Consider the following 111,950-nt stretch of genomic DNA (forward strand, 5'->3'; position numbering starts at 1 on the left):
AACCGAAAATGTCGACGTCGACAACTGCGCCCACCAGGTCGTGCTCAAACTCGAACAGATGGGCCTGATCGCGGGGTGAATTAAGGGGCCGCATTCGAGGATGCGGCCTTTGCCATGCTGACGGCAGTTATGCGGACTTTGCTGCCGTTCAGATTTTATGCCGAAATATCAATATGCCCACTCGGTGTAGGCAAGCCAGCAGCCAAAAGAAAATACCACGATTGTTAGGCACCACTTCAAAAAGGTGAAATTTTTCAGAGTTCTTTGAAGCCAATCGATAAGAGCGCCCAAAACAATTTCCATATTTCTTCATGCTCCACCGACATTTAGAACTTATGGTTCGATTACAGCCCCATCAAGCATTTTGGGCTCGAAGCCGCCATTCAACCTCCCTCGCCCAGCACCGCACGGGCCGCACGCCCGTAAAGATCGCCGTACTCCGCCGCCGTATCCTGCATGGCGACCACAGCGGGTGCGCGCGCTTCGAAGTCTTGGGCGGATGCGGCCTCCATTGCGGCCTTCACCTCGGCCTCGCTCTTGCACAGAATCATGCCTGACGTGTCAAAGAAGTCGCCAATATTGGGACAGCCCCAGTAGATCGGCACACAGCGGCACAAGACCGCGTCCACCAGCTTCTCGGTGAAATAATTTGCCTCGCGCACATTCTCGATAACTACCGAGTACCGATAGGGGGCCAGCCCATCCGCTTTTGCGGCAAAGGGGGTATAGCCACGCCCCAACACGTCCAGATCCATGTCTTGCCCGCGCGCCCAATCCACAATCGCATGACGCAGCCGATGCCCTTCCTGCGAGCGTTTGTCAGACGCGATCAGCGACATCATCCGGGTCTTGGACGTATCCAGATCGCGCCATTCGGGCACCCAAGTGCTCCCAAAAGGGAAAAATACGCCGTTCGGGATCTCGGACAGCAACGCGTCATTATGGCTCAGCACCTTGTAGAACCTTCCATGCGAGCGGCGCAGCGAGTTCAACTGGCCGCCGTGGATCGCCTCAGGCTCCAGCACCATGACCGACACGCGCGCGCGGATGCCAAAACCGGGGCGCCAGTGTAGTGATTTGCGGGGGAAAACGATCAGATGGTCGCGCGGCTCGAGATCGGCCAGCGTCTGGTCTTTGATCCCCTCGGGCGCGCCCAAGGGCCAGATGAGCCGTTCCAGCGCGATACGGCCAGGCCGCACGCCCAGCTTCATGTCGTGGGGCAGGACCGCCACCTTGGGCGCAGGCTGGGACATTTCATCGCTCCGCAGAGAAAACCGCCCCTCCCATACGCGACGGGGCGCGCACCGGCAACCTGCCCATGCGCGCCCCAATCTTCACCTTGGCGAAAATACTAATGCGCCGTTCACCCCCGGCGCTATCCTCAATGCACCGTCACAGGCTCCAGATCATGCTGGCGCGCCAGCACGAAGGCCATCTTGCGGTCGCTGACCAGCGCGAGGCGCTCGCCTTCTTCGCTGTGCACGGCGTAAAGCGTGGTCAAATCGCCCACCTGGCTCTGTACGTCCTCCGGCAGATCCTCGACCGCGACCGAGCGGACGTAGGCGATGCGGTGGCCCGCCTCATGCGGAAATTCAAATTCGGTATCCATGATATTGCCTCCTTTAGACGGCTATTATTGGCCCCGTTTGTTGATCTTGATCGTCTGAACAACTGTCTCGGGTTGGGCGCGGGTCAAGTCGATATGCAAAAGCCCGTTCTCCATAAGCGCTGCACCTACTTCGACCCCGTCGGCCAGAACGAAGCTGCGCTGGAACTGCCGCGCCGCGATGCCGCGATGCAGAAATATCCGCTCTCCCATATCGGCGCCTTGGCGGCCCCGGATCACCAGTTGGCGATCCTCGACCGTGACCGACAGATCCTCGTCGCCGAAGCCTGCAACGGCCAGCGTGATGCGATAGGAATTCTCGGAAGTCTGCTCGATATTGAAGGGCGGATACCCTTCATTCCCGGATTTTGCGCTGCGCTCCAGCAGCCTTTCCAGCTGGTCGAACCCCAGCATATAGGGGTGCGCCCCCAGCGTCAGTTTCGTCATGTGCCACGTCCTTGCGTCAAGCGACTGGTCAGTATAGCGCCGCCCCATGCATCGGCGGCGGCGCCTTGATCTAGAATATGGGCGCTCGTGCGCAGCGGTGCAAGGGCTAGGCGGTAGGCGGTTTTCGGCGTAAACTCGCGCGGTCCATCACGGTCAGGAATCACGCCTCATGAATGCCTATAGCGAACTTGCAATGAAATCCGACGACGTGCTGCGCGTCGAGCTTGAGCAATTTCGCCGCGAGCACCGCGATCTGGACATTGCGATCGAGGCGCTGGAAGAGCGCACCGTGCGCGATCCTTTGACGATCAAGCGCCTGAAACAGCAGAAATTGCGCCTCAAGGACCGCATCGCCTATATCGAGGACCGCCTCCTGCCCGATATCATCGCCTGATCGCGCGTTTTGCCGCGCAGTGGTGGTAGACGCCCCAGCCCGGCCCGCCTATGGTTCGCGCCTGATTCATGAGGGGGCGCAGGATGCCAAAAATCGAGGTCGGGATCATCATGGGCAGCCAGTCGGACTGGCCCACGATGAAGGAAGCGGCGGACATTCTGGACGCGCTCGACGTGCCTTACGAGACGCGCATCGTGTCGGCCCACCGCACGCCCGACAGGCTCTGGTCCTATGGCGCCGAGGCGGCATCGCGCGGGCTCAAGGCGATCATCGCGGGAGCCGGGGGCGCGGCGCATCTACCGGGCATGATGGCCTCCAAGACGCGCGTGCCGGTGATCGGCGTGCCGGTTCAAACCAAGGCGCTCTCGGGCGTCGACAGCCTCTATTCTATCGTTCAGATGCCCAAGGGCTACCCGGTCGCCACCATGGCCATCGGCGCGGCGGGTGCCGCCAATGCGGGCCTCATGGCCGCCGCGATCCTCGCCAATGGCGACGCGGAGCTGGCCCAGCGGCTGGACGCCTGGCGCGCCGCCCTCTCGGCCTCCATCCCCGAGGAGCCATCCAATGACTGAACCGCTAAAAACCGGCGCGACCATCGGTATCCTGGGAGGCGGTCAACTGGGCCGCATGCTCTCGGTCGCGGCCTCGCGGCTGGGGTTCAAGACCTGTATTTTCGAGCCGGGCGAGGGCTGCCCCGCCTCCCATGTCGCCGACCGTCATATCGCTGCGCCTTACGAGGACGAGGGCGCGCTGCGTATCTTTGCGGATGCCTGCGACATCATCACCTACGAATTCGAGAATATCCCCACTTCCGCGCTGGATATTCTGGAAAAGCTGCGGCCCGTCTACCCCGACCGACAGGCGCTGCGCGTCAGCCAGGACCGGCTGGTGGAAAAGGCGTTTCTCAACAATCTGGGCCTCAAGACAGCGCCTTTCGCTGCTGTCGATGATGACGTCGACATCACCGAGGCGATGGCCGAGATCGGGCTGCCCGCGATCCTCAAGACGCGCCGCTTTGGCTATGACGGCAAGGGGCAGGCCCGGCTGAAGGACCCCAATGATGCCAAGGCCGCGCTGGCCGATATGAACGGTGCCCCGGCCATTTACGAGGGCTTCGTCGATTTCAGTCACGAGGTGTCGGTGATCGCCGCACGCAATGCGGCAGGCGATGTGTCGGCCTATGATCCCGGCCAGAACGTGCATGAGGGCGGCATTCTGCGCACCACCACCATCCCGGCCAAACTGACCCCTGCGCAGCGCAGCGACGCGGTGCTTCTGGCCGCACAGATCCTGAACAAGCTGGATTACGTGGGTGTCATGGGGGTCGAGCTGTTTGTCACGCCCGAAGGCCTCATCGTGAACGAGATCGCCCCGCGCGTGCATAACTCGGGGCATTGGACGCAGAACGGCTGCACCGTCGACCAGTTCGAGCAGCATATCCGCGCCGTCGCAGGCTGGCCTTTGGGCGATGGCAAGCGTCACTCCAACGTGGTGATGGAGAATCTGATCGGGGGCGACATGGACCGCGTGCCGGAACTTGCGCGCGATGGCAGCTGCGCGCTGCATCTCTATGGCAAGGCAGAGGTGAAGCCAGGCCGCAAGATGGGCCATGTGAACCGCGTGACCGGCCCGGCGTAACGCCTAGCCGCGCCGCTTGCGCTCCACTTTTCGCCCGGTCTTGGCCGCCTTCTTCTTCGCCGCGCCCAGCTTGCGCTTGGGCGGTTTGCCACGGCCACGGCCACGCCCGCCGACTCGGCCGCCTTCGGGCATTTCCTTGCCCTCGACCGATATTAGGTCCAGCGCGATACCGCCGGTGACCGGCAGCGCCTCGGCCAGCTTGACCGTGACACGCTGGCCCAGCGTGATGATGCGCCCCGAATCCGCGCCCATCAGCGTGGCTGTATCCGCGTCGAAATGGAAATACTCGTTGCCGATATTGCGCACCGGGATCAGGCCATCGGCGCCCGTCTCATCGAGCCGCACGAAGGCGCCAAATTTGGCCACGCCGCTGATGCGGCCGGTAAATTCCTCGCCCACGCGCTCCGACAGGAACGACGCCAGGTAACGGTCATTCGTGTCCCGCTCGGCCATCATGCTGCGTCGCTCGGTGTCCGAGATATGCTTGGCCGTGCCCTCCAGCTGCTCCTCATCCGCCGAAGTCAGCCCGTCATCGCCCCAGCCATGGGCCGAGATCAGCGCCCGGTGCACGATCAGGTCCGCATAGCGCCGAATGGGCGAGGTGAAATGCGCGTAGGATTTCAGGGCGAGGCCAAAATGGCCGAAGTTCAAGGGCGCGTAGTAAGCCTGTGTCATGGCGCGCAGGGTGCTCATGTTGATCTGCTCGGCATGGTCGGTGCCCGCCGCGCCGTGCAGGAGCGCGTTCAGATGCGAGGTGCGCAGCACCTGCCCCTTGGCCAGTACCAGCCCCGCCGCCTCGGCGACCTCACGCAGCGCGTCCAGTTTGTCCTCGGAAGGCTCTTCGTGGACCCGGAACAGCAGCGGCGATTTTTTTTCATTCAGCGTCTCGGCGGCGGCGACATTGGCCAGCACCATGAATTCCTCGATCAGTTTGTGCGCATCCAGCCGCTCGGTGAAATTGACGCTGATCACCTTGCCTTCCTCGCTCAGCATCACCTTGCGCTCGGGTAGGTCCAGGTCCAACGGCTGGCGCGTGCCGCGCGCGTGTTTCAGCGCGTCATAGGCAGCGTAGAGGGGGCGGATCACGTCGTCCATCATCTCGGCGCAGCGCTCGGAAGGCTGGCCATCCATCGCCGCCTGCACCTCCTGATAATTCAGTGATGCGCCCGAGCGCATGATGCCCCGGTGGAAGCTCTGGTCCAGCTTGTGTCCGAACTCATCAATGCGCATCCGCACGGCGATACAGGCGCGCGGCACGCCTTCGTGCAGCGAGCAGAGATCGCCCGAAAGGCGATCGGGCAGCATCGGCACAACGCGGTCCGGGAAGTAGCTGGAATTGCCCCGCTTGCGCGCCTCGGTATCGAGCGCGCTGCCCGGCGTCACGTAATAGGCCACATCCGCGATGGCGACCCAGATCACATGGCCGCCCGCATTATCCGGCGCGTCGTCGGCATGGGCATAGCAGGCGTCGTCATGGTCCCGCGCGTCACTGGGATCAATGGTGACCAGCGGCAGGTGACGCAGATCCTCGCGGCCCTTGAGGCCGGCAGGCTTTTGCGCGTCGGCCTCGGCGATCACGGCCTCGGGGAAATTATCAGGGATGCCGTGCTGGTGGATGGCGATGAGCGAAACGGCGCGCGGCCCCGAGGGATCACCCAGCCGCGCGGTGATGCGCGCGCGCGGCAAGCCCATGCGGCCCTTCGGCCCTGCAGCTTCCGCCTCGACCAGCTCGCCATCCTGTGCGCCGCCTGTTTGCGCGGCGTCGACCTGCCATTCCTTGCCCTGTCCCTTGTCGATGGGCAGGATGCGCCCGCCCTCGGCACCCTTGCGAAAGATGCCCAGCACCTTGAGCGGGGTATGCCCGATGCGCCGGATCAGACGCGCCTCATAATGGTACGCCTCACCCTTGACCTGCTGGAGCTTGGCGAGGATGCGCTCGCCCTCGCCAAGCGCTGGATCGGAGGCGCGTGGCATCAGCAGCACCACCGGCTCGACGCCTTCGCCATGCCATTCCAAAGGCTTCGCCAACTGGTCGCCGTCGGGCGTCGAGCCCATGACCTGCAGCACGCTGACGGGCGGCAGGCGATCCGGATCGCGATAGGTCTTCTTGCGCTTTTCCAGATGGCCCTCGGCCTCGAGCTCCTTGAGGATGCGCTTGAGGTCGATCCGCGCGGCGCCTTTGATGCCAAACGCCTTGGCAATCTCGCGCTTGGCGCCGAGGGTGGGATTATTTTCGATCCATTGCAGGATCTCGGCTTTGGTGGGCATCTGGTTCATTTCCACTGCGTATCACGGCGCCGAGGCCGCCGAAACAGCTATTCAGAGGAGGCCAGATCGGCGACGGTATCAACGTCACGCAGGGTATCGACCTGGGCAATGCGCGCGCCTGGCAGGGTGGCGATGCTGTCTTGCAAGGCATGCTCGGTAGACCAGCGCACGCCCTTAAGGAAACTTGACGGAATGGCTCGGCTGCGCTTTAGCCCGATCAGCCAATAGCCGCCATCTGGCGCGGGGCCGAAGACGGCCTCGTGTCCGCCCAGCGCGTCAAAGGCGCGGGCAATGTGGGCGCGTCGGATGCCCGGAATGTCGCCCCCGATAATGCAGACAGGGCCGCGCCCCACGCCGCGCATAAGCCGCGCCATCCGCGCGCCCAGATCGCCCTGCCCCTGACCCACACGTGACAGATGGGCAGGCCACACCCGGCTGGTCCTTCCCTCGCGATCAGGCGCGACCGCCAGCACTACCCGCCAGCGCGGATCCTCGACCTCGCGCAGAAGGCGCGCGGTCTGGTGGCGAAACCACCAGGCGGCGACGGTCATACCGATATCTTTGCCCAGTCTCGATTTTACACGGCCCGGGCGCGGCTCTTTCAGCATGACGACCAGCGTCGGGCGGATCATCCGGCGAAGTAATCGCGCAGGATGCGGCCGTAGATCGCCTTCAACTGGTGGATCTGCTCGATGCTCACATTCTCGTCCACCTGATGCATCGTCTTGCCGACAAGGCCGCATTCCACGACTGGGCAATGATTCTTGACGAACCGCGCATCCGAGGTGCCACCCGAGGTGGAGAGGACGGGACTGCGCCCCGTTTCGGCCTCGACCGCGCGCACGATCCGGTCCGAGAAATCGCCCGGCGGCGTCAGGAACGCCTCGCCGGAGTTTTTCACTTTCAACTCGCCGGTGACGCCCATCTCGTCGCAGATGGCATCCAACTGGCCCTGCAGCCATTCGGTCAGGCTGTCGCCGCTGTGGATGTCATTGTAGCGTATATTCACCGTCGCGCGCACCGCCGCGGGGATGACGTTGGTCGCGGCATTGCCGGTGTCGATGGTGACCACCGCCAGCGTCGAGGGGTCGAAATGATCGGTCCCCTCGTCGAGCGTGTGCGAACTGATCCGGTCCACCAGCCGCGCCATTGCCGGCAGCGGATTGACCGCGCGGTGCGGATAGGCGGAATGGCCCTGTTTGCCGGTGACGGTGATCCACGCGCTCAGCGAGCCTCGACGCCCGATCTTGATCATGTCGCCCATCTCTTCGGGGCAGGTCGGCTCGCCCACAAGGCAGACATCCATCGCCTCGCCCTTGCCCTTCATCCAGTCCAGAATCGCAGTGGTGCCGTCCAGCGCATCGCCCTCCTCATCACCCGTAATGGCGAGGATCACGGCCCCATCGGGGGGCGTCTGTTGCACGAAATCCACGGCGGCGGCGGCAAAGGCCGCGACCCCCGATTTCATATCCGTCGCCCCACGTCCCCACATCATGCCGTCCTTCACTTCGGCACCGAAGGGCGCCACGGTCCAGGCCGCCTCGTCACCCAGAGGCACGACGTCTGTATGCCCGTTGAAGCCGAAGCTGCGCGCCGTGCCCTTTGCACCCCAACGTGCGTATAGATTGGCAATTCCGCCACGATCGACGCGCCAGCAGGCAAAGCCCGCCTGGCTCAGCAGATCCTCCAGCAAGCCCAGCGCGCCGCCCTCCTCGGGGGTCACGGAAGGGCAGCGGATCAGCGCTGCGGTCAGCTCGGCGGGGTCGATGGGGGTGTGGGTCATGGGGGCCTCGGGATGCGGTTGTGATGGGCGAATGGCTATCCCGGTTGCAGCGTCTTTGCAAATTCCGCGCGATCGCCGTGAAAAAAGTTAACTTCGCGGCAAAAGATGGGTATTCTCGGGGTCATAAAAATCAAAGACCCGAGGCAGGGCACATAAGGCATAGGGGGCACGAGCAGTCCCCGACATCACAGGGCGCCAGCTGGCACCCGTGAAACGGCTGCGCTGATCATCTTTGCGGCCCCGTGCCTGTTGCGTCCGTCTCGGCCTGGAACTTGGGGACGGCATATGGTTAGCGGCACGGAAATACCCATCGACAGAGGCGCGAGCGCCATGGAAATGGCGCAGGAGATGTTCGGCCCCGACATCATCATCGAAAGCGCCACTTATACAGGTGATAACGACAGCTCGGGTATCTACAGCAATGGCGACACGATTTCACCGGGCGTGATGCCTGGCAATACGGGTGTCATGTTCTCGACGGGAGATCTGCGCGGCTTCACAGGCAGCAGCCGGTGGTGGCAGGGCGGCTCAAACACCAGCACGAACCAGACGACAAATTCGAGCGGCCCCAACGGCGTAGACTCTTTCGACGACGCTGCAGGGGCGCCGACCTATGACGCCTCCTACATCGATGTCGATTTCACGCCCTCGGGCGATATGCTGACCATGCAGTTCGTCTTTTCCTCGGATGAGTATCCGGAATACGCGGTGGGCGCGTTTCAGGATTTCGTCGGGGTCTGGATCAACGGCCAACAGGTTCAACTGAGCGTCGGCGATGGCGATGTCGATCCAAACAACCTCAATGCCGGCTCCAACGGCAACCTCTTCATCGACAACACAAGCGACCAGTACAATACCGAGATGGACGGCTTTACCGTCAATCTCACCCTCAAGATTCCGGTGATCCCAGGTCAGACGAACTCGCTCCGCATCGGCATCGCGGATGTGACGGACTCCAATTACGATAGCACGCTGATCATCGCGGGCGGCAGTATCCAAAGCTCGGTTCTGGCCTTCGACGACACGACCAAGCTGGATCCCTTCGGCTCGAAATCGCTGGATGTGCTGGCCAACGATACCAACAATGGCAGCGGCAGCCTGACGATCACCCACATCAACGGGCAGGCTGTCAGCGTCGGCGATTCCGTCACCCTGAACAGTGGACAGACGGTCCAGCTCAATGCCGACGGAACGCTGGGTCTGACCGGGGATGGCGATGAGGAAGAGTTCGCCTTTACCTACACCGTCGAGAATTCCACCGGAATCAGCGATACCGGCTTTGTCCTGGTCGATAGCGTGCCGTGCTTTGTTGCGGGCACCATGATCCGCACAGTTGATGGGGAAAAGCCGGTCGAAACGCTGGTTCCGGGCGACATGGTGATAACCCGCGACGACGGCGCGCAGCCGCTACGCTGGATTGGCAGACGGCGCATCGCGGCGACGGGCGATTTTGCCCCTATTCACATCAAAGCGGGCACCTTCGGCGATCATGGCGCACTGGCGCTGTCGCCGCTGCACCGCGTTCTGATCCGCGACAGCCTGGCCGAGCTTCTCTTTGGCGAGGGCGAGGTGCTGGTGGCGGCGCGCGATCTGGTCAATGACCGCTCGGTGCAGCGCGTGCCGGGCGGCGAAGTTGAATATGTGCACATCCTCTTTGACCGCCACCAGGTGGTCTATTCCGAGGGGCTCGAGACCGAGAGCTTCCTTCCCGGCCCGCAGACGGCCCGCAGTTTCGAGGCCCAAATGGTCGAGGAGATATGCGCGATCTTTCCTCAGCTTTGCCCCGAAACCGGAGCAGGCTACAGCCCCGCCGCGCGCCGCACCCTCAAACGCTATGAGGCCCAGCTCTTGATGGCCGGGACACGGGCGGCCTGACATGGGTTGGATCGGCATCGCCAATCACGAGGGCGGCAGGTTCGACGCCGCAGGACTGGGCCATACGCCGCAATCCGAAGCGCAGCCCCTGACCGGCACCGCCCATGCGGGCACGATCCTGATCGACACGTACCTCTCGCCAGATGCGCGCCCGCAAACCCTGCTCAGCTTTCGCCGTGCGGCGCCCGAGGGCGGGACGCTGTCGCTGCAGGTGGTACCCAGCGGCGGGATCGTTTTGATCGACGAGTTGGGCAATGACGTGCGACACGCCGCACTGAACCACGATCTCGACGGGCGCAGCGATCAGGTCCGGGTGCGCTATGCCTGGGATGACGCGGCCGAGGGCGGGATGCTGACGCTCAAACATCTTTCCAGCGGGATGATCCGCCGCGCGCCAGTGGCGCCGGGCCATCCGGTCGCGCTGGAGGACCTGCGCATGTTGACTCGTTTCCCCGCGCATCGCGTGATGGACCCCGATGTCAGCTTTGTCGCCGTCTCGGACCGGATCGAGCCGATCGGCGCCATGCCGGGCCTGACAGGCGGCGTGCCCATCGCCACCCCGCGCGGCGAGGTGCCCGTGTCGCGCCTCAAGCGCGGCGATACGGTGCTGACCGCGTCGGGAGACGTGGTGCCGATCCTGCGGATGGTATCGCAATGCGTGCCCGCCTATGGCTCGCTGCGACCTGTCCGGCTGCGCGCGCCCTTCTTCGGGCTGCGCCGAGATATCGTCATAGCGCCGCATCAGAGGCTGGTGATCGGCGGAAGCGAGGTGGAGTACATGTTCGGCACCGAGGCCGCCCTGGTGCTGGCGCGCCACCTCGTCAACGGCTCGTCTGCCTATCATGCCACCGGACCGGACCTCGTGACCTATCACCAGATCCTTTTGCCCGAGCATCAGGCCATCATCGCTGGCGGATGCCCGGTCGAGAGCCTTTACATCGGGCGCCTGCGCCGCGACCGCGACGCGCTGGCCGCCTCGGCCCTCGGCGGGCTTGACGCGGCGCGCCTGCCTGAACATGCACGCCCGATCTGGCCGGTGCTGAAGCCGTTTGAAGCCCGCACCCTTGCCATGCGGCGCGCGGCCTAAGCCTCGCCCGGGTCCAGATCCAGCGCCTCATCCCGGCCCGCGTCATCGAAGAAGGGCGTCATCTGCGCAACGATCACCGCGTTCTCATCCAATGCCCGCTGCATCAGCGCGCGGTCTTCTTCGCCGATCTCGTGGCCGCCCTCTTCGCGCTCGGCCAGTGTGCCGTAGCCGCTGACATCGAGGGGCGCGGTATCGGCCTGCTTGAGGATCGCGACCGTCTCGCGCACGGCCTCCGCCTCGTCCACGCCGCTGGCGTAGATGAGCAGGGCCGCGCCAGTGGCGCTCTTGGGCAGGCCGTCACCGGTTTTGCGCCCGATCTCGACCAGGAGGGTATAGACCTCCTGCCGTTTGGGCTTGCCTTTGACGTTATCCGTGGCTTTGTCTGATTTTGTCATGGCATCGCTCTAGAGCGGCAGCAGCGTGCGGTCAATCGCCGGGCATCGCTTAACCAAACAGCTCGACACCCAATGCGGTCGCATAGATCGCCATCAACGCCACACTCTCCATGCCGATCCGGGCTGGGCCCTGCCGCTGGCGAACGATCAGCCCGGCCAGCAGGACCGAAGTCATTAATAATCCCGTCGCCAACCAATAGAGATCATTCTGCTCGACCGCGTGATAGATAGAGCCGTCGCGATAGGCGATATCGGCTCCTACAAGGAACAGCGTGTCGAACGTATTGCCGCCAATAATGCCGCCCACGGCCAGTTGCAGCGCCCCGCGCCGCACAGCGACAAGGGTAGTCACCAGCTCGGGCAGCGACGTGATGACAGCGGTGCCCAGCGCGCCCACGAGGCTGGAGGCCAGGCCATAGCGCGCGATCAGCGACTGCCCCGACTGCCCGATCACCCAGCCGCCCACAGCCATCACCAGGACCAACGCGGCAAAGATCATCGCCGGTTTCTGGACCGAGCGGCGCGCCTCCTCGGGATCCTCGGGCGCATCCTCGCGCGTCTCATCGGTATCCACGGCTTCCCACATGGGCCGCTCGCGCACCTCGGCGGACAGGCGCACACCGAAAAGATAGGCCCCGAACAGCAGGAGCGACACGGGATGCACCCCAAGATAGGCCAGATCCGGCCCCGCGATCGCCGCCAGCGGCATACTGAGCAGGATGATCAGCATCACGGCCTGAAAAAGGTTCGCCGGCTCGGCAGCCGCGTGTTCCAGATTCGTGCCTTTATGCAACAGATCCGCCACCGCCAGAAACAGCGTTTGCGCAGCAATCCCGCCCACGGCATTGGAAAAGGCATAGCTGGCATCGCCCGAGGCGGCGGCATCCACCGATACGATCACCCCGGCGATCGACGTGGCCCCGCCCAGGATAAGCCCGCCGATCAGCGCCTCGCCCATGCGCGACCGGTCGGCGATGATATCGGCCAGCCGTGTCGCGCGGATCGACGCGCCGACCACGGCAGCCCCTGCAAGGAACGTCGCGATCAGCAGATAGGGCAGCGGCAGAGCGGCAATCATGCCCTGTCAACGCGGCGGCGGGCGCCGCGGGTTCCCGCCGCGCCCGAAAACATCAGGTGCGCAAGAGCTCGTTGATCGACGTCTTGGAGCGCGTCTGTGCATCCACCCGCTTGACGATGACCGCGCAGTAAAGGTTCACGCCGTTCTTGGACGGCATCGAGCCCGAGACGACGACCGACCCGGCGGGCACTTCGCCATAGGTGAACTCACCCGTTTCGCGGTCCACGATCTTGGTCGACTGGCCGATATAGACGCCCATACCCAGAACGCTGCCCTCGCGCACGATGCAGCCCTCAACCACCTCCGAGCGCGCTCCGATAAAGCAGTTATCCTCGATGATCGTAGGCCCCGCTTGCATCGGCTCGAGCACACCGCCGATACCGACGCCACCCGAGAGGTGGACGTTCTTGCCGATCTGCGCGCAGCTGCCGACCGTAGCCCAGGTATCGACCATCGTGCCGCTATCCACATAGGCGCCCAGATTGACGAAGGACGGCATCAGCACCACGCCCGGCGCGATATACGCGCTCTTGCGCACGATGCAGTTAGGCACGGCGCGAAAGCCGGCGTCGGTCCATTCGGTTTCGCCCCAACCCTTGAACTTGCTGTCGACCTTGTCCCACCAGCCGCCGCCCTGCGGGCCGCCCGATTGCGGCTCCATGTCCTTGATGCGGAACCCCAGCAGGACGGCCTTCTTGGCCCACTGGTTGACGTGCCACGTGCCATCGTCGCCGCGTTCGGCCACGCGCAGCTTGCCGCTGTCCAGCGCGCTCAGCGTCGCCTCGATCGCCTCGCGCGTCTCGCCGCCGGTAGCGGAATTGATCGTATCGCGCGCCTCCCAGGCGGCCTCGATTGCGGTTTCCAGCTGCGCGTTGGACATTGCGGCACTCCTCAAGCGTTTTTCCCGCCTTCGCGTATAGGCACAGGCGCCGCGCCGCGCAATGCAGCAAAAGAAAATGAAGATGCAAGCCACTTCCCGCGCACAATCTGGACAGTGTCCGTACAAGGGTATTTGGGCCAAGAAAAAACACCACAGGATGCAGTTCGCGCATGGTCCTGCTTTTTCTTGGAAAAATACCCAAACCCACCGGGCGCCCCAAGCGCTGGTCAAGCCTTGTGCGAGACGATACTGCTAAGGCAACAGCGCAAGTCAGCCCAAGGGAAGTCCAGATGACCGAAGACCGCACCAGCCCGTTCCGCGATGCGGATAGCGATCGCAGCACCGCCGAACAGGTGCCGGACACGCCGCAGACGCGCGCACCCGCCTACCGGCTGGCCTTCAACGACCCCGACTTCATGCTGCGCGAGGATTTGCGGCCCGTGCGCCTGCAGCTGGAACTGCTCAAGCCCGAGCTGATCCTGAACGAGCGCGGCATCCGCTCGACCGTGATCCTCTTTGGCGGCGCGCGCATTCCCGAGCCGTCCATGAAAGAGGGCGCGCGAACGCAGACGCTGGCGGATCTGTCGAAATACTATGACGAGGCGCGCGAATTCTCCCGGCTGATGACCGAGAAATCCATGGGGGCCTATGGGCGCGACTATGTCATCGCAACCGGCGGGGGGCCGGGTGTCATGGAGGCGGGCAATCGCGGCGCGGCGGATGCGGGCGGCGCGTCGATCGGCCTCAATATCGTGCTGCCGCACGAGCAGGCGCCGAACGAATATGTCACGCCCGGCCTATGCTTCAACTTCCACTATTTCGCGATCCGCAAGATGCATTTCCTCATGCGGGCGCGTGCGGTCTGCGTCTTTCCCGGCGGCTTTGGCACGCTGGACGAGACGTTCGAGGCGTTGACGCTGATCCAGACAGACCGGATGAAGCGCGTGCCCTTCCTGCTTTTTGGCGAGGAATTCTGGCGCCGTATCATCAACTGGGAGGCGCTGGCCGAGGCCGGCACCATCAGTGACGAGGATCTGGAACTGTTTCAGTTCGTCGAAACTGCCGCAGACGCGGTGGCTATCATCGAGGCATGGGACGAAGCACAAAAAGAGTGCTGAGCCGCGCCCGGATCAGGCAGCGAAATGCGTGGGAATGGTGCAGAGCGGCCCGCCTTTGATAAGCGATGTGACCACGCGGCCTTCGTCCGTATCGCGGATGCCATATCCGTAGCCGCGCAAGCGGTGCTGCCATTCCCGCTCCGAGACGGCCATGCGGCGCTCGCGGGTGACGATGGCGAGGATGTCAGTAATATCGTTACTCATTGTTTCATACCTTGTGACAATAACCTGTGAGATCTCAGTAATCACGCATTGCGGCAACAATCGGAACGGATTGAGGCCGGGCCGAGGTCTTTCCAGGTCACACGAACGCAATAAGCCGCCCGGCGTTATCGCGGGGCGGTGTGGGCAGGCGAATGCCGGATGATGGGCGTCAGGCGACGGGGGGGGTTGGGCCGACTATCAGCTAAAGTGCGGCATTTGCATCACCCCTGCCCCAGCTCGGCCTCGATCTGGGCGCGGGACTTGCGCGCGCGCTCTGTCGCGGATTTCAGCTGGCCGCAGGCAGCCATGATATCCTCGCCACGCGGTGTTCGGATAGGGCTGGCGTAACCGGCCTTGTAGATGATGTCGGCAAAGGCGCGGATGCGGTTATTGCTGCTGCGCTTGTAGGGTGCGCCGGGCCATTCGTTGAATGGGATCAGGTTGATCTTGGCCGGAATTCCCTCGATCAGCTCCACCAGGCGGCGCGCATCCTCGTCACTGTCATTGATGCCATCGAGCATGACATATTCAAAGGTGATGCGCTCGGAATTGCTGACCTTGGGATAGGCTTTCAGCGCCTCGAGCAGCGCTTCGATGTTCCATTTCTTGTTGATCGGCACCAGCTTGTCACGCACCTCGTCCGTCGTGCCGTGAAAGCTGACGGCCAGCTGGCAGCCGATCTCGGCAGCCGTGCGGTGGATTTCCGGCACGATGCCGGAGGTCGACAGCGTGATGCGGCGGCGGCTCAGCTGGATGCCCTCGGGGTCCATCGCGATCTTCATCGCGTCGCGCACATTCTCGAAGTTGTAAAGCGGCTCGCCCATGCCCATCAGCACGATGTTGCTGAGAAGGCGGGTTTCATCCTTGGGCGCGCCCTGCGTGGGCCATTCGCCCAGATCGTCGCGCGCGACCATGATCTGGCCGACGATCTCGCCCGCCGTCAGGTTGCGCACCAGTTTCTGCGTGCCGGTATGGCAGAAAGAGCAGGTCAGCGTGCATCCGACCTGGGACGAGATGCAAAGTGTGCCGCGTCCTTCCTCGGGGATATAGACCACCTCCACCTCGTGCCCGCCCGCGATGCGCACGAGATATTTGCGCGTTCCATCGCTGCTGACCTGGCGGCTGACGACCTCCGGAGTTTGGAGCGTGAACTTTTCCTCCAACTCAACACGATATGCCTTGGCCAAGTTCGTCATCTGCGCAAAATCGCGCACGCCCCACTGATAGACCCATTGCCAGATCTGCCCCGCGCGCATGCGCGCCTGCTTTTCCGGCGTGTCATTGTCGATCAGCGTCTGGCGCAGCGCGTCGCGCGTCATGCCGATCAGGTTCGGCTTGCCCTCCGGCGCCTTGCGCGGAATGGTCACGAGATCCTGTGTGATCGGTGCGGTGCTGGTCATCGGGCGGGCCTCTCATGGGTCGGATATGTCCCCATATAGGATTCGTTGAGCAAAGCCAAAGGGGCTGCGCGCGCAAGTTTACCTGCCGCGCGTCGGCGCAAACGGGCCATGAAATGGTCTAACTGCTGGTGCATGACCGATCCCGGAATTGGCAATAGCGACGGGAGAACGGCATGGGCACGTGGAGCGCGGGAAGCTTTGGCAATGATGCGGCGTTGGATTTTGTCAGTGGCCTGAGCAGTTTCAGCGCGCTGAAGCGGCATCTGCATGAGGCCGCCGAGGATCGCGGCGAAATGGACGCGGACTGCGCCAGCGCGGCACTGGCGGCCTGCGATCTGCTTGCGGCGAGCATCGGGCGCCCCGCAGAGGATATGCCCGATATGCCAGACCTGAAGGGCACGCCCGCCGCCAAGGAGGTGCCCCGCGATCTGCTGCGCCTCGCCCGCAGCCTGGTGACACGGATACGCACAAGCTCGGAACTGGCGGAGCTTTGGGAGGAAGATAGCGACGAATGGCACGAGGCGCTGGACGATCTCAAGGCGCGCCTGACACCGTCCAAGGCCTACCGCACCTCCCCCAAGCCTGCGCCAACCGAGTTACCCGATGATTTCATCGGCTATTGCTATATCTGCTATGGGCAGGTGACCGAACAAAATGGCCTGCGGTTCGAGCATACGATGCACGGCGCCACGTGCGCGTTCTATCCCCACCGCAAATGCATCGAGGATCAGATCCCCGGCCCGCATTGGGCGGCCGATGGCGCGCCGCTGCCCGGGACAAGGGCCAAACTGCTGCGCGACATGGGGGTTGAGGACTAGCGACTGCTGAACGAAAAAAAGGGGGCCTGCCCGGCACGGGCGGCCCCCTCGCAATCATATCGCTCAGCGCGTTATTGGCAGCGCTTTTCGGCCTCTTCCATCGCGGCGGTATAGCCGATCAGTGAGAAGGTGTCCTTGGTCTGCGTGCCGCGGGACGAGCGCGCGGTCAGCACTGCATCGGCTCCGCGCTTGAGCGCGGCGATGATCTTGGCGTCGTCGTCAGCGCTGGCGGGCCATGCCCATTCGTTCTCGGTATAAAGTTCGAAGGTGTCGGTGCCGATCACCAGCTCGACGGTCGAACCCTCGGCGAAGGGGTAACCGCCGGTGAAAGCGACCTGGCCGCGCACACCCGCATCGGGGCGGAAGAACGTCATGAAGAGGATCTCGCCCCGGCGCACGGCAACAACCTGGCCACCGCGCGTGTTGACCGTCTCGGTCGGCGCGGACACGGTCCAGCATTCGCGCGGGGAATCTTCGGTGAAAACGCTCCATGCGGTGTTTGCCGCGACCTGGTTGGTACTTTCGCTCTGAGCCAGGGCCGCGCCGGATGCGAAAAGGGTGGTTGCCGTCATAATCGCCGCGCCCAAGGCGCCGCGCGTCACGTAAGATGCCATTCTTGTGCAGCCTCCAAGCTGTCTTTGAGCCTCAATTGGACCGCGATGGCCAGCCAGCCCTCTTGGCAGGGATTTCCGCTTGGCAATCACGATGTTCTTCTCGACAGTGCAACTTTAGCCCGAAACGTGCCAGAAACGAAAGAATGAATTGGCGGAAACCCGCACATCATTCGCCCCGTACATTCCTCCAAGGAGCCATCCGATGATACGACCCACAACCGCCCCCGTTCCCATGGCCGAAATCTGGCGCGGACCCATCGCCGAGAGCCTGCATCTTGGCCATGCGGTGATCTGCGGGCCGGGCGGCGAAGTGATCGAGGCCTGGGGCGATCCCGATGTCACCGTCTATCCGCGCTCGTCCTGCAAGATGCTGCAGGCGCTGCCCCTGATCGAGAGCGGGGCCGCAGATGCCGCGGGCCTTGGTTCCGAGCATCTGGCGCTGGCCTGTGCATCGCATCAGGGTGCCGCGATCCACACGGACCGCGTGGCGCGGTGGGTGGCAGACCTTGGCCTTGGCGAGGCAGATTTTCGCTGCGGCGCGCATATGCCCAGCGACGAGGCGGCCGCGCATGCACTGATCCGCGCGCATGAGGCGCCATGCCAGCTTCACAACAATTGCTCGGGCAAGCATGCGGGTTTTCTGACGCTGAACCGCCATCTTGACGGGGCGCCGGACTACATCGAGCTGGATCACCCCGTTCAGCGCGCCTGCCTGTCGGCCTTCGAGGAGGTCACAGGCGAGGCCAGCCCCGGCTACGGCATCGACGGCTGCTCGGCGCCAAATTTCCTGACATCTTTGCACGGCATGGGCCGCGCTATGGCGTATTTCGCCACGGCCCGCGAGGGCGCGGATACGCGGCAGACAGCCGCCGCCCGCCTGCGCGATGCGATGATTGCGCATCCCGATCTGGTCGCCGGTGAGGGACGCGCCTGCACCCTTCTGATGCGCGCCTGCACCGAGCCTGTGGCGCTTAAAACCGGCGCCGACGGGTTTTTCATCGCCATCCTACCGCAGCGCGGGCTCGGCGTGGCGCTAAAGATCGCGGATGGTGGCACGCGCGGCGCGGAATGCGCCATTGCCGCGCTTCTGGTGCGCCTCGGCGCGCTGGAGGCCGATCACCCCTCGACCCGGACCTTCATGAACAAGACAGTCACAAACTGGCGCGGATTTGAGACGGGCATGATCAAACCGGCCTCAGCGCTCTTGGTCTGAGTGTCGCCGGGCAAACGGCGTCACACATCCGCAAACTCACTGCGCGCATAACCCTGCAGGAAAAGCAGCGCGGTCAGATCGCCGTGGTTGATGCGCAGATCGCACTGGGCCGCAACGCTGGGCTTGGCATGAAGCGCTACCCCCGCGCCCGCATGTCCCAGCATGCCCAGATCGTTGGCTCCGTCACCCACCGCCATCGCCTCGGACGGGGTGATGCCCAGCCGCGCGGTGATCTGGTCCAGCGCATCCACCTTTGCCTGCCGGCCCAGAATGGGACGCGCAACATCGCCGGTCAGCACGCCATCCTCCATGCCCAGGACATTGGCCCGATGCTCGTCAAAGCCCAGCGCCTTGGCCACCGGACCGGTAAAGTCGGTGAACCCGCCCGATACCAACGCCGTATGCGCACCGTTTTGCCGCATCGTCGCGACCAGCGCTGCGCCGCCCGGCGCATGGGTGATGCGCGCGCGCAGCACCTCGGCGATGACCGCCTCGCGCAGACCTTTGAGCAGCGCCATACGCTCCAGCAGGGCCCCCTCGAAATCCAGCTCGCCATTCATCGCACGCGCGGTGATCTCGCGCACATGATCGCCGACGCCTGCCGCCTCGGCCAGCTCGTCGATGCATTCCTGCTGAATCATCGTGCTGTCCATGTCGGCGATCAGCAGGCGTTTTTGCCGCCCTTCCTCGCGCTGCACCGCCAGATCGACACGCATCTTCTGCAGATCGGCCCAGACTTCCCAGAGGTTTGCAGGCGCGTCGCAAAGGCTGAACTCCGCCGCCTCGTCGGGCGCCAGCCACTCTACCGCCCCGCCCCCCCATGCGTTGCGCAGGTTTTCAGCCAGATGCGGCTCCAGCCCGCCGGGGGGCGCGATGAGGGTGGCGATGAACATGGGCGGCGGCTCCGAAAAGGTAAAATGCGTCGCGAACAGTTCGCGAAACGGCGCTATAGCGTCATTTTATGACTTGCGAAAGGGCGCGCCGCCGCATAGCAACGTCGGTGGGACACCCTTCCCCAACGAAGGGCGCTTATCTGGAAGGATAGCATATGGCTACCGAAGACCTCGCGCGCATTGATGCGCGCAAACCGGGCGTGCGGCCCGCAAATCCGCGCTTCTCCTCCGGCCCCTGCGCAAAACCCCCCGCATTCGCACTTGAAAAGCTGTCAGGCGCCCCTTTGGGCCGCAGCCATCGTGCCGCCGTGGGCAAGGAGCGTTTGAAGGCCGCGATCGACGGCACCCGCGCTGTTCTGAACATTCCCGAAGAGTATCGCATCGGCATCGTGCCCGCCTCGGACACGGGCGCAGTCGAGATGGCGATGTGGACCATGCTGGGCGCGCGCCGCGTCGAGATGCTGGCCTGGGAGAGCTTCGGCGCAGGCTGGGTCACGGATGCCGTGAAGCAGCTGAACCTTGATGCCGAGGTCAAGACCGCCGAGTATGGCGAGATCGTGGACCTTGCCACCGTCGATACCGACAATGACGTCGTCTTCACCTGGAACGGCACCACATCCGGCGTGCGCGTTCCGAATGGCGACTGGATTAAACCGGACCGCGCCGGTCTGACGATCTGCGACGCCACTTCGGCGGCCTTCGCGCAGGATCTGCCTTGGGACCGGCTCGATGTAACCACCTTCAGCTGGCAAAAGGTGCTGGGCGGCGAAGCGGCGCATGGCATGATCGTGCTCAGCCCGCGTGCCGTGGAGCGGCTGGAAAGCTACACCCCTGACCGGCCCCTGCCCAAGATTTTCCGCCTGACCAAGGGTGGCAAGCTGATCGAGGGCATCTTCAAAGGCGAGACGATCAACACGCCCTCCATGCTGGCGGTCGAAGATTACCTTCTGGCGCTCGACTGGGCGCAGGCTGTCGGCGGCCTTCAGGGCCTAATGGACCGCGCCGATGCCAATGCCGGGGTCATTGCCGATTTCGTGGCCGAGAATGACTGGATCGCGAACCTCGCCAAGGACCGTGCGACTCGCTCGAACACGTCCGTGTGTCTCAAGTTCAGCGATCCGGGCATTACAGATGGTGCGGCTTTCGCCAAGGCGGTGGCCAAGCGGCTGGAAGTCGAGGGCGTAGCCTATGACGTGGGCGCCTATCGTGACGCGCCTGCGGGTCTGCGCATCTGGTGCGGCGGCACGGTCGAGACTGCCGACATTCAGGCGCTGATGCCTTGGATCGAGTGGGCCTATCACGTCGAGCGCGCGGCGCTCTGAGCCTTTTCCGGCGGGCCAAATGGCCCGTTCCCTCCCCCCATATTCAAAGGACGCTGAAAATGGCTCCCAAAGTACTCGTTTCCGACAAGCTGAGTGAAACCGCGGTGCAGATCTTTCGCGATCGTGGCATCGACGTGGATTTCCAGCCCGATCTGGGCAAGGACAAGGACAAGCTCGCCGAAGTGATCGGCGACTATGACGGCCTCGCCATCCGCTCGGCCACCAAGGTGACGGAAAAGATCCTCGAGAACGCGCATAAGTTGAAAGTCATCGCGCGTGCCGGGATCGGCACCGACAATATCGACAAGGTCGCCGCCTCCAAGAAAGGCGTGATCGTAATGAACACGCCCTTCGGCAACATGATCACCACGGCCGAGCATGCCATCGCCATGATGTTCGCCGTCGCGCGGCAAATCCCCGAGGCCAGCGCGTCTACCCATGCCGGCAAATGGGAAAAATCCCGCTTCATGGGGACCGAGCTGACGGCCAAGACGCTGGGTGTCATCGGCGCGGGCAATATCGGCGGTATCGTCTGCGACCGCGCGCGCGGGCTCAGGATGAAGGTGATCGCCTATGATCCGTTCCTGAGCGAAGCGAAGGCCGATAAGATGGGTGTTGAGAAGGTCGAACTCGACGATCTGCTGGCGCGCGCGGATTTCATCACGCTGCATGTGCCGCTGACCGATCAGACGCGCAATATCCTCAGCCGTGAGAATCTGGAGAAGACCAAGAAGGGCGTGCGCATCATTAACTGCGCCCGCGGCGGTCTGGTGGACGAAGAAGCCGCCGCCGATCTGCTGAAATCCGGCCATATCGCCGGCGCCGCCTTTGACGTCTTCGCCGAGGAGCCGGCGACAGAAAACCCCCTCTTCGGCCTGCCGAACGTGGTTTGCACGCCTCACTTGGGCGCCGCGACCACCGAGGCGCAGGAAAATGTCGCCCTGCAAGTGGCCGAGCAGATGTCCGACTATCTGCTGACCGGAGCGGTGTCGAACGCGCTCAACATGCCGTCGGTCACCGCCGAGGAGGCCAAGGTCATGGGCCCTTGGATCAAGCTGGCCGGGCATCTGGGCAGCTTCATCGGCCAGATGACGGACGAGCCGATCAAGGCGATCAACATCCTTTATGACGGGGTCGCGTCCAAGATGAACCTCGCCGCGCTCACCTCCGCCTCGGTCGCCGGTATCATGAAGGCCGTGAACCCCGAGGTGAACATGGTCAGTGCGCCCGTGGTGGCCAAGGAGCGCGGCATCAAGATCAGCACGACCCATCAGGACAAGTCCGGCGCGTTCGAGGGCTATATCAAACTGACCGTCGTGACTGACAAGCGCGAGCGCTCGATCGGCGGCACGATCTTCTCGGACGGCAAGCCGCGCTTCATCCAGATCAAGGGGATCAACATCGATGCCGAAATCGGGCGTCACATGCTCTACACCACAAACCGGGACGAGCCGGGAATCATCGGGGCGCTGGGTAACACGATGGGCGGCAGCGGCGTCAACATCGCCAACTTCACCCTCGGGCGCAGCAATGCGGGCGGCGAGGCGATTGCGCTGCTTTACGTTGATGCCCTGGTGCCCGACGATGTGATCGAGAAACTGCACCAGACCGGCTATTTTCAGCAGATAAAACCGCTGGAATTCGACGTCGATTAAGCTTTGAGGCCCGGCGCCCGCTCTTCGCGGCGCCGGGCGTCTACCGCTCGCTGCACACGCGAGGATCTTTCCAGTCTCAGGCCCGTGAAGCTCTGCCGATACAACCCATCAGCCGCGCGCGCCGGTGTTTGTTTGCCCATATCGCATCTCATTTACCAGGATCGCACCATTTGCGAGATGTCGTCTTAATTTCGCCTCGATTCACCGTAGGGTTGTAGTTGAACAAGCGTCGGATCAAGGCGCGTCCGATTGCAGAAGTTGAGGAAAAAAACATGAAAATTCTGGCGGTAGATGATGATCCAATCATTCTTGAACTTCTCAGCCAGTTCGTTGCCGCGTCGGGGATTCACAAGCTGATCACCGCGGCGTCGGGCAGTGAAGCACTGGAGATCATTCAACGTGTCGGCCTGCGCCAGTTCGACTGCTTCTTGCTCGATATTCAGATGCCCGGCATGGACGGAATAGAGTTGACCCGCGCGATACGCGCGCTGCCCCGATATGCCGAAGCGCCGATCCTGATGCTGACGGCCATGTCCGACAAACGCTATGTTGATGCAGCCTTCGCAGCGGGCGCCATGGATTATGTCACGAAACCCTTCGAGATGCAGGAACTGACAGGCCGCCTGACCTTGGTCGAGCGGCTGGTTGAGTCGCGCAAGACACGCACCAACCGGATTTTCGGGCCAAAGCCCGTCGAGGCCGAGGCTCTGATGCTGGAGCCGCCGCAGGACCTCCTGCTGCACGAGCCTGTCGCGATCTTCGATGTGGAAAACGTCATCGATTACCTCGCGATGGAAAATTACGTGGCGCAACTGTCGCGCAGCTCGCTCTTCGGCTCGACGACCTTTGCATTCTCGATCCGCCAGATAGAGCAGCTTCATGCGCGGCTGAGCGCATTCGAATTCTACAGCCTCATCACGGATGTAGCTGAAGTCATCTCCGACACCCTGACAGGCCATCAGTTCCTGATGTCCTACGCCGGAAACGGCACCTTCGTCTGTGTGACGGAAGGCGGCTGGCGCCCCGATACCGTCAAGTTGATGGACGCCGTGAATCTGTCGCTGTCGCGCACCGAGCTTTACGACAATTCAGGCAAGCGGATTCAGGCCAGGGTCAGTGCAGGCGAGGCCATTAGGCTGATATGGCAGTCCCAGGCGACGATCATGGGATCCATCGCCACCGCCCATGCCAGTGCCGAAGCGGCAAGCGTCGCGCATGAGGCAGCCCGCAATGACTTTTGGCTGACCGAACAGCGCGCATGAAGGATCTGGCAACAGACCTGCCCGGCTTTGTCGCGTTGCGCGCCAAATTTCTGGCCATGCTGCAGGAGCGACAGGGCAACCTTGCCGGTCTCGCGCTGGATGCCTGGAATACGCGCTCGGGTGCGGAGAAGGTCGAGAAGCTGGACGAGGCCGCCCGGCTACTTCACAAGATGTCCGGCAGCGCGGGGTCCTTCGGATTTCCGGAACTCGGCAAGGCCGCAGCTCGCTGCGAAGCCTTGATCTGCGCGCATCTCGAAGAGGATGATGTTCTGAAAACCCCCTGCCCTGCCGAAATCATCTCTGCTGCGGATGCGTTCGTCTCGCTCTGCGGGACATGCTGTGACCCTCACTGAGAGGTTCCGGAAGGCTCCGATCAAACGCATAGCCCGCGTCAGCCCTTGAACCGAGCGCACTCCACATACGCCAAACCGCAAAGGCATCGCCCTTGCGGTCATTTTGTACGTGGTGATCAGACGGTGACCGGGATGGATCCCGCAGCGATGCAGCAGACCCGGCAATAAAGTCAGGCACTCAGCCTCAACCGGTGCTTTTCGAGAACGTCCTTGATCTGGTCGCCCAGCGACATCGGATCGAAAGGCTTGCTGATGACCGAGGCCGCACCGCAAGCATGGAGTTTCTCGATCTCGGCATGTTGTGCGCGGGCCGTCATGAAGATGGCCGGGACATGCGGAATGTTCGAGGTCTCGCGGATCTTCTCCAGTGCTTCGCATCCGGTCATGCCTGGCATCATCATGTCCAGCAGCAGCACATCGGGTTGAAACGCCTCAATCTGTCTCAGGCCCTCCTCGCCGGAGGCGCATTGCAGCACATCGAACTCACCGGAAATCGACAGGGCCAGATCGGCAATTTCCCGAATGTCCGCGTCATCCTCTAAATGCAGAACCTTGATCATACGTACCTCTCTGGTGAACTGGTCTGAACCTGCGTGAACTGGCTGACATGTGCAGCCTGCGCGCTGCGCGGCAGGGTAAAATAGAATTCTGTCCCCATCCCTTCACGCGTCTGGAATCCGATGGTGCCGCCAAGGCTGTCGACGATTGCCTTGCAGATGCTGAGCCCAAGACCGGTGCCGCCCTTGGCCGCCCTGTCGGAATTGGTCATGTCGGCAAACCGCTGAAAAATCTTGTGCTGATCACTGGCTGGGATTCCTGCGCCTTCATCCTGAACCGAGACACGGACATGATCGCCGTTATCCTGCACGTTCACGAACACCCGGCCGTTCTCATTCGAGAATTTGCAGGCATTGGACAGAAGGTCGGTCAGGATCTGGATGAAGCGGTTTGGGTCGGTCTGCATGAAAAGCGGGATATCCGTGCCGCTGACCTCAATGGTCACGTTGGACAGCTTGTGCATCATGGCCGTCGCATTGCGGGTTTCATTCACAAGTTCCGACAGGTCCACGTCCTGGATCTCCATCGGCATTTCGCCGTTCGAGATTTTCTCGAGGTCCAGGATATCGTTGATGATCAGGATCAGACGGTCTGAATTGCGATGCGCGATCTCCAACAGATCCCGCGCGTTCTGGGGAAGCGTGATCGCTTTGCTGGACAGCAGCAACCGCAACGCACCCTTGATCGAGGTCAGCGGCGAGCGGAGCTCATGGCTGACCGTCGAGACGAATTCGGATTTCCTGCGGTCCTGCTCGACCATGTCTGAGATATCGGACAGCAGGATCAGGAAGAAATCGCTGCCTTTCGCATCATTGACCAGCTTGACGCTGACATGAAGCGGAATGCCTTTATGGATGATCTCGAACCGCGTCGCGGTGTCCGCGCTGCTTTTCAGCGATCGGCAGGCCAGGGCGATGGGTTCGAAATCACTGTGGCGACTGACACTGTCCAATGTTCTGTTCTGCGCGTCGTCACCGGACCAACCCAGCCGCTGGCGCGCAGCGTGATTGGTATAGCTGAATTTCCAGTCCGAAGAATTGACGATCCAGATGTCATCGCGCAACTCGTTCAGCAGCTCCATCGTCTCCTGTTCGGCAAGCAGCTGCTTGACGCCAGTTGTATCGGTGCGCACCGAGATCGAGCCAGTCGACTCTCCCTTGACGTCCAACAGCGGCAGGATGGTGGTCTGGGTGTAGATCGTGTGACCGTCCGCATGTTGCAGCGGCGTCTCGCCGTGCCATGGCTGACCGGTCTTCAAGCGCTCGCGAATGCGGATGGCGAGCGCCTCGTCCGACTTGGGGTAAAGGGTGCTGACGGGCTTGCCCAGCAACGCCTCGCGGGAATGGCCGGTAAGGGCCGTCATCAGATCATTCACGCTGGACAGGTTACCGTCCCGATCGACCGTGCTGACCACTGAATGGGCATCTAGCGCGCGCAGTCGTTGCTGCATGGGGGCCGCCAATTTGCGCATCTGTCGCCTGTGCCACACACTGAAAACGGTGAGCGGAACAATGGCGGCAATTATCACGGCGCCGATGGTGCCAACCATGATGGCGGATGAAGGTTGAAAACTGCTGACCGCAATCGCGTACCACAGAAATGCGAGGCACATAGCGCTCAGGATGATCAGCAAGCCCTGAATTTTGAGACTAATCGAAAACACGTGGTCTGCTCCGAGCGACAAATTCAACCACTGCCGGACGACAGATGATCAATACGATTTCAAATTCATTTCCGATTGAATGATCGAGCATGCTGGCAGAATTGTGACGCGAAGCGCGCAAATTCGTGAGGGTCCTGTCCTGTGATCAGGACGCACGTGTCAGGCAATGCCTGACCGATGTCACGATCGAGCGCAGTTCCGACCTGCTTTTGATCAGGTCGACCAGCAGCCTTGGATCCCTTGCGCGATCTTCATCCGCCGACAGGCCGATCAACCGGGCATTGGGTTGCAGCGTCGCAAGATCGTCCAGAAAACGGCGCGCGTCATCGCCGGGCAGCGTGCAATCGAGGATCACCGCGTCCAACTGGGTGGTTTGCGCGATCCGTGACGCCTCGGACAACGTTGCAGCGTGTATGACCTTGGCCACCGGCGCCAGTGCCGATGCGATCACCTCGGCGAAATCCTGATCCTTCTCGAAATGCAGTACCGACATCTGTCCGCGCCGGGATTTCAAGAAGGGAACGATGCTTGCATCGAGTGGCTGCGCGCCGGCCTGTTGATACACCTTTGACAATGGGCAGGTGAACCAGAAGACGGTGACTCCGTTTCGAACGCTTTCGAAACCGATATCACCTGAATGGCGCTTGATGATCCGCTTGGAAATATTCAGGCCAAGACCGGTGCCGCCAATCGCGCGCGTGTCCGAACTGTCCGCCTGCGAAAACGCCTGAAAGATCTTCGGCCGGAAACTCTCGGACACGCCGGGGCCGTAGTTCTGGACGTAAACAATAGCGCGGCCATCGATACGCTCGGCCTTGATCAGCACTTCGGTGTTTTCCGACGAATACTTGCAGGCATTGGAAATGAGGTTTGCCAAGACCTGCTTGATCCGGCTGGCATCGGCATGCACACAAAGCGGCGTGTCCGGCAGGTCCAGCCTCAGCCGGTTGGCGTGCGATTGTGCAAAAGGCGCGTGGTCTTCGGCGGCGGCGCTGATGATCGCGGCCAAGTCCACCGTCTCGAAATTGAAAGATACTTCGCCGGATGAGATTTTCTCGAGATCGAGGATATCGTTCACAATGCGTGACAGACGGTCTGTGTTCGAGCGCGCGATCTCGATCAGCCGCTCGGTCTTTTTCGGCAACGAGGTATCGGTCGTGCCCTTCAGCAACTCCAGCGCGCCCTTGATCGAGGTCAGGGGCGTGCGCAGTTCATGGCTGACCGTTGCGACGAATTCGCTTTTGATCTGGTCCAGCTTCTTCTGGTCGGTGATGTCATTGATCTGCGTGATGTAGAAATGCTCGTCCGTGTTCCGATCATAGGTCCAAGAGATGTTGAAAAGGCCCCAGCGTATTTCGCCGTTCGCATGCGCGATCCGGTGCTCGGCCGAATAGGTCTGCCGCGCGGGGTCTTTCATCATCGCGGTAACACCCTTGTAGATCTCCTTGATGTCCTCGCGCGGCATCATGTCCGCCAATCTGACCTCTTTGGTGATCCGCTCTTCCGAGATGCCGCACAGCGTGCAGAAGGCGTCATTTACAGTGATGAACCGCCCCTTGCTGTCGACCAGCGCCATGCCCACCGGGGCGGCGGCCAGAACCTGCCGGAACCGCTGCTCGCTTACCTCCATCGCGTTACGCGCCTGCGAGAGTTCGGTCACGTCCCACTGGATACCGATCATGCGAATGGCCGTGCCGTCAGCCGCGCGCTCGACGATGGATGCTTCCGAGCTTATCCACCGCCACTCGTCGCTGCTGTATTTCAGTCGATATTCAATGACGGCCCGATCTTTGCGGCCCTCCAGGCAATCCTTTTCGATCCGGCGCATGACTGCCAGGTCGTCGGGGTGAACCCGTGCATAGAGCATCGATTCCGCATCGACCTCTGTTGTGTCCTCGCTATCTTCGCAATCTTCGCCGACACCCATGTTGCGAAGCCAAGTGCCGGCCACCTTCATCTTGCCGGTAATCAAATTGTAGTCGAACACGCCGATCCGGGCAGCCTCAAGCGACATGTCGTAGAGGATCTTTGTCCGCTTCAGCTGGGTCTGCGCCTCGATCTGGGTCGTCACATCGCGAACGATCGCCGTGACACGGGCCAGCCCGTCTGCGGTGACCCAATTGTTTCGCTGCAAATCCAGATAGAGTTCCCGACCGTTTCGCGCATGGCCATGGGCGTTGTAGGGTTGCTGGCCAGTGTCGTTCTCGTTTTCCTTGATAATATCCGAGAACTTCAGGCCCGAGAGACTCGTCTTGTTGTATCCCAGCATCATCTGGGCCGCGCGGTTGGAAAAGAGAATGTGATCGTTCTTGTCCATTACGAAAACAGCAGTCACGTCATTTTCGACGATGGCATGATTTTCGCGCTCCCGCGTCTCGATCTGCCGCGCGCGCAGATCTGCAACCGCCATAAGCGCCTCGCTGCGCCGGCTGATGGCACGAAAGAGGAAGAGGAGCAGCGCTGTGATTAGGATCCCGCCAAGCAGGATGATCAGCGGCTGAGAACTCTCGAAAGCGCGATCAAAGCGCGTGGTGCTGGTAAAAACCATCGTCCACGGGCGGCCGAATTGCATGATCGTATAAGTGGCCGCATGAACGCCCCTTTGCTCGTCATTGACCGTATCTTCGAAGATCAGCTTGTCCGGCGTGGGCTGCGGCCCATCGAACAGCTGGAAGGAATAGCTTTCGCCTAGGCTGGGCGTGAGATCTGAAAGCAGGTTCTTTGCTATGAATGGTGCATAAACCCAGCCGACAAAGTCGCCTCGCCCCACCGGCAGCGTTGCCGACGGACCGACCGTCCTTTTGTAATAGGGGACCATCAGAAGAAAACCGGCCTGCTCTTTATCGTGCTGCACCAGCCGGATGGGCGGCGTCAGCTGGACCTCGCCCGTCTCGCGGGCCTGCTCCAGAACGGCTCTGCGCTCTGGCTCGAAAGTCACATCGAGGCCCAGCGCAGTCCGGTTTGCTCCAACCGGGTAGATGTATTTCACGAAATAATGCGTTTGCGCATCCGTCAGTTTCCTGAACGCGTATCCGGGTTGGCCGTCCCTTCGGGTCTCTTCCAGGTAAGCCTCGAGATCACTGTGCTCCACCTGCTCGACGAAGCCGATGCCACTGACGCCCGGCAGGAACTCGTCGATCCGAAGATGACGCACGTAATCATCGAACTCCGAGCGCGCCACGTTTTGCGACGCGCGAAAGAATGCCGTAGTGCCCTGAAGCGATTGAAGATACGTGTCCATTCGAGTCTGAAGAACCTTGATGCCATCCTCGCTCAGGCGCTGAAATTCACCATCCGCCGCCCGATACTTGGACGACACACTTGCTGCAAATGTTATCGCCGTGACAAGCATGCAGATGCATGCGAAGATCACTTCGGCCCGACCCGGCAACTTCATAGGCGTTACAATCTTCCGTTCTGTGCGTCGCTCGTTCTCTCAGGTCCGCCTCGCCGTCACGAGCACCACCGCGGCATGCTTTACCCAGCTACGATCGACCTTAGGTTGAGAGAATTGAGAAATCCACTATTTTGGCGTTTTGTGCTCGCGGCGCGCCAAAGCAAGCCCGAATGGACCGCTTAAGCCTCGACGGCGATGTTGTCGATCAGGCGCACGCCAGCCAGCCATGTGGCGGCAAAAAGCCGCGCAGGGCGGGTTGGTGCGTCGAGCAGCGACAGATCGTCATTCGCGCGCATCTCCAGATAATCGACCGACGTAAATCCAGCCTGCTCAAGGCTGCGGATCGCAGCAGTCTGGGCCGCCGCAAAATCACCGCCCTCGCTGATGGTGCGGGCAAGAATCTGCATCTGTTCCGGCAGCGCGGGCGCGATGGTGCGGGCGCGGTCCGACAAGAGCAGGTTGCGCGAGGACATGGCCAGACCATCAATCTCGCGGATGGTGGGGCAGCCATGCACGGTGATCGGAATATCCAGATCACGCGCCATGCGGCGGACGACCTGAAGTTGTTGAAAGTCCTTTTCACCGAAAAACGCGTCGGTGGCGCTGGTCTGGGCAAAAAGCTTGGCGACAACCGTGGCGACGCCTTCGAAATGGCCGGGGCGATGAACACCGTCCATGACCTCGGTCAGGCCGGCGACCGACACGGTTGTGGCAAAGCCCTCGGGATAGATCTGATCGCCGTCCGGCACATAGATCGCGTCAACGCCAAAGCGCGCCAGTTTGGCCGCGTCGCTGGTCTCGGTGCGGGGGTAGTTTGCCAGATCCTCGGGCGAGCTGAACTGGCGCGGATTTACGAAGATCGTCACGATGACACGCGTACAGGTCGCCTTGGCCGCCGCGACCAGCGACAGGTGCCCGTCATGCAACGCGCCCATAGTGGGCACGACGCCAATCGTCTCACCCGCGAGGCGCCAAGGGCGCGTGGCCGCGCGCAGCTCGGCCACGCTTCGCAAGATCGGCGCGGTCATGACGATGGCGTCTCGTCGGTGAAGAGATGCTCTGATGCCGGGAATTTTCGCGCGCGTACTTCGGCGGCATAAGCGGCGATTGCGGCCTCGCCATCCTCGCCCAAGGTCGCGTACCGCTTGACGAATTTCGGCTTGAACGCGGTAAAGAGGCCCAGCATGTCATCCACGACCAGCACCTGGCCATCGCAACCCGCCGACGCGCCGATACCGATGGTGGGGATGGCGATATCGGCGGTGATGCGGTCGGCAAGGCCGGCCGGCACCTTCTCGATCACGACGGCAAAGGCGCCTGCCTCGGCCACTGCGCGGGCGTCTTCGCTGAGAACGCGCGCGCCATGGCCGCGCCCCTGCACCTTGTAGCCGCCCAGCGTGCCCACCGACTGCGGTGTCAGGCCAATATGGGCCATCACCGGCACACCGCGCGCTGTCAGGAACGCGATGGTCTCGGCCATATGCGCGCCGCCCTCCAGCTTGACCGCGGCGGCGCCCGTCTCGCGCATCAGGCGCACGGCATTGCGCATCGCCTGGCGCGGGTCTTCCTCGTAGCTGCCGAAGGGCATGTCGATGACCATCATCGCCTTGTCCAGCCCGCGCGCGACGGCCTGCCCGTGCAGGATCATCATCTCCATCGTCACGCCAGTGGTCGAGGTGAGGCCATGCAGCACCATGCCGACGCTGTCGCCAACCAGGACGAAATCGCAATGGGCATCCATCATGCGCGCCATCGGCGTCGTGTAGGCCGTCAGGCTGACGATGGGCGTATGACCCTTCATTGCGCGGATATCCGCAGGAAGCGGGGCGGTCTTGCGGGCTGTGGCGCTCATCGGCGTGCCTCGAAATTACTGCGTTGTGGCAATGCCTAGCAAGGACAGCCGGGAAATTCCACCGCTGTCTTCAGCCCGGACAAGGCGGCGATCCGCCGGTCCGGTTGCACATGCGCGGCAAACCTCTAGAGGTGGCGCGAGCATGCGATGCCGCCTATATTGCAAGGGCGGGCATAAGGCATGCGCGCCAAAGGGGGTTCGTTTTGAGGCAGATATCAGCCAAGTTTATCGCGATCGCCCTTCTGGCGATATCCTGCGGGGTCCTCTCTGCGCCCATTTCCGTGGCAGCGAAGCAGCCTGGCGAGCCGGCGCAATCCGTCAGCCGGGACGATCTGATCCAGCTTCTGGGGCGGCTCCACGAGGACGGCGAGGTGCGCCGCGATCTGGCTGCGCTCGGCTTTGCCGGGGAAAAACTGGACCTTGCCACGCAGCACGCGGCGGACATGCTGCGCGATCCGGTGATCGCGGGCTATATCGCCGACCGCGTTCTGGCCGTCCGCGACGGTGCCGCTGTGCCGGTAACCCGCGCCCAAGGGCTGCTGTGGAGCGTGATCGACGAGGGGCTCGGCCACCTGCCGCTGCGCGATCTGCGCTATTACTATCTGGTCGAGCAGGCCGTTCTGGGCGCCATGCCCGTGAACATTTGCGGGCGCGCCGTGCGCGGCGATCTGCCGCCCGACCGTATGGCCGAGGCGACCGCCCGCGCGGCGGCGCGCCTCAATGTCGAAGGTCTGCGCAACTACTACCGCATCCAGCTGCGCGCGGCGCAGCTGGGCGCGCAGCGCGGCGCGCCGGTCCTGCCGCCCAAGCGCGCGGCGCAGGCCGAGGCCGCGATTTTCAGCGTCGTCACGCGCACCATTGCGGCGCGCGAGGACGCGCCCCGCGTCATGGCCAGCTTTGCCAATCTGGACCGGGCCAGCAATCGCGACGCCTGCCTTGCGGGCCGGGTGTTCATCCATGCGGTCCTGACGCTTGAGGGGCGCGAATTGCATGATGCGCTGATCCAGCTGAGCACCCCCTGATCCGTGGGCGCGGCGCGGGTTCTGGATAACCGGACGGCGCGGCATCTGTGGCTTCACGCGCATGGGCTTGGTGCCGTGGGCACCGGGCGGCCCGACGTGATCGCCCTCATCCGGCAGATCGGCTTTTTGCAGATCGACACGATCCGTAATGTGACGCGGGCGCACAACCACATCCTCTGGTCGCGCAATCCCAATTACCGCGAGGGGATGCTGTGGCCACTTCTGGGACGTGACCTCTTCGAGCATTTCACCCATGACGCCTCGCTGATCCCGATGGAGGTCCTGCCCTTGTGGCAGCGCCAATTCGCGCGGCTAGGCGCAAAGGCGGCGCAGGCCGAGTGGTTTCAATCCGGCCTCGCCTGCGCCGAGATCAGCGCCATCCGGGACCGGATCAAAGCCGAGGGACCGCTCTCGACCCATGCGTTCGACACCAAGGCGCAAAGCCGCGAGATGTGGGCACGCCCGCCGCACAAGAAAGCGCTGGACCAGATGTGGTATGCGGGCGATCTGGCGACGGCCAAGCGCGAGAATTTTGTCAAGTTCTACGATCTGGGCCACCGCGTCTTTCCCTCGCGCCTGATGGAGGGGCCGGAGGACGCGGATGCCATCGACGCGCTGTGCGACATGGCGCTGGACCGGCTGGGCATTGCCACCTGCGGCGAGGTGCAACGCTTTTGGGCCGCGATGAGCGCGCAGGAGGCGCGCGGCTGGGCCGCGCGGCGTCGGCCCGATGAAGTGCAGGTGATCGGGGCGGATGGCACGGCCCGCTCAGCCTATGCCACACCGGACCCGGACGCGCGGCTGGCAGAGCTCGCCCCACCCACCGGGCGATTGCGCATCCTCAATCCCTTCGATCCCGCGGTGCGCGACCGCGCACGGCTCAAGCGCCTTTTCGGCTTCGAATATGTGAACGAGATGTTCGTGCCCGCCGATCAACGCCGCTGGGGCTATTATGTCTATCCCCTGCTCGAAGGGGACCGCTTTGTCGGGCGGGCCGAGCTAAAGTCCGACCGTGCCGCAGGCTGGCTGCGCGTCACCGGCCTCTGGCCAGAGCCGGGCACACGCTGGGGCGCGCCGCGCACCCAGCGCCTTGAGGCGGAGCTGGCGCGACTGGCCCGCATGATCGGCGCGCGCGATGTCACGTGGCAGGTGCGCCCGCCCGGATAGCGCATGGCTGGCATTCGCGCAGTATAGGCAATATGGACTGTGGCGATTCAATCCCGAGTGGCGCCCCCCGTGCTTTTCAGTTCTCCCCAGTTCGTCTTTGCGTTTCTGCCTCTCAGCCTTCTGGGCTATTTCGCGATCGCGCGGATCGCCGGCGGGCGGGCCAGCCTCGGCTGGCTGGTGCTCTGCTCGCTCTTTTTCTACGGCTATTGGCGGCTCGAATACCTGCCGCTTCTGATCGGCTCGATCCTGGGGAATTACGCCATCGCCGCAGCAATTCAGGCGCGCCAAGGCATGGGCCGGGCGGGTTTCCCGCTTTTGATTCTGGGTATCGCGGCCAATCTCGGGCTGCTCGGATATTTCAAGTATTTCGGCTTTTTCGTCGAGACGGTGAACACCGTCGCACGCACGGGCATGGAGGTGCCGCACCTTCTGCTGCCGCTGGCGATCTCATTCTTCACCTTCCAGCAGATCACCTACCTCGTGGACAGCTACAAGGGGCAGGCCGCGCGCGGCAGCCTGCTGAATTACGCGGTCTTCGTCACCTTCTTTCCTCAGCTCATCGCCGGGCCCATCGTCCATCACAAAGAGATGATGCCCCAGTTCGCGCGTGCCGCGATGCTACGGCTGCGCTCGAAAAACCTGCTGGCGGGGTTGATCATTTTCGGCCTCGGCCTCTTCAAGAAGATCGGGATCGCCGACACGTTCGCCGTCTACGCCGATGCGGGCTATGCCGATCACACCCAGTTGACCATTCTGGATGCCTGGATCACGACCTTTTCATACACCTTCCAGCTTTATTTCGATTTCAGCGGCTATAGCGACATGGCCATCGGCGCTGCGCGCATGTTCGGCATCCGCCTGCCGCTGAACTTCCTGTCGCCCTACAAGGCGACCTCGATCCAGGATTTCTGGCGGCGCTGGCACATAACGCTGTCGCGCTTCTTGCGCGATTACCTCTTCATCCCTCTGGGCGGCAGCCGCCGCCGCGAGGGCCGCGTGGCGGCCAACCTCATGGTCACCTTCCTGCTGGGCGGGCTGTGGCACGGGGCGGGCTGGACCTTTCTGATATGGGGCGCGATCCACGGCGCGGGTCTGGTCATCGGGCGCATGTTCAGCCGCGCGGGGCTGCGCCTGCCGCGCGTTCTGGCATGGCTGCTGACCTTTGCGGCGGTGCATCTGGCGTGGGTGTTCTTCCGGGCCGAGGATGTGGCGCAGGCGCTCGATATCCTCTCCACGATGTTCGGCCTCAATCCGGCCGCCATGGAGGGGCCGCGCCATGTCGTGATCACCGGGGCCAGCACGGCAGGCAAATACCTGGCTTTGGCGTTGATCGGGGTGCTGGCATTGCCGAATACCTACCAGTTCACGCGCGACATCCGCCCGCTCTACAAGACGCTGGTCGGTGCCGCGCTTTTCAGCGCAGGCTGCATCATGATGCTGGTGTCGCGCAGCGAAGTCTTTCTCTATTTCAATTTCTGACGGGAGCCCCCAGCCATGTACAGCACCCGCCTGACCGTCTTTGCCGCCGTCGCTGCCGTGATCCTCATGGCGTTGCCCGCGGCCAATATCGCGTCGCGCGCCACTGTCGGCGGCGCGCTCATCCCGCAGGATCTACGCGATCTGTGGTCGCTCGACCGGATCGAGGGCAACCTCAGCTATCTCGCCATGACGCAGTTCGGGCGTTCGCTCTTTCCGGACCGCGTAGAGATCGGGCGCGAGGGATATCTCTTTCTCGGCGACGAAAGCAATGGGGTGATGGCCAAGACGGCGGGCACCTGGCCGGTCCCGGACGGTCTGATCGAGGCGCAGGCAAGCGCGCTGGCGCGGCTGCAATCGCGCGTTTCCGACACTGGCGCGCAATTCACCGCCGTGATCGCGCCCAACAAACATTCGATCTATCCCGAGATGCTGCCCGAGGGCACCCCTCCTGCGCCCCACACCGTCACCGACGATCTGATCGACGCTGCCGCCGCCCGGAACGTGCCGATACTGGACCTGCGCCCGGTCCTGCGCCACGCCAAGGACAGGACACAGGCCTATCTGAAGACCGACACCCACTGGACGCAGGCCGGAGGGGCTGCCGCCTATGACGCGGTGATGGCGCGCATCGGGGCAGAGGTCGCTGACTATGATCTGGAGCCTGTCGCCGCCTCTGCAGGCGATCTTACCCATCTTTTGAAGATGCAGGACCTCTACCCGCCGAAGGTCGAGCAGGACTACCGCATCGGCCTGAGCGCGCCGCCTGCCACATGTGCCGCGCAAATCAGCCTGATTTCCGGCGACGAGACCGCCTGCGCGCCCGTGCAGAATGGCGGACTGATCCCGATGGACAAGGTCTTGCGCGTGACCCGCACCCCCGATGCGCCGAACCCGCAAACCGTGCTGATGCTTTGCGACAGCTTCTGCATCGCTCCCTCCGCGCTCTACAACGCCAGTTTTGCACAGGTCTACTACATCCATTGGAAATTCATCGACGATCGCGCGCTCGGGCGGTATCTGCAGCGCCTTGCGCCGGATATCGTGATACTTCAGATGGTCGAACGGGACTCGCTGTCACTGGGCCTTGGCCAGTGAGGCGCCCGCATTTCAGGGTGGATTTGCGCGGCCAAGTCTGGCACCAGCCTTGACCAGCCCCCTTGCCTAGCGAGCGTCGTCTTGGATCTGGATTGCTTCATCATTCATCTCGCGCGCGCCAGAGATCGCGCGGCGCAGGTCGCCGCCACGCAGGCCCTGCTGCCGTTGCGCTGCCACGTGATGCAAGCGACGGACGGACAAAGCATGACCGAGGCCGAGGTGCGCGCCTATACCCCCCGCGCGCTGAAACCGCACTATCCTTTTGCCCTGCGACCCTCCGAAGTGGCGGTGTTTCACAGCCACCGCGCCTGCTGGCAGCGGATCGTGGACGAGGATATGCCTGCCGCGCTGATCCTCGAGGATGATCTCGAAATCGACACCGAGGCCTTCCTTCCCGCGCTGGCATTGGCGATGGCGCATTGCGAGGATGGCGATTTCGTCCGCTTCCCGATCAAGCGGCGCGAGGATGCGGGCGAGGATATCGCGACAGACAATACCATCCGCCTCAGCCGCCACGATGCCGTGGCGCTGGGAATGGTCGCGCAGCTTGTCACCAAAGGCGCGGCGCGCGCATTGCTGGACGCGACGCATAGGTTTGACCGCCCCGTGGATACGTTCCTCCAGATGACTTGGGTGCACGGCGTGCGCGTTCTGACTGCCTGGCCCACCGGGATCAGGGAGGTCTCGGCGCAGCTCGGCGGCAGCCTTATCAGCCGCAAGGAGGGCGTCTGGCCAAAACTGCGCCGCGAGGTGCTGCGCCCGATCTATCGCCGCCGCATCGCGGCCATGGCACGAAAGCATCCGAATGGCTGATCCCGCCGTCACCATCGTCACCGTCGCCTATAACAGCGCGGTGGTCCTTCCCCGAATGCTGGACTCGGTGCCCGCCGGCACGCCCGTCGTTCTGGTGGACAATGCCTCGCGCGATGTCTCGGACCTGCGCGCATTGGCTACCGGGACTGTCAGGCTGATCGAGAACCCGGCGAATGAGGGCTTTGGCCGCGCCTGCAATGTCGGAGCGGCGGCAGCGCGGACCGAATTCGTGCTGTTCCTCAACCCTGATACGGCGCTCATGCCCGGCGCGCTCGACGCTCTGGTCGCGGCCGCGCGGGCCTATCCCGAAGCCTCCGCATTCAATCCCATGATCCTCGACGAGGATGGCCGACCCCAGATCAAGCGCCGCAGCGATCTGGTGGCGCGTAGCCAGTGGCTAGCCAAAGGCACGCCCGATGGCGATGCCGTCCTGCCCGTCCTCTCGGGGGCCGCGCTGATGGTGCGCAAGGCGGATTTCGACACGATCGGTGGCTTCGATCCCGCCATTTTCCTCTTTTTCGAGGATGACGATCTGAGCGCGCGTCTGGCGCAGACCTGCGGCCCCCTGATGCTGGCCTTTCGCGCCGAGGTGCGCCATGTCGGCGGCGCCTCGTCGCAGCCCAGCCGCGAGGGCGACCGGATCAAGAATTCCAGCTGGGGCTGGGCGCAGATCTATGCGGTGCGCAAGCATCGCGGCCTCGCCGCCTGCGCTGCTCCCTTTGGCAAGGCGCTGCTCCGCGCCCTCTCGCCCGCCACGCTACTCTCGCCCGCGCGGCGGCGCAAATATGCGGCGCGCCTTTCGGGGATGACGCGGGCGCTGCTCGGATCTCGCTGATCCGGCCAGAGGGCAACCCTAGTAGACGTTTGCCAGCCCCTCGGGGTGCATCGATGGCAGCACGATCACGTCAGAGCCGTGAATCGAGCGCTGATGCAGATCGATCACGTCATGATTCAGCATTCGGATGCACCCTTGCGAGACAGCCTTTCCCAACTCCTCGGGCGAGGCGCTGCCATGCACGCGGTAGAGCGTGTCCTTGCCGTTCTTGAAGAGGTAGAGCGCGCGCGCGCCCATCGGGTTGTCCGGCCCCGGATCCATGCCGCCATTGGCGACCGAATAAGGCTCCAGGTCAGGCTGGCGCTCGATCATGGTCAGGGGCACCTTCCAGCGCGGCCATTCGCGGCAGAATTGCAGGCGTGCCTTTCCCTGCCATGCAAAACCCGCCTTGCCCACGCTGACCCCGTAGCGCATGGCCTTGTCGGGACTTTGCACGAAATGCAGCATCGCCGCATCGGGATCGACCACGATGGTGCCGCGGGGATGCCGGGAATAGGGATTGGCGACCTCCTGCCGTCTCAGGCGCGGGGCGATGACGCCCTCGCGCACGGCAGGGATCGGGTAGGGCTCGGTCGTGATCGGGCCATAGAAATCGGGCAGCGGCGGGTAGACCGGCGCCGGGGCAGGTGCGGGCGCGACTGGCTGGGCCGGCGGCTGCGCACAGGCGGCAAGGCCCCCTGCCCCCGCCAGAGCGAGAAAGCTGCGTCGGGTGAACATAATTTCATCCTTTACGGGTCAAGTGAGTGGGGAAGGCTAGGACCGGCTGTTCGCGACCGCCTCGCGCAGGGCCGCGCGATCCATGCTGCCGGGATATATCGTCGTGCCCACGATGAAGGCAGGCGTGCCCTGCAGGCCCAGTTGCTCCGCCTGCGCGCTGTTGCGCATCAGCAGCCCGTCCCATTTATTGCGATTATCCCGGTAGGCGCTGTCCAGCCTCGCGGGATCGAGGCTGGCCTCTTGTAGCGCCTCATCTATGCCGGCATCGGTCAGGCGCCCCGCCGTGCCCATCAGCGCATCGCTGGCCGCGGCGTAGACGCCCGCATCGGCCGCGCCCAACGCCAGCTGGCTGGCCCGGACCGAGGCGGCGCCGAAAATGGGCCAGTCTTTCATCATGAGGCGGATATTGCCGTCCTCTTCGACGACCTCGGTCAGGACCGGATGGTTGGCCTTGCAGTAGGGGCACTGGTAGTCAAAGAACTCGACGATGGTGACATCGCCCTCGGGGTTTCCCAGCACCGGGTTGACCGGATCGTAGAGCACGCCTTCGACGGTCAGACCCTGCGCCTCGACCCGCTTTGCAGGCGGGATCAGTGTCATGCCAAGCGCCGCGGCGCCCATGCCCGCGACGCCGCCGACAACCAGGTTTCTTCGGGTGATGAGGGTCATGATGGCTCTCCTTTGTCATGAGGTTCGGGGCGGCACCGCGCGGCGGCACCGCCCGTTTGATATCGTGTCAGTCTGCATCGCTCTCGGTCTGCAGATCCGTGATCCCGGCCAGCAAAGCGGCGCGGGAGATCTCTCCGGTATGGACGGCCTGCAAGGTGCCGTCGGCCGCGAAAAAAAGCGTACTGGGCAGGCCCATAAGCTTGAATTTCTCCATGAGGGCATTGTTCGGGTCGCGGATCATCCCGACCTCGGGCAAATCCGTCAGCTGCAGGAACTGGCGGATCGTACCCACCTGTTCGCCCTGGTTGGCAAATACGATCTCGGCGCCGGTCTCGCTTGAGGCCTGCGATTGCGCGACATCCACCATCATCGGCATCTCGCGCCGACAGGGCGGGCACCATGTGGCCCAGAGGTTCAGCACCAGCGGCTGACCGTCACGCTCGTTCAAGGAGACCGGCGCGCCGGACATATCCGCAAACCCGGCGGCGGGAATCCGGCCGCGCACGTCATCCGGCAGGACAACGCTCCCTATCTTGAACACCGAAGCAGCCGCGATGGCGCTGATCAGCACCGGCAGACCGGCCCCCCGCTGTCTCAGGAATGCCGCGAAGAGGGTGGCACCCGCGCCAAATGTGCCTGCGGCACTGCTGAACCCGCCCTGCCAGATCGCAAAGACCGAAAGCGGCGCGGGGGCGAAGGCCTCCCAATGTGCGACGACATAGCCGAGACGCGCGGTGACGATCCAGACCACGAGCGTCGCGCCGGACCAGCGGCGGATGGCCTCGGCGCTGCCGCGTTTGCGCCAGGCGGCGATTTCGGCCATCACCAGAAAGGCGATGATGGTCAGAACCGCGACAAAGCGGTCATTGGCAAAAACAAGCGGGCCGATCGAGATGGAATTCATTGCACCGCCTCCATCGATGTCACGACCGCGCCGGGGCCGGTATCGCCCACGATGCGCGTGCCGCTGGCCTCGGTCCGGCCCCGGTCCAGAAACACCATGGTCGGCGGGCCGACCGCGCCCAGCCGGTCCAGCATCGCCTGCCCCCCGGCGCCGAAATCGGTGACATCCGCCGCGATCACATGCGCCTCCGACAGTGCGGCCTGAACGCCTGCATCGGGCCAGACGTTCCGCTCGATCACGCGGCAGGTCACGCACCAGTCGGCGGTGACATAGACTATCGCGGGGCGATCCGATTGCGCCATCAGCGCGGCATCAAGCGACTGAACATCGCTCACCGTGTCGAACTGGATTGGCGCGGCCTCGGGCGCGCTGCCGCCCCCACCCTGCAGCGCGGCCAGCGGGCGCAGCGGATCGCCCCCGCCCAGCGCGGCGCCGACGGCCATGATCGCGCCGGCCAGCATCGACAGGATGCCGGCGGTCTGGGCCCCGCGCCGCGCGGCACCGGCGCCCGCGGGCAGCATATCCATCGCACCGGCAAAGACGCCCGCCCCGATCAGAAGGGCCGCCCAGAGCGCGAGGATCGCCGGGCCGGGCACCAGCCTCCCGATCAGCCAGATCGCCATGCCCAGAAACACGAAGCCGAAGAGACGCTTGACCCCGTCCATCCATCCGCCCGCGCGCGGCAGCATCCGCGACCCCAACGTGCCCGCGATCATCAGAGGGATGCCCTGCCCCAGCCCCAGCGCAAAGAGCGCCCCGGCTCCGAGCAGAATGTCGCCCGTCCCCGCGATGTAGAGCAGCGCGCCCGCCAGCGGCGCCGTCACGCAAGGCCCCATGATCAGCGCCGAGGTGAAGCCCAGCATCGCTGCGCCGCCAAAGGTGCCGCCGCGCTGCGATCCCGCGGACGACAGGCGCCGCGTCCAGGCATCGGGCAGGCGCAGCTCGAACAGGCCGAACATCGACAGGGCGAGCAGGGCAAAGATGCCCGCGACGATGTAGATCGCCACCGGCGATTGCAGCACCACCTGCAGGTTCTGCCCCGACCAGGCCGCCGCCACGCCCAAAAGGCCGAAGGCCGAGGCCATCGCCAGAACATAGACACCCGAAAGGGCCGCCCCGCGCCGGGCCGTCAGGTCGCGCCCCTCGCCGGAGAGGATGCCCGCGAGGATCGGAAACATCGGAAAGACGCAAGGCGTAAAGGCCAGAAGCAGGCCGAAACCCAGAAAGCCCGCCAGCACCAGCAAGGCACCGCCGCGCGATTGAAGGCCCTCGATCACGCCGGTTTCCTCGGCCAGCGTGACGCCGCCGGTCGGCGCAGCAGCGAAGGCCGCGCCCGGATCGCCGTCGATGCCGCCGCCAGTCCCGCCATCCAACGCGGCCAATGTCTCGCTACTGGGCGGGTAGCAGATGCCACCATCCTGGCAGCCCTGCCATGTCACCTTGACGGGGCCGTCTACCGGAGCCATCAGCGCCTCGGCAGCGCCCGTGTAGATCTCAGTGCGTCCGAATGTCGGATCGTCCATCTCGGTGCCCGGCTCCGTCTCCAGTGGCACAGGCGCGCCGTCTGGCTTTTTCGCCGATAGTTTGTCGCGGTAGAGATAGTATCCGTCGGCCACGTCCCATGACAGGATGCGGCTGCCGTCCGCCTCTTCGGACACATTGAGCTGAAATGCTTCGGCGACCGGAAGCGGAGCGCCAGCCGAGGATGAGAGGGTCTGCGCCATGCCCGGCATGGCGAGGACGGCCGTCGCCCAGAGGACGATGACGAAGCGCGCCAAGGGTCTTGCGGCGCGGCGGATGTGAATCGATGGTCTTGTCATGCGGTTCGGATCGCCCTTGGGGCTTAAGCGAGGCTTAAGGTCAGCCGCCCACGCATGTAACGTGGCGGAAAGGAGTTTGGCCGATGCGCATATTGATTGTCGAGGATGACGCGACGCTGGCCGATGGCCTGTCTGTCGGCCTGCGCCTGTCAGGCTTCACCCCCGAGTTGGTCGAAACATGTGCCGACGCGGATCAGGCGCTGGAACAGGGCAGTTTTGCCGCCGTGGCGCTGGACATCATGCTGCCTGACGGCTCGGGGCTGGATATCCTGTCGCGGATGAGGGCGCGCGGCGACCGCACGCCCGTGCTACTGCTGACCGCGCTCGATCAAGTAAGCGACCGGATCGCGGGGCTGGATCTAGGGGCTGACGACTACTTGGGCAAACCCTTCGATCTGGACGAGGTGACGGCACGTCTGCGCTCGATCGTGCGCCGCGCCGAGGGGCGGGCGCAGGCCGAGTTGGCATGGAACGGGCTGACAGTGGATCCCGCACGGATGTCGGGACGGCAGAATGGCCGCGACATCGTCTTTTCCCCGCGCGAATTCGTGATCCTGCGCGCCTTGCTGGAACGGCCCGGCGCGATCCTGTCCAAAGCCGCGCTCGAGGATCGGCTCTATGGCTGGCAGGAAGGGATCGAGAGCAACGCGGTCGAGGTCCATATCCACCGGCTGCGCGCCAAGCTGGGGGCGGAGTTCATCCAGACGGTGCGCGGCGCGGGATACAAGCTGGCCAAGGGGGACGCATGAATTCGATCCGCATCCGGCTGTTCGCGGTGCTGATGCTGGCAACGGGGGCCGTGTGGCTGTCGGCCTTCGTCTGGATTCAGCAATCGACCCGCGCCGAGGTCGAGCGCGTTCTGGACGCGCGGCTGGCCGAAGCGGGGCAGATGGTATCGTCGCTGATTTCGGACCGGCGGATCGACGTGGCCCGCGCGGCCACCATCGCCGAGGAGATGACCGGGCTGGAGAGCCCCGGCGCTGCGTATTCGCACAAGCTGTCCTGCCAGATCTGGTCGCTGGACGGCACGCTGGTCGGGCGCTCGGGCAGCGCGCCCGAGGGGCAGCTTTCGGCGCAGGATACGGGTTTTGCAGACAGCATCGTCGATGGCGAGGAATGGCGCGTCTATTCGGTGATCAACGAGGCGCTGGGCGTGCGCGTCATGGTGGGCGACAGCCATACCGTGCGGGACGGCCTCGTGCGCGACGTGACGACCGGCCTGATCGTGCCCGCGCTACTGATCCTGCCCATCCTTGCAGGCCTGATCTGGCTCAGCCTGCGGCGCGGGCTCTTGCCGCTGGACCGGCTGGCCAGGGGGCTGGCGCAGCGCGGCGCGGCCGATCTGGACCCCGTCGCCGCCAGCGCCCTACCACGCGAGATCCGGCCCGTCGGCACCGCGCTCAACGGTCTTTTCAGCCGCGTCAGCGCGGCGCGCGACCGCGAAAAGGCCTTTACCTCCTTTGCCGCGCACGAGTTGAAAACGCCGCTGGCCGGGATCAAGACGCAGGCGCAGGTCGCGGCCATGGCCTCGGACGACGCCACCCGCGCCGGAGCGCTTGCGCGCATCCAGCAGGGGGTGGACCGGACCGACAGGATGGTGCGCCAGCTCTTGTCGCTGGCCTCGATCGACAGCACGGAGGGCGGCGAGCACGCGGCGGTGGATGTGGCTGCGATCCTGTGCGACGTGGTAGACGATCTGTCACGGCTGGCTGCCGCCAGAGAGATAGCGGTTGAGATCGACGCCGAGGGCGCAGGCACAATCCCGAGCGATCCGGTTCTGCTGACAGCCGCGCTGCGCAACGTGATCGAAAATGCCATCGCCATGAGCCCGCAGGGGAGCCGCGTCGACATCACGCTGGGGCCGGTCGGTGACGGGCTGCGCATCCAGGTCATGGATCACGGTCCTGGAATTGCCGAGGCCGACAGGGCGCGCGTGACTGACAGGTTCTTTCGCGGCAGGGGCGCCAACACCAATGGCAGCGGGCTGGGCCTTGCCATCGCGCGCACGGCGGTCGAGCGGCTGGGCGGTCAACTTCACTTTGCGCCCCGCGACGGCGGCGGTGAAATGGTCACACTGGAATTTTGAAGGCGCCTGTTTTTTCGGCGCCACGCCATCCGGCCTCGCCAGGCGCCCGCGGACGTAAATCTGCGCGGTTTCAGGACGTCTTGCCACCCGGCTCTCCGGCTGCCCACCCCGGAAAAGTGAACCCAACCTTCCTCCACGCCGCCACTGCACGGTCGATGATCGCCGGATCGATATGCCACGCGCGGGCATGCCTAAAGAAAAAGCACTCGAAATCGGGCTCCACCTCCAGAAGACGTGCCTTTTCCCTCAGCGCGCCCTCCATATCGCCCATCTCGACCAAAAACCACGTCAGGTAGGCGTGATAGAAAAAGGCCGCGGCGATCGGCGCACGCTCGATTTCGACCTTTGCCTCGGCGGGGCCTGCGGTCATGGCGATTGCGATGGCTTTGACCGTGTGAAACCATCCCGCATGCACCGGGTTGAGCGCAATCGCCTGATCCAACAGGTCCACCGCGACGTCCCATTTCGCCAAGGCTGCATAGCAGGTGCCCAGCTTGGCCAACAACTCTCCGTAGCCGGGGTTGAGGCTGAGCGCCAACCGGGCCGAGCGATCGAACCCCTCCAGATCCCCGGCAAAGAACCTGGCCATGGCCAGCGCCTTGTGCGCGACGGCATTCTGCGGATCGCAGGAGACGGCCAGCCTGGCCTGCTCCATCATCTGCGGCAGCAGGTCATCGCCCCCGGCGGGGGGCATGTGATATTCATCCGCAAGGACCAGCGCCAGCACGGCATGGGCATCGGACGAGCCGTCATCTTCTTCCAGAACGCTCAACAGCCCATCCCGGATCTCGGCGCGCTCTACGGGGCTCAGCTCGAACGAGAGTTGGTGATAGCGCGAAATCCAGTTGTAGGTCTCCCATTTCTGGCTCCGCCCCTCCGCGGCCGCACGCCGGGCATAAAGGCCCAGCGGGCCGAACCTGTCGGTGATGCGCGCAGCGATACGCATCGCCATCCGGTCCTGCATCTCGTAAAAGGCGGGCAGTTCCATCCGGTCGCAGAAGTGGTCGACCAGAACGATGGAATCCGCCACCGCATCGACCAGATTGATCGACACGTCGATCCGCCCGTCGCGTATCATCAGGCTGCCTTCCAGCACGAAATCAGCGCCCAGCGCCTCCTGGATCTGCGGGATCGTCATCTTGTTCAGCTTGACCGTTTCCATGGTCGAGCGCGAAAAGACAGAGATTTCCTTGAAGCGCGACAGGTTGGCGATCGTCTCCTCGGTCAACCCATGCGAGATGAATTCATTGGCCGCATCGGGGCTGTAATTGTCAAACGGCAGCACGGCGATGGACGGCTTCGCGGTGCTCGTTCCGATGGCGTCGGGCTTGATGGCCGACGGTCTCTCGCCGTCCCATGACAGAAAGAACGACGGCTCGTACGAGCCCTTTTCGATAGCGATATGAATGGGGTCGTCCTGACCGTCCTGCACATAGAACTGCTCCAGCTTCTGGCGCAGGGCGCGGGCCTGCACGCGCACGATGGTATCTGTCTGTGGGTCGAAATCCTTGGGCCGGTCGAACACGTCGATGCCGATCGTGTAGCCCTTGAGCCGGTCCGCGCGCCCGGCCAGCGCCTCTTCGACGAGGTAGGTCAGAAAGCGCGACAGGCGCGGCGCATTGCAGAACTGCCTGCTCTCGATAATCCGGGCCAGCTGTGTGCGAACCACTTCCGTGGGCAATGATGTCGTTAGTTTCATGGCCCCGGCCCCCTCAATTCAGGCGTCGACTGAACGTGTCTCCAACCACTCCCCCACCTGTAAGCCTCACCGTGATTCACTTCGATGTCCAGCCCGCAGGTTTAGACTGAATTCGGTAGGGGGATCATATGTCACTGGAAGCCTCGATACCAAGCCTATCCTGAAGGTGCCATGATGAATGCACAGGATGAGAATCTGAAATCGGCGGTGAATTGCCTGAAGAAATTCGGCGCCGAGTTGGAAACCTTGGTGGAGCGCACGCAGGGCGAGGAAACTCGGGACACAATATGGCTGACTCACCCACTGGCCGAACTCAACACGCAGGTGCGTACCACGCTGCAAATGCTTCAGAGCGCAGCGTTCGACCGCACGCAAGCTGCCAAGGCACAGTCGGCCAAAGGCTATGACGATTGGAATGCGCTGCGCCGGGCCATCCTGACCTATCGCACCCTCGCTAGGCACAGCACGGAGCGACACTAGCATGGAAAATGCGAAGGCTGCAGCAACGCTGCGGAGCCAAGGCACCAACAGGTTTTACCGATTGGAATGCCATCGAAACGACATTAAAGGGGACAGCGCCATGACATCATCCACCCTAGGAACCGCCGATATAACTCGAGCATCCGCAGCGGATGTCCGGGTTGCCACTCTGGCGCGCATCGCGGGGCCCGCCCCATCCAAGCCTATCGCATTGACACCCAGTGCACGCAGCGAAGGTATGGCGCCCGCCCGGCGCGCCGAGACGAAAACGGATTCTGGTCCGCTGGTAAAGCTTTTCGAGCGCAATTCCTTTCGCAAGCAGTTTCAACCTGACGCCACCATCTTGCTGCATGACGAACCGGCGGATGCAATGTATCTGGTCGAGTCCGGAATGGTGCGCTGCTGCACCATCGACATCAGAGGGCGGCGGCAAATTTTTTCCTTTGCCACCAAGGGCGATGTCGTCGGAATTTCGGATGGCAACCGCTGGCACTTTACGGCCGAAGCTGTCGATCACGTGACCTTGCGCGCCTTGCCCCGCGCGACCGTCGAACATCGGCTTGCCGTCAGTATTGCCTTGCAACAGGACATGCGTCTACGCTTGCAGAATTTGCTGGCGCTGCGCGAACAGCAGTTGCTTTCGCTGCTGAACAACAAGGCGCATGAGCGGCTTTTCGACTTCCTCAAGGCCTTCGCATTGTCCCGGCCGGGCGGGGGGCACATTGCGCTACCCATGCCGCGCCGCGATATTGCGGATCATCTGGGCCTCTCGGTCGAAACTGTCAGCCGCGCCTTCAGTGACCTCAAGACCAAGGGCCTGATCAACCTTGCGAGCCACGAAAAATACAAAATCCTGCAATGGGACGAAGAACAGCCACGGGCCCTCGCCTCCTGAGGTGAAGGATTAATCCTGCATGGTGCCGTCTTCTTGCCGGTCTGCGCTACGTTTCGGCTTCTTGTCCTTTTTCAACGCCTCGAAGCCGATGATGACGTCCAGAAGCTCGGTTGTGATCTCGGTCTGCCGCAGCGACCGGGTATCGGATTGCAGCTCCAACAGCCTGTCATCCACCGATTGCTCGGCCTGCTGCATCAGGGCCATGCGGGCCGCATTCTCCGTCACCAGCGCCTCGGCGGCGGCGCGGAAAAGGCTGGCAAAGAGGTGGCCCCGGATCAGCGCGAGGAAAAGATCATTGGGCCGCATCGAGAAATAGGGCAGGCTGCGCGATTGCCACGGCGAGCTTTGCATCTCCGCCACCAATGCGCGATCCAAGGGGAGCAGGTTGGCAATCCGCGGGGATTGCATGCCGCCCTCGCCCCGTGCCGCATAGGCAAGCGACACCGCCAACCCGCGCGGCAGGCTGTCCCGACGGATGGTGTCCAGTCGCTGCGTCAAAAGGTTCGCAAGGCGGCCGATCCCGTCAACGGAGGCGGGCGGCGACAAAGACTTTTCCGCGGCAAGTCCTTGATCGGCCAGCGCATCGGCCATTTGCGCCCCGATACAGAGCACGGTCACGGCGCCGGTGCCGCTGGCGGTGATATGCTGCGCCACCTGCGCCGCAACCCCCTCGTTGTAATTGCCGCAAAGGCCGTGATCCGAGCCGAAGACGATGATCACGCGCGCATCGTCCTCCTTACCCTCGACGCCAACCGGCCCCGACTGCGACAGAAAGGCATGCAGTCCCTCCAGAACGGTGCCGTGATAGGCCTCGATCGCGCTGGCGGCATGCTCATACGGGGCCGAGTTGATGACCGAGAGGGTCTTCATCGTGTGCACCACGCTGCGGATGCCCTGCATGCTGGTCGTGGTCCGCGTCAGTTGCTCAAGCGTCTGGGCCATTCTGCGCCTCCAATGCCGCGCGCGACTGCCGTCCCAGTGCGGACATCCGGGCGCGATCCTCATCGCTGAGTGCGCCATCTTGCGCGATCTTCTCGGCCAGATCCTCGAACTCGGTGACAGCGGCGGTCCTCACCTTGGCCATGACAGCCACCGTGTCCGGCTCGTTCAGCCCGTCGAACTGGCCTTCCATTGCCGAGACAAGGACGGCGAGCTGCTCAATCGCCGACATGGGGTCACGCTCGGCCTGCCGAAGCGAGGCGCGCACCGCCGCACCGCGCGTCAGCCGCGCCCGCGTCGCATCGTCCAGCCGGGTGCCGAAACGCGCGAAATCCTCCAGCTCTTCGAATTGCGAAAGGGTCACGCGTAGGTTGCCCGCCACCGCGCGGAAGGCACGGCTTTGCGCCTTGCCGCCCACCCGGCTGACCGAGACGCCCAGATCGACCGCGGGAAACTGGTTTTTCCGCACCAGGCGGGGCGACAGGTAGACCTGCCCGTCGGTGATGGAAATCAGGTTCGTGGGGATGTAGGCCGAAAGGTTCTCGGCCTGCGTCTCTACCACCGGCAAGACGGTGATCGACCCGCCGCCAGCGTCTTCTGTGAACTGGCCCGCCCGCTCCAGCAGGCGGGCATGGATGTAGAAGATATCGCCGGGGAATGCCTCTCGTCCCGGCGGGCGGCGCAAGAGCAGCGACAGCTCGCGGTACGAGCGCGCGTGATGCGTCAGATCATCCAGCACCACCAGCACGTCGCGGCCTTCACCGGCGAAATGCTCGGCCATGGTCAGCGCCGCATAGGGCGCGACATAGGCAAGGCCCGCCGCATCCTCATCGCCCGCCGAAAGGATGATGGAACGCTCTGCCATCCCGCCATCGCGGATCGCGCCTATCACCTTGGCCACCGCATCGCCACGCTGCCCGATGGCGCAATAGATGCAAATTACATCGGTGCGTTTCTGATTGAGGATCGCATCGACAGCCAGCGATGTCTTGCCGGTCTGCCGGTCGCCGATGACCAGTTGCCGCTGCCCCAAGCCTATCGGCACCGCCGCATCGACCGCTTTGATCCCCGTGGCGAGGGGACGCGTGATCGCCTTGCGCTGCAGGATCTCGGGCGCTTCCGCCTCGACCGGGCGCAGCGCCGCGGCCTTTATCGCACCCATGCCATCCTGTGGCTGACCGAGCGCATCGACCACGCGGCCCAGAAGCGCCGCGCCGGTCTGCGTGCTGACAACCGAATGGGTCCGCGTGACCGCCGTGCCCACGCCGATACGGTCGGACGGCCCCAAGAGGACGACACCCAACCGCCCCGGCTCCAGATTGAGGACAAGGCCCATGAGACCGCCCTCGAATTGCAGCAATTCATCCGAGAGCGCCCGCTCAAGCCCGGTCACCACGGCGATGCCGTCCGCCACCTCGGCCACCTGCCCGATTTCGCTCAGCCGCGGCGGAGGGGCGGGGCTGTCCAGCAGCGCCTTGACCATGCCTTCCGGCTCGGGGCCGATCCTGCCTGCGGTCTCAGTCATGGGTGCGCGCCTTGTGATCGGTGTCCGCCGCAAGACGCGCGGTGATCTGCGCGCCTAAGCCCTCCACGTAGGACTCCACGGTCCAGTCCAGCTGCGCGCCACCGATCCGCAGCACGAGCCCCGGTGATTGATCGGCATCCGTATCAAACCTGACATCGACCTTGGGGAAGATGGCCTTCAACTCGGCGTTCATGGCCTTGGCGACCTTGGCGGGCAGAGGATCGCGGCTGCTGACCGTGGCGGCGGAGGGCGCCCCTCCGGCGGCGCGCTTGAGCTCGGGCGCCATCGGCCGGATCTGCTGCACGAGGCGCTGCGCCATCAGCGCCTCCAGCGTCTCATCCGCCAGATCCCTCAGCGCCTTGCGCGTCAGAGACAAAAGGGCCTCCGCCCCGGCGCGGTGCATTCTGGCCGAATAATTCCGCGCCTCGTCATCCATCTGCGTCTTCCAGCTAGCGTATTCCCGGTCCAGTCGCTCCTGCGCGGCCGCCAGCATCGCATCGCGCTCGGCCTCGGCGGCCTCGCGCGCGGCCTCGGCGGCCTCGTCCCTTGCGGCAGCCAGTTCGCGCAGCTTGCCGCGATAGTCCGCCTCGGTCCGGGCCGCCTCATCCGTGGCGATGGCGGCCTCCTGCATCCGCGCCGAAATTTCGGCCTCGCGGGCGTCGATGCCGTCCAGGATGGGACGGTAGAGAAACCGCTTCAGTAGCCAGACCAGCACCAGGAAATTGGCGATCTGCGCAGCGACCGTGATCCAGTCGATGGACATGGCTCAGCTGCCCGCCGCCTGCTGCGCGGCCTCCAGGGCCACGGTCCAGAACGGGTTGGCAAAGAGAAGGATCATCGCGACGACGAAACAGTAGATGGCGGTGGATTCGATCATCGCAAGGCTGACGAAAAGCGTGCGCGAAATGGTCGGCGCCGCATCGGGCTGCTGAGCGATGGCGCTCAGCGCGGTGGCCGCCGCGCGTCCTTCGCCGAGGGCCGGGCCGATGGCTCCGAATGAGACGGTCAGGCCTGCGGTAAAGATCGAGATGGCGGCGATGATTGCCAGGTCAGTCATGATATATCCTTTTCAGGCTGCGAAGGGCTGGATTGGGCCGTGGCGCCGGCGATGTAGACCGTCGCCAGGATGGCAAAGATGTAGGCTTGGATCATGCCGGTCAGCAGGCCCAGCAAATCCATCACCACGGGGAAAAAGAAGGGCGCGACGCCCAGCAGGATTGCCGCGATGACCGCGCCACTCATGATGTTGCCGTAAAGGCGGATGGCCAGCGAAATGCCGCGCGAGAACTCCGAAATGATGTTGAAGGGCAGCATGATGAAGGAGGGCTGCAGATACGTCTTGAGATAGCCGCCAATGCCCCGGCTGCTAATCCCGAAAAGCGGCACCGCGATCAGCACCGACAGCGCTAGCGCGGTGGTGGTCGAAAGCGAGGATGTGGGCGGCTCGAAGCCGGGTATGACCAGCAAGAGGTTCGACACCGCCACGAACAGAAAAAGCGTACCCGAGAAGTATAGAAGACGGCGCGAGGGGCCGGGCGCGATCTCGTGGATCTGGCCCTGAATGCCCTGCACGATCACTTCCAGCGTGGTGCGCCAGCGACCGGGTGGCACATCCGCGCGCAGGTTGCGCGTGATCAGTATCGACGCGCCGACCAGCAGCGCCATCACGATCCAAGTGTAAAAGATGGTGGCGTTAATGGGGATGCCCCAAAGGTAAAAAATCACGATCTGGTCGGGCGAGAGGGTCATGGCGCTGCACCGATCCGCGCGGCGGTGGTCGCCGCGATCCTCGCGGCAAGGAACGCTGCAGCGTATCCCAGCGCCGCCCATGGCCCGGCCTGCACCGTCACCGCCCAGCCTACCGCCAACAGGAGCGCAATGCGTATCAAGGCGCTCAGCGCCAATAGCGCGACCGGGCTATGCGCCCGCAGCGCCCGGCGCATACCTAAGGCAAGGCCTATGAAGAAAAGCGCGCTGACTGCCGCGCCAACCGCGCCGCCCAGCATCAGGGCTGTCCAATCAATCGGTGTCATCCGGGCGTCCTTCCTTGTTGATCCAGGCGATGGCGATGAAAATGCCGACGACCACACCGCCGAGAATCAGCGCGATCGTCCAGTTGAAGTTCTGCGGCGCCACCCGGTCCAGCCAGAGGCCCAGAAAGGCTCCACCAACCGTCGGCACGGCGATGGACCAGCCGATCATCCCGAAGGTGCCGATGCCTCGCAACGGGCTTGGTCCCGGATGTTCGCGCCGCGATTTCATCCGCTGCGCTTGGCGGGCGATGTCCTCGGCCGGTTTGTCGGGCTTTCGGGTCATGGCTGCGGCCTTTGCAGTTCGGCGAAACGGCGCACGATATCCGCCTCCAGCCGCGACAGGGCCGACCGCGCCTGCCGCTCTTCCTCATCCATCTGGACAAAGCGCTCCTCGACGGTTTCCTTGAGCGTGCCCAGATCGTCGCCGCGCACGCCGCGCAGGGCCGCGATCGAAACATCCGGCCCTTTCTTGACCAGCAACCCCTCGTCGAGGCCGAAAATCACTTCGGAGCCGTCGACGAGGCGCAGGGTCAGAACCGACGGCACCAGCGCCGTGACGAAATCGACATGGTTGGGATAGATCCCGAACGCCCCATTCGGGGCCACGCCCGTCAAACGGCTGGCCTGCCCTTCGAAGAGCGTGCCGGCCGGCAGGCGCAGGGTAACCGTCATTTGGGCGGCCATGCTCATGTAGCAGCCTCCTTCAGATCGGAGAGGCCGCCGATCATGTAATAGGCGCTTTCGGGCAGATCGAACTCGGTCTGGCCGAGAATCGTCTCGCAGCCGTCCAGCGTCTCGTCGATGGGCACCAGCTTGCCCTTGGTGCCGCTGAACGCCTCGGTGGTGAAGAATGGCTGCGTCAGGAACCGCTCCAGCCGCCGGGCGCGTGCAACGGTGGCGCGGTCCGCCGAAGACAGCTCTTCGAGGCCCAGCATCGCGATGATGTCGCGCAACTCCTCATACTCGGCCAGCGTGCGACGCACGGCGCGGGCGATGTCGTAATGCCGTTGCCCAACGACCGAGGGCGTCAGCATGACCGAGGCCGAGGCCAGCGGATCGACCGCCGGATAGAGCCCCTCGCTCGCGCGTTTGCGCGACAGCACGACCGAGGCGGAAAGGTGCGAAAAGATATGCGCCGCCGCCGGATCGGTGAAATCGTCGGCCGGCACATAAACCGCCTGAATCGAGGTGATCGCGCCCCGCTTGGTCGAGGTGATGCGCTCTTCCAGCGCGGCCAGCTCGGTGGCCAGCGTCGGCTGATAGCCCACGCGCGACGGCATCCGCCCCATCAGCCCCGACACCTCGGACCCCGCCTGCACGAAGCGAAAGATATTGTCGATCAGCAAGAGCACGTCCTGCCCTTTGTCGTCGCGGAAATACTCGGCCATCGTCAGGGCGGTCTTGCCCACCAGAAACCGCACGCCCGGCGCCTCGTTCATCTGGCCAAAGAGCATGACGGTCTTGTCGCGCACGCCCGCCTCGCCCATCTCGCGGTAGAGCTCCTCGGCCTCGCGCGACCGCTCGCCGATGCCGCAAAACAGGCTGACACCCTTGTGATGCTGGACGGTGTTGTTGATCAGCTCGGTGATCAGCACGGTCTTGCCGACGCCCGCCCCGCCAAAGAGGCCGGCCTTGCTGCCCCGTTCAATGGGCGACAGAAGGTCAATGGCCTTGATCCCCGTCTCAAGGATCTGCGATTGAAGGACCCGCTCGCTCAACTTGGGTGGGGGGCGGTGAATGGGGCGCAGATCCTCGCCCGAGGGGGCCGGCCGGCCATCAATCGGCGCGCCGAAAACGTCCAGCATCCGGCCCAGAACGGCCTCGCCCACCGGCACCCGAATGGGGCCGCCAGTGGCCCGCACGCTCTGGCCCAGGCCCAGTCCACGCACGGGCGCCATCGCCATGGTGCGCACCAGACCATCCCCGATCAGGCTCGCCACCTCCAGCGCCACATCGCCGGCATAAAGCAGATCGTGGATGCGCGGCGGCGGTCCGGCAAAGGCCACATCGACCACCCCGCCACGAATGGCCGCGATATGGCCCTCGGTGCTGTCGGCTATATCTGCGGAGGGTTCTGCGCTCACCGTGTCACCTCAACCGTCTTGCGACACGCGGGTGCCCGCCGTGCCACCAAGAATATCAAGCGCATCGGCCAGCCGGCCTATGCCCGCCACGCCGCCCTGATCTGCAAAATCGCAGGCCGCAATCAACTTTGGCCCCATCGAGCCTTTGGGCATGTCCAGCGCGCGGCCCTCATCGGGCGTCACGTGGCGCAGCGGCTGGGCCTTCTCGGTGCCGAAGCCCTCATAGACCGCGTCGACATCGGTCAGCAACAGCAGCGCATCCGCGCCGATATCGGCGGCCAGAAGCGCGCTGGCCGCATCTTTGTCGATCACCGCCTCGATGCCGACCATGCTGTCATCGGCGCGGCGCATCACCGGGATGCCCCCGCCTCCCGCGCAAATGACGATCACGCCCTGATCCAGCAGCAGACGCACGACGCGCAGATCTGGAATCTCGACCGGTTTTGGCGAGGGCACGACGCGCCGCCAGTGATCGCCGTCCTGCGCGATGGTCCAGCCTGCGGCCTTGGCGCGCGCCTCGGCCTCGTCTTTTGAGTACACCGGCCCGACGAACTTGGTCGGCTCTCGAAAAGCGGGATCCTGCGGGTCTACCACAACCTGCGTCAAAAGCGTCGCCACTGCGTGATCATGGCCCAGCGCGTTTTCCAGCTCCTGCTCGATCAGGTAGCCGATCATACCCTCGGTCTCGGCCCCCAGCACGTCCAGAGGATAGGCCTCGTCGGGTTTATAGGCCGCCCCTTGCAGGGCCAGAAGCCCGACCTGAGGGCCGTTCCCATGCGTCACGATCAGGCGGTGCCCTGCGCGCACGATGTGCGCCAGCGCTTCTGCGGCCGTGCGCACATTGGCGCGCTGGGCCTCGGCTGTCAGCGGCTCCCCCCGCTGCAAGAGCGCATTGCCCCCGACGGCTGCGACGACCAGCATATCAGGCCCCCAGCGTGGCGACGAGAACCGCCTTGATCGTGTGCATCCGGTTTTCCGCCTGATCGAACACGATCGACGCGGCGCTCTCGAATACGTCCTCCGTCACCTCCATGGCGCTCAGGCCGAACTCCTCCTCGATCTGCGTGCCGATGGCGGTCTCGGTGTTGTGGAAGGCGGGCAGGCAATGCATGAAACAGGCGCGCGGATTGCCAGTCTTTTCCATCACCTCTGCCGTCACCTGATAGGGTTTCAGCAGTTTGATCCGCTCGGCCCATTTTTCCTTTGGCTCGCCCATGGACACCCAGACATCGGTATAGACGAAATCGGCGTCCTTGACGGCGGCATCCACATCCTCGGTAATGGTTACCGTCGCGCCCGTCTCGGCGGCGATCCCCTTGGCCTCGTCGATAATCGCCTGATCCGGCCAGCAGGCCTTGGGCGCACACAAACGCACATCCATGCCCATCTTGGCCCCGCCGATCAACAGGCTGTCGCCCATATTGTTGCCCGCATCCCCGAGAAAGGCGAAGGCGACGCGGTGCAGCGGTTTCTCCACATGCTCCTGCATGGTCAGAAAATCGGCGAGGATCTGAGTTGGATGGAACTCGTTCGTCAGGCCGTTATAGACCGGCACGCCGGAATATTCGGCAAGCTCATCGACCACTTCCTGGCCAAAGCCGCGATATTCGATCGCATCATAAATACGGCCCAGCACCCGCGCGGTGTCCTTGACCGATTCCTTGTGCCCGATATGCGAGCCTGTCGGCCCCAGATAGGTGACCCGCGCGCCCTGATCATAGGCGGCCACCTCAAAGCCCACGCGGGTGCGCGTGCTGTCCTTTTCAAAGATCAACGCGATATCCTTGCCCTGCAGCTTCGGCACCTCGGTGCCGGTATATTTCGCCACCTTCAGATCGGCAGCCAGCTTGAGCAGAAAGGCGATTTCGCGCGGGGCGTAATCCCGCAGGGTCAGGAAATGCCGGTTCTTCAGATTGTAAGCCATTGTGCTAACTCCATTGCTCAGCTGTAGTGATGACGTCATCCACGTCGCGGCGGTACGCGTAGGGCAGCCGCTCGCCGTGACCGATGCGCACCAGCAGGGATGGGCGGCCCTCGGGAATGGTGATCAGGCGCGCGACACGTTTGCGCTGCACCGGCACCTCGACCGCCTGATTGATATGCGCCATCACCAGCCCGAGTGAAGTCGCCTCCAAGGCAAATCTCTGGAACGCACGGCCCGTCTCGATCCAGTTTTCCGGCGTATCGGCATGGCTGACGAAAATCATCAAGGCAGACGCGCTGGCGATATCGCCGCGAATTTTTGCGGACTCGGGGCGGACACGGTAGACCAGCGGGAATACCAGCCGGCCCATCCATTCCGGCAAACCCGGATTGCCAAGGCATCGCCCGAACAGCCCATCGCGCCGCGTGCGGGCCTCGTGCGGGCTGAACCGTATCCAATGCATCAGTTCACTGACAAAGGCCGGGTCTGCCATCTGGTCGGCGTTACCGGCCACAACGGCCTCGCAGAGCGACGCGATCTCTTCGGGCGCGTCCACAAGGCAGACTGTCACCCTGGAGGCAGTGGCCGCTTGGATCACCGCATCTTTTTCGGCATCGGTCAGCGGGCGCGCATCATATCTGTTTCGCGTCGATTGGCGCAAGGGAATGGCCGCGATCAGGGGCGAGGGGTCGGCAGTGCCAGTCTTCAGATCAATCTCGATGACCGTGCCTTCCTCGGTGATGCGCGGCACCGCAACCAGACCGAAGCCGGTGGCGGCAATCACGATGTTCTCCGTCGCGCATCCAAGGCTGACATAAAGATGGTGATCGTCAGGATCGACGGCAAGGCACCTGCGACGATGATCGGCGTGCAGCACTATGCGATCCGGGCTGAGCTCGAAACGCCATGGCTGCGTGTTGTGGCTGTTCGCGGCCAGAACCGCGAGACGCACCAGTTCCCGGCTCCGGCCATCGGGTGACCGAATTCGGGTATCCATCGGAGCGCGGAAGGCGCCGAGGGGTGCGTGATCGTTCATCTGGCCGCCCCTGCCCTATACGGGGTCGCGCTTTGTCGGGCAGCTCATGCAGTGACCGCCGCCGCGCCCGCGGCCCAGTTCGGCGCCGGGGATGGGCCGCACCTCGATGCCCGCGGCCTTGAGCGCGGCATTGGTGTCATCGTTACGGTCGTAGCCGATGACCACGCCGGGCCGCAGCGCCAGCACGTTGTTGCCATCGTTCCACTGCTCGCGCGCACGCTCTTCGGGGGTGTCGCCGCCCGTCGCCACGATCTGCAGCTTCTTGTAGCCCAGCACCTCGGCCACGATGTCGAAGATCGGACGCGGATCCTTGCGGAACTGCAGCGGCGCGGGGCCGTCGCCGGGGCGGATGTCATAGCAAACCAGCTCGTCCGCAACTTCCTTGAAGGTGGTGACCACATCGCCGCCACAGAGGGTGAATATAGTATCCAGATGCATCGCCGCGCGCGATTTCGGGATGGCGAAGGCCAGCACACGCTGCGCCGCACCCGTATCGAAGAGCGCCTCGGCCAGTTGGCCCACACCTTGCGGCGATGACCGCTCGCCCATGCCGACAAGGACGGTGCCGTCGCCGACGGGCATGATGTCGCCGCCCTCGACGGTGGCCAGCCCATGATCCTCGGTGGGATCACCCCAATGGATCGTCGTCTTACCCGCAAACTTTGGGTGGAATTTGTAAATGGCCGTGTTCAGCAGAGTCTCGGGCCGGCGCGCGGGCCAATACATCGGGTTGACCGATACGCCACCAAAGATCCAAGCCGAGTTGTCGCGGGTGAAAAGCGCATTGGGCAGCGGCGGCAGGATGAAGCCGTGGGGACCCAGATAGCTGCCGAACAGGCCGGTCAGCTCGAACGGCACATCATCCACCGCCAGCCCGCCCAAGAGGTATTCGGCCAACTCGGCGCCCGGCAGCTCGTCCATCCAGGCGCGCAGCTCCTGCATCATGCCGACGCCGATCTGGTCGGGCACGATGCGGTGGTCCAGCACCCAGTTGCGCCCCTTGGGTATGTCCAGCGTCTCGGCCAGCAGGGTGTTGACGTCCAGAACCTCGACACCTTCGCTGCGCATGGTTTCGGCAAAGACATCGTGATCTTTCTGCGCCTGTTTGACCCAGAAGACATCGTCAAAAAGCAGGTCCTGGCAGTTTTCCGGCGTCAGCCTGCGATGGGCCCGGCCGGGGCGGCAAACGATGACCTGCCGCAATTTACCGGTTTCGGAATAAACGCCCAGAGGTTCGTTTGTCATGTCTTGCCTCCTTCAGATGATGGCGGCGATGCTGAGCGCCGCTGAGATGAAAATGATCAGGATCAGAAGCAAAGGCCAGATGAACACCAGCCAGCGGTCATAGGATACCCGTCCGATCGCGAGGCCGCCGATCACGACCGCAAAGGTCGGATTGATCAGGTTCACCAGCCCGTTGGCCGATTGATAGGCCGTGACGACCAGACTGCGCGCAACACCGGCAAAATCCGCAAGTGGCGCCAAGATGGGCATCGACAGCACGGCCAGACCGGATGACGACGGGACGAAGAAACTCATGCCGACCTCGATCCAGAACATCAGATTGATGAAGGCCAGATCGCCAAGCCCGGCGAGCGACTGCTCGGCACTGTGCAGAATGGTGTCCGCGATCAGGCCGTTCTCCATGATCACGACAATGCCGCGCGCAAGGCCGACCACCAGGGCCACACCCAGAAGATCACGCGCGCCATCGACGAAGTTTCCGGTGATCTGCTTCTCTCCCATGCGCGCGATCAGGCCGATCAAGATGGCAGAGCCGAGGAATAGCGCACCCATCCGCGCCATCCACCAGCCTTGACTGGAAACGCCCCAGATCATGGCCGCGAACGTCAGACCGAAGACGATCAGCACAATGGACTGCGTGCCGGTCAGATTGGCCGCTTCGGCGCTATCCGACTGATCCTTTAAAAAAATCCGGCGATGTGCTTCGGCCTGCTTGGCCACAACCGAACGCGACGGATCCTCCTTCACCCGGGAGGCGTAACGCATGACATAGGCGGCGCAGACGATCAGGCCGCCGATCAGCAGGATGAAACGCAGAACAATGCCATCAGTGAAAGGAATGCCCGACGCGTTGGCCGCGATTACCGTCGCGAATGGATTGATTGTAGACCCCAAAACACCGATACCCGCACCGATCAGAATGATCGCGACACCGGTGACCGCATCGTAACCTGCGGCGATCATGATCGGAATCAGAATGGCATAGAACGCAAGGGTCTCTTCGGCCATCCCGTAGGTCGTGCCACCCAAGGCGAACAATGTCATCAGGATCGGGATCATCCAGATTTCCCGGCCCTGAAGCCTGCGCATCACCGTCCGGATGCCTGTATCAATCGCGCCGGTCGCGTTGACGATGCCAAGAAAACCGCCCAGAAACAGGACAAACAGCGCGACGTCGATTGCATTGGCGGCGTAACTGTCAGGATCATAGAAACCCGCAGTCGGCGCCAAAAGCACATCCCAGAAGCCCTGAGGGTTCGGGTCCACCTGCTGAAAGGTCCCCGCAACGGCAATTTCCCGGCCCACGGCGTCGTCCATTACGCGGTCATAGCTGCCCGCCGGTATGATCCAAGTCAGCACCGCCACCAGGATGATGAGAAGGAAAAGAATTGTGTAGGCCGTCGGAAAGCGTGACTGCGTCTGCGCTTCCGGGCTGTCGGTGGTTGGCGTTTCCGGCATGAATTCTCTCCCTGCAAAATGGCTTGCCCTTCGCCATCAATCGACGATTGGAAAACGTGACATTCATCTGGAGCATTGACCGCGCGCGCAGTTTCAGGATTGACGTTCGTCAATTAGCTGCCAGATCGAGGCCGTGTTTTACTGTGCCGAAGCCATCGTCTGCCGGAACCGCAGGAGGGCGATCACGAAGAATATCGCGCTGAGCGCCACCATGATCACCATGTCGGGCCAGACCGTCGCCAGCCCCGCGCCGCGATAGAGAATGGCTTGCGAGAAGGCCACGAAATGCGTCGAGGGCGAAATCTGCATCACGTTCTGCAGCCAGGTGGGGATGCTCTCCATCGGTGTGGTGCTGCCGGATAGCAGGTTCATCACCACCAGAACCGGCAGGGCCAGCAGGCCGAATTGCGGCATCGAGGTGGTGAAGGTCGCCAGAAGGATGCCCAGCCCGGTCACCGAAATCAGGTAGAGGACCGTGCCGCCCACAAAGAGGAAGATCGATCCTGCAACCGGCACGGACAATATGCCCTGCACAACGATCCACAGCGACAGCACGGCAGCGACGATGATCACCAGGCCGTTGGCCCAGATCTTGGCCAGCATGATCTCGGACGGGGTGACGGGCATGACCAGAAGATGTTCGATCGTGCCGCGCTCGCGCTCGCGGATCAGGGCCGCGCCGGTCAGCAGTACCGCCAGGATCGTGACGTTGTTGATCACCTGCATGACCGATGAGAACCACGTCGATTGCAGGTTCGGGTTGAACTGCGCGGTAACGATCAGGTCGATGGGCAGGCTGGTTTCGTCCTCGGTTCCGGTGACGAATTTCGAAAGCTCGGCGGCGATGATCTCCTGCAGGAAAACCGAGCCGTTGCCCGCCTGCACCATCGCGGTGGCATCGACATTCAGCTGGATCGAGGGCTGTAGCCCGGCAAGCACATCCGCCTCGAACCGGGGCGGGAAGGACAGCACGAAGACGTGGTCGCCACTGTTCATGACACGGTCGACCTCGTCCGGCGATATCTCTTGCGGCGTATCGAATTCGGGCGGCAGGATCGCCCCGATGATGCGTCCCGTGAGGTCGCTCCGATCCAGGTCGACATAGGCGACCGATGCGTTGATCACCTCCAGCTTGGCCCCCGTCGCGACGGCATAGACGGCAAAGCTGAACACGTAGATGATCAGGAAGAGCAGCGCCGGATCGGTCCAGAGGCTGCGCAGTTCCTTGCGCCCCAGCCGATAGATATTGGACAGCCACTGTATCATCTCAGCGTTCCTGCTTGTTGAGAGCCAGGATCGACACCGTTACAAAGAGGATCGCAAAGCCCGCCAGCGCCACGTGGTTGCGCCACAATTCGGCAAAGCCGAGATCCTTGGTGAATACGCCGACGCTGATTTGCTGATACCATCCCGATGGAAAGCTCAGCCCGATGACCTGCCCGCTGCCCGAGAGCGACGACACCGGCACCAGCAGCCCCGAGAAGTTCACCGCCGGAATGATCGAGATCACCGCCGCGGCAAAGGTGGCCGCCACCTGCGTCCTGGTGAAGGTCGAGATCAGGACGCCAAAGCCGGTCGTCGCCATGACATAGAGCAGCGTGCCCGTGACCAGCGCCGCGACCGAACCCTTGATCGGCACGTTGAAGACCCCGTAGGCGACGATCAGCAGCGTCACGAAACTGAGCATCGCGATGACGACATACGGCAATTGCTTGCCCAACAGGAACTCGGCCCGCGTCACCGGTGTCGAGCGGAAATTGGCAATCGAACCGGTTTCCTTTTCCCGCACGACACCCATGGCAGACATCATGGACGGGATCAGAACCAGCATCAGCATGATCACCGAGGGCACCATGGCGACGACGCTCTTGAAGGCCTGATTGTAGCGAAACCGGCTTGCGACATCCGCAGCTCTGGTATCGATGATCTCGCCATAGGTCCGCTCGGTCTGGGTCCGCGTGTAGGCGGCGGCCAACCCGGCAAGATAGCCGCGCGTCGTCTCGGCCCGAAAAGGCATGGCCGCGTCCAGCGCAATGCGCACCTCGGGCCGGTCGCCGCGCAGCAGCGCCTTGCCGAACTCGGGCGGGATCTGGACGGCGATGGCGATTTCGCCGTCGCGCAGCCGCGCCTCAAGCTCGTCCGCGCTGGAGGCAGATGGCTGTTCCTCGAAATAGCGCGAGCCGGAAAACGCCTCGAGCAACTCGCGGCTTTCGGCGCTGCGGTCCTCGTCCAGCACGGCATAGGGCAGGTCCGTCACGTCGAAGGAAATGCCATAGCCGAAGGTCAGCATCAGGATGACGGGCCCCATGAAGGCGAATGTCAGACGCAGCGGATCGCGCAGGATCTCCATCGTCTCGCGCCGGGCGAAGGCCCACATGCGCGAGGCGCCGCCGCGCTGGTGGGCCGAGCCCTCGCGGTGCTGGACAGGGGCCGCCCGCGGCGGGGAGTCGGTCTCACCGGCCGCTTCGCGCAGATAGCTGACGAAGGCGTCATTGAGGCTGTCCGCGCTTTTGGCCCTGGCAATCTCGTCCGGCTTGCCCACGGCCAGGACGCGGCCCGCATGCATCAGCGAAATGCGATCACAGCGCTCGGCCTCGTTCATGAAATGGGTCGAGATGAAGATCGTTACGCCGTCATTGCGTGACAGACCGATCAGGTGCTGCCAGAACGCATCGCGCGCGATGGGATCGACGCCCGATGTCGGCTCGTCCAGGATCAGAACGTCGGGCGAGTGGATCACAGCCACGGCCAGTTGCAGGCGCTGCCGGATGCCCAGCGGCAAGTCGTCCGGCCGCTCGTCCGCTTCATGCACCAATTTGAAGGTTTCCATTACCTCGGCAACGCGCCCGGCGCGCTTGGCCGCGGGCAACTGGTAGAGCTCGGCGTGCAATTCGAGGTTCTGGCGCACGGTCAGCTCGCTATAGAGCGAAAAGGATTGCGACATGTAGCCGACCCGCTGGCGCGTGCGCATATCGCCCGCATTCAGTGTTTCGCCAAACAGCAGCGCCTCGCCCGCGCTGGCGGGCAGCAGCCCTGTCAGCATCTTCATCGTCGTCGTCTTGCCGCAACCGTTGGAGCCCAGAAAGCCGAAGATCTCGCCCCGCTCGATCTCGAAATTGACTGAGTCGACAGCGGTGAAATCGCCGAATTTGCGCGTCAGCGCCTTGGCCTGAATAGCGGGCGGTCCGTCGAATGCACGGCGCGGCGGCACGGTGACGGCGGTGTGGCCCCGGCGCGCTGCCTCGGGCAGCATGGCGATGAACGCCTCTTCAAGCGTCGCCTCACCGGTGAGCTTCAGCATCTCGGCGGGCTTTCCCATGGCAATGACCGCGCCGTCTGACATCGCCGCCAGCCAGTCAAACCGCTCGGCCTCTTCCATGTAGGCGGTGGCCACGATCACGCTCATCTGCGGGCGCTGCTGGCGCATCCGGTCGATCAGATCCCAGAATTGCTGACGCGACAGCGGATCGACACCCGTTGTCGGCTCGTCGAGGATCAGCAGGTCAGGATCATGGATCAGCGCCGAGCAGAGCGACAGCTTCTGCTTCATCCCGCCCGAAAGCTTGCCTGCGGGCCGGTCCGGAAAGGGATCAAGGCCGGTGGCCTGCAGCAGATCGGCAATTCTCTCGCGGCGCTCGGCCTCGCCCTGCCCGAAAAGGCGGCCAAAGAAATCGAGATTCTCGGTCACTGTCAGCGTGGGATAGAGGTTTCGCCCAAGACCCTGCGGCATATAGGCGATGCGGCGGTTGCAGGCCCGCAAATGCGCGCGGCTGCGGATATCGCCGTCCAGCACATGCACCTCCCCGGCCTGGATCTGCCGGACGCCGGCCAGCAGGGCCAGCAGCGTCGACTTGCCCACGCCGTCCGGCCCGATCAACCCGGCCATGCACCCGGCGGGCACCTTTAGCGAGACATTGTCGAGGGCCGCAGTCTGCCCGTAGCGATGCGTGACCGCCGACAGCACCGCGACGGGCGGCGAGGTCATCGCGGCAGTCTCACCGTCAGCTCATCCGGCCACTCCACGGTGTCATCCACACGGACATAGCCCACCCCCGGCACTCCTGCGCGCGCGCGGTCCTGATACTGGGCCAGCAGATCAGGCGGAATGGTCAGCTTGACGCGGAACATCAGCTGGTCGCGCTCTTCGTCGGTCTCGACCGATTTGGGCGTGAACTGGGCCGTGCTGGCCACGAAGGATACCTTGGCCGGGATGACGTAATCGGGAATCGCGTCCAGAATGATCCGTGCCTCGGCCCCGATGGCCAACCGCCCGGCATCGCGGGAGGGCAGGAAGACGGTCATATACATGTCCGACAGATCGGTCAGCGTCACGATACTGGTTCCGGCGGCCACGACCTCGCCCTCATGCTCCAGCACGTATTGGACACGCCCGGCGCGCGGGGCGCGCAGCGTGGCATCGTCGATATTGCTCTGCACGCCCTCGACGGCGGCCTCGGCAGCGGCGATGGTCGCCTTGGCCAGAGGGATGCCCGCTTCGGCGGCGGCAAGCGCGGCCTCGGCGGTGTCCAGCGCGGTGCGCTGCGTGTCCAGCTGCGCCTGACTGTTGAAGCCGTCGGCGGCCAGCTTCTCGACCCGGTCGTAGGCGGCTCGGGCGGTCGTCAGCTCGGATTTGCGCTGACGCAGCAACGCGTCGGCCTGCAACTGCTGCTGCTCAGCCTGCTGCACGGCGGCGTTGGCCTGCCGCAGACTGGCCTCAAGTGACGTCGTTTCCAACCGGGCGACGATCTGCCCCTGCTGAATCCAATCCCCCTCGGACACCAGCACCTCGGCTACCTTGCCCCCGGCCTTGGCCGCAACGGCGAGACGCTCGGCCTCGATCCGCCCGTTCGAGCGACTGATGCCATCGGGCAGCACGGATTGTCGCGAGATTTCCCACCACGCTGCCGCACCGAGCACACAGACCAAAAGCACAATGCCGGCCAGGAGGGTTTTCTTCATGATCCAAATCCCTTTTCATGCGGTGCGGACCCGCAATGCAGATGCAGCATCCTTAAATCCGCCAGTCCGGCGCCGGATTGATCAAGGTCAATTCTGAAGAATTCGATTTCAGATACGCCTGCGGCGAGTCTACTCTCGCGGAAAAGGAACGGTGAATGGCGCAGGTCTCCTCAAGTCAGAAGAAACGGACGCCGGCGCAGACGCTCTCACCAAGGAGATTGCCCTACACCCCGCCGCCCGGATTGTTCAAGGAACGGGCCGAGCGTGTCGCGCATACACATGTCACGATGGATCGCGCCCTCGACAAGGGGGTGACGGCCATTCAGGCTCGGTTTACCGCAGGCCTCTCGCCCATCGCCCTTGCCATGGCCTATTCGGATTGGGCCCTACATCTGGCATCGGCCCCCGGCAAGCAACTGGAACTGGTCGAGAAGGCCGGGCGCAAGATGTGGCGCTTTGCAAATTACGCCGCGCTCTGCGCGCGTGATCCCGACACGCGCGAGACCTGCATCACCCCCCTGCCCCAGGACAAGCGTTTCCGGGGCGAGGCCTGGCAGAAATGGCCCTTCAACGCGATGTCGCAGGCCTTCTTGCTGAACCAGCAATGGTGGCACAATGCCACCACCGGCGTCGAAGGCGTGACGGCAAAGCACAGCGACGTCGTGACCTTCGCGGCCCGGCAGATCCTCGATGTGTTCTCGCCGTCGAACTACCCGGCCACGAACCCTGAAGTGCTGGCCCGGACGGTGCATGAGGGCGGCATGAATCTTGTCCGGGGCTGGCAGAACTACATGGAGGACCTCTCGCGCGTCCTCACGGACAAGAAACCGATCGGCGCCGAGGCCTTTCAGGTGGGCCGCAACATGGCCATCACGCCCGGCAAGGTCGTCTATCGCAACCACCTGATCGAACTGATCCAATACGCGCCCACCACCGACAAGGTGCGGCCCGAGCCGATCCTGATCGTGCCCGCTTGGATCATGAAATACTACATCCTCGACCTTGGCGAGACCAACTCGCTGGTCCGATATCTCACGGCGCAGGGCTTTACCGTCTTCATGGTCTCGTGGAAAAATCCCGACGCCGATGACCGCGATCTGGGTATGGACGACTACCTGTCGCATGGCATCATGGACGCGCTGGACGCTGTCGGCACGATCTGCAAGGGGCAGAGGGTGCATGCGGTGGGCTATTGCCTCGGGGGCACGCTGCTGTCGATCGCAGAGGCGGCAATGGCCCGCGATGGCGGCGAGCGTGTCAAGAGCCTGACCCTGCTGGCCGCGCAGGTGGATTTCACCGAGGCGGGCGAGCTGACGCTGTTCATCGACGAAAGCCAGCTGACCTTCCTCGAGGACATGATGTGGGACAAGGGGTATCTTGACACCACGCAGATGGCCGGCGCGTTCCAGCTCTTGCGCTCGAACGACCTGATCTGGTCACGGGTGATCCACGATTACATGATGGGCGAGAGATCGGGTATGAATGACCTCATGGCATGGAATGCCGATGCCACGCGGATGCCCTACCGCATGCATTCCGAATACTTGAGGCGGCTTTTCCTGAACAACGATCTGGCCGAAGGGCGCTATTACGTGGGCGAGAATCCCATCACGGTGTCGGATATCCGCGCGCCCGTCTTCATGGTCGGCACCGAGCGTGACCATGTCGCGCCGTGGCACTCAGTCTACAAGTTCCACCTTTTGTCGGACACGGAAGTGACCTTCGTGCTGACAAGCGGCGGGCACAATGCCGGTATTGTCTCCGAACCGGGCCATCCGCGCCGTCATTTCCGGATCGAGACCAAGGCCAAGGACGCACCCTATACCGATCCGGACCGCTGGATAGCCCAGACGCCCGAACAGGAAGGCTCATGGTGGCCCGCGCTGACGCGGTGGCTGAGTGAGAGATCGGGCGACCCGGTCACGCCGCCCACGATGGGGGCCAAGTCTCATCCACCGCTTTGCGACGCGCCCGGCACCTATGTCTATCAGAAGTGAGCCCCCCGTGATGCTGCACGATTTGCTGAAGGGCAAGCGCGGCCTTGTCGTGGGGATTGCCAACGAGCATTCGATCGCCGCAGGCTGCGCCGCCGCCTTTCACGCGGCGGGTGCCGATATTGCCGTCACCTACGCCAACGAGACATCGCGCCCCTTCGTCGCCCCGGTCGCGGCCCGGCTGAAGGCGCCCCTGTTTCTGCCGATGGATGTAGAGGTGCCCGGCCAGATGGAGGCCGTCTTTGCCGAGATCGAGCGTCTGTGGGACAAGCTGGATTTCGTCCTGCACTCCATCGCCTTCTGCCCGCGCGGCGATCTGCACGGGCCGGTCAGCGAATGCTCGCAGGAAGGGTTCGCGCAGGCGATGGATATCTCGGTCCATTCGCTGATCCGCATGACCCGGCTTGCCATTCCCCTGATGCCTGAGGGCGGCAGCATCCTGACCATGAGCTATTACGGCGCCGAGAAGGTGGTCGAGCACTACAACATCATGGGGCCGGTCAAATCGGCGCTAGAAGGCACCGTGCGCTACCTTGCCGCCGAGCTGGGGCCGAAACAGATCCGGGTCAACGCCATCTCGCCCGGGCCGCTGCAGACGCGGGCGGGGTCGGGCATCGCCCATTTCGACGAATTGATCGACGCCGCCCGGCGTCGCGCGCCCGAACGAGAGCTTGTCAGCATCCATGATGTCGGCAACATGGCCGCCGGGCTGGTCAGCGATCTGTCGTGCAAGGTCACCGGAAACACCGCCTATGTCGATGGCGGATATCATGTGCTGGCCTGACGCCGCACCCACCCCTTTACGCCCAAGGACAGGACATTCAATGCAGTTCATCGAGAACAGAACCTTCGACGAGATCGAGATCGGCGAGACGGCCGAGCTGACCCGGACGCTGGCCCCGAAGGATATCGAGCTGTTCGCCGTGATGTCCGGCGATGTGAACCCCGCGCATGTGGATGCGGAATACGCCAGCTCGGACATGTTTCACAAAGTCATCGCGCATGGCATGTGGGGCGGCGCGCTGATCTCTGCGGTGCTGGGCACGGAGCTGCCGGGGCCGGGCACGATCTACCTGAACCAGAGCTTCAGCTTTCGCCGCCCCGTCGGGCTGGGCGACACGATCGCTATCCGCGTGACCGTCACCGAAAAGAAGCCGGAGCATCACCATGTCGCGCTGGACTGCGTCTGCACCAATCAGAAAGGCGAGGTCGTCATCGAGGGGCAGGCGCTGGTGGTGGCCCCGACACAGAAGGTCCGGCGCCCCCGTGTCGCCCTGCCGGAGGTGCATCTGCACGAACGAGGCGCGCGCTTTGACGAGTTGAAACGCGCCACGGCGTCGCTGGCGCCGGTGCGCACCGGGGTGGTGCATCCTTGCGATGCGCTGTCACTGAAAGGGGCACTGGAGGCCGAGAAGCAGGGCATGATCGTCCCTGTTTTGATCGGCCCCCGGGACAAGATCATGGCCGCCGCCGCCGAGGCCGGTGCCGATCTGAAAGACTCCGAAATCGTCGATGTGCCGCACAGTCACGCCGCCGCCGAGACGGCCGTGGCGCTGGCGCGCGCGGGCGAAGTTGCAATGCTGATGAAGGGCAAGATCCACACCGACGAATTGCTGGAACCTGTCGTGCACAAGGAGACCGGACTGCGCACCGAGCGCCGGATGAGCCATGTCTTCGCGTTGGATGTGCCCAGTTATCCGCGCCCCCTGCTGATCAGCGATGCGGCGATCAACATATTCCCTGATCTGGAGACCAAGGCCGATATCGTGCAGAATGCCATCGAGCTGGCCCACGCGCTGGGCATCGACCTGCCGCGCGTCGCGCTTCTGTCCGCGGTCGAGAGCGTGACGCCCAGCATCCCCTCGACCATCGATGCCGCGGGCCTGTGCAAGATGGCCGAGCGCGGGCAGATCACCGGCGGTCTGCTGGACGGCCCGCTTGCCTTCGACAATGCGGTCTCCGAGGCTGCCGCTGCCGCCAAGGGGATCGTGTCGCAGGTGGCCGGGCGCGCCGATATTCTGATTGCGCCCGATCTGGAGGCCGGCAACATGATCGCCAAGCAACTGATCTATCTGGCCGGGGCGGATGCCGCCGGCATCGTGCTGGGCGCGCGCATCCCCATCGTGCTGACCAGCCGCGCCGACGGTGTGCTGTCGCGCCTCGCCTCGGCCGCGATTGCGCAGCTCTACGTTCATCATCAGGCAAAGGTCCACCCGGTATGAGCGGCGATATCCTGACGCTGAACGCCGGCTCGTCCAGCGTGAAATTCGCGGTCTTCGCCAGCGATGATCCGTCGCCCAAGCCGCGGATGCGCGGCATGATCTCGGGCATCGGCGGCACGCCGGTCTTTACCGCGCGCAGCGCGGATGGAGCAGCACTGGACGCGAGCGATCTGGCCGCGCTGGAAGCATCAGCAGATCACGATACGGCGATTGCCCTCCTGCTGAAGTGGCTGACCACCCATCGCGGCGACACGGATCTCATGGCCGTCGGTCACCGGGTCGTGCATGGCGGCCAGCACTACACGCTGCCCACTCTGTTGACCGAGAGCGACATCAAGCAGCTAGAGGCGTTCGTGCCCCTCGCCCCGCTGCACCAGCCGCATAACATCGCCGCCATACGTGCCGTTGCCAAATGGCAGCCGGACGTGCCGCAGATCGCCTGTTTCGACACCAGCTTTCACCGCAGCCAAGCCCCGCTGGCCCAGATGTTCGCCCTGCCCCGCGCCCTGACCGATGAGGGCGTCATGCGCTACGGATTTCACGGGCTATCCTATGATTACATCGCCAGCGTTCTGCCGCAGCATCTGGGGGATATGGCGTCCGGCAGAGTTGTTGTCGCGCATCTGGGCAACGGGTCCAGCATGTGTGCGATGAAGGACCGCAAAAGCGTGGCGACCAGCATGGGCTTTACCGCGCTGGACGGGCTGATGATGGGGCGCCGCTGCGGCGCGCTGGATCCGGGCGTGGTCCTCTATCTGATGCAGGCCAAAGGGATGCAGGCCGCCGAGATCGAGACGCTCCTCTACAAGCAATCTGGCCTGCTGGGCGTATCGGGCATGACCAATGACATGCAGGTCCTGCAGAAGAGCGACGCGCCAGAGGCGCGCGAGGCGATCGAGCTTTTCTGCTATCGCGCCGCCGTCAGCCTCGGGGGGTTGCTACCCGCCATCGGAGGGCTTGACGCGCTGGTCTTTACTGCCGGGATCGGCGAGAATTCTGCACTGATACGCACGCTGATCTGCCAGCATCTGACATGGCTGGGCGTGTCGCTGAACGAGGCGGCAAACAGCCGCCATGCCGAGACGATCAGCGCAGCAGATGCGCCGGTCAAGGTCTGCGTCCTGCCAACCAACGAGGAGGCGGTCGTCGCCAATGCCTGCCGCAGTATCCTGACGAGCGGTCCGTTGCCCTGATCGCGGATCATTGACCCATGTCAATCATCCATGATGCAGCCTTGGATAACTTTACCGTGGCAAAAGACCGAATCAGAGAGGCTGCCATGACCAAGAGTGACAAGACTGAAAAGGCTGACACCCCGGCCGCTGCCATGACTGATCTGATGCAAACGATGCAGGCCTCCGGCATGCAGTCCATGCCCGCGCTGGGAACCAACTGGATGGAGGCCATGTCGGATATCGGAAGCGAGATGCTGAGTTTTACCGCCGAGCGCATTCGCCAGGACGTGCAGGTGCAGCATGATCTGCTGCACGCCAAGGGCATCTCGGAAATTCAACATATCCATGCCCGGTTCTTTCAGAAGGCTATGGACGACTACATGGCCGAGACGGCCAAGCTGATGCAGATGGGTCAGCACTTTGCCCCCAAGGCCGAGAAGGGTGAATAGTAAGACACGTGGTCTTTATCGTTTGACTCTACCGGGCTCCTTCCTGATCGAATGGCAGGCGCACGATTGACCTGCGTCAATCGCGGCCCGCTGCCTTGCGGATAGACTGCCTTTGACCAACCAAGGACTCGGAAAATGAAAAACAGCACGATTCTGATCGCGATGGGCCAGAACGCCTCGAATGGCGAAGTGGCGCGAAAACTCGAAGCCATACGCGCGCTGGAGGCGCGGGCGGTCATCATGATCGTCGGCGAGCTGCCCGTTTTTCCCTACTACGCGATCGGCGTACCAGCCTATGGAACCTCTGATATCCCGATCAGCTGGCAGGAAGAGATGACGACTTACAAGGCCGCGATGAAGGCTAGGGAAGACGAGATGGAGGGCCTGCTGGCGCAGCACGATGTGTCGGGCGATGTGACGAGCGTATCGTGCGAGCCTGCCATGGTGGCGGATGCCGTCGGGCGCCGGGCCATGCTATGCGACTTGATGCTGGTCACCGAGGATCTGCGCAAGCCTGACACGCTGTTTCGGCAGGTGGTCTATGGAGTCCTTTTCAACTCTCCCATCGCTTTGCTGCTGAACGATCACGATGCGGTCGCTCTGAACGCACCCAAGCGGATCTTTGTCGCGTGGAGCACCGATCTGCATTCAGGACGGGCCGTGCATCTGGCCCTGCCATTCCTGCGCACGGCCGAAAGCGTCATCATCGGCACGGTCGATCCGGTCAAGAACGAGTTCGGCGATGGCGAGGACCCCGGTGTGGACGTCGCGCGCTGGCTGACACATCACGGCTGCAACGTGACGGTGCAGCAATATCCCAGCGGCGGCCAGACTGTCGGCCAGTGCATTCTGGACCGTGCCGAAGAGGTCGGGGCCGATCTGGTCGTAATGGGCTCTTACGGCCATTCCCGCACCCGCCAAGCGTTCTTTGGCGGCACGACCCGGACGATGGTCGACCAGACGGATCAGGCGGTGTTCCTGGCCCACTGACCGCATCCATTACTGCTATACGCCAAACAAGAGGCCCGGCCGCATCCAGCGACCGGGCGTTTTTCTATTCAGCAGGCTGTGCGACGGACGCGTCATTCGCTCCAATCATGGACATGTACGTCGCGGCCCGAATGCCCTTCCAGGATCTTGACCGCCACTTGCTCCTTGGCCTTGTCGGCTGTGCGCACCCAAAGCAGAATACCACCATTGCGGATCTGTTCGGCGTAATAGTCCTTGTGATGCTTGTCCGCGCGGCGCGCGAGCAGAGCGCCGACCACCGCGGCGGGCCCGCCGCCGATGGCAATCGCCGCGATCGAGGCGGCCAATGTGCTGACCGGCGTCAGCATCGCCGCCATCGCGATATAGGACCCGAGAAAGAAGAAACCGCCCGCAATCGCGCCCTCAAGTTCACCCATCGCCTCTTCGGAAACGAAGGCCGCGCGGGGTGCGTCCGGGTTGTCCTCCAGATCCTCCGCCCGCCAATAGGATGAGCCAAGCGTTTCCTCCATCGCCTTCTTGCCTCCCAGAAGGCTGAGGTCATAGCGACTGAACCCGGCCGCGCGCAGATCGTAGACCGCGGCCTGCAGCGTTTCGAAACTGTCGAAGACACCCACGGCTTCGGGGATGTTGATGTAGGATGAATGATGCTCTTGCGTCTCGGCGGTCATGGCGGCTCCCCTGAAAAATTCGGCCCAATCTAGCCCCTCGGACGCGCGGTCGATTGACGGACGTCAATTTCTGGACAGGTGTTTACTCATCCGGCCCCGACATCGGAATCGCGTATTGACCGACCGCCTCGAGCACCTGCAAGCGCCGGCGCAGCGCCGCGTTCTCATCGACCAGCGACAGCACAGCGGCGATGCCCGGCACGTTCAGGCGCAGATCGACCTGAAGACGCTGCACCTTCCGCACCACCGTGATGCTGGTGCTCTCAAAGCGCCAAGCGGGCTTGCCCTGCCCCTCGGGCTCGAGAATGCCCTCCTCGACCAGTTCCACCACCCATTCCGCCGAGGATCCACAGATGCGGCACAGATCCACCAGCGTCAGCTGATCGACCACCTCGCTCATCGGCACCAAATCGTGTGAGTTTGCCATGATCTATGCCCCCATGCTTGCGCGCGGATCGTAATCCGTCTCGCGGGCCAGTTGCTGGTAGAGATCGCGCGCCTTCTCGCTTTCGATCGGCGGGATGACGATCTTGATCACCGCGTAAAGATCGCCCGGCTTCTTGCCGGGGATCCCGCGCCCCTTGAGGCGCAGCTTCTTGCCGGACTGGCAATGCTTGGGCACCGCCAGTTCGACCCGCCCACTGGGCGTCGGCGCGTTGATCCGCGCGCCCAGCGCCGCCTCCCATGGGGTGACGGGCAGCTCGACATAGACATCGCGGCCCTCGACGCGGTAGGCCGGATCTTCGCGGATCGCCACCTCAAGATAGAGATCGCCCGCCTTGCCCTGCCCGATCCCCGGCGATCCCTTGCCGGCGATGCGGATATGCTGGCCCTCGGCCACGCCCTTGGGGATCGTGACCCGGATCGTGCGCTCACGCATCACCAGATGGCCGCTCGGGTCCAGCTCGGGCGCGCGCAGGGTGAAGTCGCGCGTGCCGCCCGAATAGGCTTCGGCGAGGTCGATGACAATCTTGGCGTGGTGATCCTGTCCTGGCGCGTTGAACTGATGGGCCGAGCGCGGACCTGCCGACTGGCGCCCCCGCCGCGCAAACAACTCCTCGAAGAAATCGCCAAAGCCGCTGGGATCGGCCTCGGTATAGCCACCGCCGGAAAACTCGAACCCCTCGTCCCAGTCGGGCGGCGGGCGGAAGGATTGCCCCTCTTTCCAATTCGCGCCCAGCTGATCATAGGCCGCGCGCTTTTCGGGATCCTGCAAGACCTCATAGGCCTCACCAAGTTCCTTGAATTTGCGCTCGGCCTCGGCGGCATCGGCGCCAGGGTTCATGTCGGGGTGATACTTTCGGGCCAGTTTGCGATAGGCGCGCTTGATCTCGTCTTGGGGCGCGTCCCGCGCGACCCCCAGAACCTTGTAATAGTCTTTGTAGTCCATCGATCGTCTCATTCCCGTGCGGCGGCAGGCCCGTCACCGACCCAAGTTAACTAAAAATCCACCAGCGCAATTGATCAACCGCAATCCGCCTGTTTTTTCACCGCTTCGGCGGGCCTCCGCGAGTTCGCGCGCCATCAAAGGGGGTTTTCCCGATGCACCCGGTGTTCCTTGTGGTAAATCAAGCCTATGGACATCGTCATCGTCACCACGATCATTTCTGCGCTTTTCGTCGTCATCGGTGTGGCCGAGCCGTTGGCGGCGCGTTTGCGCCTGCCCTACAGCGTTATTCTGGCGATCTTGGGTATCCTCATCGGAGCCGGCGCGATCTTTTTCCTTCGAACCGACCTGACGGATGCGCTGAACCCCGTGGCGGGGGCGATCCTTGGCCTGCCGATCCGCTCGAACGTGTTCCTCTACGTCTTTCTGCCGACGCTGCTGTTTCAGGCGACACTGGGCATGAACCTGAGGCGCATGCTGGACGATTGGGTGCCCATCCTGATGCTGGCCGTCGTGGCGGTGGTCGTGGCGACGGTGGCCGTGGGCTATGCCCTTTTCTGGGTCAGCGCCCTGCCTTTGGCCGCCTGTCTGCTGATCGGGGCCATCGTGTCGACCACCGATCCATCGGCGGTCGTGTCGATCTTTCGCTCGATCTCGGCGCCGCGCAGGCTGGCGCGGATCATCGAGGGTGAAAGCCTGCTGAACGACGCCGCCGCTATTGCGCTTTTCGGTCTCTTTATGGGGTTCGTGATGCTGGGCAGGCCCGATCCGACCCTCACAGACGCGCTGGCGCAGTTCCCCATGCTGATCGCGGGCGGCGCCGCCATCGGCTGGTTGGCGGCACGCATCGCGGTCTGGATGATGTCTGCTTTCGCACGCTACGAACTCGCACAGGTCACCATATCCGTGGCGCTGCCCTACCTTGCCTATATCTGCGCCGAGCAGCTGGTCGGCGCATCCGGGGTCATCGCCGTGGTCGCCGCGGGTCTGACGCTGAACCTCAGCGGGCCGGGGCGCCTGTCGCCGCAGTCATGGGCCAATCTGGGCGAACTTTGGAGCGTTCTGGCCCATTGGGCCGGCGCACTGATCTTTATCCTCGCGGCGCTGCTGATCCCCCGCCTGCTGGAGGAGGTGCGGGTCAGCGATTTCGCCCTGATCGGCGTGGTGATCCTCGCCGCGATCGCCGCGCGGCTGGTCATCCTCTTCGGCCTCTTGCCCACGCTGACATTTCTACGTCTGTCGCCTCAGGTCGAGCGTCCCTACCGCGTCGCAATCCTCTGGGGCGGGCTGCGCGGCGCGGTCACGCTGGCGCTGGCCATGGCCGTCACCGAAAGCTTTCGCATCCCCGTCGAGATCAAGCGCGTGGTCGGCATCCTTGCAACCGGGTTCACTCTGTTCACGCTGATCGTGCAGGGTACCACGCTGCGCACGGTCATCGGCTGGCTGGGGCTGGACCGGCTGTCGTCCGTCGATGAGGCCCTGTCGCGGCAGGTGGTCGCCGTCGCCCTGCAGACGGTGCGCGAAGACGTGGCCCGCACCACCGAGAACTACGAGCTAACCCACGATATCGTCCGCTCGGAGGCGAAGCGATTTGGCGAACGGCTGGACGGAGCGGTCAGATCGGCGGAGGACAGCATCGACATCCTAGACCGCGACAGGGTGGCGCTGGGCCTCATTGCACTGGCAGGTCAGGAGCGGGAGACGATCCTTGTACGCGTGCGCGAACGTACGATTTCGGCGCGCATGGCCGAAAAGGTCCTGTCCGAGGCGGACCGGCTGATCGAGGGCGCGCGTACCGGCGGGCGCAGCGGCTATCAGCGCGCCGCCCGGCGCAGCGTCGCCTACGGGCGCGGCTTTCGCGCTGCGGTCTGGTTGCATAGTCGCCTCGGCCTGTCACGTCCCCTCGTGCTGATGACAGCCGACCGGTTCGAACTGCTCCTGTCGCAGCGGCTGGTCCTGCGCGATCTGGGCGCATTCATCGACGGGCGCATCCGGCGCATTCATGGCCGGCGGCTGGCCGATCTGCTGCAGGAATTGCTGTCGCGGCGGATCGAGGCGGTCGAGACAGCGCTGGAAGGGCTGCGCCTGCAATATCCCGGCTACGCCGAAGAGCTTGAGCGCCGCTTCATCCGCCGCACGGCCCTGCGTCTGGAAGAGCGCGAGTATACAGCGATGCGCGAGGACGGGCTGATCGGGGCCGAGGTACATACCAAACTGATCGAGGATCTGGCCGCCCGCCGCGCCGCCGCCGATAAGCGTCCACGTCTCGATATCGCGCTGCAGCGGATCGAGCTGGTACGGCAATTCTCGCTCTTTGCCGATCTGGATGAAGCGGCACTCAAGAGGCTGGGCGCCGCGTTCAAGACACGCTACGCGAATGCTGGCGATATCATCACCCGCAAGGACGCGCAGGCCACGGGCGTTTTCTTCATCGCCTCGGGCGCGGTCGAGTTGGAGACGGCCGGGCAATCCTGGCGGCTGGGTCGGGGCGAAATGTTCGGCCAGATGGCCCTGTTGCTGCACAAGGCACGCGTAGCCGAAGTGCGCGCCATCGCCCCCTCTACCCTTCTTGTGCTCGACGAGGTCCGGTTCCGGCGTCTGCTGAAACGCAGCAAGGCCCTGCAGGAGGCCGTGCGCCTCAGCGCCGAAAAACGGGGAATCGACCCCGAGTTGCTCATGGCGACCGATGCGAAAAAGCCAGCCTAGAGAAGATGTGCGATCAGGCCACGTTGCGCATCCAGCGCAGGCGCCGCTAAACTTGCCACGGGGCGATGCCAGACCACTCTTGCGCCGCGCGGACAGGCCCCTTGCCGCGCCAGAAAGGGCCAGACCATCGTGACTTCATCCGACACCGGCATGCCGAGCTGGACCTTTCACGCCGACCGCGACACCATCGTCTCCGAGCCGCATGCGCGCCCATCCATCCCCATCGACGCGCAGGACGAGGTGTTTCATCTGGGCCTGACATGCGGGCCCGAGGCGCGCGCGCAGCTGCCGGATATCCTCGGCATCGCGTTTGAGGAGCAAAGTGCGCGGCACTGGATGGCGCAACGAGACGGCTACCGGCTCAAGCTTGAGCAGCATACCGAATTCGTCTCGATTACGCTGGTCTGTGCGCAAGGCGCGTCCGGGGCTGTCTGCACCGATCTGCTGAAACAGATCGCCGCGACGCCGGATATAGAAGTGCTCAGCCTGACCCGCGTCGTGATGAACGCCGCTTCCAATGGGGCCAAGACGCCCCCGCGCACCCGCCTTTTCGGGGGCATCATGCGCGGCGGGATGGAGGTGCGCTCGTCGCTTGCTCCCGACGCCTCGGGGTTCATCACCTATGACGTGCGCGCACCGGACGGATCCCCCGATGAGGTCGGGCGGCGCGTGCAACGGCTGATCGAGATGGAAACCTACCGGACACTATCGCTGCTGGGCCTTCCGATGGCCCGGCGCACTGGAGAGGATCTGGCGCGCTATGAAAGCGGGCTGATCGACATCGTCAACGGCATGAGCTCGGACCAGCCCGGAAATGACGAAAAACTGTTCGAAGGCCTGTCGCGGCTGCTTCAGGACAGCAACGCCCTGCGCGCCTCGACCCGGTTCCGCTTTGCTGCCAGCCGGGCCTATTACAACCTTGCTCAGCAGCGGCTCGATTCGCTGGAAGAGGCCAAGCTGGACGATCTGCAGACGCTCAACGGTTTTGTCCGCTCGCGGCTGGACCCCAGCATGGCCACGATCGAGAGCGTCGCCACCCGCCAGAAGACCCTGATCGACGATCTGTCGCAGGCCCTGTCCCTCTTGCGGACGCGGATCGATCTGGCGGTGAACCGCGACAATCAGGCGTCGCTGAAGTCGCTGGATGCACGCAACCGCCAGCAGGTCATGATCGCGCAGACGGTCGAAGGGCTGTCGGCGGTGGCGATCACCTATTACGCCGTGGGACTGTTATCCTATGTGCTGAAATCGGTGTCGTCGAACCTGCCGGTGCCGGTATCGCACACCACGCTGGTCGCGATATCGGTGCCCGTTGTCCTGATTGCGGTTTGGACATCGCTGCACCGCATGCGCGCCAAGTGGCACAAGGAATAGCGCGGGTCGATGGTGCGGGCGGCGGGACTCGAACCCGCACGGGGACAAGCCCCAACAGATTTTAAGTCTGGTATGTCTACCATTCCATCACGCCCGCATCGCGCCGGACCATAGCCGCATCGGGCGCCGTGTAAAGCGCCTTGGCTCGGTGTCAGAGCGCGTCCTCGCTCTGCTCCAGCACTGGCAGGAGGGCACGCTCGGAGAGCCAGGGGTTCATGTCGAGCGCAGCGCGCAGGGCCAGCGCCGCCTCGCCCTTGCGGCCCAGCGCCACCAATGTCAGCGCCTTGCCCGTCAGCGCCGCCACATGGCGCGGGCTGCGCACCAGCGCGGCGTCCAGATCAGGCAGCGCAGCGGCGTAATCCTCGCGCAGGTAAGAGATGAAGGCGCACTGGTTGTAGCCCTCGGCATAGTCCGGGCAATAGGCCACCAGCGCCTCGAAGGCGGTCATGGCGCCGTCGTAGTCATAGGATTGCCGCCGCTCCATACCCTCGTCCAGCAGCTCCTGCGCGCGCGCATCAGGCGCATCGGCCCAGAGCGCCCACATTCTATCCGACACCGCCATACCCGCGCTCTGGTCGGGCGCGCCCTGCGCTTCGGCGACCAGGTCAGCCAGCGCCGCAGAATGATCGGGTGCGGGTGGGCAGGTCTCGGCGGCCAGCGGCGTGGCAAACCACGTGGCCAGCAAGCAAAGGAGCATGGCGAACTGTTTCATAGGGCGTCCTCCGGTGCGTTCTCCTTGACGGCCTGCATGGCGACATAAGTACTGGTGCCGGCGACATGCGGCAGGGTCGAGATTCGGTCGGCCAGCATCTGGCGATAATCGTTCATGCTTCGCGTGCGGATCTTCATAAGGTAGTCGAAATTCCCGGCGATCAAGTGCACCTGCTCGATCTCGGGGATCTGGCGCACTGCGGCGTTGAACTCGGCCAAAGCCGCCTCGCGCGTGTCCGTCAGACGCACCTCGACAAAGCTGACATGATCGAGGCCAAGGCGGATGGGGTCGATCATCGCGCGGTAGCCGGAAATGACACCGCCTGTTTCCAGTCGCCGCAGGCGCTGCTGCGTAGGCGATTTCGACAAACCGATTCGGTGCGCCAGATCGGTGATACTGATGCGTCCATCGGTTGCCAGAACCCGAAGGATCGCCTTGTCGAACTTGTCCAATTCGCTTTGCATCGTCATCGCCCTAAATTACATGCAATCGTCCTGTAAAATCCTAGTCAACAGGAAAAACACCTTAGCCTTACATGCTAAGCTAGATCAATTCGCCATCGCCCTTCGGCCCTAGCCTCCAAAGGATGTCCTCATGCCGTATGATACTGAATCGCGCCGCGCCATCGATTTGCAAACCTATGCGAATGAAGCTGCGACCGTTGAACGGCTAAAGGCCGAGGCGGGCCTCAGGCCCGAGGACCGCGCCCGCATCTGCGCCCGTGGCGCCGATCTGGTCCGCGATATCCGCGGTCAGTCCGATCCCGGCCTGATGGAAGTTTTCTTGGCAGAATATGGCCTCTCGACCGATGAGGGCATCGCGCTGATGTGCCTTGCCGAGGCGCTGCTGCGCGTGCCCGACGCCGAAACGATCGACGCGCTGATCGAGGACAAGATCGCCCCCAGCGACTGGGGCAAGCATATGGGGCACTCCACCTCGCCGCTGGTCAACGCCTCGACATGGGCGCTCATGCTCACCGGCAAGGTTCTGAAAGAGGACAAGAAGGGCCCCGTCGGCCATCTGCGCAGCGCGATCAAGCGCATGGGCGAGCCTGTGATCCGCACCGCCGTCGCCCGCGCGATGAAGGAAATGGGCCGCAACTTCGTGCTGGGCGAGAATATCCAGAACGCGATGGAACGCGCCGCCAAGATGGAGAAGAAGGGCTTTACCTACTCCTACGACATGCTGGGCGAGGCTGCGCGCACCGACCGCGACGCGACGCGTTATCACCTCAGCTATTCCCGCGCCATCAGCGCCATCGCGCAGGCCTGCACGCATGACGACATCCGCAAGAACCCCGGCATATCGGTCAAACTCTCGGCGCTGCATCCGCGCTATGAGGTCGCGCAGCGCGAGCAGGTGATGGATATCCTCGTGCCGCGCCTGCGCTCTCTTGCCCTTCTGGCGAAATCGGCTGGCATGGGCCTCAATATCGACGCCGAAGAGGCCGACCGCCTTGCCCTCTCGCTCGACGTGATCGAGACCGTGATGGCCGAGCCTGCGCTGGCTGGCTGGGACGGCTTTGGCGTGGTCGTGCAGGCTTACGGTCAGCGCGCGGGCCATGTGCTGGATTTCCTTTACGACCTCGCCCAACGCCTTGACCGCCGCATCATGGTGCGCCTCGTCAAGGGTGCCTATTGGGATACCGAGATCAAGCAGGCCCAGGTCGAGGGCATCGACGGCTTTCCCGTCTTCACCTCCAAGGCCGCGACCGACGTCAGCTACATCGCCAATGCGCGCAAGCTGCTGTCGATGACGGACCGCATCTATCCGCAATTCGCCACGCATAACGCCCATACCGTCGCCGCCGTGCTGGACATGGCGACCGATACCGAGGCGTTCGAATTCCAGCGCCTGCATGGCATGGGCGAGGCACTCCACAAGATCGTCATGGAAAAGCACGGCACCCGTTGCCGCATCTATGCCCCCGTCGGCGCGCATCGCGACCTTCTGGCCTATCTCGTCCGCCGCCTTCTGGAGAACGGCGCGAATTCCAGCTTCGTCAACCAGATCGTCGACGAGGATGTCGCGCCCGAGATCGTCGCCGCCGACCCGTTCCACATGGTCGAGCAGGAGCGCGTTCCGCTGGCCACCGGCCCCGAGCTTTTCCTGCCCGAGCGCGTGAATTCCAAGGGATTCGACCTCAAGCACCAGCCGACGCTGGAAGCGATCGAGGCCGCGCGCGCGCCATTTGCCACCCATGAATGGGCCGCCGCGCCCCTTCTGGCGGCCGAGGCGAAATCCGAAAAGGCCGTCCGCGTCGAAAACCCCGCCGATCCGGCGGACGCCCCCGGTACGGTTGCCCATGCCAGCACCAGAGACATCGAGACGGCGCTGAGCAATGCCGCCAAATGGGATGCCTCCGCCGAGAAGCGCGGCGAGATCCTGGGCAAGGTCGCGGATCTCTACGAGGAAAACTTCGGCGAGATTTTCGCGATCCTGCACCGCGAGGCGGGCAAGTCGCAGCCCGACGCCGTGGCCGAACTGCGCGAGGCGGTGGATTTCCTGCGCTATTACGGCGCCAACGCGCCTGATACCGGCCCGGTCGGCACGTTCACCTGCATCAGCCCTTGGAACTTTCCGCTGGCCATCTTTACCGGCCAGATCGCCGCGGCACTTGCCGCTGGCAATGCTGTCCTTTCCAAACCGGCCGAGCAGACGCCCCTGATCGCGCATTTCGCCGTGGGCCTCATGCACGAGGCGGGCGTGCCGAAGACGGCCCTGCAACTTCTGCCCGGCGGCGGCGAGGTGGGCGCGGCCCTGACCTCGGACGCGCGCGTCGATGGTGTGGCCTTCACCGGCTCGACCGCGACGGCGATGAAGATCCGTTCTGCCATGGCAAAGAACCTCGCCCCCGGTGCGCCGCTGATCGCCGAGACCGGCGGCATGAATTGCATGATCGTCGACAGTACAGCGTTGCCCGAACAGGCGGTCGCGGCCATCATAGAGTCGGCATTCCAGTCCGCTGGCCAGCGCTGCTCGGCGCTTCGCTGCCTCTATGTACAAGAGGATATCGTCGAGGAATTCTCCAAGATGCTGATCGGTGCGATGGAGGCACTCAACATCGGCAGGCCCTGGGATCTCAGCACCGATTGCGGCCCGGTCATTGACGAGACCGCCCGTGCAGGCATCGCCGAGCACATCCAGCAGGCCCGCGCCGAGGGACGCCTGATCCACGAGCTCAAGACGCCCAATGCGGGCACCTATATCGCCCCCACGCTGATCCGTGTGAACAGCGTCGGCGATCTGGAGCGCGAGATCTTCGGCCCCGTCCTGCATATGGCGACCTTCGGCGCGACCGAACTGGACACCGTGATCGAAGAGATCAACGGCACCGGATACGGCCTGACCTTCGGCCTGATGACGCGCATCGACGATCGCGTGCAATACGTGACCGAGCGGGTGCAGGCGGGGAATATCTACGTCAACCGCAACCAGATCGGCGCGATCGTGGGCAGCCAGCCCTTCGGCGGCGAGGGCCTGTCGGGCACCGGCCCCAAGGCGGGCGGGCCACACTACCTGCCGCGCTTTACCGCGCATCCCGCGCCCGTGGCGGGCGACGATTGGGAAGGCGTGATGAAGCCCAAGGAAATTCAGGCCGTGCTCGACAAGGCCAGGAGCCTTGAGATGACGCCGCGCGAGGATCAGCTGATGCCGGGGCCAACGGGCGAGTCGAACCGCCTGACCAGCCACGCGCGCAAACCGCTGCTCTGCATGGGTCCGGGCCGCGAGGCCGCGCAGGCGCAGGCCCGCGCCGTGATCGGACTTGGCGGCCTTGCCGTCGAGGCGACGGGCACCATCCCGCCCGAAGCGCTAACATCGCTCACCGGCTTTTCCGGCGCGCTCTACTGGGGCGATGCCGAAAGGGCGCGCCCCTATGCACAGGCGCTCAGCGAGCGGACAGGCCCGATCCTGCCGCTGATCACGGGACTGCCGGATTCGGGCTATGTCCTGAACGAGCGTCACGTCTGCGTCGACACGACGGCGGCGGGCGGCAATGCCGCGCTTCTGGGCGGCACAAGCTGACTTGACCAGACCCGGACATGGGGCCAACGTGGCCCCATGTTCCCCATTCGCGATCATAACCCCTCGGCGCGCACGCCCTATGTGACCTATGCGCTGATGGCCGCGAATATCGGCATATTCCTCAGCTATTGGCCCCTCTTCAACGATCCGCAGGCGCTCAATGGCTTTTTCGTGACCTGGGCGATGGTCCCGGCCAAGATCACCTATGGCGGCAGCTACGAGACGCTGGTCAGCTCCATGTTCCTGCATGGCGGATGGATGCATCTGGCGGGCAACATGCTGTTCCTGTGGATCTTCGGTGACAACCTGGAGGATGAGATGGGGCACGCCCCCTTTCTGACCTTCTACCTGGCTTGTGGCTTCGGCGCAGGGCTGGCGCAGTTGCTGGCCGAGCCATTGTCGCTGGTGCCGATGGTGGGCGCGTCGGGCGCCATCGCTGGTGTGATGGGCGGCTACCTTCTGCTTTTCCCCAAGGCCAAGGTAGATATCCTCATCATCATCGTCTTCCTCGTGCGGATTCTCCCCATTCCGGCATGGCTGATGCTGGGATTATGGTTCGCCTTCCAGGTATTTGGCGGCCTCTCGACCCCCACCGGTGCGGGCGGCGTCGCCTATTGGGCGCATGCGGGCGGCTTTGTGATCGGCACGCTGCTGACCGTACCGCTTCTGATCAGGCTGGGCGGTGTGCGTTTCTGGGCGCGCACCGGCGGCCATCCCCCCCATCCCGAGGCGCGCTATGCCTATAGCCGCACGCGCATTCCGAAAGTGAGGCGAAAATGAAAGCGACATGCCATTGCGGCGCAGTAGAACTACGCGTGACTCTGACGGACGGGCTGAACACCGCCCGCCGCTGCGACTGCAGCTTTTGCGCCCGGCGCGGAGCTGCAGCGGTCAGCGCGCCTCTCGATGGGGTCGAGGTGGTGCGCGGTGCGGACAAGCTGACGCTCTATACTTGGGGCACCGGCACGGCAAAGCATTACTTCTGCTCGATCTGCGGGATCTACACGCATCACCGCCGCAGGTCCGACCCGAACAGTTACGGGATCAACCTAGGCACGCTGGAGGGGGTAAATCCCCGGGATCTGGGCGAAATCGGCTGGGTCGACGGGATCAACCACCCGGCGGACCGATAGCTTACTGGTTGCGGATGATCTTGGCGAATTTGCCGAAAACGGCATTGTTGGCGCAGATTACCGCGCCTTCGTCCAAGATCTCGCGCCCCTCGGTCATCGGCTCGACCAACGCGCCCGCCTCCTTGGCGATCAAGAGGCCCGCGGCCATGTCCCACGGCTTCAAACGACGCTCCCAAAAGCCGTCATAACGGCCAGCGGCGACATAGGCGAGGTCCAGCGACGCCGCGCCGAACCGGCGCACACCCGCCGTCGCGGGCAAAAGCCGCGCCAGATCCTGCAACGTGTGCGGCAGGTCCGAACGGCCGCCAAAAGGCAGGCCCGTGGCGAAGATGCTCTCGATCAGCTTGTCACGGCCCGAAACGCGCAGGCGCGATTCGTTCATCCACGCGCCTTCGCCCTTCTCGGCAAAGAACAGCTCGTCCTTCGAGGCGTCATAGACCACGCCCGCAACCACCTGCCCCTTATGCTCGAGCGCAATGGACACCGCCCAATGCGCGAGGCCATGCAGGAAGTTGGTGGTGCCATCCAGCGGATCGACAATCCAGCGGCGGGTGGGGTCTGTGCCCGGCTCCTCGCCGCCCTCCTCGGCCAGCCAGCCATAGGTGGGGCGCGCGTTCATCAGCTCGGATTTGATGATCTGCTCGGCCTGGATATCGGCGCGGCTGACAAAATCGCCCGCGCCCTTCATCGACACCTGAAGATTCTCGACCTCGCGAAAGTCCTTGGCCAGCGCACGCCCCGCCTTGCGGGCCGCCTTCATCATCACGTTGAGATTTGCGCTGAGTGCCATGGGTCTGGTCCTATTCTCGGGTTCAAGCCGCGCGTATAAGCGCCCCGTGACTGGCCCGCAAGGGGACTGCCCGCGTCCGGCCCGTCAAAGCGGTGCGCGATTGATCGCGGAGAGTGCGTCATTCGTATCGAGAATAAGCCCGCGGATACCGCGTATGCCCATCGCCTCAAGCCGTTCGGTATGCATCTTGAGATATGCCTTGGCACTTTGTTCATCTTCAAAGATGTAGATTCCCCCCGCCTTGCCGTTCTGCCGGTCTTCGGTCCAGATTTTCCAGATCATACCCGGCTCGTCGTTGATCGACTTGGCCAGGTCAGCCATGGCCTCGGCCATTTCGGCCCCAAACGGCCCGTCAAAGTCGAAGTCCACCTGCAACAGTTTTGTCATCGTCAGTCCTTTCGGAATTTCATGAAAGATAGGTTAGGGCCGCCATAAATTTTCGCGGGACGCAAGACCTTCGCGCGCGTCACCCCTCACCGCCTCTGCAATTTCACCGGGATCTCGCGAGCCAGCTTCAACAAATGCGCCATGAAGGGTTTCGCCGCATCGTCATCGCGGATCGCCGCATAGAGCCGCTTGGTCAGGCCGTTTTCGGTGATGGGCCGCACCACGTAATCCGTGCTGGTGCGCAGCTCGCGCACGACCCAGTCGGGCAGAACCGCAACACCGCGATTGCTGGCCACCAGAAGCAGGATGACCGCCGTCAATTCCACCTGCCGGATGGCGGCAGGCTCGACCTTGGCAGGCGTCAGAAGTTCGGTAAAGACATCGAGGCGCGAGCGGTCGACCGGGTAGGTGATCAGCGTCTCGCCCCGGAAATCCTCGGCCTCGACAAAGGGCTTCTGCGCCAGCGAATGCAGGGCAGAGGCCAGAAAGACCGGCTCGTAATCGAAAAGCGGTTTGAACCCGATGCCGCGCAGCGCCTCGGGGTCCGAGGAGATGACCAGATCCACCTCCTCTTTTTGCAGCGCAGGCAGCGCGTCAAAGGCGAGGCCGGGGCGGATATCAACATCGACCTCGGGCCAGGTCTTGCGAAATGCCTCCAGCACCGGGAAAAGCCATTCGAAACAGGCGTGACACTCGATCGCGATATGCAGGCGACCCGAGCTGCCGTCGCGCACGCCCGAAAACTCGGCCTCCAGCGCCTCGATCTCGGGCAGCACCTTGTTGGCGACGCGCAAGAGGCGCAGGCCCGCCGCCGACAGCGTCATGGGCCGCGAGCGGCGCACGAACAGCTCGACCCCCGCCTGGTCCTCCAGCCCCTTGATCTGATGGCTCAGCGCACTTTGCGTGATGTTCAACTGATCCGCCGCTTTGGCCAGCCCGCCGCAGGCATGGATGGCGCGGATCGTGCGCAGATGCCGGAACTCGATATGCATCTAGTAGCTCGCCTCATATTGATCGTGAATATTATGAATTTGCGTAATCTATGCCCAATTGCCACAAAGGCTCAACACTTTAGACAGGAAATCAGTCATGACCGCGCCCAACGTCTCTTTCGAGTTCTTCCCGCCGAAATCGCTCGAGGCGTCGTTTCGCCTTTGGGATACCGTACACACGCTGGCCCCGCTGCAGCCGCGCTTCGTCTCGGTCACCTATGGCGCCGGTGGCACCACCCGCACCCTGACGCGCGAGGCGGTCAGCACGCTGCACGGCGCGACCGGCCTCAACGTCGCCGCGCACCTGACCTGCGTCAACGCCACGCGGGACGAGACGATGGGCATCGCCGATGAGTTCCACGCCGCTGGCGTGCGCGAGATCGTGGCGCTGCGCGGTGATGCGCCGAAGGGCAGCGGCGGGTTCAAGCCACATGAGGATGGCTTCAAGGACAGTTGCGAGCTGATCAGCGCCCTCAAGGAGCGTGATCAGTTCACCATTCGCGTCGGCGCCTACCCCGAGATCCACCCCGAGGCCGCGGACGCGGACGCGGATGTGGAATATCTCAAGCGCAAGTTCGAGGCGGGCGCGGACGAGGCGATCACGCAATTCTTCTTTGATGCGGATACCTTCCTGCGCTTTCGGGATCGCTGCGCGGTGGCGGGCATCGACAAGCCGATCATTCCCGGCATCTTCCCGATCGAGAACTGGCAGGGCGCACGCCGTTTTGCGCAGTCCTGCGGAACCACGGTTCCAGACTGGCTGGATGCGGCCTTCACCACCGCCGAGCGGGACGACCGCAGTGATCTTCTGGCCATCGCCCACGCGACCGAGATGTGCTCGAAACTGATGGATCATGGCGTGAAAGACTTGCATTTCTACACGCTGAACAAGCCCGAGTTGACGCGCGACATCTGCCATGCGCTGGGCGTGACCCCCAAGGTGGAGCTGCGCGACGTCGCCTGACGCCTGCCACGGTCACACCGCAGCGCCGCCCCGCCCCAAGGGCGGCGCTGTTCCATTTCGCGCCGTCTCATGCACCGCTTCGGACGGATCACCCCCGACCTGCCGACGCGCGCGCAACAAAAACAGCCAACCCCAGCCGCGCCACGTGCCGACCGATGGCGCGCGCACATCGCATTGCAAGCCGTCCCGCCAATCCTCGGGCAGGGGCAGCCCCGCCGCCGCGCCCCGCTCCAGCATCCAGACCAGCGGGATATTGGCCAGAGGGCGGGCTGGCTCGAACCCCATCAAATGCCCGCCGACATCGCCATGAGCGCCGCGAAACCACATCTGCTGCACATCGTTGCAGGTATCGGGCACCGTCCACCACAGCACGGGGCGATAGGCGACGCGCGTCTCTTCCAGCGCCAGCGCGTGATACCCGTGCCGGACGGATTCCCCCAATTCATGGGAATGAAACTCGTAAGACGCCGCCCCCCAGCGCCAGAGGATCGGCAGGCGCAAGCCCAGCGCCTTGACCGTATCAAAGACGCCGACCATCTCGATCGGCACGGCGTCATGGCAACGTGCCCGGCGATGCGCGCGCAGCACATCGGCGGAGGGTAGTGTGCGATAATACCGCCAAGCCAGCAGCACATTCCGCTCCATCGCCTCTTCCTGGCGCAAAAGGCCAACAGTTTCGATGGCCCCGGCGAGTGAGCGCACGGCATAGGCCCCGCGCGAGAACCCGATCAGGTAAATCGTATCTCCGGGCCGATAGCGGCTGGCAAGATGGCCGTAGGCACGCCGGATCTGGCGATGAATTCCGCGCCCCATCATCACGCCCAGCGTGCTGCGCCAGTCCTGCCATTGCAGCCCGGCCTCGTAATAGAGGTTCAGATGCGCGCCCCGCCGCCGCGACAGGATGCGATAGATGCGGCCTGCATTGCTCTCGTCGCCGGGCACCAGCGACGACATCGTCCCGTCCAGAATGACCACATGGGCAATCGCGCCGCGGCGCGCATGGCCGCCCTCGCGCCCGGCGCGCAGATGCTCTTCACCGCCGGGCAGCAGTTTTTCGTATAGCCGCCGGATCCATCTGCGCAACGCCATGACAGCCTCCTTCGTCCCCTGCCCCGTAAACGATGTCGCATCATGCGGCGCGGCTCAAGCCACGGCGCACCACCCCAGCTTTTTCTTGGAGAAAATACCCATGATCGGCAGCAGCAGCCTAGCGCCCCGACAGCCACCCCACGCGCGCAAAAAGGCCCAGCAGCACACCACCCAGCCCGACGAGCAGAGTGCAGACAACCCAGAAGGCATATGGCGCAGTCGCGCCCGGTATCCCGCCCACATTGATGCCCAGCAGGCCCGTGATCAGGCCAAGCGGCAAGAATACGGCAGTAACCACCGATAACAGCAGCATCTGCCGGTTCATCGCCTCGGCGCGCGCGTCGCTGATATGGTCATGCACCACCTGCGCGCGGTCGCGGATCGCGTCCAGCTCTTCGGCAAGGCGCGTGACCCGCTCGGTCGCCTCGCGCAGGGCGCTGCGTTGCAACGCATCGATCCACGGAAGCGGCTCGATTTCCAGCGTGCTCAGCGCGTCGCGCTGGGGAAACATGTAGCGCCGCAGCTGGATCGCGACTCGCCGGATCTCGGCCAACTCGCGCCGGGGCGGCGCGATGGAGCCAATATCGACCTGGTCTTCCAGATCGTCGATGCGCTCATTGAGGTCCGCCACCACAGGCTCCGCCCGATCTGCCAGCCTGAGGGCCAGTTGCGCGATCACCTCGGACGGGGCAGCCGGGCCGGTGCCGCCCTCGCAATGCTCCAGCAGGTCCAACACGGCCTGGCTGGGGCGGCGCGTCAGCGTGACGATGCGGCGCGGCCCGGCCCAGATGCGCAGGCTGACCATATCCTCGGGGTCCTCGCCGGGGTTCAGGTTGACCCCGCGCAGGTTCATCAGCACTCCGCCCTGATAGAGCGTGCAGCGCGGACGGGTCTCCTCGGCCATTAGCGCACCCGCGATGATGTCATCCCCGGCCAGCGCCTCCAGCCACGCGCCATCCTCTCCCGGCGACTGGCGCACGTGGATCCAAAGCGACGTGCCTTCGGGCAAATCCTGCATCGCGGTGTTTTCAGGCGCGACACGCTGCGCGCCGCCTTTCCCGTCCAGCTGGATCGCTGTCATTTCATGCATAATGCCTCCGTCGCCACCACACGCTGCGCCGCGCCATTGAACGCCAGCGCGCCGCGCGGGGCCAGCCTTGATTTCAGTGCGCGGATGTCTGGCGGGCTTCCCCTTGGGCGGCGAATTGGCTAAGCCAAGCGCAAGGCGAAAAGGAGCACTCCCATGGCGATGGAAAAGACATTCGATGCGGCCGAGGCCGAGCAGCGGCTCTACGAGGCGTGGGAGACATCCGGCGCCTTCAAGGCAGGCGCGAACGCGGCCCCCGGCGCCGAGCCGTTCAGCATCATGATCCCGCCGCCCAACGTCACGGGCAGCCTGCATATGGGCCACGCGTTCAACAACACGCTGCAGGATATTCTTGTCCGCTGGCACCGCATGCGCGGGTTCGACACGCTCTGGCAGCCGGGCACCGACCACGCCGGCATCGCCACGCAGATGGTGACCGAGCGCGACATGGCTGCGAATGGCGAGCCGACGCGCGTCGAGATGGGCCGCGAAGCCTTTATTGAGCGTGTCTGGGAGCAGAAGGTCAAATCACGCGGCACCATCATCGGTCAGTTGAAACGCCTTGGCGCTTCTGCCGACTGGTCGCGCGAGGCCTTTACCATGGGCGGCGCGGCGGGTGATCCCGAGAAGGGAAGCGGCCCCAATTTCCACGACGCGGTGATCAAAGTCTTTGTCGACATGCACGACAAGGGGTTGATCTATCGCGGCAAGCGGCTGGTCAACTGGGATCCGCATTTCGAGACGGCGATCTCCGATCTCGAGGTCGAGAACGTGGATGTCGCAGGGCACATGTGGCACTTCAAATACCCGCTCGCGAACGGTGCGACCTATGAATATCTGGAGAAGGACGAAGACGGCGAGGTGATCTTCCGCGAGGAGCGCGATTACATTTCCATCGCCACGACCCGCCCCGAGACGATGCTGGGCGATGGCGCGGTGGCCGTGCACCCGTCGGACACGCGTTATGCGCCCATCGTGGGCCAGATGTGCGAGATTCCCGTAGGGCCAAAAGAGCATCGTCGCCTCATCCCCATCATTACCGACGACTATCCCGACCAAGATTTCGGCTCGGGCGCGGTCAAGATCACCGGCGCGCATGATTTCAACGACTACGCCGTGGCCAAGCGCGGCGGCATCCCCTGCTATCGCCTGATGGACGCCCGCGCGCAGATGCGTGACGACGGCGCGCCCTATGCCGACGCCGCCGCATTGGCGATGGAGGTGGCGCGCGGCGAGCGGACGCTGGACGAGGCTGAGGTCGATACGATCAACCTCGTGCCCGACCACCTGCGCGGGCTGGACCGGTTCGAGGCGCGAAAGCGCGTGATCGAAGAAATCACCGACGAGGGCCTTGCCGTGATGACGCAGGCGCATGATCCGCGTCTGGGGTCCGCCGCCGCCAAACCTCTGGCCCCCGAGGAGGGCGGCGAGGCACGCGAGGATACGCTGGTGCCGCTGGTCGAGGCCAAGCAGATCATGCAGCCCTTCGGCGATCGCTCCAAGGTGGTGATCGAGCCGATGCTGACCGACCAGTGGTTCGTCGATACGCATCAGATCGTGCAGCCGGCGATTGATGCCGTCCGCTCGGGCGAGGTGACGATCATGCCCGAGAGCGACCGCAAGGTCTATTTCCACTGGCTCGAGAATATCGAGCCGTGGTGCATCTCGCGGCAGCTCTGGTGGGGGCATCAGATCCCGGTGTGGTACGGGCTGGATCTGGAGCGCGGGGCGTTTCGCGATGACGAGGGCGACGGCGCGCTCGATCTGGTCGAGATGCAGCGCCTTCTTTGGGATCAATCCATGCCGCCGGGCACCGACCGCTACCATGCCGCGCCCGATTTCGAGGGGCTGGGGGCCAAGTTCGACGATGTGCTGGCCAGCCTGCCGACGCCGCTGAACCACGCACGCCTTGTCGAGGTCGCAAGCCGCGAGGACGCGATGCATCGGCTGGCCGAGAGCCTGGCGGAATATGTTGCCAGCCAGGACCCGACGCAGCTGGTCTATCCCGTCTGGCGCGATGCGGACGTGCTCGACACTTGGTTCTCCTCCGGCCTCTGGCCCATCGGTACGCTGGGGTGGCCCGAAAGGACGCCGGAACTGGCGCGCTATTTCCCCACATCGACGCTGATCACCGGCTTTGACATCATCTTCTTCTGGGTCGCCCGGATGATGATGATGCAATATGCCGTGGTCGGGCAGAAGCCGTTTTCTCATGTCTATGTCCACGCCCTTGTCCGCGACGAGAAGGGCAAGAAGATGTCAAAGTCCCTGGGTAACGTTCTGGACCCGCTGGAGCTGATCGACGAATACGGCACCGATGCCGTGCGCTTTACCCTGACGGCGATGGCCGCGATGGGGCGGGATCTGAAGCTGTCGACGCAGCGCATCGCAGGCTATCGCAATTTCGGCACCAAGCTCTGGAATGCCGCGCGTTTTGCGGAGATGAACGGCGCGACTCCGGCGGATCTGGGCGATGCGTATTCTGTCGATACTCTTCCGACCCCGAACGAGACCGTCAACAAGTGGATCATCGGCGAGACCGCCAAGGTCCGCGCCGAGGTGGATGCCGCGCTGGCGGCCTATCGGTTCAACGATGCTGCCAATGCGCTTTATGCCTACGTCTGGGGCAAGGTCTGCGACTGGTATGTCGAGTTTTCCAAGCCGCTGCTGATGGACGGCACCGATGCGGTCAAGCGCGAGACGCAGGAGGTGATGGCCTGGGTCATCGACCAGTGCCTGATCCTACTGCACCCCATCATGCCCTTCGTGACCGAAGAGCTGTGGGGCAGTCTGGGCAAGCGCGACAAGATGCTGATCCACGCCGACTGGCCGACCTATGGCGCCGAGGCCGTGGATACGGCGGCGGACCGCGAGATGAACTGGGTGATTTCCCTGATCGACGCGGTGCGCAGCGCGCGCGCGCAGATGCATGTGCCCGCGGGTTTGAAAATTCCGCTACTGGCAACCTCGCTGGATGACGCCGGCCGTGCCGCGTGGGACCGGAACGAGGCGATGATCCTGCGCCTCGCGCGCATCGAGGGGCTGAGCCATGTCGATGCCTTCCCAAAGGGCTGTGCCACGGTGGCGGTCGAGGGCGGCACATTTGGCCTGCCATTGGCCGATATCATCGACGTGGACGCCGAAAAAACGCGTCTGGAAAAGACGCTGGGCAAGCTCGACAAGGAGATCGGCGGTCTGAAAGGGCGCGTGAACAACCCAAAATTCGTGGCGTCGGCACCTGAAGACGTCGTCGAAGAGGCGCGCGAGAATCTGGCCTTGCGCGAAGAAGAGGCCGATACCTTGCGCGCGGCCCTTGCCCGGCTGCAAGAACTGGGCTGAGGATGACCCGCCGGGGGACAGCCCTCCGGCGGGGCCAGAACCATCACAGCATTCCCTCCTAACAATGGAGTGTGTCAGTTACATACGCTTTGACAGCGCGAAAATTGATGCGCGGCAGTTACTCCGACATGGAACTCTGACCCGGCCGCACGCGTTAACGCTACTAAGTTCCAAATACTTGAAGGGAGAAATCTTATGAAATTTGACTTCAGAAAAATCGCACTCGCCAGCGCGATCGGCCTTGGCATGGGATCGGCCGCGATAGCGCAGGATACCGTCCGCGTCGCCACTGACCCCAGTTTTGTGCCTTTCGAGATGATGGATCAGGACACCGGTGAAATGACCGGGTTCGATATGGATATCATCCGTGAGATCGGCAAGCGAGCCGGATTTACACCGGATATCAACACGATGGATTTCAACGGCATCATTCCTGCGCTGCAGACTGGCAACGTGGACATCGCGATCGCCGGCATGACCATCACTGAGGAGCGCAAGGAGATCGTCGATTTCTCGGACCCCTATTACGATAGCGGTCTGCAGATCCTCGTCGGCAGCGATCAGGACGGCGTCAAGGAAATCGGCGATCTGGAAGGTATGAAGATCGGCACCAAGATTGGCTCGACCAGTTACGACTTTTTGACCGAGAAATTCGGCGATAGCGCCACGGTAACGCCCTATCCGGGCTCGGCCGACATGTATATGGCGCTGATGGGCGGCAGTGTCGACGCCGTGTTCTACGACGCACCGAATGTCGGCTACTTCTCGCAGACCCGCGGCGAAGGCCAAGTCAAGGTCGTCGGCCCGCTCTATGAAGGTCAGCAATATGGCATCGCCTTCCCGCAGGGTAGCGACCGTGTGGACGCCGTGAATGAGGCACTGGCCTCCATGCGCGAAGACGGCACTTACGACGAAATCCATGCCAAATGGTTTGGCAAGAGCGAGTAATAAGGCAGGCGATCGCTGCATAAAGTATGAACGATCATACGCGAGATATCAGCCGTGCGATAACGCGGCTCCGCCTCCCCGGGGATGCATCTTCGGGGAGGCTTTCACGTCAACGGACATTTTTTGCACCGGAGCCTGATTTGTGAATTCATCCTTTCAATTCGACTGGCAGGCGGCCTTTGCCTCCATTCCCTACCTGTTAGAGGGCATTCCCTACACGTTGCTGATTTCATTCGGCGGTCTTGCCATCGGTTTTGTCATCGGCATCATTTTCGGCCTCATGCGCATCAGCCCTACCGCATGGCTACGCGTACCGGCGATCACGTATATTGAGGTTTTCCGCGGCACACCCGTTTTGGTGCAAGTCCTGTTCATCTTCTATGGCCTGCCGCAGCTTCTGGGCGGGCCGATCGACGCGCTGACAGCCGGTATCGCTGCCATCGCGGTCAACTCGGGCGCCTATATCTCGGAGGTCGTGCGCGGCGGTGTGCAATCCATCGAGCGCGGTCAGCGCGAGGCTGGCGTGTCATTGGGCCTGTCGCGGTTTCAGACATTTCGCTACATCATCTGGCCGCAGGGCTTTCGCCGCATGATCCCGGCGCTGGGCAATCAGGCCATCATCAGCATCAAGGACACATCCCTCTTTGCTGTCATCGGCGTGGGCGAGTTGGTACGCCAAGGACAGATCTACATCGCAACGACATTCAACGCGCTGGAAGTCTACTTGATGGTCGCGCTGATGTATCTGGCGATCACGCTGACGTTGTCGCTATGTCTGCGCATGCTTGAACGCAAGGGGCTGGTTGGACAATGAGCAAGGAAAACATGAGCAAGAACGGCTCGAAGCCCATCGTCAAGATGGAAAAGCTGAACAAGCATTTCGGCACCCTGCACGTGCTGAAGGACGTCGATCTCGAGGTTACGCCCGGCGAGGTGGTCGTGATCATCGGTGCCAGCGGTTCGGGCAAATCGACGCTGATCCGCTGCATCAATGGTCTGGAAGAATTCCAGTCCGGGAGCCTCGACGTGGACGGCAAGGAGCTTTTGCCGCACGGCAAGGCGACAAAGGCGCTGCAGACGATCCGCACCGAAGTTGGGATGGTGTTTCAGCAGTTCAACCTGTTTCCACATATGACGGTTCTGGACAACGTCACGCTTGCCCCGATGAAGGTGCGCGGCGCCAGCCGCGACGAAGCGGAAAAAACCGCGCGCCGCCTGTTGGAGCGTGTCGGCATTTCCGATCAGGCCGAAAAGCACCCCAGCCAGCTATCGGGCGGTCAGCAACAGCGCGTCGCCCTCGCCCGCGCACTGGCGATGGAGCCGCGGCTGATGCTGTTTGACGAGCCGACATCGGCGCTCGACCCCGAGATGATCGGTGAAGTGCTGGACGCGATGCGCGAGTTGGCCCGCGAGGGCATGACCATGGTCATCGTGACGCATGAGATGACATTCGCCCGCGAAGTCGCCGACCGTGTGGTCTATATTCACAGCGGCGAGATCGTCGAGGAAGGCACGCCCAAAGAAGTCTTTGACAATCCGCAGAACGAGCGCACGCAGAGCTTCCTTGCGCGGGTGCTGACGCACTAGACGGAGAGCGCTGCTGCGGGCGATCCTCAACCACGTGGCGAGGCAAAGTATTCAGCGCGTGGAACATCTCATGTGGCGCAGCACAAAGACGCTGCGGTTGGTGCCTTGTTGCATAGGCGCGATCCGTCACCTACCAGTTGAGTCTCGTATCGAGGCTCGCAAACATGCTGACGATCTTCTTGGCCATCGCGCCGGTTTTTGCCCTGATCCTGATGGGCTATGGATTGCGGCGCGGAGGGATCCCGTCGACCGAATTCTGGAACCTCAATGACCGGCTGGTCTACTGGGTTCTGATGCCGGCGCTCTTCTTCGCCAAGATCTCGGCGGCCGACCTCAGCGGTGGGCTGGGCGATTACGCAGTCCTGCTCTACGCCGGTTTTTTCGCCGCAATCCTGTGCGGATGGCTCTTGGGACGCATGTTTGCCGCGCCGCAGGCCAGCTCGCTCTTGCAGGGTAGCGCGCGGTTCAACACGTTCATCGGCCTCGCCATTGCCGAGGCCCTTTTCGGCACCACGGGGCTGCAGATCGCAGTCCTTGGATCCGCCTTTCTGGTCCCCGTGGTGAATGTCACGGTCGTCACATTGATGACGCGGCAACTGGGCGGCGGCGGCAAGTCGATCCTGCGCGGACTGGCGAAAAACCCCCTCATCCTCAGCATTGCAGTCGGAGTTCTGTTCAACTTTGCCGGGCTGAACGAGGTTCCGGTTCTGCATGACATCGCCCGCATCCTCGGCAACGCGGCATTGCCGATCATGCTGCTCTGTGTCGGGGCCAATCTCAAGATCAGAGGGCTATCGGGGTCCGTTCGGATCATCAGCCTTTCGGTAATCGGCAAGTTTCTGATCAACCCAGCGGCAATCATACTGGCGGCAGCGGTCCTCCACCCCGACCCGCTGGCCGTCCAGATCGCCCTGATCTTTGCGGCGCTCCCCACTGGCGTTGCCAGCTATACGCTTGCGCGCGAATTGCGCGGTGACGCGCCCCTGATGGCCGCAATCATCACGACGCAAACCTTGCTGAGCTTCCTCACTTTACCGCTGACACTGCTCATCGGGCAGGCCGTATTGTCCCTATGATACAAAGCCACAGCTGATACAAAGCCACAGCGGCACTGCCTGCTGATGTGGGTTCATCGCCGCGATGCCGGATGCATTTGCGATCTTGCGGAATGCGCCCTAACAGTGGGCCATCATGGCTTTATGAGGCAATGACATGCTGATCCGTGTCGGCGACGAGCGCACCAAGAGTATCGACTTGGCCCTGGCCGGGCTGCTGTCATGCGTGGCCGGCGCGCTCAACGCTGTCGGCTTTCTGGTCGCGGGATCGTTCACTGCGAACATGACAGGAAACGTGTCGATGTTTGCCGAATATCTCGCGCAACGCGAAGTTTTCATCGCCCTGTCCTTTGCGGGGCTGGTCGCTGCGTTCATCCTGGGCGCGGGGGTGGCCGCATTCGGGATAAAAACCGGCGAGAAACGCCAAAACCGCTCGGTCTACGCGCTGGCGATCGCCGCCGAAGCGGTGATCCTTCTGGCTCTGAGCCTTGCCTTGATCCTGCATCCCTCCAGCGCGGAAGAGGCATATCTCATATCCGTCCTGAGTTTTGTGATGGGCTTTCAGAATGCCGTGACAACGGTAATATCCCGCGCGCGCGTGCGAACCACCCATGTCTCGGGGATGGCGACGGATGTGGGCATTGAACTGGCGGCAATGCTGGACGGCCCGAGCGCGCGGCGCGAAACCCTGCCCAAGCTCAAGCTTCACAGTCTGACCCTCGTCAGTTTTGCAGCGGGAGGCATCTGCGGCGCAATCCTGTTCTGGCTGACCGGATACTGGCTGTTCGTGGTCGCAGCGGGAATATTGCTATGCATCGCATCGCCCGAGATAATCCGCGCGCGTCGCGGCTAGGCGGACCCTGATAGGGCCACGTATCCAGATCCGCGCGGATCTCCACCACCTTCGATTGTGGCGCGGAAAAAATTCCGGTGACCTGAGTACTGCCCATGTCACTCACACCGAAGTGTTGAAGTGCGACTCGCGATTGCAACCGCTGTCGGCCTTATGGGCAATGCCCCCCTTTGCGCAGGACCAGATGCATGAGGTCAACGACAACGCGGCTATGTCCGGTGTCGAGATCAACGCCGACAGGGGCGATGACCTCGACGTCCTCGACACGGCTGGCCGCAAGATCGGCGAGGTCGAAGAGGTGGCCGGTCCGGACCGTGACACCCCTGAGGCGCTGGTCGTCGATTTCGAGGATGAGATTACTGACTATGGTGACGAGGACCGGGTGCTTCCGCTCAGCGTCTTCACCTTCGACGGCAACGCGACGCTCCTTGCCGATGGCACCGACATCAAACGCGCGCCGATCTGGCGCGACTGACCTGATCCGCCGGAGCGCGCTCGCCCCAGACTCAACTCCGGTCACGGCCGCTTTTACTCAGGCGGCCTTGGTATCGCTCTCCTCTCGGCGGGCAGCGGGGAACATCATATAGTAAAGCACAGGCGCCGCGATCAACGTGAGGATACTGGCAAAGCCGAGGCCGCCCATGATGGTGACCGCCATAGAGGCAAAGAACGCATCCCAAAGGAGCGGGACCATCCCGAGGATCGTGGTGATCGCCGCCAGCATGACAGGCCGCAGGCGCGAGGTGGACGCCTCGACCACCGCGCGGCTGAAGGGGACGCCATCGGCGCGGGTCAGATCGATCTCCTCGACCAGCACGATGCCGTTTTTCAACAACATTCCCGAGAGGCTGAGAAGACCCAGAAGCGCGGTGAACGAAAACGGCAGACCCGTCCCCAGCAGGCCGATCGTCACGCCGTTGACCGACATCGGAACCAGCAGCCAGACGATGAGCGGTTGGCGCAGCTTGCCGAAGAGGAAGATCGAGATCAGCACCATGATCAGCAGAGAGACCGGCAGGCGCGAGCCAAGCGACGTTTGCGCCTCGGTCGAGTTCTCATACTCGCCACCCCATTCAAGGCTGTAGCCTTCGGGCAGCTCCAGCGCCTCGACCGGGCCGCGGATATTGCTGAAAATCTCGGCCGAGTTCACGCCCGCGGGCACACCTGCCATGACGGTTATCGTGGGCAAACGGCCACGGCGCTGGATCAGCGTATCCTCGGCAGCATAGTCGAACCCGTCAATCATCTGCTCCAGCGGGATGAAACTGCCCGCTGCGGTGGAGTAGACGGGCTGCCCCACCAGACGCGAGCCATCCGCGCCATCAGCGCCCGGCGCGCGCAGCACGATGGGGATAAGGCGCGAGTTTTCGCGGTAGGTTCCGGCGGAGGCGCCATCGGTCGCGTATTGCAGCGCGCTGGCCAGATCGCTGCGCGTGACGCCAGCCGTCTTGGCGCGCCCGTCATTATAGAGGGGTCGGATCACCATCTCGCGTTCGCGCCAGTCGGTGCGCAGATCCTGCAGGCGGTCGCTGGCCCCGCGCATCCGGTCCTCGACCTCGGATGCCAGGCGCCGCAGCACATCGGCATCCGCGCCCGAGATCCGCGCCGCGATGGGCGCACCGCCGCCGGGGCCAAAGGCCAGCCGCTCGGTCCGGAATTCGCCCTCGGGCAGGTTGGCGCGCCCGAATGCCTCCAGATCGTCGCGCAGCGGCGGGATCTGGGCCAACGTATCGGTGCGGATAATGAGATGGCCATAGGTGGGCAGGCTCTCCTCCGGCGCGTAGGTCAGCATGAAACGCGAGGCACCGCCGCCGATGAAGGTGGAAACCGAGACGACATCGTCGCGGGCGGTCAGCCAATCCTCGACGATCCGCATGTCGCGCGAGGTAGCCTGGATCGACCCGCCCTGAGGCAGCTTGTAATGCACGTAGAACAGCGGCGTGTTGCTGTCGGGAAAGAACTGCTGCTTGACCTGACCAAAGCCCCAATAGCAGGCGGCGGTCAGCACGATCAGCCCCGCAATCACCAACCAGCGCAGCCGGATCGCGCCACGCAGCAGCGCGCTGTAGGCGCGAAAGACCGGCCCATTATAGGCGCCGCCCGCCTCGCCGCCGCCAACCTTGAAAAGGTAGTAACCCAGAAGGGGCGTGGCCGTGATCGCCAGGACCCAAGACAGCAGCAGCGAGATACCGATGACGGCGAAGAGCGAGAAGAGGAACTCGCCCGTGGCGTCCGGGCTGAGGCCGATCCCGGCAAAGGCCATGATGCCAATCACCGTCGCCCCTAGGAGTGGAATTTGCGTCTTGTCGGCGGTCCGCTCGGCGGCATCGGGGGCGGATTTGCCCTCGGCCATGTCGCCCTGCATGCCTTCAGCCACGACGATGGCATTGTCCACCAGCATCCCCATGGCGATGATCAACGCGCCCAGCGAGATGCGCTGCATCTCGATCCCGAAGATGGCCATGAAGAACACGGTCCCGACCACGGTCAGGAGGAGCGTCACTCCCACCACCACGGCAGCGCGCCAGCCCATGAAAAGCGCGAGCACCACAATCACGATCAGGACCGACATCGCGAGGTTCAGCAGGAAATCCGAGGACGCCTCATCTACCACCACATGCTGCTGATAGATGGGATGCAGATCGACGCCGACAGGAATATCCGATTGCAGCCGGGCAAGGCGCGCATCGACGCGCGCGCCGACATCGACGATGTTCAGCCCCTCCTTGCCGGAGATGCCGATGGTGAACGCCTCTTGCCCGTCATGGCGGATGATCATCGACGGGTTCTCGACCCGCCCGCGCGTCACGGTGGCAAAGTCGGTGAGGCCAATCAGCTCGCCGCTGACGCCGATGGTCAGATCACGGATGGCATCGACGCTGGTCGAGCCGGAAGGCGCATCAATCCGGATATTCTGGCCCGCTTGCTCGGCGGCGCCTGCGGCGACCACGGCGGTCACCTCGCGGATCGCACCACGGATCGCATCCGGCGGCACGCCCAGATTGGCGGCAATGGCGCTGTCCGGCTCGACGAAGATCGCTTCTTCGGGCAAGCCCGCCAACACTACATCGGCCACGCCGTCCACGGACAGAAGCTCACGCCGCAGGAAATCCGCGATGTCGTGGATTTCGGCGTCCGAGAAACCGGGGGCTGTGACCGCGTGGAAGATGCCATAGACATCCCCGAACGTGTCATTGACCAGCGGCGTGCCTGCGCCGGGCGGTAGCGCGCCGCGCGCATCGGTGACGCGGGCGCGCAGGCGGTCCCAGACTTGCGGCAGCTCGCTTCCGTCATAAGTGCTGGCGATTTCGACGTCGATCCGACTGATGCCGGGCTTGTTCGACGAGGTGATCGTGTCCACCTCGGCCATCTTCTGGATGGCCGATTCCAGCGGCTCGGACACCTCGCGCGCGACCTCGGCGGCGCTGGCTCCGGGATACTGCGTGATGACGATGGCGTTCTTGATGGTAAAAGAAGGATCCTCGAGCCGGCCGATCGTGGCAAAGCCCCAGATGCCGCCCAGAAGGCAGCCCAGCATCAGAATCCATGTCAGCAGAGGACGAGCAATGGCGCCGCGGGCGATCGCTAGGCTCATTGCGTCAGCCCCTTGAACCGGCGCACCTTCTGCCCGTCGCGCAACTGCGCCGCGCCGGCGGCAACGATTTCCGTACCCGGCTCCGGCCCTTCGGTCACCCGCACCTGCGTGTCGTCGCGCATCTGGATCGTGACAGGCGTCCAGACGACAGTGCCCTGATCGGCGTCCTCTTCGGTGGGGTTAAACACCATCAGCCCCGGCTGGCGGTCCGCATCGAAGGTCAGCGCCGTGTCGGGGACCAGCATCTGATCGCCCTCCATCCGGTCCCCGCGAGCCGTCACGGTGACCGATGCGCCGGGCAGGACCCAGTCAGGCACATCGCCGGGAAAGCCCAGTGTGATCTCATAGGTCTGGGCCACATCGGCAGTCTCGGCCTCGAATTCGCGCAGGACCAGCGGGAAGGTCTCATCCGTGCCGGGAAACGTCGCCTCAAAGGTCACTTTCTGCGAGCGTCCGCGCCGGAACAGAACCTCGGGGACCGACACATCGACCCGCAATTCGGACATGTCATGCAGAAGGACGACCGGCTCGCCCGCGGCAATGGTGGTAAAATTCGCGACCTCGCGCCGCGCGACCAGCGCGTCGAACTGCGATGTCAGCGTTGCGTCCTCCAGCGCCTCCTGAGCCTCCTCGGCGCGGATGCGGGCCAGATCGGCTGTGGTGCGCGCGTTGCGCACCTCGACCTCGGAGACGGCGTTGCCGGCCAGTTTTGACAGCCGCTCGACATCGCGCTGCGCCTTCTCCAGATCGACCTGCGCGCGCGCCACCTCGCGCTCGAACGCTGTCAGGTCAAGCTGCGCAATCAGATCGCCCTTCTCCAGCGGCGCGCCTTCTGCGACCGGAAACTGCGTTACCTGTCCGCTGACCTGAAAGGCGAGATCCACTGTCTCGCGCGCCCGGACGCGGCCATAGAACTCACGCTCCCTTGTGCCTGCGCCTTCCTCCAACGTCATCAGCTTGACGGGACGTAGCGGCTGCTCTGGCGCGTCATCGCTTTCCTGCGCGGCGGCAGGAGAAGCGAGAACAGCCAAGAGGGACAGAAGGGCGAAGGCCTTTTTCATGACAAGGGATCCTTTGCGCAGACTCGAAAGCCGGGATTGGCTTGATATGGGGCAAAGCTGTCCCATGTCGAGCGTGGATGATAGCAATCAGCGCGTTACCTAACAGCGTAGCGCGCCATGAACATGGTGACCGCAGCGCCCGAGACGCGGCGGATATCCTCCTCCGACGGGCTCTCGCCGATACCGCAGAGGCGGCGCGAAAAGAGGTCGGTCTTGCACAGCTCGGCCAGTTGGTTGGCCGCCATGTCAATATCCTCGATGCTCAGCGCACCGCGCTGGACATACCCGTCGAGGATCGCACCCAGCCGTTGCATCAGCATCCGGGGTCCGGAGGCATAAAACCTTTGGCCCAGTTCAGGAAAGCGATGGCTTTCGGCCACGCAGATGCGGTAGATCTGCTGCCCGAAATCCGACAGAAAGAAGCGCGTGATCCGATCCGCCAGCTCGCTCAGCGACGCCTCGACCGGGGCAGCGGGGTCGATCTCGGCCATGGCGGAGGCGGCCTGACGGTCGCATTCGATCCGCGCCACTTCAGAAAAGAGCAGCCTTTTGTCCGAGAAATAACTGTAGAGCGTCGCCTTGGACACGCCAGCCACACGTGCGATGTCGTCGACATTCGCCCCGTCAAAGCCGTCGCGCATGAACACTTCGCGCGCGCCGTCCAGCACCTGATCGAACTTGCGCCCTTTTCGGATCTCGCTGCTCTGTGCTGTCATGTTGCCGCCCCGAATTTTGCGCCAACCTAAAGCGCGCAGCCTGCCCGATGCAAGCGCGCCGCAATTGACGCCGCGCGCGCGCCTGCTACCAAGGGGAATGGCCGCGATTTTCATTCAGACCTTGCCGTTCTTCTTGATCATCGCGCTGGGATACGGCGCGGGGCGCAGCGGTTTTTTCACCCCCCAGGCGACGGCTTACCTCACGAAGTTTGTCTTCTACTTCGCGCTCTCGGCCATGCTCTTGCGCTTTTCGGCCAATCTCAGCCTGCGCGAGGTCTTCGATCTTCCCTTTGTGCTGGCCTATCTCAGCGGCACGGCGGTGATCTATGTGCTGGCCACGGGCGCCGCGATCCTGCGCGGTTGCCCCGCCGAGGAAGCTGCCGTCGAGGCGCAATGCGCCGTCATAGGCAATGTGGGGTTTCTGGGCATTCCCATGCTGGCCATGCTGATGGGCGAGGCGGCGATCGTTTCGGTGATGATGGTGCTGGCGGTCGATCTGATCGTCTTTGGCGCGCTGATCGTGATCGTGATCACGGGCACGCGCGACGGGCGTATGCGGCCGGCCGTCCTGATCACCGTGGGCATCGGCCTGCTAAAGAACCCGATGATCGTGTCGATCGTGCTGGGCCTGACATGGTCGGCCCTGCGCCTGCCCATTCCGGGCCCGGTGAACGAGTTTCTGATCATCCTCGGCGGCGCGGCGACGCCCGGCGCACTCTTTGCCATCGGTGCCTCGCTGGCGGGTAAATCGGCAGAGCGGCCTTATGCTGCGGGCTGGCTGAGCTTTTGCAAACTGGTGCTGCACCCCGCCGCCGTCGCCATCGCCGCGCTCTGGATCTTTGACGTGGCGCCCTATGCGGCGGCGGTGATGATCGCGGCGGCTTCCCTGCCGGTGGCCGGCAATGTCTACATGCTGGCGCAGCATTACGGCGTCGCGCCGCAGCGGGTCTCGACTTCGATCCTGATCTCGACGGTGCTGGCAGCCGTGACGGTTTCGCTGGTGATCGGCTGGGTGCAGCCGCTTTATTAGGGGCGATTTTTAGCCGTTTCGCCGTTCGCAACCGGCTGTTAATCATCTATGTGACAACGAGGACATCAAGAGGAGCGCCACGATGGAGACGAAATCGGAAAACGCCTGTTTTGGGGGCATTCAGGGCGTCTACAGTCACGCCTCCAAGGCGACGGGCACTGACATGACATTTGGCCTCTTCCTGCCCGCCGAGGCGAAGGACGGCCCGGTGCCAGTGCTGTGGTACCTTTCGGGCCTCACTTGTACCCATGAGAACGCCATGACCAAGGCGGGCGCCCAAGGCTGGGCGGCCGAGCAGGGCATAGCCGTCATTTTCCCCGACACCTCTCCGCGCGGCGATGGGGTCGCCGACGACGACGCCTTCGACATGGGCCAGGGCGCGGGTTTCTACCTGAATGCCAGCCAAGAACCGTGGGCCAAGCACTTCCGGATGTGGGATTACATCGCCGAGGAACTGCCCACGCTGATCGGCGCCGAGTTCGCCGTGGACATCGAGCGGCAGTCGATCACCGGCCACTCGATGGGCGGGCACGGCGCGCTGACGCTGGCGATGGGCCTGCCGGGGCGCTACCGCTCGGTCTCGGCCTTCTCGCCCATCTGCAATCCCGCTAACAGCGATTGGGGCCGCAAGCAGTTCACCGGCTATCTGGGCGAGGACGAAGGCAAATGGGCCGCGCATGATGCCAGCCTCCTGATGGCGGAAAAGGGCTTTGACGGGCCGATGCTGGTGGATACCGGCACCTCCGATCAGTTCCTCGACCTCCTGCGCCCCGAAACGCTGGCCGAAGCCGCCGCCAAGCGCCGCCAGCAAGGCATCATCCGGATGCAGCCCGGCTATGATCACAGCTATTTCTTCGTCTCGTCCTTCATGGAGGATCACGTGACGTTCCACGCCGAGGCACTTTATGCGGGATGAGACCATGGGTCGGTACGATCTGATCATCATCGGCTCGGGTCCCGCGGGCCGCGCGGCGGCGATCCAGGCGGGCAAGCTGCACCGCCGGGTGCTGGTCATCGACCGCAAGGACCGGCTGGGGGGCGTTTCGGCCCATACCGGCACGATCCCGTCCAAGACGCTGCGCGAGACGGTGCTGAACCTCTCGGGCTGGCGCGAGCGCAGCTTTTACGGGCGCTCCTACCGGGTCAAGGACGATATCGGCGCCGAGGATCTGCAGGCCCGCCTGCACAAGACCGTCGATTACGAGGTCGACGTTCTGGAGCATCAGTTCAACCGCAACCATGTCGAAACGCTCTATGGCATGGCCAGTTTCGTCGGCCCGAACGAGATCGAGGTGCAGGTGGATGCGGGTCAGACCACGCGCCTGACGGCGGGCAAGTTCCTGATCGCCACGGGCACCAAGACCTATCGGCCGGATACATGCCCCTTCAACGGCACCACGGTCCTGGACAGTGACGAGTTCCTGAAACTGGAGACAATCCCGCGCAGCCTGACGGTGATCGGCGCGGGTGTGATCGGGGTGGAATATGCCACCATGTTCTCGGCGCTCGATGTGCGCGTCACGCTGATCGAGCCGCGCGAAACCTTCCTCGACTTCATCGACCAGGCCATCGTCGACGATTTCACCCACCAGATCCGCGAGAACGGCGTCGATCTGCGCCTCGGCTCGCCCATCGAGAGTATCACCGACGCGGGCCGTCACGTCGAGGTCGCGCTGGAAAACGGCCGCCATGTGCGCAGCGATATGCTCCTCTTTGCCGCCGGACGGATGGGCGCAACGGCACGGCTGGGCCTCGATAAGGCTGGCCTCACCACGGACCATCGCGGACGGCTGGAGGTCGAGCGCAAGACCTACCAGACGAAGGTGCCCCATATCTATGCGGCGGGCGACGTGATCGGCCATCCCAGCCTCGCCTCTACCTCGCTACAACAAGGGCGCATCGCCGCCTGTCACGCGCTGGAAACGCCCACTTTGCCCGAAAGCCCGTGGTTTCCATATGGCATCTACTCGGTCCCCGAGATCAGCACCTGCGGCATGTCCGAAGAGGAAATGAACGAGCGCGGCATTCCCTACGAGGTCGGCGTTGCGCGCTTTCGCGAGACCAGCCGCGGCCATATCATGGGGCTGGAGCACGGGATGCTGAAAATGCTCTTCTCGCTCAAGACGCGGCGCGTGCTGGGCGTGCAGATCGTCGGCGAAGGCGCGACGGAGCTGATCCACATCGCGCAGGCGGTGCTGAACCTGAAAGGCACCGTGGATTACTTCGTGCAAAATACGTTCAACTACCCGACGCTGGCCGAGGCCTACAAGATCGCCGGACTGGACGCGTTCAACCGCATGCCGATACCCGAGGAATACAAGGTAGGCCGCAAGACGAGCAAGGCAGGCGCCAAATGACGGACGCTTGCTTTCCGCGTGGAAAGCGGCGCGGAAAACGTATTTTTTCCAAAGGGGCTGGTCCACGATGATCTATGTCGATGCCGATGCCTGCCCGGTCAAGGATGAGGCGATCCGTGTTGGCACGCGCCATGGATGGGCCGTTTACATCGTCTCGAATGGCGGATTGCGCCCCTCACCCCATCCGCTGGTCCAGACCGTGATCGTGCCCGACGGGCCGGACATCGCTGATATATGGATTGCCGAGCGAGCGGGCAAAGGCGATGTCGTCGTCACCGGTGATATTCCCTTGGCGGCGAAATGCGTCGCGGCCGGCGCGCTGGTGCTCAAGCATAATGGCGAGGCTTTGACCGCTGCCAATATCGGCAATGTGCTGGCGACGCGCGATTTGATGACGGATCTGCGCGCCGCCGACCCGTTTCGCCAGGGCGGCGGCAAGGGGTTTACAAAGGCGGATCGTTCACGCTTTCTGGACGCGCTCGAGCGGGCCGTCCGGCAGGCCCGTAGCCTCGCCCCCTGAAAGGCCCCTTCGCATGACCGTCCTCGCCGCTCCGGCCAACAATACGATTGGCGCGTTTTGCGCGATGGCGGCAATCCTGTGTTTTTCCTTCGTCGATCTGGGCATCAAATTGTTGAGCGAGGATTACGCGCTGCACCAGATCGTGCTCCTGCGCTCGCTGGTCAGCCTGACGGTCTTCCTTGCCCTCATCATGCCCTTCAGCGGTGGACTGCGGGTATTTCATACCCGCAGGCCCGGGGCGCATCTGCTGCGCGGATGCTTTATCGTCTGTGCCAACGTGTGCCTCTTTCTGGGCCTCGCCGCGCTGCCAATCGCGGATGCGGTTGCGATCTTCTTCATCTCGCCCTTGGCCATCGCGGTGATGTCGGTGATCTTTCTCAAGGAAACGGTCGGCCCGCGTCGCTGGGTCGCAATCCTTGTGGGGCTGGTCGGTGTCCTGCTGATCGTGCAGCCGGGCACGGAGGCATTCCAGATCGCCTCGCTGCTCCCGGCTGTCGCTGCCGTCCTTTATGGCGCGATGCACATGGTCACGCGCAAGATCCGCGACACCGAAAGCGCGGCGACCATGACGATCTATGTCATCTTCACCTTCCTGATCTCCAGCGCCGTGATCGGCTTGCTGATCGGGGACGGCCGGTTCGAGACCGGCGCGCATCCTGCGCTCTCGTTCCTGTTGCGCGCCTGGGCGCCCATCGACACACCCGACCTCTGGGTGATTGCCATGCTGGGCATTGCGGGCGTCGGCGGCAGTTGGCTGATCACGCAGGCCTACCGGCTGAGCGAGGCTGCCTTTGCCGCGCCGTTCGAGTATGTCGCGATGCCGGTCGCCATCTTCTGGGGCGCCGTGTTCTTTGACACATGGCCCAGCGCGAATGCGTGGATTGGCATTGCGCTGATCATCGGCTCGGGCCTTTACATGCTGTGGCGCGAACAGCGTCGCGGCGGCGTGCGCCCAACGTCGCGCTATCGCCGGTGACGCCCCGGGCCGTCATATTCGATATCGGTAACGTGCTGATCGAATGGCAACCCGAGCGCTATTTCGATACGCTTTGCGGCGCAGCCCGCCGCCGCGCGATGTTCGCCGCTATCGACATTCCGGCGATGATGAACCGCATCGACGCAGGCGCCCATTTCGGCGCCGAAGCCGCGCGCATGGGTGATGCCCATCCGGATTTCGCGTCCGAACTGCTGCATTTCCGCGACCATTGGTGCGAGATGGCCAAGCCTGCCATCGACCACTCTGTGCGCATGCTGCAGGCGCTAAAGGCACAAGGCATGCCAGTGTTTGCACTCTCGAATTTCGGCACCGACAACTTCCCGCTCAGCGCCGCGCAGTTTCCGTTTCTGCAAGAGTTCGACCGGGCCTATATCTCGGGCCGGATGGGTTTGATCAAACCCGAACCCGCGATTTATGCAGCTGTCGAAGCGGATTGCGGGCTGCCGCCCGAGGCGCTTTTTTTCATCGACGACCGTGCAGACAATATCGCCGCCGCCGCTGCGCGAGGCTGGCATGTGCATCATTTCCAAGGGCCGGAAGGGCTGGCGCAGAACCTCGTCACGCTCGGCCTTCTGACACCGGACCAGGCCCGGTGACAACGTTTCTCGCAATCCTCGCCCTCGTCGCTGTCACCCCCTTCCTGCGTGAGGCCGCGCGCCCGCGCATGCCGCGCCGCGATGCGCCGGGCCAGTTTGCGGACCTGCCCCAGGGCTGCGTGCATTATCGCTGGCTGGGCGCAAAGGACGGGCCTGTCGCGGTCTGCGTGCACGGCCTGACAACGCCCTCCCCGGTGTGGCAGGCTATCGCCGAAACCCTCGGCGATATGGGCTACCGCGTGCTGGTCTACGACCTCTACGGGCGCGGCTATTCGGGCTGCCCCGGAGGCGCGCAGGATGTGGCCTTCTTCACGCGGCAATTGTCGGACCTTCTGGCAGACCAGAAGGTGACCGGCGACATCACCCTTTTCGGCTATTCGATGGGCGGCATCATCGCGCCCGGCTTTGCCGCCGAGAACCCTCGGATGATCCGCAGGATCGTTCTTCTGGCGCCCGCAGGGATCGGCCATGATCTGGGCCCCGCCTCGCGCCTGATGGCCAAGACAGGGCTGCTTGGCACCTGGGCGATGCTGGCACTCTATGGCCGTTCGATGCGCCGCGCGCTCGAAGCCGAGCGGAGCCAGGCGTCGGGCGTGCCGGGCATTGTCGACATGCAAATCGCGCAACTGCGCTATCGCGGGTATCTGCCTGCCGTACTGTCATCACTACGCGGCGCGCTGGACGCGGACACGGAAGCGGTGCATCGCAAACTGGCCGAGGCTGGCCTTCCCGTCCTGGTGATCTGGGCCGGGAAGGATGATGTCATCCCGATCAAAGGGCGCGATACCCTGGCCGAATGGAATGCGGCCGCCGTGCAGGAGGTGGTTCCCGAGGCGGGCCATGCCCTGCCATACAGCCACGATGCAGACGTCGCGCGTCTTCTGGGCCATCACCTGGCGCGCTAGGCCGGGATCAGCCGGGTCTCCTTGATCGGCAGATGCACAATCGCACTGAACGCGCCAACGCCAACACCGATCCACCAGACCGCAGTATAGTCGCCGTAGATGTCATACATCCGCCCACCCAGCCACACGCCAAGGAAACTGCCCAACTGGTGGCTGAAGAAGACGATCCCATAGAGCGTACCCATGTAGCGCAGCCCGTAGAGATGTGCGACCAGACCGCTGGTCAGCGGCACGGTCGCCAGCCATAGTGCGCCCATCGAGACCGAAAACAGCAGCACAGTCGCAGGCGTGATCGGTGTCAGTATAAAGGCGGCCGCGATGATCGTGCGCCCCGCATAGATACCTGCCAGCAGGTATTTTCGCGAATAACGCTTGCCCAGCCATCCCGCCGTCAGCGTGCCCGCGATGTTCGCCAACCCGATCAGCGATATCGCCACCGCCCCTAGCGCCGAGGTGCTGGTGATGCCCATTCCGTAGAGCATCCCTCCCGGCAGGATCGGCCCGCACATCTCGGTCACGAAGGCCGGGAAATGCGCGGTAATGAAGGCCAGCTGATAGCCGCAGCTGAAAAATCCCAGAAAAATCAGCACATAACTCGGATCGCGCATCGCGCGTCGCAGGATCTGGCCCAGGCTCTCCTCCAGCTCGGACCGGGTTGCGACAACCGGCACGCGCATCAAGGGCAGCACCATGAGGCTTGCCAGTATTACCCCGGCAAAGAGGACAAACACCATCTGCCAACTCATCAGCCCCAGCAGCGCCTCGGCCACCGGCGCGCCAAAGACCTGACCCGCAGATCCGGCAGCGGTCGCAATCGCCAGGCTCATGGAGCGGTGTTCGTCACTGCTTGCCCGGCCCACCACGGCCAGAATCACGCCAAACCCGGTGCCGGCGATGCCGAAGCCTACGAAAACCTCGAAGAATTGATGTGCCTCCGGCGTCACCGCCAGAGACGATGCCACCAGTCCCGCAGCATAGACCAGCGCCCCCAACACAATCGCCCGCCTGTCGCCGATCTTTTCCGCCAGCGCCCCGAACAACGGCTGCCCGATCCCCCAGGCCAGATTCTGGACAGCGATAGCAAGGCTGAATTCACTCCTCAGCCAACCGAATTCGTCCGCGATGGGGATCTGGAACACGCCGAACGATGCGCGTACCGCGAATGAGATCACCATGATCACGCAGCCCGCAATGAGAACGGGCGTGAAAATGGAGGCAGGCTTGTCCATGGCGGCTCCGGGAGGCTGGCTGCCGCACCATTGGCCGGAATGCTCGTGCCGTCAAATCACCATTCGTGCGCTGCGCCCTCAGCAATCCCGATCCTTGGCCAGCGCATCCAGCTTGGCCTCCATCGCGGCCAGACGACCCACGACTTCATCGCGATAGGTGTTGGTATTGGCCGCATCCTCGGAATGATGCGCGTCCTGCATCGAGTTCACGATCAGACCCACCAACAGGTTCACCACCGCGAAGGTCGTGATCAGGATGAAAGGCAGGAAAAACGCCCAGGCCCAGGGATGCACGTCCATCACCGGGCGCACGATGCCCATCGACCACGATTCCAACGTCATGATCTGAAAGAGCGTGTAGCCTGACCGGCCCAGCGTGCCGAACCACTCGGGAAAATCAGCGGCAAAAAGCTTGGTCGCGATCACCGCGCCGATGTAGAAAATGATCGCCATCAGCAAGAAGACCGAGCCCATACCCGGAAGCGCGGTCACGAACCCCTCGACCACCCGCCGCAACCGCGGCGCGACCGAGATGACGCGCAGCACCCGCAAGATCCGCAAGGCGCGCAGCGCCGAAAGTGCCTGCCCCGCCGGTATCAGCGCCAGCGCGACGACGATCAGGTCAAATACGCTCCACCCGTCGCGAAAAAACCGCCCGCCCCGCGCATAAAGCTTGAGCGCGATCTCCGTGACGAAAAAGGCAAGACAGGCGGTATCCAGCGCCACGATCAGCACGCCGAACTGCGCCATCAGGCTGGTCGAGGTCTCCATGCCCAATATGATCGCGTTGAAGATGATCACGCCGATGATCACCTGCCGCACGACCGCCCGCGACAAAAATGCGTCCAGCCTTGCGCGCGTATCCATTACCTGATGCCTCCCCGAGCCTGCCCAACAGCACGAAAGGCGGCCCATGCGCGCCGCCCTTCTGCTTCGTCTTGCCTCAAATATCCATTCGTTAAAAATCTGCAAGATTTCCAACGCGGCTGCGCGCAACGCAAAGAGGGAAAGAGCGCGCCGCAGGCGCTCGTTACTGCCGCGTGCCGCCTCAGCCCTTCGCGATCATCTCGGATTGGCGCACGATCACCTCGGCCTGCTTGATGCTGGCGATATCGACAAGGCGGCCCTTGTAGACGGTCGCGCCTTCGCCATTCGCCTTGGCCGTCTCCATCGCGGCCAGGATCTCGCGCGCTTCGGCAACGGCTTCCTCGGTGGGCGTGAATACTTCGTTGGCCAATGCGATCTGCTTGGGATGGATGGCCCATTTTCCGACCATGCCCAGCGTGGCCGAGCGCAGCGCCTGCGCGCGGAAACCGTCATCGTCCGAGAAATCCCCGAAAGGCCCATCGACTGGCAGCAAGCCATGCGTGCGGCAGGCCGCGACAATGGCGGCCTGCGCCCAATGCCACGGATCGGACCAGTGCTTTTGCCCATCGTGCAGCATATAGTAATTTTCCTGCGTGCCGCCGATCCCCGTCGTCGCCATGCCCATCGATGCCGCGAAATCGGCGGCGCCGAGGCTCATCGCCTGCAGACGCGGGCTGGCGGCTGCGATTTCCTCGACATGGGCGATACCCGCCGCGCTTTCAATGATCACCTCGAAGCTGATCGGCTTTGTGCGCCCCTTGGCCCGCTCGACGGCGGTGACCAGTGCATCGACGGCATAGACATCCGCCGCGCAGCCCACCTTGGGGATCATGATCTGGTCCAGCCGGTCGCCGGCCTTCTCCAGAAGGTCCACCACGTCGCGATACCACCAGGCACTGTCCAGGCCGTTGATCCGCACGCTGAGATACTTGTTGCCCCAGTCAACCGAATTGATCGCCTCGATCGTCTGCTTTCGAGCCAAATCCTTGTCATTCGGGCTGACCGAGTCCTCAAGATCGATATTGATCACATCCGCTGCGCTGGTCGCCATCTTCTCAAAGAGTTTCGCGTTGGAACCCGGGCCGAAGAGTTGGCAGCGATTTGGGCGGGCGGGAGCGGGCGGCTGCAGACGAAAGCTCATTGGAACCTCTTTCCGATAAGGAAGTTGCGTGCGGATATCCGCAATCGGTATTAAATTACCCACCCTCTTGCAAGGCGGTTTTGCAGGCGCAGCATTTGGTGAAATTCACCGAATTTTACCAAATGGACCGCAGATTCTTCGCCTATTAATTACGCAGACGCCCAAATTACGGCGCCATTTCACTGAAGACAGGTTATTACCGTAGAAATTTGCGTGATACCGGGCCTTAACTTAGATAAGACGGCATCAATCGCCGAATCCGAAAGCCGGGCCGCGCTGGCCCGCCCCTGCAAGGACCGAACATCCCATGATCGAGACGCCATATCTTCTATTTCTGGGCGATGCGCCCGAT

The 111,950-nt window shown here is 63.5% G+C and carries 105 protein-coding genes and 1 tRNA gene (1 of these 106 running past the window's edge); 49 read left to right on the forward strand and 57 right to left on the reverse strand.

The window, feature by feature from the left end; genetic code table 11:
• Window positions 1-383: 383 nt before the first annotated feature.
• The 3 genes from ACEWPM_RS14845 to ACEWPM_RS14855 form a co-directional block, all read right to left on the reverse strand.
• On the reverse strand, window positions 384-1,253 hold the full coding sequence (locus ACEWPM_RS14845; protein ID WP_393962827.1) for a hypothetical protein: 870 nt from the start codon (window positions 1,251-1,253) through the stop codon (window positions 384-386).
• Between the two features lie 128 nt (window positions 1,254-1,381).
• On the reverse strand, window positions 1,382-1,609 hold the full coding sequence (locus tag ACEWPM_RS14850; RefSeq protein ID WP_393962828.1) for a DUF1150 family protein: 228 nt from the start codon (window positions 1,607-1,609) through the stop codon (window positions 1,382-1,384).
• A gap of 24 nt (window positions 1,610-1,633) precedes the next feature.
• Complete coding sequence (locus ACEWPM_RS14855) at window positions 1,634-2,053, reverse strand: Hsp20 family protein (protein WP_393962829.1); 420 nt, start codon at window positions 2,051-2,053, stop codon at window positions 1,634-1,636.
• Between the two features lie 169 nt (window positions 2,054-2,222).
• Between ACEWPM_RS14855 and ACEWPM_RS14860 the strand changes: the two genes are divergently transcribed.
• From ACEWPM_RS14860 to ACEWPM_RS14870, 3 genes are all read left to right on the forward strand, one after another.
• Window positions 2,223-2,447, forward strand: coding sequence for a YdcH family protein (locus ACEWPM_RS14860; RefSeq protein WP_393962830.1), 225 nt, complete (start codon window positions 2,223-2,225; stop codon window positions 2,445-2,447).
• 83 nt (window positions 2,448-2,530) lie between these two features.
• Entirely contained in the window at window positions 2,531-3,019 is a 489-nt protein-coding gene (gene purE, locus ACEWPM_RS14865) for a 5-(carboxyamino)imidazole ribonucleotide mutase (RefSeq protein WP_393962831.1), read from the forward strand.
• Window positions 3,012-4,085 carry a 5-(carboxyamino)imidazole ribonucleotide synthase gene (locus ACEWPM_RS14870; RefSeq protein WP_393962832.1) on the forward strand — a complete coding sequence of 358 codons (1,074 nt, stop codon included), beginning with the start codon at window positions 3,012-3,014 and terminating at the stop codon, window positions 4,083-4,085. Before purE ends, ACEWPM_RS14870 begins: the two co-directional genes overlap by 8 nt.
• A 3-nt stretch (window positions 4,086-4,088) precedes the next feature.
• On the opposite strand, the gene rnr is transcribed toward ACEWPM_RS14870, so the two are convergent.
• Genes rnr through dapE form a run of 3 tightly spaced genes read right to left on the reverse strand, consistent with a single transcriptional unit; the run spans window position 4,089 to window position 8,136 of the window.
• Window positions 4,089-6,362: a ribonuclease R gene (gene rnr / locus ACEWPM_RS14875; RefSeq protein ID WP_393962833.1), complete on the reverse strand. Its 2,274-nt coding sequence runs from the start codon at window positions 6,360-6,362 to the stop codon at window positions 4,089-4,091.
• A gap of 38 nt (window positions 6,363-6,400) precedes the next feature.
• Entirely contained in the window at window positions 6,401-6,982 is a 582-nt protein-coding gene (locus ACEWPM_RS14880) for a TIGR04282 family arsenosugar biosynthesis glycosyltransferase (protein WP_393962962.1), read from the reverse strand.
• Window positions 6,982-8,136 (reverse strand): succinyl-diaminopimelate desuccinylase, encoded by a 1,155-nt coding sequence (gene dapE, locus ACEWPM_RS14885; RefSeq protein ID WP_393962834.1) that lies wholly within the window; start codon window positions 8,134-8,136, stop codon window positions 6,982-6,984. The genes ACEWPM_RS14880 and dapE overlap by 1 nt, the downstream gene beginning before the upstream one ends.
• A 285-nt stretch (window positions 8,137-8,421) precedes the next feature.
• On the opposite strand from dapE, the gene ACEWPM_RS14890 reads away from it, so the two are divergent.
• Together ACEWPM_RS14890 and ACEWPM_RS14895 are read left to right on the forward strand one after the other, a co-directional pair.
• A complete protein-coding gene (locus ACEWPM_RS14890; RefSeq protein WP_393962835.1) occupies window positions 8,422-10,011 on the forward strand; it encodes a Hint domain-containing protein in 1,590 nt (529 codons plus the stop codon).
• 1 nt (window position 10,012) lies between these two features.
• Entirely contained in the window at window positions 10,013-11,098 is a 1,086-nt protein-coding gene (locus tag ACEWPM_RS14895) for a Hint domain-containing protein (protein WP_393962836.1), read from the forward strand.
• Here ACEWPM_RS14895 and ACEWPM_RS14900 read toward each other — a convergent pair.
• The 3 genes from ACEWPM_RS14900 to dapD are packed head-to-tail and all read right to left on the reverse strand — an operon-like array spanning window position 11,095 to window position 13,451.
• Complete coding sequence (locus tag ACEWPM_RS14900) at window positions 11,095-11,493, reverse strand: hypothetical protein (protein WP_393962837.1); 399 nt, start codon at window positions 11,491-11,493, stop codon at window positions 11,095-11,097. The genes ACEWPM_RS14895 and ACEWPM_RS14900 overlap by 4 nt on opposite strands.
• A 49-nt stretch (window positions 11,494-11,542) precedes the next feature.
• Window positions 11,543-12,571, reverse strand: a complete 1,029-nt coding sequence (locus tag ACEWPM_RS14905) for a sodium:calcium antiporter (RefSeq protein ID WP_393962838.1) — start codon at window positions 12,569-12,571, stop codon at window positions 11,543-11,545.
• A 52-nt stretch (window positions 12,572-12,623) separates the two neighbouring features.
• Window positions 12,624-13,451: a 2,3,4,5-tetrahydropyridine-2,6-dicarboxylate N-succinyltransferase gene (gene dapD, locus ACEWPM_RS14910; protein ID WP_393962839.1), complete on the reverse strand. Its 828-nt coding sequence runs from the start codon at window positions 13,449-13,451 to the stop codon at window positions 12,624-12,626.
• A gap of 290 nt (window positions 13,452-13,741) precedes the next feature.
• On the opposite strand from dapD, the gene ACEWPM_RS14915 reads away from it, so the two are divergent.
• Entirely contained in the window at window positions 13,742-14,569 is an 828-nt protein-coding gene (locus ACEWPM_RS14915; RefSeq protein WP_393962840.1) for an LOG family protein, read from the forward strand.
• Between the two features lie 12 nt (window positions 14,570-14,581).
• On the opposite strand, the gene ACEWPM_RS14920 is transcribed toward ACEWPM_RS14915, so the two are convergent.
• Both ACEWPM_RS14920 and rlmN read right to left on the reverse strand, forming a co-directional pair.
• Entirely contained in the window at window positions 14,582-14,773 is a 192-nt protein-coding gene (locus tag ACEWPM_RS14920) for a hypothetical protein (RefSeq protein ID WP_393962841.1), read from the reverse strand.
• A 221-nt stretch (window positions 14,774-14,994) separates the two neighbouring features.
• The gene (rlmN, locus tag ACEWPM_RS14925) at window positions 14,995-16,173 is read right to left on the reverse strand and encodes a dual-specificity RNA methyltransferase RlmN (protein WP_393962842.1); all 1,179 of its coding nucleotides are present in this window, start codon (window positions 16,171-16,173) and stop codon (window positions 14,995-14,997) included.
• A gap of 173 nt (window positions 16,174-16,346) precedes the next feature.
• Here rlmN and ACEWPM_RS14930 point away from each other — a divergent pair, with 173 nt between their 5' ends.
• Complete coding sequence (locus ACEWPM_RS14930) at window positions 16,347-16,991, forward strand: DUF4259 domain-containing protein (RefSeq protein ID WP_393962843.1); 645 nt, start codon at window positions 16,347-16,349, stop codon at window positions 16,989-16,991.
• Window positions 16,992-17,062: 71 nt separating this feature from the next.
• Here the strand turns inward: ACEWPM_RS14930 and ACEWPM_RS14935 are convergent, their stop codons facing one another.
• Window positions 17,063-17,563, reverse strand: coding sequence for an invasion associated locus B family protein (locus tag ACEWPM_RS14935; protein ID WP_393928973.1), 501 nt, complete (start codon window positions 17,561-17,563; stop codon window positions 17,063-17,065).
• Between the two features lie 244 nt (window positions 17,564-17,807).
• On the opposite strand from ACEWPM_RS14935, the gene ACEWPM_RS14940 reads away from it, so the two are divergent.
• Window positions 17,808-18,818, forward strand: coding sequence for an asparaginase (locus ACEWPM_RS14940; RefSeq protein ID WP_393962844.1), 1,011 nt, complete (start codon window positions 17,808-17,810; stop codon window positions 18,816-18,818).
• A 20-nt stretch (window positions 18,819-18,838) separates the two neighbouring features.
• Here the strand turns inward: ACEWPM_RS14940 and serB are convergent, their stop codons facing one another.
• Window positions 18,839-19,711: a phosphoserine phosphatase SerB gene (gene serB, locus ACEWPM_RS14945; protein ID WP_393962845.1), complete on the reverse strand. Its 873-nt coding sequence runs from the start codon at window positions 19,709-19,711 to the stop codon at window positions 18,839-18,841.
• A 155-nt stretch (window positions 19,712-19,866) separates the two neighbouring features.
• On the opposite strand from serB, the gene ACEWPM_RS14950 reads away from it, so the two are divergent.
• The 4 genes from ACEWPM_RS14950 (at window position 19,867) to ACEWPM_RS14965 (ending at window position 24,303) form a co-directional block, all read left to right on the forward strand.
• Window positions 19,867-21,033 carry a phosphoserine transaminase gene (locus tag ACEWPM_RS14950; protein ID WP_393962847.1) on the forward strand — a complete coding sequence of 389 codons (1,167 nt, stop codon included), beginning with the start codon at window positions 19,867-19,869 and terminating at the stop codon, window positions 21,031-21,033.
• 59 nt (window positions 21,034-21,092) lie between these two features.
• The gene (gene serA, locus ACEWPM_RS14955; RefSeq protein ID WP_393962848.1) at window positions 21,093-22,688 is read left to right on the forward strand and encodes a phosphoglycerate dehydrogenase; all 1,596 of its coding nucleotides are present in this window, start codon (window positions 21,093-21,095) and stop codon (window positions 22,686-22,688) included.
• A 272-nt stretch (window positions 22,689-22,960) separates the two neighbouring features.
• Window positions 22,961-23,950, forward strand: a complete 990-nt coding sequence (locus tag ACEWPM_RS14960; protein WP_393962849.1) for a response regulator — start codon at window positions 22,961-22,963, stop codon at window positions 23,948-23,950.
• The gene (locus ACEWPM_RS14965) at window positions 23,947-24,303 is read left to right on the forward strand and encodes an Hpt domain-containing protein (RefSeq protein ID WP_393962850.1); all 357 of its coding nucleotides are present in this window, start codon (window positions 23,947-23,949) and stop codon (window positions 24,301-24,303) included. Before ACEWPM_RS14960 ends, ACEWPM_RS14965 begins: the two co-directional genes overlap by 4 nt.
• Window positions 24,304-24,473: 170 nt before the next feature.
• Here ACEWPM_RS14965 and ACEWPM_RS14970 read toward each other — a convergent pair whose 3' ends face one another.
• The 5 genes from ACEWPM_RS14970 to panB all read right to left on the reverse strand — a co-directional run bounded on the left by ACEWPM_RS14970 (window position 24,474) and on the right by panB (window position 31,773).
• Complete coding sequence (locus ACEWPM_RS14970) at window positions 24,474-24,863, reverse strand: response regulator (protein ID WP_393962851.1); 390 nt, start codon at window positions 24,861-24,863, stop codon at window positions 24,474-24,476.
• Window positions 24,860-26,311: a PAS domain-containing sensor histidine kinase gene (locus tag ACEWPM_RS14975; protein ID WP_393962852.1), complete on the reverse strand. Its 1,452-nt coding sequence runs from the start codon at window positions 26,309-26,311 to the stop codon at window positions 24,860-24,862. The genes ACEWPM_RS14970 and ACEWPM_RS14975 overlap by 4 nt, the downstream gene beginning before the upstream one ends.
• Window positions 26,312-26,669: 358 nt before the next feature.
• Window positions 26,670-29,765 (reverse strand): CHASE domain-containing protein, encoded by a 3,096-nt coding sequence (locus ACEWPM_RS14980; RefSeq protein ID WP_393962853.1) that lies wholly within the window; start codon window positions 29,763-29,765, stop codon window positions 26,670-26,672.
• Between the two features lie 335 nt (window positions 29,766-30,100).
• Window positions 30,101-30,949 (reverse strand): pantoate--beta-alanine ligase, encoded by an 849-nt coding sequence (gene panC / locus ACEWPM_RS14985; protein ID WP_393962854.1) that lies wholly within the window; start codon window positions 30,947-30,949, stop codon window positions 30,101-30,103.
• A complete protein-coding gene (panB, locus tag ACEWPM_RS14990) occupies window positions 30,946-31,773 on the reverse strand; it encodes a 3-methyl-2-oxobutanoate hydroxymethyltransferase (RefSeq protein WP_393962855.1) in 828 nt (275 codons plus the stop codon). The genes panC and panB overlap by 4 nt, the downstream gene beginning before the upstream one ends.
• A 203-nt stretch (window positions 31,774-31,976) precedes the next feature.
• On the opposite strand from panB, the gene ACEWPM_RS14995 reads away from it, so the two are divergent.
• From ACEWPM_RS14995 to ACEWPM_RS15020, 6 genes are all read left to right on the forward strand, one after another.
• Complete coding sequence (locus ACEWPM_RS14995) at window positions 31,977-32,795, forward strand: hypothetical protein (protein WP_393962856.1); 819 nt, start codon at window positions 31,977-31,979, stop codon at window positions 32,793-32,795.
• 3 nt (window positions 32,796-32,798) lie between these two features.
• Window positions 32,799-33,962, forward strand: a complete 1,164-nt coding sequence (locus tag ACEWPM_RS15000; protein ID WP_393962857.1) for a winged helix-turn-helix domain-containing protein — start codon at window positions 32,799-32,801, stop codon at window positions 33,960-33,962.
• Between the two features lie 69 nt (window positions 33,963-34,031).
• On the forward strand, window positions 34,032-35,441 hold the full coding sequence (locus ACEWPM_RS15005) for an MBOAT family O-acyltransferase (protein WP_393962858.1): 1,410 nt from the start codon (window positions 34,032-34,034) through the stop codon (window positions 35,439-35,441).
• Between the two features lie 15 nt (window positions 35,442-35,456).
• On the forward strand, window positions 35,457-36,536 hold the full coding sequence (locus ACEWPM_RS15010; protein ID WP_393962859.1) for an alginate O-acetyltransferase AlgX-related protein: 1,080 nt from the start codon (window positions 35,457-35,459) through the stop codon (window positions 36,534-36,536).
• 81 nt (window positions 36,537-36,617) lie between these two features.
• Entirely contained in the window at window positions 36,618-37,349 is a 732-nt protein-coding gene (locus tag ACEWPM_RS15015) for a glycosyltransferase family 25 protein (protein ID WP_393962860.1), read from the forward strand.
• Window positions 37,342-38,184 carry a glycosyltransferase family 2 protein gene (locus tag ACEWPM_RS15020; protein ID WP_393962861.1) on the forward strand — a complete coding sequence of 281 codons (843 nt, stop codon included), beginning with the start codon at window positions 37,342-37,344 and terminating at the stop codon, window positions 38,182-38,184. Before ACEWPM_RS15015 ends, ACEWPM_RS15020 begins: the two co-directional genes overlap by 8 nt.
• 18 nt (window positions 38,185-38,202) lie before the next feature.
• Here the strand turns inward: ACEWPM_RS15020 and ACEWPM_RS15025 are convergent, their stop codons facing one another.
• The 4 genes from ACEWPM_RS15025 to dsbD all read right to left on the reverse strand — a co-directional run bounded on the left by ACEWPM_RS15025 (window position 38,203) and on the right by dsbD (window position 42,294).
• The gene (locus ACEWPM_RS15025; RefSeq protein WP_393962862.1) at window positions 38,203-38,901 is read right to left on the reverse strand and encodes a L,D-transpeptidase; all 699 of its coding nucleotides are present in this window, start codon (window positions 38,899-38,901) and stop codon (window positions 38,203-38,205) included.
• A 36-nt stretch (window positions 38,902-38,937) separates the two neighbouring features.
• Window positions 38,938-39,570 carry a DsbA family protein gene (locus tag ACEWPM_RS15030; RefSeq protein WP_393962863.1) on the reverse strand — a complete coding sequence of 211 codons (633 nt, stop codon included), beginning with the start codon at window positions 39,568-39,570 and terminating at the stop codon, window positions 38,938-38,940.
• A 67-nt stretch (window positions 39,571-39,637) separates the two neighbouring features.
• Window positions 39,638-40,474, reverse strand: a complete 837-nt coding sequence (locus tag ACEWPM_RS15035) for a prolipoprotein diacylglyceryl transferase family protein (protein ID WP_393962864.1) — start codon at window positions 40,472-40,474, stop codon at window positions 39,638-39,640.
• Entirely contained in the window at window positions 40,471-42,294 is a 1,824-nt protein-coding gene (gene dsbD, locus ACEWPM_RS15040) for a protein-disulfide reductase DsbD (RefSeq protein WP_393962865.1), read from the reverse strand. Before dsbD ends, ACEWPM_RS15035 begins: the two co-directional genes overlap by 4 nt.
• Before the next feature lie 83 nt (window positions 42,295-42,377).
• Between dsbD and ACEWPM_RS15045 the strand changes: the two genes are divergently transcribed.
• Both ACEWPM_RS15045 and ACEWPM_RS15050 read left to right on the forward strand, forming a co-directional pair.
• Window positions 42,378-43,043 carry a response regulator gene (locus ACEWPM_RS15045; protein WP_393962866.1) on the forward strand — a complete coding sequence of 222 codons (666 nt, stop codon included), beginning with the start codon at window positions 42,378-42,380 and terminating at the stop codon, window positions 43,041-43,043.
• A complete protein-coding gene (locus tag ACEWPM_RS15050; RefSeq protein ID WP_393962867.1) occupies window positions 43,040-44,380 on the forward strand; it encodes an ATP-binding protein in 1,341 nt (446 codons plus the stop codon). Before ACEWPM_RS15045 ends, ACEWPM_RS15050 begins: the two co-directional genes overlap by 4 nt.
• 70 nt (window positions 44,381-44,450) lie before the next feature.
• On the opposite strand, the gene ACEWPM_RS15055 is transcribed toward ACEWPM_RS15050, so the two are convergent.
• Window positions 44,451-46,079, reverse strand: coding sequence for a tetratricopeptide repeat protein (locus ACEWPM_RS15055; RefSeq protein WP_393962868.1), 1,629 nt, complete (start codon window positions 46,077-46,079; stop codon window positions 44,451-44,453).
• Between the two features lie 174 nt (window positions 46,080-46,253).
• Here ACEWPM_RS15055 and ACEWPM_RS15060 point away from each other — a divergent pair, with 174 nt between their 5' ends.
• Together ACEWPM_RS15060 and ACEWPM_RS15065 are read left to right on the forward strand one after the other, a co-directional pair.
• On the forward strand, window positions 46,254-46,559 hold the full coding sequence (locus ACEWPM_RS15060) for a hypothetical protein (RefSeq protein ID WP_420768027.1): 306 nt from the start codon (window positions 46,254-46,256) through the stop codon (window positions 46,557-46,559).
• 100 nt (window positions 46,560-46,659) lie between these two features.
• Complete coding sequence (locus ACEWPM_RS15065) at window positions 46,660-47,454, forward strand: Crp/Fnr family transcriptional regulator (RefSeq protein WP_420768028.1); 795 nt, start codon at window positions 46,660-46,662, stop codon at window positions 47,452-47,454.
• A gap of 9 nt (window positions 47,455-47,463) precedes the next feature.
• Here ACEWPM_RS15065 and ACEWPM_RS15070 read toward each other — a convergent pair whose 3' ends face one another.
• The 17 genes from ACEWPM_RS15070 to ACEWPM_RS15150 form a co-directional block, all read right to left on the reverse strand.
• Window positions 47,464-48,396: a F0F1 ATP synthase subunit gamma gene (locus ACEWPM_RS15070; protein ID WP_393962871.1), complete on the reverse strand. Its 933-nt coding sequence runs from the start codon at window positions 48,394-48,396 to the stop codon at window positions 47,464-47,466.
• The gene (locus tag ACEWPM_RS15075) at window positions 48,380-49,918 is read right to left on the reverse strand and encodes a F0F1 ATP synthase subunit alpha (RefSeq protein ID WP_393962872.1); all 1,539 of its coding nucleotides are present in this window, start codon (window positions 49,916-49,918) and stop codon (window positions 48,380-48,382) included. Before ACEWPM_RS15075 ends, ACEWPM_RS15070 begins: the two co-directional genes overlap by 17 nt.
• A complete protein-coding gene (locus ACEWPM_RS15080) occupies window positions 49,911-50,681 on the reverse strand; it encodes a F0F1 ATP synthase subunit delta (protein ID WP_393962873.1) in 771 nt (256 codons plus the stop codon). The genes ACEWPM_RS15075 and ACEWPM_RS15080 overlap by 8 nt, the downstream gene beginning before the upstream one ends.
• A 3-nt stretch (window positions 50,682-50,684) precedes the next feature.
• Window positions 50,685-50,975 carry a F0F1 ATP synthase subunit C gene (locus ACEWPM_RS15085; RefSeq protein ID WP_076531983.1) on the reverse strand — a complete coding sequence of 97 codons (291 nt, stop codon included), beginning with the start codon at window positions 50,973-50,975 and terminating at the stop codon, window positions 50,685-50,687.
• Window positions 50,972-51,667 carry a F0F1 ATP synthase subunit A gene (locus ACEWPM_RS15090; RefSeq protein WP_393962874.1) on the reverse strand — a complete coding sequence of 232 codons (696 nt, stop codon included), beginning with the start codon at window positions 51,665-51,667 and terminating at the stop codon, window positions 50,972-50,974. Before ACEWPM_RS15090 ends, ACEWPM_RS15085 begins: the two co-directional genes overlap by 4 nt.
• Window positions 51,664-51,951, reverse strand: a complete 288-nt coding sequence (locus ACEWPM_RS15095; protein WP_393962875.1) for an ATP synthase subunit AtpR — start codon at window positions 51,949-51,951, stop codon at window positions 51,664-51,666. The genes ACEWPM_RS15090 and ACEWPM_RS15095 overlap by 4 nt, the downstream gene beginning before the upstream one ends.
• Window positions 51,938-52,234, reverse strand: a complete 297-nt coding sequence (locus ACEWPM_RS15100) for an AtpZ/AtpI family protein (RefSeq protein ID WP_393962876.1) — start codon at window positions 52,232-52,234, stop codon at window positions 51,938-51,940. The genes ACEWPM_RS15095 and ACEWPM_RS15100 overlap by 14 nt, the downstream gene beginning before the upstream one ends.
• Window positions 52,231-52,641, reverse strand: coding sequence for an ATPase (locus tag ACEWPM_RS15105; protein WP_393962877.1), 411 nt, complete (start codon window positions 52,639-52,641; stop codon window positions 52,231-52,233). Before ACEWPM_RS15105 ends, ACEWPM_RS15100 begins: the two co-directional genes overlap by 4 nt.
• Complete coding sequence (atpD, locus tag ACEWPM_RS15110; protein ID WP_476454009.1) at window positions 52,638-54,035, reverse strand: F0F1 ATP synthase subunit beta; 1,398 nt, start codon at window positions 54,033-54,035, stop codon at window positions 52,638-52,640. Before atpD ends, ACEWPM_RS15105 begins: the two co-directional genes overlap by 4 nt.
• 9 nt (window positions 54,036-54,044) lie before the next feature.
• Window positions 54,045-54,956, reverse strand: coding sequence for a carbamate kinase (gene arcC / locus ACEWPM_RS15115; RefSeq protein ID WP_393962878.1), 912 nt, complete (start codon window positions 54,954-54,956; stop codon window positions 54,045-54,047).
• A 1-nt stretch (window position 54,957) separates the two neighbouring features.
• A complete protein-coding gene (gene argF / locus ACEWPM_RS15120) occupies window positions 54,958-55,959 on the reverse strand; it encodes an ornithine carbamoyltransferase (RefSeq protein WP_393962879.1) in 1,002 nt (333 codons plus the stop codon).
• 4 nt (window positions 55,960-55,963) lie between these two features.
• On the reverse strand, window positions 55,964-56,995 hold the full coding sequence (locus ACEWPM_RS15125; RefSeq protein ID WP_393962880.1) for an Acg family FMN-binding oxidoreductase: 1,032 nt from the start codon (window positions 56,993-56,995) through the stop codon (window positions 55,964-55,966).
• 15 nt (window positions 56,996-57,010) lie between these two features.
• A complete protein-coding gene (locus tag ACEWPM_RS15130) occupies window positions 57,011-58,240 on the reverse strand; it encodes an arginine deiminase (protein ID WP_393962881.1) in 1,230 nt (409 codons plus the stop codon).
• Between the two features lie 12 nt (window positions 58,241-58,252).
• Window positions 58,253-59,698, reverse strand: coding sequence for a YfcC family protein (locus tag ACEWPM_RS15135; protein WP_393962882.1), 1,446 nt, complete (start codon window positions 59,696-59,698; stop codon window positions 58,253-58,255).
• 138 nt (window positions 59,699-59,836) lie between these two features.
• Window positions 59,837-60,964, reverse strand: coding sequence for an ABC transporter permease (locus ACEWPM_RS15140; protein ID WP_393962883.1), 1,128 nt, complete (start codon window positions 60,962-60,964; stop codon window positions 59,837-59,839).
• Between the two features lies 1 nt (window position 60,965).
• Entirely contained in the window at window positions 60,966-63,683 is a 2,718-nt protein-coding gene (rbbA, locus tag ACEWPM_RS15145) for a ribosome-associated ATPase/putative transporter RbbA (RefSeq protein ID WP_393962884.1), read from the reverse strand.
• The gene (locus tag ACEWPM_RS15150; protein ID WP_393962885.1) at window positions 63,680-64,657 is read right to left on the reverse strand and encodes an HlyD family secretion protein; all 978 of its coding nucleotides are present in this window, start codon (window positions 64,655-64,657) and stop codon (window positions 63,680-63,682) included. Before ACEWPM_RS15150 ends, rbbA begins: the two co-directional genes overlap by 4 nt.
• Before the next feature lie 155 nt (window positions 64,658-64,812).
• On the opposite strand from ACEWPM_RS15150, the gene ACEWPM_RS15155 reads away from it, so the two are divergent.
• The 6 genes from ACEWPM_RS15155 (at window position 64,813) to ACEWPM_RS15180 (ending at window position 71,487) form a co-directional block, all read left to right on the forward strand.
• Entirely contained in the window at window positions 64,813-66,654 is a 1,842-nt protein-coding gene (locus tag ACEWPM_RS15155) for a PHA/PHB synthase family protein (protein ID WP_393962886.1), read from the forward strand.
• A 22-nt stretch (window positions 66,655-66,676) separates the two neighbouring features.
• The gene (fabI, locus tag ACEWPM_RS15160; RefSeq protein ID WP_393962964.1) at window positions 66,677-67,435 is read left to right on the forward strand and encodes an enoyl-ACP reductase FabI; all 759 of its coding nucleotides are present in this window, start codon (window positions 66,677-66,679) and stop codon (window positions 67,433-67,435) included.
• A gap of 40 nt (window positions 67,436-67,475) precedes the next feature.
• Window positions 67,476-68,873, forward strand: coding sequence for a bifunctional enoyl-CoA hydratase/phosphate acetyltransferase (locus ACEWPM_RS15165; RefSeq protein WP_393962887.1), 1,398 nt, complete (start codon window positions 67,476-67,478; stop codon window positions 68,871-68,873).
• A complete protein-coding gene (locus ACEWPM_RS15170; protein WP_393962888.1) occupies window positions 68,870-70,066 on the forward strand; it encodes an acetate/propionate family kinase in 1,197 nt (398 codons plus the stop codon). Before ACEWPM_RS15165 ends, ACEWPM_RS15170 begins: the two co-directional genes overlap by 4 nt.
• A gap of 86 nt (window positions 70,067-70,152) precedes the next feature.
• Entirely contained in the window at window positions 70,153-70,497 is a 345-nt protein-coding gene (locus ACEWPM_RS15175; RefSeq protein ID WP_393962889.1) for a phasin family protein, read from the forward strand.
• Between the two features lie 135 nt (window positions 70,498-70,632).
• Complete coding sequence (locus tag ACEWPM_RS15180; RefSeq protein WP_393962890.1) at window positions 70,633-71,487, forward strand: universal stress protein; 855 nt, start codon at window positions 70,633-70,635, stop codon at window positions 71,485-71,487.
• Window positions 71,488-71,579: 92 nt separating this feature from the next.
• Here the strand turns inward: ACEWPM_RS15180 and ACEWPM_RS15185 are convergent, their stop codons facing one another.
• From ACEWPM_RS15185 to ACEWPM_RS15195, 3 genes are all read right to left on the reverse strand, one after another.
• Window positions 71,580-72,155: a hypothetical protein gene (locus ACEWPM_RS15185; RefSeq protein WP_393962891.1), complete on the reverse strand. Its 576-nt coding sequence runs from the start codon at window positions 72,153-72,155 to the stop codon at window positions 71,580-71,582.
• 82 nt (window positions 72,156-72,237) lie between these two features.
• Window positions 72,238-72,582, reverse strand: a complete 345-nt coding sequence (locus tag ACEWPM_RS15190; RefSeq protein WP_393962892.1) for a chaperone modulator CbpM — start codon at window positions 72,580-72,582, stop codon at window positions 72,238-72,240.
• Between the two features lie 3 nt (window positions 72,583-72,585).
• Window positions 72,586-73,545, reverse strand: coding sequence for a DnaJ C-terminal domain-containing protein (locus tag ACEWPM_RS15195; protein WP_393962893.1), 960 nt, complete (start codon window positions 73,543-73,545; stop codon window positions 72,586-72,588).
• A 186-nt stretch (window positions 73,546-73,731) separates the two neighbouring features.
• On the opposite strand from ACEWPM_RS15195, the gene ACEWPM_RS15200 reads away from it, so the two are divergent.
• Both ACEWPM_RS15200 and ACEWPM_RS15205 read left to right on the forward strand, forming a co-directional pair.
• Complete coding sequence (locus tag ACEWPM_RS15200) at window positions 73,732-76,248, forward strand: cation:proton antiporter (protein WP_393962894.1); 2,517 nt, start codon at window positions 73,732-73,734, stop codon at window positions 76,246-76,248.
• A 129-nt stretch (window positions 76,249-76,377) separates the two neighbouring features.
• The gene (locus ACEWPM_RS15205; RefSeq protein ID WP_393962895.1) at window positions 76,378-77,622 is read left to right on the forward strand and encodes a DUF3422 family protein; all 1,245 of its coding nucleotides are present in this window, start codon (window positions 76,378-76,380) and stop codon (window positions 77,620-77,622) included.
• Between the two features lie 10 nt (window positions 77,623-77,632).
• Here ACEWPM_RS15205 and ACEWPM_RS15210 read toward each other — a convergent pair.
• The 3 genes from ACEWPM_RS15210 to ACEWPM_RS15220 form a co-directional block, all read right to left on the reverse strand.
• Window positions 77,633-77,719 (reverse strand) — tRNA-Leu (locus tag ACEWPM_RS15210).
• A gap of 54 nt (window positions 77,720-77,773) precedes the next feature.
• The gene (locus tag ACEWPM_RS15215) at window positions 77,774-78,334 is read right to left on the reverse strand and encodes a tetratricopeptide repeat protein (RefSeq protein ID WP_393962896.1); all 561 of its coding nucleotides are present in this window, start codon (window positions 78,332-78,334) and stop codon (window positions 77,774-77,776) included.
• On the reverse strand, window positions 78,331-78,798 hold the full coding sequence (locus ACEWPM_RS15220; RefSeq protein WP_393962897.1) for an Lrp/AsnC family transcriptional regulator: 468 nt from the start codon (window positions 78,796-78,798) through the stop codon (window positions 78,331-78,333). The genes ACEWPM_RS15215 and ACEWPM_RS15220 overlap by 4 nt, the downstream gene beginning before the upstream one ends.
• A 130-nt stretch (window positions 78,799-78,928) precedes the next feature.
• On the opposite strand from ACEWPM_RS15220, the gene putA reads away from it, so the two are divergent.
• Genes putA through ACEWPM_RS15235 form a run of 3 tightly spaced genes read left to right on the forward strand, consistent with a single transcriptional unit; the run spans window position 78,929 to window position 83,493 of the window.
• On the forward strand, window positions 78,929-82,360 hold the full coding sequence (putA, locus tag ACEWPM_RS15225; RefSeq protein WP_393962898.1) for a bifunctional proline dehydrogenase/L-glutamate gamma-semialdehyde dehydrogenase PutA: 3,432 nt from the start codon (window positions 78,929-78,931) through the stop codon (window positions 82,358-82,360).
• A 36-nt stretch (window positions 82,361-82,396) separates the two neighbouring features.
• Window positions 82,397-83,140 (forward strand): rhomboid family intramembrane serine protease, encoded by a 744-nt coding sequence (locus ACEWPM_RS15230; RefSeq protein WP_393962899.1) that lies wholly within the window; start codon window positions 82,397-82,399, stop codon window positions 83,138-83,140.
• Entirely contained in the window at window positions 83,137-83,493 is a 357-nt protein-coding gene (locus tag ACEWPM_RS15235) for a GFA family protein (protein WP_393962900.1), read from the forward strand. Before ACEWPM_RS15230 ends, ACEWPM_RS15235 begins: the two co-directional genes overlap by 4 nt.
• A gap of 1 nt (window position 83,494) precedes the next feature.
• On the opposite strand, the gene ACEWPM_RS15240 is transcribed toward ACEWPM_RS15235, so the two are convergent.
• The 3 genes from ACEWPM_RS15240 to ACEWPM_RS15250 all read right to left on the reverse strand — a co-directional run bounded on the left by ACEWPM_RS15240 (window position 83,495) and on the right by ACEWPM_RS15250 (window position 85,662).
• Window positions 83,495-84,283: an inositol monophosphatase family protein gene (locus ACEWPM_RS15240; protein ID WP_393962901.1), complete on the reverse strand. Its 789-nt coding sequence runs from the start codon at window positions 84,281-84,283 to the stop codon at window positions 83,495-83,497.
• A gap of 84 nt (window positions 84,284-84,367) precedes the next feature.
• A complete protein-coding gene (locus tag ACEWPM_RS15245) occupies window positions 84,368-84,670 on the reverse strand; it encodes a monooxygenase (RefSeq protein WP_393962902.1) in 303 nt (100 codons plus the stop codon).
• Window positions 84,671-84,756: 86 nt separating this feature from the next.
• Complete coding sequence (locus ACEWPM_RS15250) at window positions 84,757-85,662, reverse strand: LysR family transcriptional regulator (protein ID WP_393962903.1); 906 nt, start codon at window positions 85,660-85,662, stop codon at window positions 84,757-84,759.
• 97 nt (window positions 85,663-85,759) lie between these two features.
• Between ACEWPM_RS15250 and metF the strand changes: the two genes are divergently transcribed.
• Entirely contained in the window at window positions 85,760-86,626 is an 867-nt protein-coding gene (gene metF, locus ACEWPM_RS15255) for a methylenetetrahydrofolate reductase [NAD(P)H] (protein WP_393962904.1), read from the forward strand.
• Window positions 86,627-86,638: 12 nt separating this feature from the next.
• On the opposite strand, the gene ACEWPM_RS15260 is transcribed toward metF, so the two are convergent.
• Window positions 86,639-87,715 carry a DUF2235 domain-containing protein gene (locus ACEWPM_RS15260; RefSeq protein WP_393962905.1) on the reverse strand — a complete coding sequence of 359 codons (1,077 nt, stop codon included), beginning with the start codon at window positions 87,713-87,715 and terminating at the stop codon, window positions 86,639-86,641.
• A 118-nt stretch (window positions 87,716-87,833) separates the two neighbouring features.
• Window positions 87,834-88,805, reverse strand: coding sequence for a zinc transporter ZntB (locus ACEWPM_RS15265; RefSeq protein WP_393962906.1), 972 nt, complete (start codon window positions 88,803-88,805; stop codon window positions 87,834-87,836).
• A gap of 153 nt (window positions 88,806-88,958) precedes the next feature.
• Here ACEWPM_RS15265 and ACEWPM_RS15270 point away from each other — a divergent pair, with 153 nt between their 5' ends.
• From ACEWPM_RS15270 to ACEWPM_RS15300, 7 genes are all read left to right on the forward strand, one after another.
• On the forward strand, window positions 88,959-92,141 hold the full coding sequence (locus ACEWPM_RS15270) for a valine--tRNA ligase (protein WP_393962907.1): 3,183 nt from the start codon (window positions 88,959-88,961) through the stop codon (window positions 92,139-92,141).
• Between the two features lie 195 nt (window positions 92,142-92,336).
• The gene (locus ACEWPM_RS15275; RefSeq protein ID WP_393962908.1) at window positions 92,337-93,089 is read left to right on the forward strand and encodes a transporter substrate-binding domain-containing protein; all 753 of its coding nucleotides are present in this window, start codon (window positions 92,337-92,339) and stop codon (window positions 93,087-93,089) included.
• 142 nt (window positions 93,090-93,231) lie between these two features.
• Window positions 93,232-93,903 carry an amino acid ABC transporter permease gene (locus ACEWPM_RS15280; RefSeq protein WP_393962909.1) on the forward strand — a complete coding sequence of 224 codons (672 nt, stop codon included), beginning with the start codon at window positions 93,232-93,234 and terminating at the stop codon, window positions 93,901-93,903.
• On the forward strand, window positions 93,900-94,676 hold the full coding sequence (locus ACEWPM_RS15285) for an amino acid ABC transporter ATP-binding protein (RefSeq protein WP_393962910.1): 777 nt from the start codon (window positions 93,900-93,902) through the stop codon (window positions 94,674-94,676). Before ACEWPM_RS15280 ends, ACEWPM_RS15285 begins: the two co-directional genes overlap by 4 nt.
• A gap of 164 nt (window positions 94,677-94,840) precedes the next feature.
• A complete protein-coding gene (locus ACEWPM_RS15290) occupies window positions 94,841-95,752 on the forward strand; it encodes an AEC family transporter (protein WP_393962911.1) in 912 nt (303 codons plus the stop codon).
• Between the two features lie 136 nt (window positions 95,753-95,888).
• On the forward strand, window positions 95,889-96,584 hold the full coding sequence (locus ACEWPM_RS15295; protein ID WP_393962912.1) for a YoaK family protein: 696 nt from the start codon (window positions 95,889-95,891) through the stop codon (window positions 96,582-96,584).
• A 160-nt stretch (window positions 96,585-96,744) separates the two neighbouring features.
• A complete protein-coding gene (locus ACEWPM_RS15300; protein ID WP_393962913.1) occupies window positions 96,745-97,059 on the forward strand; it encodes a PRC-barrel domain containing protein in 315 nt (104 codons plus the stop codon).
• A gap of 57 nt (window positions 97,060-97,116) precedes the next feature.
• On the opposite strand, the gene ACEWPM_RS15305 is transcribed toward ACEWPM_RS15300, so the two are convergent.
• From ACEWPM_RS15305 to ACEWPM_RS15315, 3 genes are all read right to left on the reverse strand, one after another.
• Window positions 97,117-100,179 (reverse strand): efflux RND transporter permease subunit, encoded by a 3,063-nt coding sequence (locus ACEWPM_RS15305; protein WP_393962914.1) that lies wholly within the window; start codon window positions 100,177-100,179, stop codon window positions 97,117-97,119.
• Window positions 100,176-101,240: an efflux RND transporter periplasmic adaptor subunit gene (locus ACEWPM_RS15310; protein ID WP_393962915.1), complete on the reverse strand. Its 1,065-nt coding sequence runs from the start codon at window positions 101,238-101,240 to the stop codon at window positions 100,176-100,178. Before ACEWPM_RS15310 ends, ACEWPM_RS15305 begins: the two co-directional genes overlap by 4 nt.
• A 95-nt stretch (window positions 101,241-101,335) precedes the next feature.
• Window positions 101,336-101,956: a TetR/AcrR family transcriptional regulator gene (locus ACEWPM_RS15315; RefSeq protein ID WP_393962916.1), complete on the reverse strand. Its 621-nt coding sequence runs from the start codon at window positions 101,954-101,956 to the stop codon at window positions 101,336-101,338.
• A gap of 97 nt (window positions 101,957-102,053) precedes the next feature.
• On the opposite strand from ACEWPM_RS15315, the gene ACEWPM_RS15320 reads away from it, so the two are divergent.
• The 7 genes from ACEWPM_RS15320 to ACEWPM_RS15350 all read left to right on the forward strand — a co-directional run bounded on the left by ACEWPM_RS15320 (window position 102,054) and on the right by ACEWPM_RS15350 (window position 108,361).
• The gene (locus ACEWPM_RS15320; RefSeq protein ID WP_393962917.1) at window positions 102,054-102,986 is read left to right on the forward strand and encodes an AEC family transporter; all 933 of its coding nucleotides are present in this window, start codon (window positions 102,054-102,056) and stop codon (window positions 102,984-102,986) included.
• A gap of 82 nt (window positions 102,987-103,068) precedes the next feature.
• On the forward strand, window positions 103,069-103,902 hold the full coding sequence (gene fghA / locus ACEWPM_RS15325; protein ID WP_393962918.1) for an S-formylglutathione hydrolase: 834 nt from the start codon (window positions 103,069-103,071) through the stop codon (window positions 103,900-103,902).
• A gap of 4 nt (window positions 103,903-103,906) precedes the next feature.
• The gene (gene sthA, locus ACEWPM_RS15330) at window positions 103,907-105,343 is read left to right on the forward strand and encodes a Si-specific NAD(P)(+) transhydrogenase (protein ID WP_393962919.1); all 1,437 of its coding nucleotides are present in this window, start codon (window positions 103,907-103,909) and stop codon (window positions 105,341-105,343) included.
• A 67-nt stretch (window positions 105,344-105,410) separates the two neighbouring features.
• Window positions 105,411-105,863: a YaiI/YqxD family protein gene (locus tag ACEWPM_RS15335; protein ID WP_393962920.1), complete on the forward strand. Its 453-nt coding sequence runs from the start codon at window positions 105,411-105,413 to the stop codon at window positions 105,861-105,863.
• A gap of 13 nt (window positions 105,864-105,876) precedes the next feature.
• Window positions 105,877-106,839, forward strand: coding sequence for a DMT family transporter (locus tag ACEWPM_RS15340; protein ID WP_393962921.1), 963 nt, complete (start codon window positions 105,877-105,879; stop codon window positions 106,837-106,839).
• A complete protein-coding gene (locus ACEWPM_RS15345) occupies window positions 106,836-107,456 on the forward strand; it encodes an HAD family hydrolase (protein ID WP_393962922.1) in 621 nt (206 codons plus the stop codon). Before ACEWPM_RS15340 ends, ACEWPM_RS15345 begins: the two co-directional genes overlap by 4 nt.
• Window positions 107,453-108,361: an alpha/beta fold hydrolase gene (locus ACEWPM_RS15350; RefSeq protein WP_393962923.1), complete on the forward strand. Its 909-nt coding sequence runs from the start codon at window positions 107,453-107,455 to the stop codon at window positions 108,359-108,361. The genes ACEWPM_RS15345 and ACEWPM_RS15350 overlap by 4 nt, the downstream gene beginning before the upstream one ends.
• Here ACEWPM_RS15350 and ACEWPM_RS15355 read toward each other — a convergent pair.
• The 3 genes from ACEWPM_RS15355 to ACEWPM_RS15365 form a co-directional block, all read right to left on the reverse strand.
• A complete protein-coding gene (locus ACEWPM_RS15355; protein WP_393962924.1) occupies window positions 108,358-109,590 on the reverse strand; it encodes an MFS transporter in 1,233 nt (410 codons plus the stop codon). The two genes, ACEWPM_RS15350 and ACEWPM_RS15355, sit on opposite strands and share 4 nt — an antisense overlap.
• A 78-nt stretch (window positions 109,591-109,668) precedes the next feature.
• On the reverse strand, window positions 109,669-110,457 hold the full coding sequence (locus ACEWPM_RS15360; RefSeq protein WP_393962925.1) for an ion transporter: 789 nt from the start codon (window positions 110,455-110,457) through the stop codon (window positions 109,669-109,671).
• Window positions 110,458-110,638: 181 nt separating this feature from the next.
• On the reverse strand, window positions 110,639-111,598 hold the full coding sequence (locus tag ACEWPM_RS15365) for an L-malyl-CoA/beta-methylmalyl-CoA lyase (RefSeq protein ID WP_393962926.1): 960 nt from the start codon (window positions 111,596-111,598) through the stop codon (window positions 110,639-110,641).
• A 307-nt stretch (window positions 111,599-111,905) separates the two neighbouring features.
• Here ACEWPM_RS15365 and dgcN point away from each other — a divergent pair, with 307 nt between their 5' ends.
• A protein-coding gene (gene dgcN, locus ACEWPM_RS15370; RefSeq protein WP_393962927.1) for an N-acetyltransferase DgcN crosses the window boundary here: on the forward strand, window positions 111,906-111,950 show its 5' end (the start). 957 nt of this gene lie beyond the right edge of the window; only the first 45 of its 1,002 coding nucleotides appear in the window; the start codon lies at window positions 111,906-111,908; the stop codon falls past the right edge of the window.

It is taken from the genome of Roseovarius maritimus (assembly GCF_043355895.2).
In the GTDB taxonomy this organism is placed as follows: domain Bacteria; phylum Pseudomonadota; class Alphaproteobacteria; order Rhodobacterales; family Rhodobacteraceae; genus Roseovarius; species Roseovarius maritimus.

What these genes read in the sequence shown, in the direction of transcription:
- ACEWPM_RS14845 (WP_393962827.1), bottom strand. Translation starts at nt 1,253, where the DNA reads ATGTCCCAGCCTGCGCCCAAGGTGGCGGTCCTGCCCCACGACATGAAG.
- ACEWPM_RS14850 (WP_393962828.1), bottom strand. Translation starts at nt 1,609, where the DNA reads ATGGATACCGAATTTGAATTTCCGCATGAGGCGGGCCACCGCATCGCC.
- ACEWPM_RS14855 (WP_393962829.1), bottom strand. Translation starts at nt 2,053, where the DNA reads ATGACGAAACTGACGCTGGGGGCGCACCCCTATATGCTGGGGTTCGAC.
- ACEWPM_RS14860 (WP_393962830.1), top strand. Translation starts at nt 2,223, where the DNA reads ATGAATGCCTATAGCGAACTTGCAATGAAATCCGACGACGTGCTGCGC.
- purE (WP_393962831.1), top strand. Translation starts at nt 2,531, where the DNA reads ATGCCAAAAATCGAGGTCGGGATCATCATGGGCAGCCAGTCGGACTGG.
- ACEWPM_RS14870 (WP_393962832.1), top strand. Translation starts at nt 3,012, where the DNA reads ATGACTGAACCGCTAAAAACCGGCGCGACCATCGGTATCCTGGGAGGC.
- rnr (WP_393962833.1), bottom strand. Translation starts at nt 6,362, where the DNA reads ATGAACCAGATGCCCACCAAAGCCGAGATCCTGCAATGGATCGAAAAT.
- dapE (WP_393962834.1), bottom strand. Translation starts at nt 8,136, where the DNA reads ATGACCCACACCCCCATCGACCCCGCCGAGCTGACCGCAGCGCTGATC.
- ACEWPM_RS14890 (WP_393962835.1), top strand. Translation starts at nt 8,422, where the DNA reads ATGGTTAGCGGCACGGAAATACCCATCGACAGAGGCGCGAGCGCCATG.
- ACEWPM_RS14895 (WP_393962836.1), top strand. Translation starts at nt 10,013, where the DNA reads ATGGGTTGGATCGGCATCGCCAATCACGAGGGCGGCAGGTTCGACGCC.
- ACEWPM_RS14900 (WP_393962837.1), bottom strand. Translation starts at nt 11,493, where the DNA reads ATGACAAAATCAGACAAAGCCACGGATAACGTCAAAGGCAAGCCCAAA.
- ACEWPM_RS14905 (WP_393962838.1), bottom strand. Translation starts at nt 12,571, where the DNA reads ATGATTGCCGCTCTGCCGCTGCCCTATCTGCTGATCGCGACGTTCCTT.
- dapD (WP_393962839.1), bottom strand. Translation starts at nt 13,451, where the DNA reads ATGTCCAACGCGCAGCTGGAAACCGCAATCGAGGCCGCCTGGGAGGCG.
- ACEWPM_RS14915 (WP_393962840.1), top strand. Translation starts at nt 13,742, where the DNA reads ATGACCGAAGACCGCACCAGCCCGTTCCGCGATGCGGATAGCGATCGC.
- ACEWPM_RS14920 (WP_393962841.1), bottom strand. Translation starts at nt 14,773, where the DNA reads ATGAGTAACGATATTACTGACATCCTCGCCATCGTCACCCGCGAGCGC.
- rlmN (WP_393962842.1), bottom strand. Translation starts at nt 16,173, where the DNA reads ATGACCAGCACCGCACCGATCACACAGGATCTCGTGACCATTCCGCGC.
- ACEWPM_RS14930 (WP_393962843.1), top strand. Translation starts at nt 16,347, where the DNA reads ATGGGCACGTGGAGCGCGGGAAGCTTTGGCAATGATGCGGCGTTGGAT.
- ACEWPM_RS14935 (WP_393928973.1), bottom strand. Translation starts at nt 17,563, where the DNA reads ATGACGGCAACCACCCTTTTCGCATCCGGCGCGGCCCTGGCTCAGAGC.
- ACEWPM_RS14940 (WP_393962844.1), top strand. Translation starts at nt 17,808, where the DNA reads ATGATACGACCCACAACCGCCCCCGTTCCCATGGCCGAAATCTGGCGC.
- serB (WP_393962845.1), bottom strand. Translation starts at nt 19,711, where the DNA reads ATGTTCATCGCCACCCTCATCGCGCCCCCCGGCGGGCTGGAGCCGCAT.
- ACEWPM_RS14950 (WP_393962847.1), top strand. Translation starts at nt 19,867, where the DNA reads ATGGCTACCGAAGACCTCGCGCGCATTGATGCGCGCAAACCGGGCGTG.
- serA (WP_393962848.1), top strand. Translation starts at nt 21,093, where the DNA reads ATGGCTCCCAAAGTACTCGTTTCCGACAAGCTGAGTGAAACCGCGGTG.
- ACEWPM_RS14960 (WP_393962849.1), top strand. Translation starts at nt 22,961, where the DNA reads ATGAAAATTCTGGCGGTAGATGATGATCCAATCATTCTTGAACTTCTC.
- ACEWPM_RS14965 (WP_393962850.1), top strand. Translation starts at nt 23,947, where the DNA reads ATGAAGGATCTGGCAACAGACCTGCCCGGCTTTGTCGCGTTGCGCGCC.
- ACEWPM_RS14970 (WP_393962851.1), bottom strand. Translation starts at nt 24,863, where the DNA reads ATGATCAAGGTTCTGCATTTAGAGGATGACGCGGACATTCGGGAAATT.
- ACEWPM_RS14975 (WP_393962852.1), bottom strand. Translation starts at nt 26,311, where the DNA reads ATGCAGCAACGACTGCGCGCGCTAGATGCCCATTCAGTGGTCAGCACG.
- ACEWPM_RS14980 (WP_393962853.1), bottom strand. Translation starts at nt 29,765, where the DNA reads ATGGACACGTATCTTCAATCGCTTCAGGGCACTACGGCATTCTTTCGC.
- panC (WP_393962854.1), bottom strand. Translation starts at nt 30,949, where the DNA reads ATGACCGCGCCGATCTTGCGAAGCGTGGCCGAGCTGCGCGCGGCCACG.
- panB (WP_393962855.1), bottom strand. Translation starts at nt 31,773, where the DNA reads ATGAGCGCCACAGCCCGCAAGACCGCCCCGCTTCCTGCGGATATCCGC.
- ACEWPM_RS15010 (WP_393962859.1), top strand. Translation starts at nt 35,457, where the DNA reads ATGTACAGCACCCGCCTGACCGTCTTTGCCGCCGTCGCTGCCGTGATC.
- ACEWPM_RS15020 (WP_393962861.1), top strand. Translation starts at nt 37,342, where the DNA reads ATGGCTGATCCCGCCGTCACCATCGTCACCGTCGCCTATAACAGCGCG.
- ACEWPM_RS15025 (WP_393962862.1), bottom strand. Translation starts at nt 38,901, where the DNA reads ATGTTCACCCGACGCAGCTTTCTCGCTCTGGCGGGGGCAGGGGGCCTT.
- ACEWPM_RS15030 (WP_393962863.1), bottom strand. Translation starts at nt 39,570, where the DNA reads ATGACCCTCATCACCCGAAGAAACCTGGTTGTCGGCGGCGTCGCGGGC.
- ACEWPM_RS15035 (WP_393962864.1), bottom strand. Translation starts at nt 40,474, where the DNA reads ATGAATTCCATCTCGATCGGCCCGCTTGTTTTTGCCAATGACCGCTTT.
- dsbD (WP_393962865.1), bottom strand. Translation starts at nt 42,294, where the DNA reads ATGACAAGACCATCGATTCACATCCGCCGCGCCGCAAGACCCTTGGCG.
- ACEWPM_RS15045 (WP_393962866.1), top strand. Translation starts at nt 42,378, where the DNA reads ATGCGCATATTGATTGTCGAGGATGACGCGACGCTGGCCGATGGCCTG.
- ACEWPM_RS15050 (WP_393962867.1), top strand. Translation starts at nt 43,040, where the DNA reads ATGAATTCGATCCGCATCCGGCTGTTCGCGGTGCTGATGCTGGCAACG.
- ACEWPM_RS15055 (WP_393962868.1), bottom strand. Translation starts at nt 46,079, where the DNA reads ATGAAACTAACGACATCATTGCCCACGGAAGTGGTTCGCACACAGCTG.
- ACEWPM_RS15060 (WP_420768027.1), top strand. Translation starts at nt 46,254, where the DNA reads ATGAATGCACAGGATGAGAATCTGAAATCGGCGGTGAATTGCCTGAAG.
- ACEWPM_RS15065 (WP_420768028.1), top strand. Translation starts at nt 46,660, where the DNA reads ATGACATCATCCACCCTAGGAACCGCCGATATAACTCGAGCATCCGCA.
- ACEWPM_RS15070 (WP_393962871.1), bottom strand. Translation starts at nt 48,396, where the DNA reads ATGGCCCAGACGCTTGAGCAACTGACGCGGACCACGACCAGCATGCAG.
- ACEWPM_RS15075 (WP_393962872.1), bottom strand. Translation starts at nt 49,918, where the DNA reads ATGACTGAGACCGCAGGCAGGATCGGCCCCGAGCCGGAAGGCATGGTC.
- ACEWPM_RS15080 (WP_393962873.1), bottom strand. Translation starts at nt 50,681, where the DNA reads ATGTCCATCGACTGGATCACGGTCGCTGCGCAGATCGCCAATTTCCTG.
- ACEWPM_RS15085 (WP_076531983.1), bottom strand. Translation starts at nt 50,975, where the DNA reads ATGACTGACCTGGCAATCATCGCCGCCATCTCGATCTTTACCGCAGGC.
- ACEWPM_RS15090 (WP_393962874.1), bottom strand. Translation starts at nt 51,667, where the DNA reads ATGACCCTCTCGCCCGACCAGATCGTGATTTTTTACCTTTGGGGCATC.
- ACEWPM_RS15095 (WP_393962875.1), bottom strand. Translation starts at nt 51,951, where the DNA reads ATGACACCGATTGATTGGACAGCCCTGATGCTGGGCGGCGCGGTTGGC.
- ACEWPM_RS15100 (WP_393962876.1), bottom strand. Translation starts at nt 52,234, where the DNA reads ATGACCCGAAAGCCCGACAAACCGGCCGAGGACATCGCCCGCCAAGCG.
- ACEWPM_RS15105 (WP_393962877.1), bottom strand. Translation starts at nt 52,641, where the DNA reads ATGAGCATGGCCGCCCAAATGACGGTTACCCTGCGCCTGCCGGCCGGC.
- arcC (WP_393962878.1), bottom strand. Translation starts at nt 54,956, where the DNA reads ATGCTGGTCGTCGCAGCCGTCGGGGGCAATGCGCTCTTGCAGCGGGGG.
- argF (WP_393962879.1), bottom strand. Translation starts at nt 55,959, where the DNA reads ATGGCTTACAATCTGAAGAACCGGCATTTCCTGACCCTGCGGGATTAC.
- ACEWPM_RS15125 (WP_393962880.1), bottom strand. Translation starts at nt 56,995, where the DNA reads ATGAACGATCACGCACCCCTCGGCGCCTTCCGCGCTCCGATGGATACC.
- ACEWPM_RS15130 (WP_393962881.1), bottom strand. Translation starts at nt 58,240, where the DNA reads ATGACAAACGAACCTCTGGGCGTTTATTCCGAAACCGGTAAATTGCGG.
- ACEWPM_RS15135 (WP_393962882.1), bottom strand. Translation starts at nt 59,698, where the DNA reads ATGCCGGAAACGCCAACCACCGACAGCCCGGAAGCGCAGACGCAGTCA.
- ACEWPM_RS15140 (WP_393962883.1), bottom strand. Translation starts at nt 60,964, where the DNA reads ATGATACAGTGGCTGTCCAATATCTATCGGCTGGGGCGCAAGGAACTG.
- rbbA (WP_393962884.1), bottom strand. Translation starts at nt 63,683, where the DNA reads ATGACCTCGCCGCCCGTCGCGGTGCTGTCGGCGGTCACGCATCGCTAC.
- ACEWPM_RS15150 (WP_393962885.1), bottom strand. Translation starts at nt 64,657, where the DNA reads ATGAAGAAAACCCTCCTGGCCGGCATTGTGCTTTTGGTCTGTGTGCTC.
- ACEWPM_RS15155 (WP_393962886.1), top strand. Translation starts at nt 64,813, where the DNA reads ATGGCGCAGGTCTCCTCAAGTCAGAAGAAACGGACGCCGGCGCAGACG.
- ACEWPM_RS15165 (WP_393962887.1), top strand. Translation starts at nt 67,476, where the DNA reads ATGCAGTTCATCGAGAACAGAACCTTCGACGAGATCGAGATCGGCGAG.
- ACEWPM_RS15170 (WP_393962888.1), top strand. Translation starts at nt 68,870, where the DNA reads ATGAGCGGCGATATCCTGACGCTGAACGCCGGCTCGTCCAGCGTGAAA.
- ACEWPM_RS15175 (WP_393962889.1), top strand. Translation starts at nt 70,153, where the DNA reads ATGACCAAGAGTGACAAGACTGAAAAGGCTGACACCCCGGCCGCTGCC.
- ACEWPM_RS15180 (WP_393962890.1), top strand. Translation starts at nt 70,633, where the DNA reads ATGAAAAACAGCACGATTCTGATCGCGATGGGCCAGAACGCCTCGAAT.
- ACEWPM_RS15185 (WP_393962891.1), bottom strand. Translation starts at nt 72,155, where the DNA reads ATGACCGCCGAGACGCAAGAGCATCATTCATCCTACATCAACATCCCC.
- ACEWPM_RS15190 (WP_393962892.1), bottom strand. Translation starts at nt 72,582, where the DNA reads ATGGCAAACTCACACGATTTGGTGCCGATGAGCGAGGTGGTCGATCAG.
- ACEWPM_RS15195 (WP_393962893.1), bottom strand. Translation starts at nt 73,545, where the DNA reads ATGGACTACAAAGACTATTACAAGGTTCTGGGGGTCGCGCGGGACGCG.
- ACEWPM_RS15200 (WP_393962894.1), top strand. Translation starts at nt 73,732, where the DNA reads ATGGACATCGTCATCGTCACCACGATCATTTCTGCGCTTTTCGTCGTC.
- ACEWPM_RS15215 (WP_393962896.1), bottom strand. Translation starts at nt 78,334, where the DNA reads ATGAAACAGTTCGCCATGCTCCTTTGCTTGCTGGCCACGTGGTTTGCC.
- ACEWPM_RS15220 (WP_393962897.1), bottom strand. Translation starts at nt 78,798, where the DNA reads ATGCAAAGCGAATTGGACAAGTTCGACAAGGCGATCCTTCGGGTTCTG.
- putA (WP_393962898.1), top strand. Translation starts at nt 78,929, where the DNA reads ATGCCGTATGATACTGAATCGCGCCGCGCCATCGATTTGCAAACCTAT.
- ACEWPM_RS15230 (WP_393962899.1), top strand. Translation starts at nt 82,397, where the DNA reads ATGTTCCCCATTCGCGATCATAACCCCTCGGCGCGCACGCCCTATGTG.
- ACEWPM_RS15235 (WP_393962900.1), top strand. Translation starts at nt 83,137, where the DNA reads ATGAAAGCGACATGCCATTGCGGCGCAGTAGAACTACGCGTGACTCTG.
- ACEWPM_RS15240 (WP_393962901.1), bottom strand. Translation starts at nt 84,283, where the DNA reads ATGGCACTCAGCGCAAATCTCAACGTGATGATGAAGGCGGCCCGCAAG.
- ACEWPM_RS15245 (WP_393962902.1), bottom strand. Translation starts at nt 84,670, where the DNA reads ATGACAAAACTGTTGCAGGTGGACTTCGACTTTGACGGGCCGTTTGGG.
- ACEWPM_RS15250 (WP_393962903.1), bottom strand. Translation starts at nt 85,662, where the DNA reads ATGCATATCGAGTTCCGGCATCTGCGCACGATCCGCGCCATCCATGCC.
- metF (WP_393962904.1), top strand. Translation starts at nt 85,760, where the DNA reads ATGACCGCGCCCAACGTCTCTTTCGAGTTCTTCCCGCCGAAATCGCTC.
- ACEWPM_RS15260 (WP_393962905.1), bottom strand. Translation starts at nt 87,715, where the DNA reads ATGGCGTTGCGCAGATGGATCCGGCGGCTATACGAAAAACTGCTGCCC.
- ACEWPM_RS15265 (WP_393962906.1), bottom strand. Translation starts at nt 88,805, where the DNA reads ATGCATGAAATGACAGCGATCCAGCTGGACGGGAAAGGCGGCGCGCAG.
- ACEWPM_RS15270 (WP_393962907.1), top strand. Translation starts at nt 88,959, where the DNA reads ATGGCGATGGAAAAGACATTCGATGCGGCCGAGGCCGAGCAGCGGCTC.
- ACEWPM_RS15275 (WP_393962908.1), top strand. Translation starts at nt 92,337, where the DNA reads ATGAAATTTGACTTCAGAAAAATCGCACTCGCCAGCGCGATCGGCCTT.
- ACEWPM_RS15285 (WP_393962910.1), top strand. Translation starts at nt 93,900, where the DNA reads ATGAGCAAGGAAAACATGAGCAAGAACGGCTCGAAGCCCATCGTCAAG.
- ACEWPM_RS15290 (WP_393962911.1), top strand. Translation starts at nt 94,841, where the DNA reads ATGCTGACGATCTTCTTGGCCATCGCGCCGGTTTTTGCCCTGATCCTG.
- ACEWPM_RS15295 (WP_393962912.1), top strand. Translation starts at nt 95,889, where the DNA reads ATGCTGATCCGTGTCGGCGACGAGCGCACCAAGAGTATCGACTTGGCC.
- ACEWPM_RS15300 (WP_393962913.1), top strand. Translation starts at nt 96,745, where the DNA reads ATGCCCCCCTTTGCGCAGGACCAGATGCATGAGGTCAACGACAACGCG.
- ACEWPM_RS15305 (WP_393962914.1), bottom strand. Translation starts at nt 100,179, where the DNA reads ATGAGCCTAGCGATCGCCCGCGGCGCCATTGCTCGTCCTCTGCTGACA.
- ACEWPM_RS15310 (WP_393962915.1), bottom strand. Translation starts at nt 101,240, where the DNA reads ATGAAAAAGGCCTTCGCCCTTCTGTCCCTCTTGGCTGTTCTCGCTTCT.
- ACEWPM_RS15315 (WP_393962916.1), bottom strand. Translation starts at nt 101,956, where the DNA reads ATGACAGCACAGAGCAGCGAGATCCGAAAAGGGCGCAAGTTCGATCAG.
- ACEWPM_RS15320 (WP_393962917.1), top strand. Translation starts at nt 102,054, where the DNA reads ATGGCCGCGATTTTCATTCAGACCTTGCCGTTCTTCTTGATCATCGCG.
- fghA (WP_393962918.1), top strand. Translation starts at nt 103,069, where the DNA reads ATGGAGACGAAATCGGAAAACGCCTGTTTTGGGGGCATTCAGGGCGTC.
- sthA (WP_393962919.1), top strand. Translation starts at nt 103,907, where the DNA reads ATGGGTCGGTACGATCTGATCATCATCGGCTCGGGTCCCGCGGGCCGC.
- ACEWPM_RS15335 (WP_393962920.1), top strand. Translation starts at nt 105,411, where the DNA reads ATGATCTATGTCGATGCCGATGCCTGCCCGGTCAAGGATGAGGCGATC.
- ACEWPM_RS15340 (WP_393962921.1), top strand. Translation starts at nt 105,877, where the DNA reads ATGACCGTCCTCGCCGCTCCGGCCAACAATACGATTGGCGCGTTTTGC.
- ACEWPM_RS15355 (WP_393962924.1), bottom strand. Translation starts at nt 109,590, where the DNA reads ATGGACAAGCCTGCCTCCATTTTCACGCCCGTTCTCATTGCGGGCTGC.
- ACEWPM_RS15360 (WP_393962925.1), bottom strand. Translation starts at nt 110,457, where the DNA reads ATGGATACGCGCGCAAGGCTGGACGCATTTTTGTCGCGGGCGGTCGTG.
- ACEWPM_RS15365 (WP_393962926.1), bottom strand. Translation starts at nt 111,598, where the DNA reads ATGAGCTTTCGTCTGCAGCCGCCCGCTCCCGCCCGCCCAAATCGCTGC.